This is a genomic window from Virgisporangium ochraceum (assembly GCF_016863655.1).
Taxonomy (GTDB): Bacteria; Actinomycetota; Actinomycetes; order Mycobacteriales; family Micromonosporaceae; genus Virgisporangium; species Virgisporangium ochraceum.
Genome location: NZ_BOPH01000017.1, coordinates 55,799 through 165,486 on the forward strand (window position 1 = coordinate 55,799; position 109,688 = coordinate 165,486).

Annotated in this window: 119 protein-coding genes, 3 tRNA genes, 1 pseudogene and 1 riboswitch (2 of these 124 running past the window's edge); of the genes and pseudogenes, 54 read left to right on the forward strand and 69 right to left on the reverse strand. The window is 69.4% G+C overall.

Going from position 1 to position 109,688, the window contains the following annotated elements:
* The 4 genes in view from Voc01_RS05895 to Voc01_RS05910 are tightly spaced (at most 30 nt apart) and all read right to left on the reverse strand, a layout consistent with a single transcriptional unit that may run on beyond the window.
* On the reverse strand, positions 1-137 hold the 5' portion of the coding sequence (locus tag Voc01_RS05895; protein ID WP_203926233.1) for a hypothetical protein. The gene continues 457 nt to the left of window position 1, outside the view; 137 of the gene's 594 nt are visible here — the first part of the coding sequence; the start codon lies at positions 135-137; the stop codon falls past the left edge of the window.
* 3 nt (positions 138-140) lie between these two features.
* Positions 141-485, reverse strand: coding sequence for a hypothetical protein (locus Voc01_RS05900; protein WP_203926234.1), 345 nt, complete (start codon positions 483-485; stop codon positions 141-143).
* Complete coding sequence (locus Voc01_RS05905; protein WP_203926235.1) at positions 485-1,546, reverse strand: major capsid protein; 1,062 nt, start codon at positions 1,544-1,546, stop codon at positions 485-487. Before Voc01_RS05905 ends, Voc01_RS05900 begins: the two co-directional genes overlap by 1 nt.
* Positions 1,547-1,576: 30 nt before the next feature.
* Complete coding sequence (locus Voc01_RS05910) at positions 1,577-2,314, reverse strand: hypothetical protein (protein WP_203926236.1); 738 nt, start codon at positions 2,312-2,314, stop codon at positions 1,577-1,579.
* Positions 2,315-2,385: 71 nt separating this feature from the next.
* On the opposite strand from Voc01_RS05910, the gene Voc01_RS05915 reads away from it, so the two are divergent.
* Positions 2,386-2,865: a hypothetical protein gene (locus Voc01_RS05915; RefSeq protein WP_203926237.1), complete on the forward strand. Its 480-nt coding sequence runs from the start codon at positions 2,386-2,388 to the stop codon at positions 2,863-2,865.
* Between the two features lie 139 nt (positions 2,866-3,004).
* Here the strand turns inward: Voc01_RS05915 and Voc01_RS05920 are convergent, their stop codons facing one another.
* Together Voc01_RS05920 and Voc01_RS05925 are read right to left on the reverse strand one after the other, a co-directional pair.
* Positions 3,005-5,683: a phage minor capsid protein gene (locus Voc01_RS05920; protein WP_203926238.1), complete on the reverse strand. Its 2,679-nt coding sequence runs from the start codon at positions 5,681-5,683 to the stop codon at positions 3,005-3,007.
* Between the two features lie 2 nt (positions 5,684-5,685).
* Entirely contained in the window at positions 5,686-7,317 is a 1,632-nt protein-coding gene (locus Voc01_RS05925) for a phage capsid protein (RefSeq protein ID WP_239159998.1), read from the reverse strand.
* Between the two features lie 258 nt (positions 7,318-7,575).
* Between Voc01_RS05925 and Voc01_RS05930 the strand changes: the two genes are divergently transcribed.
* Positions 7,576-7,767: a hypothetical protein gene (locus Voc01_RS05930; protein WP_203926240.1), complete on the forward strand. Its 192-nt coding sequence runs from the start codon at positions 7,576-7,578 to the stop codon at positions 7,765-7,767.
* 2 nt (positions 7,768-7,769) lie between these two features.
* On the opposite strand, the gene Voc01_RS05935 is transcribed toward Voc01_RS05930, so the two are convergent.
* The 24 genes from Voc01_RS05935 to Voc01_RS06050 form a co-directional block, all read right to left on the reverse strand.
* Complete coding sequence (locus tag Voc01_RS05935) at positions 7,770-8,039, reverse strand: DUF2829 domain-containing protein (RefSeq protein WP_239159981.1); 270 nt, start codon at positions 8,037-8,039, stop codon at positions 7,770-7,772.
* Between the two features lie 14 nt (positions 8,040-8,053).
* Positions 8,054-9,319 (reverse strand): PBSX family phage terminase large subunit, encoded by a 1,266-nt coding sequence (locus Voc01_RS05940; RefSeq protein ID WP_203926241.1) that lies wholly within the window; start codon positions 9,317-9,319, stop codon positions 8,054-8,056.
* Positions 9,316-9,843: a helix-turn-helix domain-containing protein gene (locus Voc01_RS05945; RefSeq protein ID WP_203926242.1), complete on the reverse strand. Its 528-nt coding sequence runs from the start codon at positions 9,841-9,843 to the stop codon at positions 9,316-9,318. Before Voc01_RS05945 ends, Voc01_RS05940 begins: the two co-directional genes overlap by 4 nt.
* A gap of 403 nt (positions 9,844-10,246) precedes the next feature.
* Positions 10,247-10,981 (reverse strand): hypothetical protein, encoded by a 735-nt coding sequence (locus Voc01_RS05950; RefSeq protein ID WP_203926243.1) that lies wholly within the window; start codon positions 10,979-10,981, stop codon positions 10,247-10,249.
* Positions 10,978-11,115 (reverse strand): hypothetical protein, encoded by a 138-nt coding sequence (locus tag Voc01_RS05955; RefSeq protein ID WP_203926244.1) that lies wholly within the window; start codon positions 11,113-11,115, stop codon positions 10,978-10,980. Before Voc01_RS05955 ends, Voc01_RS05950 begins: the two co-directional genes overlap by 4 nt.
* On the reverse strand, positions 11,112-11,405 hold the full coding sequence (locus tag Voc01_RS05960; RefSeq protein WP_203926245.1) for a hypothetical protein: 294 nt from the start codon (positions 11,403-11,405) through the stop codon (positions 11,112-11,114). The genes Voc01_RS05955 and Voc01_RS05960 overlap by 4 nt, the downstream gene beginning before the upstream one ends.
* Before the next feature lie 189 nt (positions 11,406-11,594).
* A complete protein-coding gene (locus Voc01_RS05965; protein ID WP_203926246.1) occupies positions 11,595-12,734 on the reverse strand; it encodes a hypothetical protein in 1,140 nt (379 codons plus the stop codon).
* Positions 12,727-12,921 carry a hypothetical protein gene (locus Voc01_RS05970; protein ID WP_203926247.1) on the reverse strand — a complete coding sequence of 65 codons (195 nt, stop codon included), beginning with the start codon at positions 12,919-12,921 and terminating at the stop codon, positions 12,727-12,729. Before Voc01_RS05970 ends, Voc01_RS05965 begins: the two co-directional genes overlap by 8 nt.
* On the reverse strand, positions 12,921-13,901 hold the full coding sequence (locus Voc01_RS53980; protein WP_203926248.1) for a hypothetical protein: 981 nt from the start codon (positions 13,899-13,901) through the stop codon (positions 12,921-12,923). Before Voc01_RS53980 ends, Voc01_RS05970 begins: the two co-directional genes overlap by 1 nt.
* Before the next feature lie 81 nt (positions 13,902-13,982).
* Positions 13,983-14,807 (reverse strand): DUF2303 family protein, encoded by an 825-nt coding sequence (locus tag Voc01_RS05980; RefSeq protein ID WP_203926249.1) that lies wholly within the window; start codon positions 14,805-14,807, stop codon positions 13,983-13,985.
* A complete protein-coding gene (locus tag Voc01_RS05985) occupies positions 14,804-15,151 on the reverse strand; it encodes a YfdP family phage-associated protein (RefSeq protein ID WP_203926250.1) in 348 nt (115 codons plus the stop codon). Before Voc01_RS05985 ends, Voc01_RS05980 begins: the two co-directional genes overlap by 4 nt.
* Positions 15,148-15,540: a hypothetical protein gene (locus Voc01_RS05990; protein WP_203926251.1), complete on the reverse strand. Its 393-nt coding sequence runs from the start codon at positions 15,538-15,540 to the stop codon at positions 15,148-15,150. The genes Voc01_RS05985 and Voc01_RS05990 overlap by 4 nt, the downstream gene beginning before the upstream one ends.
* On the reverse strand, positions 15,540-15,725 hold the full coding sequence (locus Voc01_RS05995) for a hypothetical protein (protein ID WP_203926252.1): 186 nt from the start codon (positions 15,723-15,725) through the stop codon (positions 15,540-15,542). Before Voc01_RS05995 ends, Voc01_RS05990 begins: the two co-directional genes overlap by 1 nt.
* Positions 15,722-15,943, reverse strand: a complete 222-nt coding sequence (locus tag Voc01_RS06000) for a hypothetical protein (RefSeq protein ID WP_203926253.1) — start codon at positions 15,941-15,943, stop codon at positions 15,722-15,724. Before Voc01_RS06000 ends, Voc01_RS05995 begins: the two co-directional genes overlap by 4 nt.
* On the reverse strand, positions 15,940-17,634 hold the full coding sequence (locus Voc01_RS06005) for a UvrD-helicase domain-containing protein (protein WP_203926254.1): 1,695 nt from the start codon (positions 17,632-17,634) through the stop codon (positions 15,940-15,942). Before Voc01_RS06005 ends, Voc01_RS06000 begins: the two co-directional genes overlap by 4 nt.
* Complete coding sequence (locus Voc01_RS06010; RefSeq protein ID WP_203926255.1) at positions 17,631-18,095, reverse strand: hypothetical protein; 465 nt, start codon at positions 18,093-18,095, stop codon at positions 17,631-17,633. Before Voc01_RS06010 ends, Voc01_RS06005 begins: the two co-directional genes overlap by 4 nt.
* Positions 18,092-18,928, reverse strand: coding sequence for a hypothetical protein (locus Voc01_RS06015; RefSeq protein ID WP_203926256.1), 837 nt, complete (start codon positions 18,926-18,928; stop codon positions 18,092-18,094). Before Voc01_RS06015 ends, Voc01_RS06010 begins: the two co-directional genes overlap by 4 nt.
* A gap of 86 nt (positions 18,929-19,014) precedes the next feature.
* The gene (locus tag Voc01_RS06020; protein WP_203926257.1) at positions 19,015-19,470 is read right to left on the reverse strand and encodes a hypothetical protein; all 456 of its coding nucleotides are present in this window, start codon (positions 19,468-19,470) and stop codon (positions 19,015-19,017) included.
* Positions 19,467-19,808 (reverse strand): hypothetical protein, encoded by a 342-nt coding sequence (locus tag Voc01_RS06025; RefSeq protein WP_203926258.1) that lies wholly within the window; start codon positions 19,806-19,808, stop codon positions 19,467-19,469. Before Voc01_RS06025 ends, Voc01_RS06020 begins: the two co-directional genes overlap by 4 nt.
* Complete coding sequence (locus Voc01_RS06030; protein WP_203926259.1) at positions 19,805-20,116, reverse strand: hypothetical protein; 312 nt, start codon at positions 20,114-20,116, stop codon at positions 19,805-19,807. The genes Voc01_RS06025 and Voc01_RS06030 overlap by 4 nt, the downstream gene beginning before the upstream one ends.
* Positions 20,113-20,742 (reverse strand): hypothetical protein, encoded by a 630-nt coding sequence (locus tag Voc01_RS06035; RefSeq protein ID WP_203926260.1) that lies wholly within the window; start codon positions 20,740-20,742, stop codon positions 20,113-20,115. The genes Voc01_RS06030 and Voc01_RS06035 overlap by 4 nt, the downstream gene beginning before the upstream one ends.
* Positions 20,739-20,894, reverse strand: coding sequence for a hypothetical protein (locus Voc01_RS06040; RefSeq protein WP_203926261.1), 156 nt, complete (start codon positions 20,892-20,894; stop codon positions 20,739-20,741). The genes Voc01_RS06035 and Voc01_RS06040 overlap by 4 nt, the downstream gene beginning before the upstream one ends.
* 70 nt (positions 20,895-20,964) lie before the next feature.
* Positions 20,965-21,225: a hypothetical protein gene (locus Voc01_RS06045; protein ID WP_203926262.1), complete on the reverse strand. Its 261-nt coding sequence runs from the start codon at positions 21,223-21,225 to the stop codon at positions 20,965-20,967.
* Between the two features lies 1 nt (position 21,226).
* Positions 21,227-21,466 (reverse strand): helix-turn-helix domain-containing protein, encoded by a 240-nt coding sequence (locus Voc01_RS06050; protein ID WP_203926263.1) that lies wholly within the window; start codon positions 21,464-21,466, stop codon positions 21,227-21,229.
* A 132-nt stretch (positions 21,467-21,598) separates the two neighbouring features.
* Between Voc01_RS06050 and Voc01_RS06055 the strand changes: the two genes are divergently transcribed.
* The 3 genes from Voc01_RS06055 (at position 21,599) to Voc01_RS06060 (ending at position 22,635) form a co-directional block, all read left to right on the forward strand.
* Entirely contained in the window at positions 21,599-22,162 is a 564-nt protein-coding gene (locus Voc01_RS06055) for a hypothetical protein (protein WP_203926264.1), read from the forward strand.
* Positions 22,163-22,333: 171 nt separating this feature from the next.
* A complete protein-coding gene (locus tag Voc01_RS52865) occupies positions 22,334-22,462 on the forward strand; it encodes a DLW-39 family protein (protein ID WP_239159983.1) in 129 nt (42 codons plus the stop codon).
* 100 nt (positions 22,463-22,562) lie between these two features.
* Positions 22,563-22,635, forward strand: a tRNA-Ala gene (locus Voc01_RS06060).
* Here the strand turns inward: Voc01_RS06060 and Voc01_RS06065 are convergent.
* The 12 genes and pseudogenes from Voc01_RS06065 to Voc01_RS06120 form a co-directional block, all read right to left on the reverse strand.
* Positions 22,609-23,940, reverse strand: a complete 1,332-nt coding sequence (locus tag Voc01_RS06065; protein WP_239159984.1) for a site-specific integrase — start codon at positions 23,938-23,940, stop codon at positions 22,609-22,611. The two genes, Voc01_RS06060 and Voc01_RS06065, sit on opposite strands and share 27 nt — an antisense overlap.
* A 1-nt stretch (position 23,941) precedes the next feature.
* A complete protein-coding gene (locus Voc01_RS06070) occupies positions 23,942-24,127 on the reverse strand; it encodes a helix-turn-helix domain-containing protein (protein ID WP_239159985.1) in 186 nt (61 codons plus the stop codon).
* Entirely contained in the window at positions 24,124-25,839 is a 1,716-nt protein-coding gene (locus tag Voc01_RS06075) for a replication initiator (RefSeq protein WP_203926266.1), read from the reverse strand. Before Voc01_RS06075 ends, Voc01_RS06070 begins: the two co-directional genes overlap by 4 nt.
* Positions 25,823-26,020, reverse strand: a complete 198-nt coding sequence (locus tag Voc01_RS06080) for a hypothetical protein (RefSeq protein ID WP_203926267.1) — start codon at positions 26,018-26,020, stop codon at positions 25,823-25,825. The genes Voc01_RS06075 and Voc01_RS06080 overlap by 17 nt, the downstream gene beginning before the upstream one ends.
* The gene (locus Voc01_RS06085) at positions 26,017-26,268 is read right to left on the reverse strand and encodes a hypothetical protein (RefSeq protein WP_203926268.1); all 252 of its coding nucleotides are present in this window, start codon (positions 26,266-26,268) and stop codon (positions 26,017-26,019) included. Before Voc01_RS06085 ends, Voc01_RS06080 begins: the two co-directional genes overlap by 4 nt.
* A 538-nt stretch (positions 26,269-26,806) precedes the next feature.
* Positions 26,807-27,178: pseudogene (locus tag Voc01_RS06090) on the reverse strand (hypothetical protein); the annotation flags it as partial.
* Positions 27,175-27,348, reverse strand: a complete 174-nt coding sequence (locus Voc01_RS06095) for a hypothetical protein (protein WP_203926269.1) — start codon at positions 27,346-27,348, stop codon at positions 27,175-27,177. The pseudogene Voc01_RS06090 and the gene Voc01_RS06095, both read right to left, overlap by 4 nt.
* A gap of 18 nt (positions 27,349-27,366) precedes the next feature.
* Positions 27,367-27,624, reverse strand: a complete 258-nt coding sequence (locus Voc01_RS06100) for a spread protein (RefSeq protein ID WP_203926270.1) — start codon at positions 27,622-27,624, stop codon at positions 27,367-27,369.
* Positions 27,621-29,087, reverse strand: coding sequence for an FtsK/SpoIIIE domain-containing protein (locus Voc01_RS06105; protein WP_203926271.1), 1,467 nt, complete (start codon positions 29,085-29,087; stop codon positions 27,621-27,623). The genes Voc01_RS06100 and Voc01_RS06105 overlap by 4 nt, the downstream gene beginning before the upstream one ends.
* A 215-nt stretch (positions 29,088-29,302) precedes the next feature.
* Positions 29,303-29,476, reverse strand: a complete 174-nt coding sequence (locus Voc01_RS06110) for a hypothetical protein (RefSeq protein WP_203926272.1) — start codon at positions 29,474-29,476, stop codon at positions 29,303-29,305.
* 161 nt (positions 29,477-29,637) lie between these two features.
* Positions 29,638-30,039, reverse strand: a complete 402-nt coding sequence (locus Voc01_RS06115) for a transcriptional regulator (protein ID WP_203926273.1) — start codon at positions 30,037-30,039, stop codon at positions 29,638-29,640.
* A gap of 147 nt (positions 30,040-30,186) precedes the next feature.
* On the reverse strand, positions 30,187-30,921 hold the full coding sequence (locus Voc01_RS06120; protein WP_203926274.1) for a GntR family transcriptional regulator: 735 nt from the start codon (positions 30,919-30,921) through the stop codon (positions 30,187-30,189).
* 195 nt (positions 30,922-31,116) lie between these two features.
* Between Voc01_RS06120 and Voc01_RS06125 the strand changes: the two genes are divergently transcribed.
* The gene (locus Voc01_RS06125) at positions 31,117-31,971 is read left to right on the forward strand and encodes a winged helix-turn-helix domain-containing protein (protein WP_203926275.1); all 855 of its coding nucleotides are present in this window, start codon (positions 31,117-31,119) and stop codon (positions 31,969-31,971) included.
* Between the two features lie 67 nt (positions 31,972-32,038).
* Here the strand turns inward: Voc01_RS06125 and Voc01_RS06130 are convergent, their stop codons facing one another.
* Entirely contained in the window at positions 32,039-32,269 is a 231-nt protein-coding gene (locus Voc01_RS06130; protein ID WP_203926276.1) for a hypothetical protein, read from the reverse strand.
* A 182-nt stretch (positions 32,270-32,451) separates the two neighbouring features.
* Here Voc01_RS06130 and Voc01_RS06135 point away from each other — a divergent pair, with 182 nt between their 5' ends.
* The 4 genes from Voc01_RS06135 to Voc01_RS06150 all read left to right on the forward strand — a co-directional run bounded on the left by Voc01_RS06135 (position 32,452) and on the right by Voc01_RS06150 (position 37,242).
* Positions 32,452-33,318 carry a GntR family transcriptional regulator gene (locus Voc01_RS06135; RefSeq protein WP_203926277.1) on the forward strand — a complete coding sequence of 289 codons (867 nt, stop codon included), beginning with the start codon at positions 32,452-32,454 and terminating at the stop codon, positions 33,316-33,318.
* Entirely contained in the window at positions 33,315-34,004 is a 690-nt protein-coding gene (locus Voc01_RS06140; protein ID WP_203926278.1) for an HAD family hydrolase, read from the forward strand. Before Voc01_RS06135 ends, Voc01_RS06140 begins: the two co-directional genes overlap by 4 nt.
* A 3-nt stretch (positions 34,005-34,007) precedes the next feature.
* A complete protein-coding gene (locus Voc01_RS06145; protein ID WP_203926279.1) occupies positions 34,008-34,859 on the forward strand; it encodes an aminoglycoside phosphotransferase family protein in 852 nt (283 codons plus the stop codon).
* A gap of 97 nt (positions 34,860-34,956) precedes the next feature.
* Positions 34,957-37,242 (forward strand): NACHT domain-containing protein, encoded by a 2,286-nt coding sequence (locus tag Voc01_RS06150; RefSeq protein WP_203926280.1) that lies wholly within the window; start codon positions 34,957-34,959, stop codon positions 37,240-37,242.
* 523 nt (positions 37,243-37,765) lie between these two features.
* On the opposite strand, the gene Voc01_RS06155 is transcribed toward Voc01_RS06150, so the two are convergent.
* Both Voc01_RS06155 and Voc01_RS06160 read right to left on the reverse strand, forming a co-directional pair.
* Positions 37,766-38,911 (reverse strand): ImmA/IrrE family metallo-endopeptidase, encoded by a 1,146-nt coding sequence (locus Voc01_RS06155; protein WP_203926281.1) that lies wholly within the window; start codon positions 38,909-38,911, stop codon positions 37,766-37,768.
* Between the two features lie 94 nt (positions 38,912-39,005).
* Complete coding sequence (locus Voc01_RS06160; protein WP_203926282.1) at positions 39,006-39,677, reverse strand: hypothetical protein; 672 nt, start codon at positions 39,675-39,677, stop codon at positions 39,006-39,008.
* Positions 39,678-39,880: 203 nt separating this feature from the next.
* Between Voc01_RS06160 and Voc01_RS06165 the strand changes: the two genes are divergently transcribed.
* The 5 genes from Voc01_RS06165 (at position 39,881) to Voc01_RS06185 (ending at position 42,764) form a co-directional block, all read left to right on the forward strand.
* Entirely contained in the window at positions 39,881-40,057 is a 177-nt protein-coding gene (locus Voc01_RS06165; RefSeq protein WP_203926283.1) for a hypothetical protein, read from the forward strand.
* Entirely contained in the window at positions 40,054-40,416 is a 363-nt protein-coding gene (locus tag Voc01_RS06170; protein ID WP_203926284.1) for a PIN domain-containing protein, read from the forward strand. Before Voc01_RS06165 ends, Voc01_RS06170 begins: the two co-directional genes overlap by 4 nt.
* A gap of 782 nt (positions 40,417-41,198) precedes the next feature.
* Positions 41,199-41,546, forward strand: coding sequence for a hypothetical protein (locus Voc01_RS06175; RefSeq protein ID WP_203926285.1), 348 nt, complete (start codon positions 41,199-41,201; stop codon positions 41,544-41,546).
* Positions 41,547-41,747: 201 nt separating this feature from the next.
* Entirely contained in the window at positions 41,748-42,029 is a 282-nt protein-coding gene (locus tag Voc01_RS06180; protein WP_203926286.1) for a DUF6412 domain-containing protein, read from the forward strand.
* An 84-nt stretch (positions 42,030-42,113) separates the two neighbouring features.
* On the forward strand, positions 42,114-42,764 hold the full coding sequence (locus Voc01_RS06185; RefSeq protein WP_239159987.1) for a YidC/Oxa1 family membrane protein insertase: 651 nt from the start codon (positions 42,114-42,116) through the stop codon (positions 42,762-42,764).
* Here Voc01_RS06185 and Voc01_RS06190 read toward each other — a convergent pair.
* Positions 42,761-42,922 carry a hypothetical protein gene (locus Voc01_RS06190; RefSeq protein ID WP_203926287.1) on the reverse strand — a complete coding sequence of 54 codons (162 nt, stop codon included), beginning with the start codon at positions 42,920-42,922 and terminating at the stop codon, positions 42,761-42,763. The genes Voc01_RS06185 and Voc01_RS06190 overlap by 4 nt on opposite strands.
* A 344-nt stretch (positions 42,923-43,266) precedes the next feature.
* Here Voc01_RS06190 and Voc01_RS06195 point away from each other — a divergent pair, with 344 nt between their 5' ends.
* The gene (locus Voc01_RS06195) at positions 43,267-45,483 is read left to right on the forward strand and encodes a PQQ-dependent sugar dehydrogenase (RefSeq protein WP_239159988.1); all 2,217 of its coding nucleotides are present in this window, start codon (positions 43,267-43,269) and stop codon (positions 45,481-45,483) included.
* Between the two features lie 69 nt (positions 45,484-45,552).
* Here the strand turns inward: Voc01_RS06195 and Voc01_RS06200 are convergent, their stop codons facing one another.
* Positions 45,553-46,389 (reverse strand): alpha/beta fold hydrolase, encoded by an 837-nt coding sequence (locus Voc01_RS06200; protein ID WP_203926288.1) that lies wholly within the window; start codon positions 46,387-46,389, stop codon positions 45,553-45,555.
* Between the two features lie 72 nt (positions 46,390-46,461).
* Between Voc01_RS06200 and Voc01_RS06205 the strand changes: the two genes are divergently transcribed.
* Complete coding sequence (locus Voc01_RS06205; protein WP_203926289.1) at positions 46,462-46,911, forward strand: GvpU-like protein; 450 nt, start codon at positions 46,462-46,464, stop codon at positions 46,909-46,911.
* Here Voc01_RS06205 and Voc01_RS06210 read toward each other — a convergent pair.
* The 4 genes from Voc01_RS06210 to Voc01_RS53985 all read right to left on the reverse strand — a co-directional run bounded on the left by Voc01_RS06210 (position 46,895) and on the right by Voc01_RS53985 (position 52,692).
* On the reverse strand, positions 46,895-47,446 hold the full coding sequence (locus Voc01_RS06210; RefSeq protein ID WP_203926290.1) for a YbaK/EbsC family protein: 552 nt from the start codon (positions 47,444-47,446) through the stop codon (positions 46,895-46,897). The two genes, Voc01_RS06205 and Voc01_RS06210, sit on opposite strands and share 17 nt — an antisense overlap.
* Before the next feature lie 236 nt (positions 47,447-47,682).
* Positions 47,683-48,102: a CBS domain-containing protein gene (locus tag Voc01_RS06215; RefSeq protein ID WP_203926291.1), complete on the reverse strand. Its 420-nt coding sequence runs from the start codon at positions 48,100-48,102 to the stop codon at positions 47,683-47,685.
* A 10-nt stretch (positions 48,103-48,112) separates the two neighbouring features.
* Positions 48,113-49,798: a proline--tRNA ligase gene (locus tag Voc01_RS06220; protein ID WP_239159989.1), complete on the reverse strand. Its 1,686-nt coding sequence runs from the start codon at positions 49,796-49,798 to the stop codon at positions 48,113-48,115.
* A gap of 50 nt (positions 49,799-49,848) precedes the next feature.
* Positions 49,849-52,692, reverse strand: a complete 2,844-nt coding sequence (locus Voc01_RS53985) for an Hsp70 family protein (protein ID WP_203926292.1) — start codon at positions 52,690-52,692, stop codon at positions 49,849-49,851.
* 127 nt (positions 52,693-52,819) lie between these two features.
* Between Voc01_RS53985 and Voc01_RS06230 the strand changes: the two genes are divergently transcribed.
* Together Voc01_RS06230 and Voc01_RS06235 are read left to right on the forward strand one after the other, a co-directional pair.
* Positions 52,820-53,584, forward strand: coding sequence for an SGNH/GDSL hydrolase family protein (locus tag Voc01_RS06230; protein WP_203926293.1), 765 nt, complete (start codon positions 52,820-52,822; stop codon positions 53,582-53,584).
* 18 nt (positions 53,585-53,602) lie between these two features.
* On the forward strand, positions 53,603-54,847 hold the full coding sequence (locus Voc01_RS06235) for an aminotransferase class V-fold PLP-dependent enzyme (protein ID WP_203926294.1): 1,245 nt from the start codon (positions 53,603-53,605) through the stop codon (positions 54,845-54,847).
* Here the strand turns inward: Voc01_RS06235 and Voc01_RS06240 are convergent.
* Genes Voc01_RS06240 through Voc01_RS06250 form a run of 3 tightly spaced genes read right to left on the reverse strand, consistent with a single transcriptional unit; the run spans position 54,844 to position 58,732 of the window.
* Complete coding sequence (locus tag Voc01_RS06240) at positions 54,844-55,791, reverse strand: glycoside hydrolase family 130 protein (protein WP_203926295.1); 948 nt, start codon at positions 55,789-55,791, stop codon at positions 54,844-54,846. The two genes, Voc01_RS06235 and Voc01_RS06240, sit on opposite strands and share 4 nt — an antisense overlap.
* Positions 55,781-58,189, reverse strand: a complete 2,409-nt coding sequence (locus Voc01_RS06245; RefSeq protein ID WP_203926296.1) for a glycosyltransferase — start codon at positions 58,187-58,189, stop codon at positions 55,781-55,783. The genes Voc01_RS06240 and Voc01_RS06245 overlap by 11 nt, the downstream gene beginning before the upstream one ends.
* 36 nt (positions 58,190-58,225) lie before the next feature.
* Positions 58,226-58,732 carry an endonuclease V gene (locus Voc01_RS06250; RefSeq protein ID WP_203926297.1) on the reverse strand — a complete coding sequence of 169 codons (507 nt, stop codon included), beginning with the start codon at positions 58,730-58,732 and terminating at the stop codon, positions 58,226-58,228.
* On the opposite strand from Voc01_RS06250, the gene Voc01_RS06255 reads away from it, so the two are divergent.
* Positions 58,731-59,162, forward strand: a complete 432-nt coding sequence (locus tag Voc01_RS06255) for a response regulator (protein WP_203926298.1) — start codon at positions 58,731-58,733, stop codon at positions 59,160-59,162. The genes Voc01_RS06250 and Voc01_RS06255 overlap by 2 nt on opposite strands.
* Here the strand turns inward: Voc01_RS06255 and Voc01_RS06260 are convergent.
* Complete coding sequence (locus Voc01_RS06260; RefSeq protein ID WP_239159990.1) at positions 59,148-61,412, reverse strand: hybrid sensor histidine kinase/response regulator; 2,265 nt, start codon at positions 61,410-61,412, stop codon at positions 59,148-59,150. The two genes, Voc01_RS06255 and Voc01_RS06260, sit on opposite strands and share 15 nt — an antisense overlap.
* A gap of 100 nt (positions 61,413-61,512) precedes the next feature.
* On the opposite strand from Voc01_RS06260, the gene Voc01_RS06265 reads away from it, so the two are divergent.
* From Voc01_RS06265 to Voc01_RS06280, 4 genes are all read left to right on the forward strand, one after another.
* The gene (locus Voc01_RS06265; protein WP_203926299.1) at positions 61,513-61,932 is read left to right on the forward strand and encodes a VanZ family protein; all 420 of its coding nucleotides are present in this window, start codon (positions 61,513-61,515) and stop codon (positions 61,930-61,932) included.
* Positions 61,929-62,567: a TetR/AcrR family transcriptional regulator gene (locus Voc01_RS06270; protein WP_203926300.1), complete on the forward strand. Its 639-nt coding sequence runs from the start codon at positions 61,929-61,931 to the stop codon at positions 62,565-62,567. Before Voc01_RS06265 ends, Voc01_RS06270 begins: the two co-directional genes overlap by 4 nt.
* Before the next feature lie 816 nt (positions 62,568-63,383).
* Entirely contained in the window at positions 63,384-65,066 is a 1,683-nt protein-coding gene (locus Voc01_RS06275) for a chaplin family protein (protein ID WP_203926301.1), read from the forward strand.
* Between the two features lie 166 nt (positions 65,067-65,232).
* Positions 65,233-66,372: an acyl-CoA dehydrogenase family protein gene (locus tag Voc01_RS06280; RefSeq protein ID WP_203926302.1), complete on the forward strand. Its 1,140-nt coding sequence runs from the start codon at positions 65,233-65,235 to the stop codon at positions 66,370-66,372.
* On the opposite strand, the gene Voc01_RS06285 is transcribed toward Voc01_RS06280, so the two are convergent.
* A complete protein-coding gene (locus Voc01_RS06285) occupies positions 66,369-66,878 on the reverse strand; it encodes a MarR family winged helix-turn-helix transcriptional regulator (protein WP_239159991.1) in 510 nt (169 codons plus the stop codon). The genes Voc01_RS06280 and Voc01_RS06285 overlap by 4 nt on opposite strands.
* A 104-nt stretch (positions 66,879-66,982) precedes the next feature.
* On the opposite strand from Voc01_RS06285, the gene Voc01_RS06290 reads away from it, so the two are divergent.
* Positions 66,983-67,567, forward strand: coding sequence for a YceI family protein (locus tag Voc01_RS06290; protein WP_203926303.1), 585 nt, complete (start codon positions 66,983-66,985; stop codon positions 67,565-67,567).
* 240 nt (positions 67,568-67,807) lie between these two features.
* Entirely contained in the window at positions 67,808-69,286 is a 1,479-nt protein-coding gene (locus tag Voc01_RS06295; protein ID WP_203926304.1) for a glutamate-cysteine ligase family protein, read from the forward strand.
* Here the strand turns inward: Voc01_RS06295 and Voc01_RS06300 are convergent.
* Complete coding sequence (locus tag Voc01_RS06300) at positions 69,283-70,779, reverse strand: hypothetical protein (protein ID WP_203926305.1); 1,497 nt, start codon at positions 70,777-70,779, stop codon at positions 69,283-69,285. The two genes, Voc01_RS06295 and Voc01_RS06300, sit on opposite strands and share 4 nt — an antisense overlap.
* A gap of 177 nt (positions 70,780-70,956) precedes the next feature.
* Here Voc01_RS06300 and Voc01_RS06305 point away from each other — a divergent pair, with 177 nt between their 5' ends.
* Positions 70,957-71,745: a PASTA domain-containing protein gene (locus Voc01_RS06305; RefSeq protein ID WP_203926306.1), complete on the forward strand. Its 789-nt coding sequence runs from the start codon at positions 70,957-70,959 to the stop codon at positions 71,743-71,745.
* Positions 71,746-71,846: 101 nt separating this feature from the next.
* On the opposite strand, the gene Voc01_RS06310 is transcribed toward Voc01_RS06305, so the two are convergent.
* Positions 71,847-72,104: a hypothetical protein gene (locus tag Voc01_RS06310; RefSeq protein WP_203926376.1), complete on the reverse strand. Its 258-nt coding sequence runs from the start codon at positions 72,102-72,104 to the stop codon at positions 71,847-71,849.
* 402 nt (positions 72,105-72,506) lie between these two features.
* Here Voc01_RS06310 and Voc01_RS06315 point away from each other — a divergent pair, with 402 nt between their 5' ends.
* The 5 genes from Voc01_RS06315 to Voc01_RS06335 all read left to right on the forward strand — a co-directional run bounded on the left by Voc01_RS06315 (position 72,507) and on the right by Voc01_RS06335 (position 79,455).
* Complete coding sequence (locus Voc01_RS06315; RefSeq protein ID WP_239159992.1) at positions 72,507-73,355, forward strand: helix-turn-helix domain-containing protein; 849 nt, start codon at positions 72,507-72,509, stop codon at positions 73,353-73,355.
* The gene (locus Voc01_RS06320) at positions 73,355-73,579 is read left to right on the forward strand and encodes a DUF397 domain-containing protein (RefSeq protein ID WP_203926308.1); all 225 of its coding nucleotides are present in this window, start codon (positions 73,355-73,357) and stop codon (positions 73,577-73,579) included. Before Voc01_RS06315 ends, Voc01_RS06320 begins: the two co-directional genes overlap by 1 nt.
* A gap of 176 nt (positions 73,580-73,755) precedes the next feature.
* The gene (locus Voc01_RS06325) at positions 73,756-74,352 is read left to right on the forward strand and encodes a hypothetical protein (protein WP_203926383.1); all 597 of its coding nucleotides are present in this window, start codon (positions 73,756-73,758) and stop codon (positions 74,350-74,352) included.
* Between the two features lie 152 nt (positions 74,353-74,504).
* The gene (locus tag Voc01_RS06330; RefSeq protein ID WP_203926309.1) at positions 74,505-76,079 is read left to right on the forward strand and encodes a S8 family peptidase; all 1,575 of its coding nucleotides are present in this window, start codon (positions 74,505-74,507) and stop codon (positions 76,077-76,079) included.
* A gap of 97 nt (positions 76,080-76,176) precedes the next feature.
* Positions 76,177-79,455, forward strand: coding sequence for a S8 family peptidase (locus Voc01_RS06335; RefSeq protein ID WP_203926310.1), 3,279 nt, complete (start codon positions 76,177-76,179; stop codon positions 79,453-79,455).
* Here Voc01_RS06335 and Voc01_RS06340 read toward each other — a convergent pair whose 3' ends face one another.
* The 3 genes from Voc01_RS06340 to Voc01_RS06350 form a co-directional block, all read right to left on the reverse strand.
* Positions 79,456-80,262, reverse strand: coding sequence for a WecB/TagA/CpsF family glycosyltransferase (locus tag Voc01_RS06340; RefSeq protein ID WP_239160000.1), 807 nt, complete (start codon positions 80,260-80,262; stop codon positions 79,456-79,458).
* Positions 80,259-81,326 (reverse strand): NAD-dependent epimerase/dehydratase family protein, encoded by a 1,068-nt coding sequence (locus Voc01_RS06345; protein WP_203926311.1) that lies wholly within the window; start codon positions 81,324-81,326, stop codon positions 80,259-80,261. The genes Voc01_RS06340 and Voc01_RS06345 overlap by 4 nt, the downstream gene beginning before the upstream one ends.
* Before the next feature lie 216 nt (positions 81,327-81,542).
* A tRNA-Leu gene (locus tag Voc01_RS06350) sits at positions 81,543-81,625 on the reverse strand.
* A gap of 177 nt (positions 81,626-81,802) precedes the next feature.
* On the opposite strand from Voc01_RS06350, the gene Voc01_RS54420 reads away from it, so the two are divergent.
* The 7 genes from Voc01_RS54420 (at position 81,803) to pknB (ending at position 91,694) form a co-directional block, all read left to right on the forward strand.
* On the forward strand, positions 81,803-82,594 hold the full coding sequence (locus Voc01_RS54420; RefSeq protein WP_445009822.1) for an FHA domain-containing protein: 792 nt from the start codon (positions 81,803-81,805) through the stop codon (positions 82,592-82,594).
* 123 nt (positions 82,595-82,717) lie between these two features.
* Positions 82,718-83,206 (forward strand): FHA domain-containing protein FhaB/FipA, encoded by a 489-nt coding sequence (locus Voc01_RS06360; protein ID WP_203926313.1) that lies wholly within the window; start codon positions 82,718-82,720, stop codon positions 83,204-83,206.
* Positions 83,203-84,615 carry a PP2C family protein-serine/threonine phosphatase gene (locus Voc01_RS06365; RefSeq protein ID WP_203926314.1) on the forward strand — a complete coding sequence of 471 codons (1,413 nt, stop codon included), beginning with the start codon at positions 83,203-83,205 and terminating at the stop codon, positions 84,613-84,615. The genes Voc01_RS06360 and Voc01_RS06365 overlap by 4 nt, the downstream gene beginning before the upstream one ends.
* A gap of 74 nt (positions 84,616-84,689) precedes the next feature.
* Positions 84,690-86,210: an FtsW/RodA/SpoVE family cell cycle protein gene (locus tag Voc01_RS06370; RefSeq protein ID WP_373873785.1), complete on the forward strand. Its 1,521-nt coding sequence runs from the start codon at positions 84,690-84,692 to the stop codon at positions 86,208-86,210.
* Complete coding sequence (locus Voc01_RS06375; protein ID WP_203926315.1) at positions 86,207-87,712, forward strand: peptidoglycan D,D-transpeptidase FtsI family protein; 1,506 nt, start codon at positions 86,207-86,209, stop codon at positions 87,710-87,712. Before Voc01_RS06370 ends, Voc01_RS06375 begins: the two co-directional genes overlap by 4 nt.
* A 49-nt stretch (positions 87,713-87,761) precedes the next feature.
* A complete protein-coding gene (locus Voc01_RS55055) occupies positions 87,762-89,696 on the forward strand; it encodes a serine/threonine-protein kinase (RefSeq protein ID WP_445009823.1) in 1,935 nt (644 codons plus the stop codon).
* Positions 89,697-89,951: 255 nt separating this feature from the next.
* A complete protein-coding gene (gene pknB / locus Voc01_RS06385) occupies positions 89,952-91,694 on the forward strand; it encodes a Stk1 family PASTA domain-containing Ser/Thr kinase (RefSeq protein ID WP_203926316.1) in 1,743 nt (580 codons plus the stop codon).
* 52 nt (positions 91,695-91,746) lie between these two features.
* Here pknB and Voc01_RS06390 read toward each other — a convergent pair whose 3' ends face one another.
* The 4 genes from Voc01_RS06390 to Voc01_RS06405 are packed head-to-tail and all read right to left on the reverse strand — an operon-like array spanning position 91,747 to position 94,684.
* The gene (locus Voc01_RS06390; RefSeq protein WP_203926317.1) at positions 91,747-92,394 is read right to left on the reverse strand and encodes an aminodeoxychorismate/anthranilate synthase component II; all 648 of its coding nucleotides are present in this window, start codon (positions 92,392-92,394) and stop codon (positions 91,747-91,749) included.
* Positions 92,395-92,396: 2 nt separating this feature from the next.
* A complete protein-coding gene (locus Voc01_RS06395; RefSeq protein WP_203926318.1) occupies positions 92,397-92,672 on the reverse strand; it encodes a hypothetical protein in 276 nt (91 codons plus the stop codon).
* 3 nt (positions 92,673-92,675) lie between these two features.
* Positions 92,676-93,884: a class E sortase gene (locus tag Voc01_RS06400; RefSeq protein ID WP_203926319.1), complete on the reverse strand. Its 1,209-nt coding sequence runs from the start codon at positions 93,882-93,884 to the stop codon at positions 92,676-92,678.
* The gene (locus Voc01_RS06405) at positions 93,881-94,684 is read right to left on the reverse strand and encodes a DUF881 domain-containing protein (RefSeq protein ID WP_203926379.1); all 804 of its coding nucleotides are present in this window, start codon (positions 94,682-94,684) and stop codon (positions 93,881-93,883) included. Before Voc01_RS06405 ends, Voc01_RS06400 begins: the two co-directional genes overlap by 4 nt.
* Before the next feature lie 100 nt (positions 94,685-94,784).
* Here Voc01_RS06405 and Voc01_RS06410 point away from each other — a divergent pair, with 100 nt between their 5' ends.
* The 3 genes from Voc01_RS06410 (at position 94,785) to Voc01_RS06420 (ending at position 97,966) form a co-directional block, all read left to right on the forward strand.
* Positions 94,785-95,048, forward strand: coding sequence for a cell division protein CrgA (locus tag Voc01_RS06410; protein WP_203926320.1), 264 nt, complete (start codon positions 94,785-94,787; stop codon positions 95,046-95,048).
* Positions 95,049-95,134: 86 nt separating this feature from the next.
* The gene (locus Voc01_RS06415; RefSeq protein WP_203926321.1) at positions 95,135-97,246 is read left to right on the forward strand and encodes a (Fe-S)-binding protein; all 2,112 of its coding nucleotides are present in this window, start codon (positions 95,135-95,137) and stop codon (positions 97,244-97,246) included.
* Positions 97,247-97,276: 30 nt separating this feature from the next.
* On the forward strand, positions 97,277-97,966 hold the full coding sequence (locus Voc01_RS06420; protein WP_203926322.1) for a GOLPH3/VPS74 family protein: 690 nt from the start codon (positions 97,277-97,279) through the stop codon (positions 97,964-97,966).
* On the opposite strand, the gene Voc01_RS06425 is transcribed toward Voc01_RS06420, so the two are convergent.
* Positions 97,963-98,193, reverse strand: coding sequence for a hypothetical protein (locus Voc01_RS06425; RefSeq protein WP_203926323.1), 231 nt, complete (start codon positions 98,191-98,193; stop codon positions 97,963-97,965). The two genes, Voc01_RS06420 and Voc01_RS06425, sit on opposite strands and share 4 nt — an antisense overlap.
* Before the next feature lie 103 nt (positions 98,194-98,296).
* Between Voc01_RS06425 and Voc01_RS06430 the strand changes: the two genes are divergently transcribed.
* The 5 genes from Voc01_RS06430 to Voc01_RS06450 all read left to right on the forward strand — a co-directional run bounded on the left by Voc01_RS06430 (position 98,297) and on the right by Voc01_RS06450 (position 103,648).
* A complete protein-coding gene (locus tag Voc01_RS06430) occupies positions 98,297-99,631 on the forward strand; it encodes a hemolysin family protein (RefSeq protein ID WP_203926380.1) in 1,335 nt (444 codons plus the stop codon).
* Entirely contained in the window at positions 99,628-100,647 is a 1,020-nt protein-coding gene (locus Voc01_RS06435) for a hemolysin family protein (protein ID WP_203926324.1), read from the forward strand. Before Voc01_RS06430 ends, Voc01_RS06435 begins: the two co-directional genes overlap by 4 nt.
* 105 nt (positions 100,648-100,752) lie before the next feature.
* The gene (locus tag Voc01_RS06440; protein ID WP_203926325.1) at positions 100,753-101,733 is read left to right on the forward strand and encodes a C40 family peptidase; all 981 of its coding nucleotides are present in this window, start codon (positions 100,753-100,755) and stop codon (positions 101,731-101,733) included.
* A gap of 34 nt (positions 101,734-101,767) precedes the next feature.
* Positions 101,768-102,445, forward strand: coding sequence for a LamG-like jellyroll fold domain-containing protein (locus Voc01_RS06445; protein ID WP_203926326.1), 678 nt, complete (start codon positions 101,768-101,770; stop codon positions 102,443-102,445).
* An 88-nt stretch (positions 102,446-102,533) separates the two neighbouring features.
* Positions 102,534-102,676, forward strand: a riboswitch (cyclic di-AMP (ydaO/yuaA leader).
* Between the two features lie 12 nt (positions 102,677-102,688).
* Entirely contained in the window at positions 102,689-103,648 is a 960-nt protein-coding gene (locus Voc01_RS06450; RefSeq protein ID WP_203926327.1) for a C40 family peptidase, read from the forward strand.
* On the opposite strand, the gene dcd is transcribed toward Voc01_RS06450, so the two are convergent.
* Positions 103,645-104,226: a dCTP deaminase gene (gene dcd, locus Voc01_RS06455; protein WP_203926328.1), complete on the reverse strand. Its 582-nt coding sequence runs from the start codon at positions 104,224-104,226 to the stop codon at positions 103,645-103,647. The two genes, Voc01_RS06450 and dcd, sit on opposite strands and share 4 nt — an antisense overlap.
* Before the next feature lie 77 nt (positions 104,227-104,303).
* Here dcd and Voc01_RS06460 point away from each other — a divergent pair, with 77 nt between their 5' ends.
* The 4 genes from Voc01_RS06460 (at position 104,304) to Voc01_RS06475 (ending at position 105,743) form a co-directional block, all read left to right on the forward strand.
* Positions 104,304-104,786 carry a pyridoxamine 5'-phosphate oxidase family protein gene (locus Voc01_RS06460; RefSeq protein WP_203926329.1) on the forward strand — a complete coding sequence of 161 codons (483 nt, stop codon included), beginning with the start codon at positions 104,304-104,306 and terminating at the stop codon, positions 104,784-104,786.
* A 9-nt stretch (positions 104,787-104,795) separates the two neighbouring features.
* A tRNA-Gly gene (locus tag Voc01_RS06465) sits at positions 104,796-104,869 on the forward strand.
* Positions 104,870-105,207: 338 nt separating this feature from the next.
* Positions 105,208-105,384, forward strand: coding sequence for a hypothetical protein (locus Voc01_RS06470; protein ID WP_203926330.1), 177 nt, complete (start codon positions 105,208-105,210; stop codon positions 105,382-105,384).
* Complete coding sequence (locus Voc01_RS06475; RefSeq protein WP_203926331.1) at positions 105,381-105,743, forward strand: hypothetical protein; 363 nt, start codon at positions 105,381-105,383, stop codon at positions 105,741-105,743. The genes Voc01_RS06470 and Voc01_RS06475 overlap by 4 nt, the downstream gene beginning before the upstream one ends.
* A gap of 122 nt (positions 105,744-105,865) precedes the next feature.
* Here the strand turns inward: Voc01_RS06475 and Voc01_RS06480 are convergent, their stop codons facing one another.
* On the reverse strand, positions 105,866-106,558 hold the full coding sequence (locus tag Voc01_RS06480; RefSeq protein ID WP_203926332.1) for a hypothetical protein: 693 nt from the start codon (positions 106,556-106,558) through the stop codon (positions 105,866-105,868).
* Positions 106,559-106,792: 234 nt separating this feature from the next.
* Here Voc01_RS06480 and Voc01_RS06485 point away from each other — a divergent pair, with 234 nt between their 5' ends.
* Both Voc01_RS06485 and Voc01_RS06490 read left to right on the forward strand, forming a co-directional pair.
* Positions 106,793-107,953 (forward strand): sensor histidine kinase, encoded by a 1,161-nt coding sequence (locus Voc01_RS06485; protein ID WP_203926333.1) that lies wholly within the window; start codon positions 106,793-106,795, stop codon positions 107,951-107,953.
* Positions 107,950-108,606, forward strand: coding sequence for a response regulator (locus Voc01_RS06490; protein WP_203926334.1), 657 nt, complete (start codon positions 107,950-107,952; stop codon positions 108,604-108,606). Before Voc01_RS06485 ends, Voc01_RS06490 begins: the two co-directional genes overlap by 4 nt.
* Positions 108,607-108,722: 116 nt before the next feature.
* Here Voc01_RS06490 and Voc01_RS06495 read toward each other — a convergent pair whose 3' ends face one another.
* Positions 108,723-109,013 (reverse strand): hypothetical protein, encoded by a 291-nt coding sequence (locus Voc01_RS06495; RefSeq protein WP_203926335.1) that lies wholly within the window; start codon positions 109,011-109,013, stop codon positions 108,723-108,725.
* A gap of 183 nt (positions 109,014-109,196) precedes the next feature.
* On the opposite strand from Voc01_RS06495, the gene Voc01_RS06500 reads away from it, so the two are divergent.
* Positions 109,197-109,688: the 5' portion of a PP2C family protein-serine/threonine phosphatase gene (locus tag Voc01_RS06500; RefSeq protein ID WP_203926336.1), read on the forward strand. Its footprint extends 618 nt past the window's final position; the window shows 492 of its 1,110 coding nt (coding positions 1-492); the start codon lies at positions 109,197-109,199; its stop codon lies beyond the right edge, outside the window.

Consider the following 109,688-nt stretch of genomic DNA (forward strand, 5'->3'; position numbering starts at 1 on the left):
TCGCTGGTGCATGCCCAGGCCGGGATGTTGGTACGGATGAACGTCTTCTGGTCGACGCCGGGCAGGGCGTTGAACGGCAGGTCGAACGCCGGCGCGTCGGCCAGGGTGCTCTCGAAGTAGCGGCCGAGAGTCGTCATGGCTCAGTCCCCCTTCGGGCCGAGGAAGCGCTCGGCCAGCTGGTCGCGGGTGAGGGCCTCGGCGTCTGCCTCGGTCATCCCCTGTGCGGTGGCGTGCTTGACCCAGTCGCCCTTGGACGCGCTGCGGGTCGGCGGGCCGGCCGGCGGCTGTCCGCCCCCGGTCTCGTCCGCTCCGGCCGGTTCGGTGGCCTGCGGGTCGTCGACGGGCTGGACGATGTAGCCGCGGTGGCGGCGGAAGTAGGCCACCGCCGCCCGGTGCTGGACCTCGTCCACGGTGGCGACGCCGTCGACGAACGCGACGCCGACAACCTTCGCCGTGACCGGCTTCGGTGCGGTGATCTTCAGCATCACTGCACCTTGACCTTCCGGATCACACCGCACGCCTTGGTCGACTTCAGGACCATGGCGACGGGGCCCATCTCGACCTCGCCGGACTTGTTGGCGCCCGGGGTGGTCCAGTCGGGCAGGTAGGTCTCGACCAGCGGCTTGCCGGCCATGCTGGCGCCGTGCAGCGCGTCCAGGCCGAACGTCGCCGCGTAGATGTCGGTGAGGCCGGTGATCGTGCCGCCGCCCCCGCCGCCGTCGGCGTCCGCGCTGTAGATCGGCACAATCGGGCTGGAGCCCTCCTGGCCGTTGCCGAGGTCGGCCAGCACCCAGTCGCCGTACCGCTCGATCCGGCGGCCGACGTCGTCCTTGTCGGCCGTGTACAGGCTGGCCCACCGGGCCAGGGCCCGGATCCGGGTGATGCTCTTCGTGTTGCCCAGGAGCGCCTTCTCCCCGGGCGGGAGCGCGCCCGGCATGCCGAGGTCGCCGCCGCCGGTCTGGCTGGGCGTGATGCCGGACAGCATCTCGTCGAGCCGGTCCAGGGCGGCCATCGCCAGCGGCTGGGTGTTGATCGTCGTCGCGGTCCAGTCGAGGTAGCCGGCGGTGACCCCGTTGTCGAGCGGGTCGTACTCGGTGCTCGCGTCGGTGAGCGCCTTGTCGAGGCCGTCGAAGCCCTTGTCGTCCACGGCGGTGTCGCCGTTGATCAGCTCCTCCTGGAACTTCTGCCGCGTCGCGGTGAGGAGCTGCTGCATCTGAAACGTCATCTCGTTCGTCGATGCCTGGCCGAGGTTGCGCAGCACGCGGTCGAGGGTGAACGCGCCACCGAGCGGGTGCAGGTCCACGTCGTAGCGGGTGCGGGTGGCCTGCTTCGCCGTGTACTCGGTGTTGAACGCGCGGAAGTCGGCGGTCCGTGGCGTGGTGAGCCGGGTGTAGGCGTAGGTGAGGGTGGCGCCACCGGTGGGGTTGACGGTGTCGTCGAAGACGATGCGGTCCAGGAGCCAGGAGTAGCGGCGCAGGTCGTCGATCACCGCGAAGGCGACGTCGTCCTGCGTGTTCACCTGGGCCTGGGCGAGAGTGATAGCCACAGCTGGCTACTCCGTTCCTGGTTGGTGTGGTTACTGGCCGCCGCCGAGGCGGGTCGCCAGAGCTGCGCCGAGCCCTTGCGGACGGCCGGTGCGGGTGGTGCCGCCGCCGTGTTCGGCGCCCTGGCGGGCCGGCCCTTGGCCTCCCGAGGCGCCGGTGGCGGCGTACCGTGTGGGGTTGTCCTTGACCGCGTCCTTGATCAGCGATGCCACGCTCTTCGCGTAGTCGCTCGCGGTCGGGTCCAGCTCGGCGAGCTTCTTCGCGAACTCCCGGCTGTCCTGCAGCGCGGCCGCGTCGGCGCCCAGCTTGGGCGCGTGCTTCAGCACGGCGTTCTCCGCCCGCAGCTCCCGGTTCTCGGCCTGGGCGTCGGTGAGCTCCTTGGCCACCTTCGCCGCGGTGGCGGCCGGGTCGGTCTGCGGGTCGGGCTTCAGCCCGAGCGCGACGAGAACCGCGTCGAGCTTGTCCTTGCCTTCCTGTTCCAGCTTCTGCCGCATCTCGCGCTCGCGCTTGGCGTCGTCTCGGGCCTTGCCGAGGTCGGCCAGCGCACGCTCGGGGTCGTAGTCCCCGTCGAGCTTCGGCTTGGTGCCCGGCTCGCCGTCGCCGGCGGGCTTCCCGCTGGTGCCGGTGTCGCCGGTGCCTCCGCCTGCGGGCGGGTTGGGGTGCGGCTGCCCGGTCGCCGGGTCGTCCCGGCGCCATCCTCCGCGCGGCGGACCGAGGGTCGGCCAGCCGGACAACGATCGCAGCGCTACAGCGCGTGCGTGGTACTTCATTCGGACCCTCCTTGGGGTCTCGAGGTGGGTGGGGCCATCCGCCCTTGGCGGAAGTCGGTAGGTTGCGCGGCGTGACCCGACGCCAACTGGCCGCGATCATGGCGGTGCTTTGTTGTGCCCTACTCGCGCTCGCCTGCTCCAGCGGAGGCGACAGCACAGCGGGCGAGGTGGAAGAGAAGACCACCCCGCAGGCCGTTCCGCCGATCAGCCCACCGCCCAGCACCGACCCAGCAATGGCCAGTGCGCTGGCCGAGAACGGCATCCCACCGTCTCCAGACGTCAGCACCCAGAGGGCCTACCTGGAAGCGCTGATCGCGATCAATCCGGCTATCGTCGGAAAGAAGGCGGCCGACACGATCGTCGACCGAGGCCGCAACCAGTGCGGCTCGATCTCCAAGTACCCGAACGACCGGGCGAAGTTGGTCGAGCTGACCAACTCGCGGTTCAGCGCTCCGGAGGCTCCGAACGGGTTTGGCCTGCCGACTGCGGAGAAGATCCTGGACGTGGTGCACGAGCACCTGTGCCCGACCTACCCGATGGCCAAGGCCTAACGGTCCTTGGTGCGGGGCTCCTCGATCGGCGGCCCAGTTGGGACCGGCTCAGGTTCGACGAGCACCTCGACCGGGCCGACGTCAGCCCACCGGTCGGCGATCGAGGAACCCTCCTGCTCACGCCTGCGCTCTGGGCCCGTCATTCCTCGATCACCTCCACATCGATCCGCCGAACGCCCATCGCGTCCACCCCGTGATCAGCGATGACACGCATCCGCCTGCCACGCTCGATCAGGATCTCGGCCTCTTCATCCAGAGCGAGGGGCCTGCGATCCTGTGGCGCCATGTCGGACAACCGAACAGCACCGGTACCTCGGGGGAGGACCATCCGCATGATAAGGGGAGCCACCCCGATTGCGAACTCATCGGCGACCCGGACATCCGCCGAGGTCGAGACGAAGGCCTGCTCGCGCCACTCCAGCCCGGTGACGTCCAGGTCGTTCCACGCCGCCCCGAACACCGAGCGGGCGTCGCGGACGCCGCGGTGGGCGGTGACGTCCTGGGCAAGCCGGGACGCTGCCATCACATCGTCGAGGGCTGCGGTCAACCGTTCCGCAGTGGCGTCCGGAAGGTTCGTCCGCAGGTGCCCGTTGATGAGTGTGTGGACGCCACCCTGGTAGTCGTTGAGTGCGTCGGTAGCGCGCACAACGCGGCCAGGGTTCCAACCCGGCGGCGTCGGGCGGAGCTGGGCATGTTCACGCCTGAACCGGACGGAGTCGAGCGCCGCCTGGTCCGTTAGTGACGCCGCCTGGCGACGCTGCCACGCCTGCTCTCGGGTGGCCTGCTGGCGGAGTCTGCCCAGCCGGTCGAGGAGGTCGATCTGACGGGCTATCAGCGTGTCGGCCAGGTCGTCGTCGAGGCCGTGCTCGGCGACGATGCGGCTGATCGTGTCCGGGTCGATGCGCTCGACGCGCTCGAGCGCGGCCACCAGCTCGGAGCGGTCCATGCCGCCGAACACCCGGGCGGCCTGCGGCGCCCGGGATGGGTCACGCAGGCTGTGGAACTCCTCGACGGTGTTGCCGAACGCTGCGCCTTTCGGCTCGCCCTGGGCCCGGAAGCGGAGTGACCCGCCGACGTCAATCCGGTGAGCGCGGCCGCCTGAGATGACGACGTTGTCTAGGTCGAGGCCGACGACGTCCCAGTTGCCGAGCCATGCGTCGAGTCCGAAGCCGCGTCGGAGTTCGGCGGTGCGGTCCGCGAGGTTGCCGTCGTTGAGCGGGCTCGCGTCGTCGAGGAGCCGGGTCGCGGTGTGGTGCCCGTCTGGGAGATCGGGAGTGCCGCGGCCGAGGCGGACCTCGGGCACGTCGATGCCGGCCTCGCGGTACAGCGCTGCGGTGACGGCCTCGTTGCGTGCGTGAGCCTCGCTGCGCTGCGCCTTGACGTAGTACCGCGTTCCGTCGGGCGCCTCGTAGATCCCGCCCGGGTTGGAGCCGCCTTGGGGTCCGACGCGTCGAAGTTGGCTGAAGTCGCCCGCCTCGACGCCGGTGGGCGCCGGCGGTGCTTCCGGTTCGGGTGCCGGGGCAGGCTGTGGGGCGGCCTTCGCCGGGGTCGCCTTCGCAGGCTGGGCGGCCTTCGCCGGCTGGGTCGCCGGGGCGGGCGCGGTGTTCGCCGGCGGGGCGGCCTTCTTGGCCGCGGTCTTCTTCGCCGCCGGCAGCTGCAGCTCGGGCGCTGCGGTGCCTCTACCGAGGTTGCTCGCGCCGGGCTGCTCGCGGTGCGGTTGCCGCAGCAGGCCGGGGTTGGCTGCAAGGTGGTCGCGCATCTCGGCCTGCTTGGCCTTGACCCGCGCGTTCCACCGCTTCTTCGCCTCGGGGTCGAGCGCGAGCTCGGCCTGGGCCTTGGCCTTGCGGATGTCCCGCTCGATCTTGCGTTGCCTCTGCCGGGCAGCGTCACCCTCCGGGTCGGCGGTCGGCTGCGGCTCCGGCTTCGTGACCCCGGGCAGGTACGCCCTGACGCTGTGCCTGCACTGCGGGTGGAACAGTCCGCGCGACCTGGCGATGGGCAGCGTGGTCATCACGTCGACCGTGACCATGCGGTCGTCGTCGATGGCGTGCTCGACCTTCACCTTGCCGACCGTGCCACCCGACTCGCGGGCCAGGATCTTGCCCTCGAACGGGCGGCACAGCTCGCACTCCTGCGGCGCGTTGGACACCTGGACCAGGTCGACGCCCAGCTCGCCGAGCCGGTCGGTCTGCCCCTGCACCGCAGCCCGCTGGCTGGTCGTGCGGACGGCCATCTCGACGTACGTCGACAGCTCCCATCGCCTGCCCGCGCGGTCGGTGAACCCGGTGATGCCGCGGTCCACCAGCGCCTGCCAGGCCTGCTGCGACGCCTCCAGACGCGTGACGCCCTGCGTCTGCATCCGTGCGACCGCCCCGGTGATCACGCCGCGGTAGGCGTCCTGGACGTCGCGGAGCACGTTGCCGGACCGCTCGCCGATGTCGCGCACCAGCGCCGCCGCGAGGGACTCGACCACGTCCGTGCCCGGGATCACGTCACGCGCCGCCCGGGCCGCTCGCGCCTCGATGCGCCGCTCGCGGGGCAGCTCCTCGAGCGCGGCCGCGCCGCCGGTGCGGTACGCGGCCGCCATGGCTTCCCGGGCCGCCGCCGCGCCTCGGTTGCGGAGCCGGTTCGCGATCAGCTCCGATGCGCGGCGCAGCGCCGACGAGGCGGCCATGCGCCCGACAGCCCACTCCGGACCGGTCTCGTTGCCTGCCCGCAGATGCTCGGCGATGACGCTGCCGAGGGCCATCTCGCCGTCGCGGTAGATCGACGTGACCACCGAGGTGATGGCGTCGACGTCGGCCTGGTCGACGGGCATCGCTACTCCTCGACGGGTGGCTCACCTTCAGCCGCTGCGGCCTCTTCGCCCTCCGCCGCCGGCGGCGGCTCGCCCGGCGGGGTGTTGCCGGCCAGGCCGCCGAGGGACTCCTCCGGGGTCGCCGCGGTGGCGCCCTGGATCGCGGCGACCTCCTTGGCGACCTGGGTGTCGTCCCAGTCGGGGTGCACCATCCGCACGAGGGTCTCGGTGGAGGCCGCCATCGCGGCGGTGAGGAGCTGCGCCGTGCGTGCCACCGTCTCCGGGGACTCGGTGACGGAGTCGGCGAGTTCGACGTCGGGCCGCACCGGCGCCGGGCCAGCGAACGCCGCGGCCTCGATCGCGAGGTGGACTTCGACGTACTCGGCGATCGATGGGCGCCAGATCTGCCCGTCGCTGGCGCGCGTGGTGAAGCTCAGGCGCTCGCGTGCCTGGGCCTCGGTGGCGGTCATCGGGGTGTCGCCCTCTTCGCCCATGGTCTGCTGGCTGTAGCCGGCGTGCCGGGTGGCGACTTCCATGAGGGCGTCGATGGTGGCCTTGTGCTCGACGTGACGGATGGCGAACTGCGAGAGCGTGATGCCGCCGCCGGTCATGTCCTGGGGCAGCGCGTTGACGGCCGAGTACACCTCCCGCTCGGCGTCGAAGCTGGCGCCCTGGCCGGGGCCGTGGGACTGCAGGTACGACTCCGGGACGGTGAGCCGGCCCTTGGCCAGGCGGATGTCGCGCAGCCACGACGTCCACACCTCGTCGATCTGGTCGAAGATCGGCTCGTTTGAGTCGAAGTCCGACCTGCCCAGGTGCTTCAGGTTCGCGTCGCTGCGCCAAAGCCGCTGCGGCCCGCGGTTGGGGAAGCGCACGACGTCGAGGCGGTCGATCCCGGTGGGCTGCACGCCGGCGCTGTCGACCAGGTCGGCGAGGTGCCGGGTGGCATCGAAGCCCTTGAGATCCACGCGTCGGCCCAGGTCGGTGATGCTGCCCTCGAACACGGCGTAGGTGATGCGACCGACGGGCTTGGCCGGGTTGCTGCGGTCGACGTCGTGGTGCTCCAGCCAGCGGACTACGCGGTTGTTGTCCCGCTCCAGCTCGGACCAGAAGGTGACCTCGACGAGCTTGCCCCAGCGGATGACAGGGATCGCTGCGTCGGCGTGGTGGACGGCGACGATCGCCTGCTTGGGCGCCACATCCTGGTCGATGACCGGGGTGAGGTAGACGTCGCCGAGGACCGCGCTGGCCTCCTTGGCGTGCAGGAGGGTGCGTGTGAAGCCGTCCTCGACGAGCTTCTCGATCCGCTGCATCACCGCGGTGTCGGTGGCGCTGATCTTCGGCGGCTCGGAGAAGAGGAGGTTGGCGCCGATGACGGCGAGGTCGGCGGCGATGGGGACGTGGAGGCGGGTGTCGCGCGCGGTGGTCGAGGGCGGGTTGCCCCACAGCCAGCGGGAGAAGCGGCCGATGACGCCGCCGGCGGCCTGGCCGGGGAAGCGGCGCTGGGACGGCGGCAGCGATGCGCCGTAGGAGCCGCGGTTGGCGTAGACCTGGCGGAGGCGGTCGGCGTCGCCGGCGTACCAGGCGTCCCAGTCGCGGTAGGCCGCGTAGGCGGGGGCGTGCGCCTTGGGCGGCCAGGGCCCGTCGGTCGGCATCGGCACGGCGGGCTCCCTGGCCTGGCAGGTATGGAAGGGCGATCAGTGCTCGACCTCGGATCAGATGTCGTCGCACATGGGGTCCGTCGGCAGACTTAAGGGGGGATCAGGAGCACCTGTGCGGCGTCGAAATGTCCCTAGATTCCTAAACCGCCTGTTGACGCAGCTTTAAGACTCGGAAATCCTGCGGAGCAGGGCGGAGTCGTTACCTGACCGATTGCTCATTCGGGAGCAATGTCGATCAGGAAGGGAACTCCGTTGAACGCCACGAACCGCGGCCTGTGGCTCGCGATCTTCGCCCTCGGCAGCCTCGTACTGGCTCTCATCGCTGCAGGCCTCGTGCTGGCCAAGACGCGCGACTGGCAGGACGCCATCTTCACGGGCGGCGCCACCTTCGCCGGCGCGCTCGTGCTCGCCATCACGGCCGCTGGCTTCATCGGGGCGGGGTGAGGTCAGACGGCGATCCAGTCGTCCGCGAGGAGATCGGTCTGGCTGGCCACCCACGGCACGAAGTCACCCTGGGCGGTGCGCATCATCAGGTAGGGCCTGAACGCGCACACGGTGCCCGGCTCGATCCCCGTCGCGCGGGCGGTGTTCGCGTTGATCGGGATGCCGTCGGGGTAGCCGGCCTGGTGGACGACGAACATGTCGTTGCCGTTCCAGCCCTCGCGGCTCAGGCGTTTGCCGAGCTTGAGGCGGTGAAGCGCTGCGGAGAAGTCCACGGGTCTCTCTCGGGTCAGGCGGCGAGCACCAGGTCACCGCGCACGTACGGCCGCCACGCGGCCTCGGGGGTCTTGATGCCATACCGGCCGGCGTCCAGCGAGTGGTCGAGGGCCTTGATCGGCTTGTCCTCGCCCTTCTTCGCCGCCTCGTCGTCCCAGGAGTAGGCGCCGACCTCGGAGATCCAGCCCTCGCACGACTCGTGCACGAGCAGCAGGCCTTCGGCGAGGAGGGTGGCGACGAGGCGGATGCCGTCGATGACGGCGTTGTCGGCCTGGGTGGGTGTGAGGCCGTCGCGGTGCAGCTGCCGCACGAACGACGCGGCGGATGGGTCGACGCAGGTCCACTCCGGCCGGACGTCCATGGCGTCGAGCCAGCCGCGGAGGCGCGCGGAGTACTCGCCGTCGGTCAGCTGCCGCTGCTTCTTCTTGCTGTCCCACCGCCACTCGCGGGCGAGGTACAGCTTCCCGTCGACGCCGAGGCCGATGAGGATGCCGGCGAACGGGTTGACGGTGCCGTAGTCGACGCCGAGCGAGATCCAGCGGGCGATCTGGGGGAGCTGCTTGACCACGTGCCGGTCGGGGTCCCAGCCCTCGTAGATCGCGCCCTCGGCCAGCACCCACTCGCCGTCGATCATGCGGCGCTTCCACATGCCGGTGTACTGGCGCCGGTACCGGGCCTTGACCTTCTCCGACAACGCCGGGTTGTCGTCGAGGAGGAACTTGAACACCTTCCAGTCGCCGGCGAGCCGGCCGCCCGGCTTCGCCTCGTCGATGCCCTCGGCCTTCAGCCAGTGCATCGGGTTGTCCGGGTTCGTGTTTCCGAACAGCTGGGCGCCGTCGATGCTGGCGCGGCCGAGGAGCTGCTCGTGGAAGCTCTTCGGCATCAGGGACCACTCGTCGACGTAGGCGCCGGCGCAGGTCATGCCTCGGAGCCGGGCTTCGGCCCGCTCGTCGTTGAAGGTGACCACCTCGATGGTGCGGCCCAGCACCTTCGCGGTCGGGGCGCCGCGGGTGTACGACGTGGCCCGGGCCAGCGGGCCGAACAGCACCGGGTTCTGCAGCACGTTGAAGACGTTTCGGACGGCGGTGTCGTACGTCTTCGCCGTGATGAGGAGGTCGCCGCCGGCGGGTGCGGTGGCCACGTAGATGAGCCACCGCAGGCAGCCGCTCGCGGTCTTGCCGCTCCGGATGGCGCCATCGGCGAGGTTGACGAACGCGTCGGACTCGACGACGTACTCGACCTGCTTGCGCGACAGGGGCAGCTCGTCGAGGTTGATCACGGCTGCTCGGTCTGCTCGGCGTGGGCCTTGCCGGCCTGCCAGGCGGCGCCCAGCTTGGCGGCGAGGTCGACGAGCATGGCCTTGTCGTCCTCGACGCCGGTGTTGCGGTCGTACTCGTCGAGCTTCATCGAGCGTTCGGCGGCGACGGAGACGGCCATCATGATGTCGCGCTGGTCGCGGAACGACGGCTGGGCGATCAGGGCCTGGTTGAAGGTGTTGTCCTTGCCGCCGAAGTTGTAGACGGTGCAGGACTCCCACAGCGACTTGCGGAGGCGCTCGGCGTCCTCGAGGAGCGCGAGCGCCAGGGCGGCGCGGCGGGCCTTGGCGTCGATGACCTTGGCCTGGGTGGCGGCCTGGACCTGCTCGCCACGCTCGAAGGTGAGCCCGAGTTCCTTGGCGAGCCGGCTAACGGTACGGCCAGAGCGTCCAATCCGGCGGGCGATCTCGTTCCGGCTGAGGCCTTCGCCGTGTAGGCGGGCGACTTGGGCTCGGTCCTCGTCGCCGATCGGCTTGGGTCGCGGCATGGGTCACGCTCCGGCGCCGGCCTGGATGAGGAGTCCGCCGATCAGGATGAGGGCGTTTGCTGCGGCGGACGCGAGGTGGCTTAGGAAGCAGGGGTAACTAACACGATAATCGGAATTATCGTGCATGCTCGCCGTGATCATCTTCGCCTGGCGAGCAAGGCGATCGCGTACCGGAGCGGTCCCCGGATTACCGGCGCCTATCCGGCCCGCTGCTCGGCCGGGGCTACCCACCGCGTCGTGTACCCGACGAGAGTCGAACTCGCAGGGCCCCCGTTTCAGACCATCGGCCTTGGTGTCCGCTTGGTCCCGGGCCGGGCACTTGAATGTGAAGAAGCGACGTGTTCCCGGGGTCTGGGTACACGTCGCCTGTTGGCGATCACTGTGAGAGAACGCGATCGCCATGTCAAGCGCTCTTCGCTTCGGGCGCGTCGCGGCCGACCTTCGCGGCCGCGCGCTCGACGTCGGGGAGTGGGTACCAGCGCCGGCGGTCGGAGAGCAGCGACCGGTCGGCGCCGTCCTCGTCGACGACCAGGCCGCGGCGGTGCCAGTCGCGGACGTTGGTTGCGTGCACGCCGTCGAGGTGGTGGCCGGCGCGGTGGGCGGTGACGAAGAGCACGCGTTCGTCGCCGAGCTGGATCCAGACCTGGTCGTCGCGGACGTCGAGGTCGAGTGCGGCGCGCAGCTGGCGCGCGCAGTCGACGAGGTCGTCGGCCATCTGCCGGGCGAGCGATGGGCCGACGTGACCTACGGCGATGGTGAGGAAGTCTCGGGTTCCGTGCAGCGTGATGGTGATCGGGGGCCAGCCGAACCCGCGGCCGCGGAGCACGTTCGCGGCGAGCCAGGCGAGGTCTCGCATGGTGACGGCGGTGAGGGCTTGGGCGTCGACGACGTCGAGGGCGACCGGGGCCGGGCTCGCGGGGAGTGCGCCCATGCGTCCGTAGCGCTGGACGGCAAGCAGCCGGTCGTCGCGCTCGGCTCGGACGAGGGCGTCGAGGGTGAGGCGGGCTTCGGCGCCCATCGGTCGTGGGTCGGGGCGCCGGCGGCGGAGGGCGGCGTCCTTGGCGTCGGGCAGGAAGGGCCAGGCCTCGGTGATCTGGGTGAGTGCGTGGCGGGTCTGGCGCACCGCGTCGTCGGTCAACCGAGGGCCTTTCCGCAGTCGAGGCAGCGGGCGGCGGCGTAGTTGCGCTCGTCGCCGTGGATGGGTCGGGTGCGTGGGTGCTGGCAGTTGCGGGTGGCCCATAGCCACGACAGCCAGCGCAGGACGGCCTTCACGCTGCCGCCCGGATGAACTCGGTCTGCGCCTCGGACCACGCGATCGACTCCTGGTTGAACTGGGCAGCCGCCCTTGCCAGTCGGCTGCGGATCGAGTCGCGCTGGCTCAGTGGCACCTCGACGCACCAGCAGGCGTTCTGCCATGGCCGGTCGCTGGGAGAGAGGCCGGCGAAGTGCTTCTCCAGGTGCCGCAGCAGGTAGTCGATCTCGTCGACGAACTTCGACCAGCGGGCCTGAGCCAGCTTGTCGTCGCTGTTGCCGATCTGGATGAAGACGGTGATCTTGTTCATCGGTGCTCCTGTGGGTCTGGGTCGGTGTGGAGGCGGCCGAGGACGTACCCGATGGCGAAGCCGGCCAGGGCGAGCAGCAGGCGGCTCACAGGACACCGGCCGGCAGGACCGGCGTGCTGACTGCTGCGCAGCACAGGGCGAGGGCGGCGAGGAGCACGAGCACGCCCAGGACGAGGAGGCGTTCGGGGGTCACACGCCGCTCCCGCAGTGGGTACAGGCCTGGTCACCGTCGCAGTGCGGGCAGTTCCGCTGGGCGCAGCGGCAGGTGGTCCAGGAGCGGGCGCCTTCGACCCATTCGGCTTCGCACTCGTCGTCGTGGCTCTCGGTCGGTGCGGGGCCCGCGGCGATGGCGACGGACCGGTCGACCGTCTCGGTGTCGGCCTCGGCGTACTGGCAGCCGGGTAGGTGGTAGCCGTTGTCGCAGCCGATGGGCTGGCACGGCTCGTCGGGCTCCGGCGTCGGCACGGTGGTGTCCGGCGAGCAGTGGTCCCAGCCCCAGACCACCACAGCGGCCGCGCAGCCGGGCTGGAAGATGTGCTCGTCGACGAGCTGGCCGGAGGCGCGGGCGATGCGGGCGTGCTGGGTGCAGGCGGCGAGGGCAACGCCAGCAGGGTGCTGAGCGTCGGTGATGAGCAGGTGGATCGTCGCCTCGTCGTTGCAGGTGGCAGGGCCGGGGTTGGGGCCGCTGTAGGCGCAACGGTCGCCTCCGGAGGTGGCCTCGCCGATGCCGGGCTTCGTGCGTGTGGGTTCGGCCTTCGCCTGGCAGATCGCGCAGAGGACGCCGGCGTGGCCGGTGGGCCAGACCCGCTCGCCCGGCCAGACGTCGTCACCGCAGCCGACGCAGGTCCGGGCGTCCGTCGTGCGCGTGGCGGCGACGGAACCGGGGCCGCTCGGACGCCACGCTGGGTTGTATGCCGCGTTGAGGGCTATGGCGGCGAGCTGCTCGACGTGGACGGGATCGTCGGCGAGGTTGGGCCAGGCGTCGATGAGGGCGGCTTCGGCTTTGCGCTGGTCGGCGGTGCTGGGTCGTCTGCTGAGCTGGTCGAGTTCGTCGTGGGCCTGGCGGAGGGCTGTGCGGGCTTCCTCGAGTTCGCCGTAGCGGATGCCGAGTCGGCGGGCGAGGGAGTCGCGTTCGCGGATCGGCTTGGCGGCGACGAGCGGTGCGATTTCGGCAGCGACGGCGGTCATGAGCTGCCGGTTGGGCTCGGGTACGTCAGCCCAGGGGACGGCGGAGGCCTTGCGGGTCTCGTAGCCGAACGAGGGCGCCAGTCGCTCGTAGGCCTCGTGGAACGCACGGGCGATGGCCTCGGCGTCGAAGGTGTCAGGCACTGGTGGGCTCCTTGGGTGTGCGGTAGCCGCGGCTGCGCATGGTGCAGCCGCAGGCGATGAGGGTCTGGCGGATGGTCTCGGTGGAGACGCCGTGGCGGCGGGCGAGGTCGTGGAGGCTGGCGCCTTCGGTGGTGAAGCGGGCGTAGGCGTCGATGATCTGGCGGGGTGTGAGGGTTGCGGTGGGCATCAGCTGGCTCCCGACTGGGCTGGTCGGCAGGCGGGGCAGAGGCGGTCGGGGTGGTCGGTGGGTGCGCAGCAGCCGAGGCAGGCGCGGAGCTCGGCCTGGCGGGGGCGGAACTGGACGACGTTGTCGGCGGCGGGCGGCTCGGCGGTGTTGAGCTCGCGGGTGGCGACGACGCGGCAGAGGGGGCAGGCGGGCTTGCCGTCGTCGCGGAGGCCGCCGGCGAGGCCGTGCTCGGCGCACTTCGACTTCCCGGGGATCTGGGTCTTGGGCGGCTGGGTCGCGCGCGGTGCAGTGACGGCCGTACGAAGATCAGCATCAGGGTGGTCGGTGCTCTTAGGTGGTCGGTCTTGGTCGGTACGCGGGTCCGGCGGACCACCCGACGCGGGTCCGCCGGACCCCCCATAGCCGATCTCGGTGGGTCCGCCGGACCCCCCGAGCTTCGCGACGATCGACCCGTCTGGGTGGTCCACCGGACCCCCCACAGCGGGGTTATCCACAGGGGGCGTGGGTGGTCCGCCGGACCCCCCACGCTTGCCGCGCGCGGCCTCCCGGACCGACCGGGCGGCAAGGAGATGTTGAGCCGGCGACAGCACCTCCACCCGGTCGAGGAGATCCCCGGGGATCGTCAGCCGGTACTCCTCGCCGGAGCCGGCACGGCGGCCACCGACGCGCTGCAGGAGGCCGAGGTCGAGCAGGGTGGTGCGGATCGTCCGGACGGTCTTGATCGAGCACTCGACGTCGACCGCGATCGTGGCGTCGCCGGGGCGCACGCTGCCGCCGTCGGTGTTGGCGTACGAGGCGAAGGCGAAGGCAACGGCCTTGAACAGCGACGGCGAGACAGCGCCCTTGGTGGGCTTGCCGTTCTTACCGATGTGGTCTGAGGCGCCGACGAGGCCGGTCGCGCGAGTGCGGCGGAGGATGCCCTCCCACTCGTAGCGGCCGGCTGGCCGGATCTCACGCTCGCCCATCAGGCGCGCCCCCATGATCGATAGACGTTGATCGACTGGCCGGTACGCGCGTGGCCCGGAGCCATACCCCAGCCCCGGGCCACGCGTCGACCGGGACTACCTCGGGACCGGCGTCCCCCGGAGCACCGTCGCGTCGCAGGCCTCGCCCAGCTCGCCCAGCGCATGGTCGAAGGCGCTGGTGATGACGTCCTGAGGCCGCGCCAACTTGAAGCCGAGCTTCAGCGCCCCACCCTCGATCCGGTGCCGGAACCGCGCCTCGAGCACGTGCGCCTGCTCGGCACCCTCGAAGACCGGCACAGCGACCTGGATGACTGTCGGGATCGCGAGCTCGCCCTTCTGGCCGGCCCGGGCGGTCGACGTCTCGACGAACCCGATCCGGCGCTGGCCGTCGGCGATCCGGTGGCCGGCCTGCCAGTCGACCTTGGTGGTGCCTTCGAGCGTCTGGGCGATCTCCAGCATCTCGGCGGCCGAGGGGGAGTGGATGTCGGCGCGGTTGTCGTCCAGGAACTCGGCGAACTGCTCCTGGGGCATCAGCCGGCCGTCGGCGCCCAGCCAGGCCGTCAACGCCGACGAGTGCACCAGGGTGAGGACCAGGCGGTGCTCACCCCATCCGGCGATGCCGGTTGCATGGGCGTCGAGCACCGCGGTGACGGTGCACCGGCCCCGGTCGGCGTACACCTCCGACACGCCCTTGGTGGAGTGCTTCGCCCAGTAGGCGACGAACGAGCCAACGTCGCGGACGTGGACGGTGCCGGTCTTGCGGGCTGGCACGTCGCGGTACTGGTCGGTGGTGAGGTCGACGACCTGGACCTTGTCGCCGAGGCGGAAGGCGTACAGCTCGCCGCGGGTCAGCTCCTGCCCGATGGCGCCGTCGCGGACGACGTCGGTGAGCTGGTCGATGAAGGATGCGTCGAGGGTCATGCGGTGGCCTTTCCGGGCACGATGGCGAGCGGGAGCTGGGGCTGGGTGGGGTCGTCGCGGCGGAGGTTGCCGGACGCGTCGGCGAAGAACACCGACGTCGGAGAGGCGTCGTCGCCCTCAGGGACCTTGGCGGTGCTCGACGCAGTCACGACGAGGGTGTTCTGGTCGGCCTTCTTCAGCGGCTCGACGCGAACCTTGATCGTGATCTCGCCTTTCTTGCCGGTGTCGCGGACGGCCGCGGTCAGCTCGGCGAGCTGGGCGGACAGGCGGGCGTGGATCTTCCCGCCGCCGATCTCGGTCAGGACAGCCGAGAACGGCCGCACCTGCTGGTCCTGCTGGGTCATGGGTCTCCTCGTTCGGGTGTGGGTTCGTGGTGCACGCAGGCGGGCCAGGAGGCCCGGATGTCGGTGCCGGGGCCGTGGGTGAGGCGCGGCCACCCCCGCGCCGGCCGCACCTCCGGGTCGGGCCAGAGGCACTTCGGGTAGGTGCGTGCCCCGCCGGAGACGAGGCGTCGGAATCGGCAGCCGCCGCACCGCAGCCCAGGTGCGGCCGGGTATGCGTACGGGCCGGCGTCCGGGTGCAGCCGCAGGACCAGGCCGAGGGCGGCGTACAGCGGGTGGAAGCCGCCGGCGGCGGCCTCAGCGTGGCGCTGGCGGCGACGCTCACCGGTGGTCAGCGGCTCCAACGGGGCGGGCGGCTGCACGTAGAACGGGGCGAGGTCGAACAGGTCCATCACGTCTCCCGCTCGCCGAGCCGCCGCGCCTCGTCGGCGAGCTGCTCGCCGCTCACCGGCGGCACCTCGTGCGAGACGTGCTTGCGGATGAGGCCGCAGGTGCAGAACCCGGGCACGTTCGGGTCGCGGACGTACAGGTGGGTCTTCGCCCTGGTCCGGGCCTTGCCGGGCGGAACAGGGCTCATGCCGCGTCCTCCCGGTCCAGGTCTCGCCACCACGCGATCTCCCGCAGCGGCTTGTCGACCGGAGCCATCGCCGCCAGCACGCAGCACAACTGCTCCAGCTCCAGGCGGTCGAGGCGGCGGATCCTGCGGTGAGCGGCGGCGACGTCGTCCCGGATGTCCTGGGCCAGGCCGACCGCCTGGTAAGCCAGGCGGTCCTCCAGAGCGCGGAACGTGCTCACCGCGCACCTGCGCCGGTCAGCTCGAGCCAGCGGCGCAGGGCGGCCGGGTCGCACGGGCACTTCCCCGACCCGCCACACCGCGGGCACGGCGCCGGCGAGGCCGTGGCGTCCCAGTCGGCCTGCTCCTCCGGCATCCCGGTCAGCTCCGCCGACAGCGCCTCACGGCCGGCCTCGCGGAGAGCGACAGCCTCAGGGGTGCCGAGGCTGGACGCGTCGAGCAGCTCGTCGACGGACGGCTGGGCCGGGTTGAACGGCGTCCAGTGGTCCACCCACTTCAGGCCCTCACGGCCCAACACCCGCTGTGCGCGGGTGACCGAGACGTACGCCAACATGGCGTCCTCGCGCGGGATCTGCGGGTGCGGGTTGTCCTCCGTGGCCACCGGCTCGCGGAAGTCGTCGGCGATCTGCACCCGGTCCCACTCGCGGCCCTTGGCCTTGTGCGCCGTCGAGACGACCACAGACGCACGGTCCTCGGGCACCAGGTCCCGCAGCACCTGCACGATCTGCCGGGCGCCGTACGTGTCGATCAGCTTGACGGCGACCTTCAGGTCAGAGCCGGCCGAGTCCTGCTCGACGTAGTCCTGGACCTCCGACCAGCGCTGGAACATGCACAGCTCGGCGTGCTGGGTGGCGCCCATCGTGCGGAGCTCGTCGGCGGCCTCGGCCAGCGCGATGATGTCCCTGCCGCCGCCGACGAGGGCGACCGGTGCGCCGGCCATCCGGTACGACATGACCTGCCGCACGGCCTCGGCGTTGGAGCGGCACAGCACCGCGTCGGGGGCGACCTGGTCGCACACCTCGGAGGCGAGGCGCTCGAACCCGCGGAGCCGGAGCGGCGCGCGGAGGATCGACAGCCACTTGTTGGCCTCGTCGGCGATCGCCGGGCCGAACCGGAACGACTGGCTCAGCATCAGCCGGGTTCCCGGCGCCTTCGACATCGCGTCGACAGCGCCGCGCCAGCCGTAGATGGCCTGCGACCGGTCCCCGACCCAGATCCGCTGCGCCATCTGCCCGGTGACCAGCCCGGCAACGCACGGGTTGGAGTCCTGGGCCTCATCGAGCAGCACGTAGTCGGCGCCGAGCTGCGGCTCCGACAGGGCCCAGATCTTCAGGTACATGTCGTGCGTGAAGCGGAGCCGGCCCGAGAACGGGACGATCTCGGTGTCCCACGCGCGCTGGGCGATCGGCACCAGGTACCGCGCCAGCTCGGCTCGCTGCGGCTCGGTGTCGATGCCGTTGACAAGCGGCACGTGCCGCCGCTCGATCTGCTGCTCGGCGCTGTAGCAGAACCGCTGCAGCGTCTCTCCGACCAGCCTGGCGAGGTGCTGCGGCGCGATGGACGGCCGGTCCTTCTCCAGCTGCACCGGCTCGCGGATGCCCATGATCTGCGCGGCATGCTGGGCCGGGATCCTCGGCCCCTTGATCCGCGAGATGTACTGCCGACCCACCGGGCCGAACGCGAGACCGTGGGCGGTCTTGCACAGCACCGACGTGGGGAAGGAGCGCTGGGCGTCGTCGGCGATCGCCTTGTTGTAGGCGATGTACACGCCGCGCTGCCGGCCCAACCTGCCGGCAACGAGCTTCAGCGTCGAGGTCTTGCCGGTGCCGGCGCCGGCCTCGACGACCAGGTCGTCGCCGGCCGCCGCGGCGTCGACGATGGCGGCCTGCTCCGGGGTCGGGGTGTGGCTCACGCGCCACCGCCCGAGTTGTCGAGGAAGGTACGGGCGAGCCGGGCCGCGGACTCCTTCGCCGACGTGGTGGCCCGGACCGAGATGCCCTTGGGCCGGCCGCCGGGGACGATCCGCAGGCCGGGCACGTCGCGCGGCTCCTGCAGCACGCTCTTGCGGAGCAGCTCGTCGAACGCCGGCCGGACACGGCGGATCGTCTCGATCTCGGTCGGGTAGGCCTCGGCGACGTGGGCGAGGTAGACGGCCTCGTCGTCGACGACGACCGCGTCCTGGGTGAGGGACAGGGGGATGGTGCCGACGCCGGGGACGCGCCAGGTCGAGGCGGCGCCGGTGGCGGCGTACTCGGCCTTGGCCTGCTCGTCGAGCTGGGTGCGGGCGGCGGTGGCGCGGGCTTTGGCCTCCTCGGCCACCGCGGCCCAGAACAGGGCGCGGTGGGCGAGGTCGGCGCGGGTCGGGGCGGTCATGCGTTCGCTCCGACCGGCTCGGCGCCGACGGGCTCGGCGGCGGCCTGCTCGAGCGCGTCCATGACCTGCTTGGCCTCGGCCTTGGTCAGGTCGTTGGTCGAGGTGATCTCACGGGCGACGACGGCCGTGCAGAATTTCAGCTTCTCGTCGCGGTCGGTGATGCGAGCCTGGCCCATCAGCAGGTGCAGCCGCGTCGACTGCGGCCTCGTGATCATGTTCGGGTCGGCGATGGCGTCGAACCGCGCGGCCAGCGCTGTGCGCAACTCGGCCGCCTCGTCGCTGGTCAGGCTGCCCGCGTCGACCAGCGAGCTGACGTAGCGGCCGATCTTCTCCAGCCCCTCCGCGTCGGTTGCCTCCGCGATCGCCTTCCGGGCCCGGCCCATCCGCTGCTCGCTGACGGCCTGCTCGGACTGCTGGCCCTGGCCGTGCGGCTCCTCACGCTCGGCGCGGCGATTGCGGACCTCCTCGGCCGACGCCACACCGCGCCGGGTGTCGGCCGCGAGCGTCGCAACGATCGCCCGACCCCACGCGGACGTCTCGGCGTTCTGCAGCTCGCTGCCCCGCGTGTACGGGGTCTTCCCCGGGTAGGCCTCCTGCGCGATGCCGATGCCGGGGCGCGGGTCATCCGGGGTCCGGTAGGCAACGGCGGCGTAGACCACGAAGGTGTCGCCGCCGATCGTTTCGATGCGGTACGGCTGGTCCGGGTTGAGCGGCTGGAGCGAGCCGTCGGGGTGCTTGGCGCGGAACTCGGCGATGCGGCTGGCGACGTCGACATAGTCGCCGAGCTGGAAGTTGTTGCCCTGCTGGCCGTTCTGGCCGCGGCGGTTGTTCATGGTGTGTGCCTTCCGTTGGCGGCGGTGCGGCCGGCAGGCCCGGGTAGTCCGGGGGCTGCCGGCCTGGCGCCGGATGAGGAGTGAGGTCAGGAGCCTTTGTGGCGGAACGCGTTGGAGCGCAGCTGCGTGCGCGGCCAGCCGCTGGCGGCGAGCTGCTCGAGCACGTCGTCGCGTTCGGGTGCGGCGTGCCGGCCCCGGTGCTCGGCTACCGGCGGAGGAGGTAGCTGGAGCGGCCGGGTCTCGTCGGCGCCGTGCGCGGCGACCGCGGCCCGGTCGACGACGTCGCGGTCGGCACGGCCGGACACCGGCAGGGCGAACGGCCGCGGGGTCTCCGGTTGGCCGGCGGCCAGGTCGGCGGCGAGGCGGGCCAGCTCCGCGGCGAACCGCGAGTCGGTGCGGTGCGGGATGTCGGGGTCGGCGAGCCGGGTGACCTCGGCGTTGTGGCGGCGCCACCAGTCGGTCAGGCGGGCGCCGGAGGCGACGATGCCGGCGACGGCGACGATGACCGTGGAGGCGGTGAGGAAGATGGCCACGATGATCACGACTGCTCCTCGGATGCCGGGATGAGGTAGAGGTCGGCGAGGCGTGCGATGTCGACGGCGGCGAGGTCCGGGTTGGCGGCGACGAGGGCGTCGAACGCGCTGGGGACGGCCGCGCGGCCGAGTGCTCGGCCGGTCGGGCGGGAGGGTGCGGCGTCGACGCGCTGGCCTGGGGTCGGCCGCTGGCGGCGGAGGTACCAGCGGGTGGCGCGGATGGCCTTCCACGCCTGGTGGGCGCAGACGGCGAGGCAGACGGCCAGGAAGACGGCGCCGAGGGTGTAGACGTAGGCCTCGTCGGGGATGCCCGGCTGCATGCCGCCGGTCGGCTCGGCGACGATCACCGTGGGATCCCGTGGGTGGGCTTCGACGGCGGCTCCGGGTTCGGCAGCGGCGCCAGCATGTCCAGCTCTTCGGCCGTCGCGAGACGACGGGCCTGAGCAGCCTCCTCGCCGGCGGCCTGCTCCCACGCCTCGCAGTCCGGGACCGGCATCGGCCCGACGTTCGGGATCGCGGTCGCAGCGGCCAGCGCGAGCGTGGCGTGCGCCTGCGCCTTCGCCACGTAGTAGTGCTGCAGGTCGTCGTCGGCGGGCAGTTCCGCGGCCTGGTCGAGCAGCAGCTCGGCGTACCGGTAGTGCTCCGGCCCCGTCATGCCGCACCGCCGGCGAGGACGGCCCGGTCGTGCTCGTCCTCCGTCGGCAGATCGGCCTCAGCAGCGGCCTTCTGCTCGCGGTACGCCCGCTGCTCCGCGAGCGTCTTGTGCCGGTAGTGGTGGGCGTAGACCTCGAACAGACCGTTCTCGAGCTCGCAGTCGAGGGACGTGGTGAAGGCGTACTCGCTCTCGCGCTCGTCGACCTCGCTCCCGAGCAGCGTCGCCAGCTGGCGCACCGCCTCAGGCGAGGACAGCCCGCCGAACTTCACCTCCAACCGGGGTCCCACCGGCGCACCGCTCTGGATCAGCGCGATCAGCCGCTGCAGCCGGGCGATCGTGGTCTCGCGCGCCTGCTGGTCGCGGATCGCGACCTGGTGCTGCTCGTAGGCGTCGGGGTCGGCCAGCTGGATGTCGCCGTGGTCGAGCCAGGTCACCGTCTTGCCACCGGCGAATACGACGAGCACCTGGTTGCGGCCGACGACGGGCTCGACGTGGCGCACCTCGGCGTACTCGCGCACGGCGTCGAGGGCCTTGTCGTCGTCGACCTCGACGCCGAGGAGGTACTCGTGGACGATGTCGCCGGGCTGCAGGTCCTGGGCGGCGACGGGGCCGATGCGGGCCTTCACCGGGCACCGCCGATCGGGCCGAACGCCTCGTCGAGGAGGGCGTCCAGGTCGGCCGTGGCGCACGGGTCGTGGTCGACCTCGAGGTCGTCGACGGGGGTCGGGTCGAGGCCGTCGGCTCCGGCCGGGATGGGCAGTACGATCAGGTTCGTCACCGTGATCTCCTTCGGTTTGCGGTGCGATGGACGGCCGTCGGCGGGTGCACGCTGGCGGCCGTTTGGTCTGTTAGGTGGCGGCGCGGGCCTTCGCCGAGGCCAGGGCCATGCGCCGGTAGTGCGCCTTCTTCAGCCGCTCGACGGCCTCGTCCAGCTCGTCCGGCGCGAGCTGGCGCCCGGCCTCCTCGATCGCCTGCTGCTCGAGCTTTCGGCGGCGGCCGTCCCGCATCGCCTGGGTCGCCTGCCGCCGGCCGTCCGCGCCATGGACGCGGGACCAGCGGGTCAGGGAGCCGACGGCGGCGGCGAGGCTGCGCTGCGCGGGTGATGCCATGTCACGCAGCCTTGCGCAACGTCTCGGGCCGGACGCGGAGCACGCCGGCGAGGCTGGTGAGGACGGGGCGGCTGACGCGCGTCCGGAAGCCCGTCTCGAGCTGGCTGACGTACTGGGCGGTGATGCCGCAGAGTCCGCCCAGCTCAGCCTGGGTCAGGCTCCGCTTGTCGCGGGCGGCGCGCAGGGCCGCGGCGTCGATCTCGACCGGTGCGCTCGGCGCCACGGTGGCGGGGTTCGTCATGACGCCGACTGTAGCTGAGTTGCGCAAGCTTGAGCAACATTGCCTACATGAGTTGCGCAAGGTGATGAGTGAATGACCCGAAAGTGCTAACTCAGCTAGACTTAGCTAGATCTAGCTGGGAGCATCACGACCGTGGATGACGCAGGTTGGCCCAACCTGGCCCAGGCCGTCCGGAAGCGGCGGCTTGAGATGGGCCTCAGCGTGCCCGCCATCCTCGAACGAATCCCTGGCGCCATGGCCCGGAACACCTGGGAAGCCATGGAAAAGGGCACCCGGAAGATCTCCGATACGAAGTGGGCCCAGGTTGAGCAGGCTCTCGACTGGGCGGCCGGCAGCATCCAGCGGGTGATCGACGGCCAGGGCCCGATCGCGACCGTGACCTATCACCGCGATCCATCCAGGCCCTCGGTGACCGCACCGTTCGGGTCGGAGCTCGACGAGGCGCTCGCCTTCAACACGCCGCCGGGGACGCAGGCGTCACCGGCCGTCGCGGACGCGATCGCTCGAGCGCTCGACGCCAGGGTGGCGACGTCGCCGGGCGCGCAACTCGTGGCCGAGGTCGCGCGGATCAAGCTGCTGCCGATCTCCGCCGACGAGAAGATCCAGCTGACCAAGGCCGTCATCGACCTATTCGAGGAGCGCATCCGCGAAGTGGCCGACGCGGCCTCGCGGGGCAGCCCCTCCGGCGGCGAGTAGACCCGCTAAGCTCCACCTGTCACGCAGTACAGAGCTACTGGTTTTGTGCTCACGCAGGGCACGGTGAGAAGTCGGGACCGAACAACGTACAGACCGCGAGAGCTGATAACTCTGAGGTCGCTGGTTCGATTCCAGCTAGCCCCACCAGTTGAATCCATGAGGAGACAACCCATGCTGAAGAAGCTTCTCATCGTCGCCGGCGTGCTCGGTGTAGCCGCTGTCGTGGTCCGCAAGGTGCGCACGGCCAACGAAGAGCGCGCCCTCTGGCACGAGGCCACCACCGCCCCCGACCTGCGCTAGCCCACGCCACACGCCGAACTGCTGGCGCCGCCCAGCAGCCCGAGCGATCATTGACGGGTAACAGTGCCGGCCACGGTCCGGGGTCGGCACCGCTACCACTGGGGGCGTAGCTCAACTGGCAGAGCACTGCCTTTGCAAGGCAGGGGTTAGGGGTTCAAGTCCCCTCGTCTCCACTTTCTAGCCTCCTGATCAGGGTGTTTGTGACGCCAAGATCGTCGGGCACACTTTGGGCACACTCTGGCTTTGATCTTCATGCTGTGCCGCCGGCTGTCTTCGGTGCAGATGCGGCCCGCAGGAGGTTGCCGATCAGGCCTCGCTGACGATCGCGACGCGGCCACCAGTGCACGTAGATCTCCAACGTGATCCCCAGCGACTTGTGACGTAGGAGACGCTGAACGTCCTTCGGGTCGGCGTGGTTCGTAATGTGCGTGGTCGCGCAGAAGTTGCCTGAGCGAGTGGAACGTGCCGTGTGTCGGCCAGCCCGCAGCGTCTCGCCAGCCGGCCCACTCGCGGGACCAGGTTCGGTCGGTGAACGGGTTGCCTCGCGTCGTGCTGATCATGAGTTGCGCTGTCCGGTGGACCGGCTCACCGGATGTGAGGTCGGGAAGCTCGATCTCCAGCGGCGGGAACAGGCTCACATGGTCGGCCAGCACTTCGGCGACGACCGAATCGAGGTCGATCGTCCCGGACGAGCCGGCCTTCGGCTCGCCCAGGTAGAACCCGCCGTGCTCCTTGGGTGAGTAGCGCAGTTGCTGAACGATGTTCAGCTCCTCGTTGGCGCGGTCGATGCACCGGTCGGTGTCTTCCATCCCCAGCGCCTCACCGAGCCGGCACGCTTGGCCAGCTCCCAGCCAGGCCACCGCCTTGTATCGGCGCGGGATGTTGTCGATGAGCTTGAGCACCTGATCCTCGGTCGGGACCCACTTCGGCGCCCGGGACAAGCCGCGCAGGATCTTCGACATCTTGATGTTGTCGCAGGGGTTGTCCGGGATCACCTTGTCCGCCACCGCACCGGTCAGCACGGCGTCGAAGAGTTCGAAATACAGCTTCAACGAGGTCTTCGGGGTGCCCTCGGCCAGCCGAATCGTCAGCCATTCCAGAACATCCGTGAGCGTGATCGCGCGGAGAGCGCTGTCGCCGAACTGCGGATACAGGTTGCAGCGAAGGTTGGACTCCACGCGCTTTCGGGTCTCCACCGCCCAGCCGACCTCACGACACAGGCGCCACCGCTCGCCGTACTCCCGGAACGTCCGCAGCCGCTCCGACTGGTCAACCTTGCTCTCGTCCGTCGGGCCGGTCCGGACGGTCAGATCCCAGTCGTCGGCGTCGCGCTTGAGATCGAACAGCTTCTCGCGCCGTTCGCCGGCGGCATCCTGGTACCGCACGCGATAGCGCTTGCCGCGCCCGTGTCGTTGGGACGGGATCCGCTTGTTGCCCGGGCCTCGCTTCGACAGATACCAGAGATCGTCGACGCCCATGTCAGGCCGCCCTCTCGCTGAACCACGCGCGAACGTCGGCGGGGTCGTAACGCAGATGCCGGCCGACCCGAGATGCCCGCGGCCCGGTCCGGCGGTGCCGCCACTGGTACAAGGTGTTGACCGGGACACCGAGGAACGCCGACACGTCTTCGACCGTCCACAGAGGTTCGATCCGGTGCACGTTCACTGCTCGCCCTCCCCGTTGGCGCCAGTTGCCGAGAGATTTCGCTGTGCCGCCCTGTCTTTGGCGGCGAGGAGTTCGGCGCGCCATTGCGCCCGTTCGGAGATGGATCGCAAGAGCCGATGGCCGATCGGCGGGACGTCGGGATCGTTTGGCCGGGCGAGTTCCCAGGCATGCCGCGACGCCGGCGCTGGCGTGTCCTCGTCGACCTGGCCGTCGCCGGCGTGGTCGAGGTCGGTGGTGACGCCAAGGAGAGCGCGGACCCAGGCACGGGCGTCGTGCTTGTGGTCGGCGAAGGTCTTGCCGGACCAGTCGCGGGAGATGAGGATGCGCCGGCCGCCGATGCCCAGCGTGGCCCGCTGGTGAACCTTTCCCTTGCACCGTCCCGGCTTCAGCTTGGCGTGAGCCTTCTTCGGCTGGATGCCGTAGAGCAGCCAGTTGCCGCACCGGTCCGTGCATGGCGTTGTGCGGAGTTCGTGCCAGAGCCGGTCGAGATGCCCCCGCTGCCGATCGGTGGTCGGGGTATGGACGTCGCCGGCCTGCTTGGTGATGTACTTCGTGACGTAGCGGATCGTCTTCTCCGCCTCGCCCGTTCCCGGCATCACGCCGCGAGCGTCGACCTGCGAGCCGAACCGGACGACATGGGCCGGTTGGGCGTCCTCGGTCTGATCGATCGCGTCCAACGCATCAGCCCACGTCTGCAACGGCTCACCGGTGGCCGGGTCGACCCAGGCGCCGGCGGACTCGTCCCAGACTGGCGGATCGTCGGCGGTGTACCGCTGCTCGCGGGCATCCGGCCACCACACTTGGTGGTAGGTGGCCGCCGCCACCGTCCGCAGGGTGTCGCGAGGGATGGTGCCTCGGATCGCGAAATGGGCGTGCGGCGCCAGCCGGCGTTGCGGCTCGACGCAGCCGGCGTACTGGACGTTCCAGCCCTCGCACCGGCGGAGGTTCTGCCAGAACCGGTCCAGGAGCCGGGGGAAGTGCACCGCGTCCCAGGCCGCGCGCCGGTAGTCGTACCGGTCCGGGTGAACCGGGGTGCCGTCCGATAGAACCGGCCCGTAGCTGTCGAGGGTGAGGGTGAGCCACATCGACGGCTGGTAGGTCGACCCGTCCGGCGCCGTGTAGACCCGGCCGAGGGTGCGCCGCTCCACCTTCTTGCGCGGTAAGTCTGGAGCATCCTGCCGCCGGCGGGTCGACCGAGTACGACGCTTGCCCTCGTCGGCCTGGCCGTCGCCATCCGGGTCCGTGTGCGGAGGTGCCACCCGACCGCGAAGCCCTTCCGCCGCAAGGGTTTCTTCCACCTCCGTGATCGCTGCATCGATGGCTTCGACCTCGGACCAGTCCGCGCGGCTGGTGGCGTCGGCACGGGCGAACTCGAAGTGCGCGCGCAGGACGACGAGTGCCTTCTGTTCCTCGGTCGCCGGGTCCGGGCCGGGCAACGGCTCGTCAGATCGGTGCCAGCCCTCCCGCAGTTGCGCCCGCCGCAGCCGCAGGTTGCGCTTGGCGCACGGCGGGCACTTGTCCTCCCGGGTCGCTCCGCAGGGCAGGTCGATGATCTGGGTCTGCCCGGTATCCAGATCGGTGCGGCGCATCGACACCGGGCGGATGCACACGCCGTACTCACCGGCGATCTCGCGCAGCACCTCAACCGAGCGCGGCAACGCCATCCGGGCCGCCCGGGAACCGGGACGCGGAGTTTCAACCGTCGTGGTCATCGCCGCTCCGCTGTCCGTAGAGAAAGTCCAGGATGGCGAGTTGCAGGTTGACCAGATCCCGGCCGTGTTCGGGGGCCGGGTAGCCGTGGTCGATGAGGACCTGCCGGACGTCGAACAGCAGGCCGTACGTGAACTTCGGATCGTCGTCGGGACGGGGCAGCGGGTAGATGCGGTCGGTCATGGCGTGCCTCCGATTCCGTCGAGGTTGAACAGGGTCTGTTGCACCGGGCGAGGTGTCTTCGCTGTGGGCTGCTCGACCTCGGTCACGCGGAGTCGGCCACCGCGAGCGGCCCACTTCTCGACCGCCGACCGGTGCCGCTCGCACGCGACGGCCGAGCGGATCGCGTACCGGCCCCGTCGTCCGCCCTCGATGAGGACGACGGCCAGCGCGGTGCAGCGGGAGCAGAACACCGGACGCACCCACGTCATCGGCTGACCGCCCGTCGCTCAGGGCCAGCCAGCGCACGCGTCGTCCCGGTAGCTCCGTTCGCCGCCAGCACGGCACGGATCATCAGGTCGACGCCAGCGGGCAGGGCTCTCGCCGCAGCGCTGGCCGTGGCCGGGTCGAGCCGAACTGTGGTTCGCAGCTCCAGCCGTGCGGCGCCGTCGATGCGCTGAACCGCAGTGGTAGCAACGCTTCCGTAGCCGGTCGTCCAGATCATCGGTTCCGAGCGGTGCTCACCGGACGGGTAGCCGAGCCGGGCCGTGCACCGGTGGTCGCGTGCGCACCAAGCCGGGCAGGTCAACGGCCGTCGCTGCCACCGCCAGCCAGTGACGCGGCGATCGTTGAGTGCGCGAGCCAGGTTGAGCGCCGTGGTCCACAGTGGACTATTCATCGGATCACCCCTGCGGTCAGCACCGCGCCGTTGGTACGGGCGGGAACGGTCACATTCGGCACCACGGCGACGGCCTCGTCTGTCGACGACTCGGTGACGGTGGCCTGCCCCACCGAAGCCGGTTGCGTCGTCAGGACGAGCTTGGTCAGCGCGACGAACGCCAGCGCCGGAACCGCGGACAGCAGCCAGCCGGAAAGACTCAGCTTGGCGACCGCGAGTTGCGCGGCCAGGGACAGGGAGACGCCGGCGACGAGCACGCCGAGCGGGTAGCCGATGGGCTGGCCGAGTCGGCGTCGACGGCGGATGACGAGCGCGCAGGCGGTCGGCACGAGTTCGGAGATGACGGCGTTCGCCCAGCCGAACCATTCACCGGTGCCGGCCGGCGAGTTGTCCATGGTCCAGGTCTTGACGTGGGTGAACGAGGCGGCGCCGGCGAACCCGGCCACGACGAGCAGGATGACCACGAGGACCAGGCCCTCGATTCGCTCCGCGAGTCCGGTCACCGTTCCCACCCGAACCCGTCGGCATCCTCGGCCACGATGCGATTGCGGATCTCGGTTGCCAGTTCGATGACCGGGTCGGTGTAGGCGTCGTACCGGCGCCGGCTTGGTCCGTAGAAGAGGCGACCGGTGCGCGTGTTGTCCCGCGTCGGTCGACGTCGATCGGGCTTCATGTCGAGCGCTCCAGTCGGTCAGCGAGGCTTGGCGGGGACGGTGGTGCGGATCCACTCCGGGGGTTGGCCGAGCGACGCGACGGCCTCGGACAGGCAGCGCCACAGCGCCCACGCCTCATCCGGCGTCAGGTACATGCGTCGGCGGCCGGCACCGACCGCGAGGTAGAGGTCTGCGCCCGGCGTGACCCGGACCGTGACGGCCGACGAGTTGCCGTCGACGCGAGGCGTGCGGAGTCGGTAGAACTGACGTCCGTCCGGTTGCTGATCGGCAGTCATCGTTCGTTCTCCGTGGCATCGGCCAGCGCTGCCAGCAGTGAGGCCGGAATCAGCGTCTTGTCACCGCTTCCGCGACGGCCGTTGTCGGAACGGACCGGCGGCGCGACGGCGTCGGCCGGAGCCCCACTCCGATCCGCCGACAACGAGTCCCGCCGACGAGCCGGGAATGCCGCAGCGACGGCGCGAATGTCGTCATCCGTGGGGAAGCCGGCGCGGACCCGATACGGTTCCGGGTTGCCGTCCTCCAGCTCGTACGCGGTTCCCTTGGCATGCAACGGAATCTGGTCCGCACGAGCGCCGCGAGCGTGTGCACCCTCGCCGAGGACCATGTCGACCTCGGACGGCGTGTCCAGACCGAGCGCCACGCGGTGAGTGAACAGGCCGCGCATCGGGACGGTGTCCTTGCGCGGATCCTGGACGTAGCCACGAACCAGGAACCCGACCGCGGCGCCCTTGGTCAGAACTCGACCGATCGCGCGCTCCGCCCGTGCGGCGACCATCGGACCGGCGTAGAGAGTCAGGGTCGCCAACTCGTCGATGACCAACAACTTCAGCGGCGTGGCCTCCGAGACGGCGAACTTGCGGACGACGCCGCGGAGCTGGTCAGCGCGAGCGTCCATCTCGTCGGCGAACGCCTCGATGGCGTCGACCATCGTCTCCGGGTCGGAGTAGACGAACCGGGTGAACAGGTCCCGGCCGATGGCCAGCTCCATACCGCCCTTGGGATCGATGCCGACCAGCTCGACGAAGCCGGCCGCGACAGCGGGGGCGAGAGCGATGATTTCGCCCCACAGAAGCGATCCCTTGCCCGAACGGGAGCGCCCGGCGACAAGGCGATGGACGTCGAGGACGGGCACCCGCCAAGGCAGACCGTCATCACGGAGGCCGAGCTGCACGCCGTGGTCGACGAAGGCCAACCGATCGGGCGGCAACGGCGTGACGGGAACGACCTTTGCCAGCAGGTCCCGCCGGCGAATCTCGATCCAGACCCGACCGGGGCTTTCCACGCGTACGCGGCATTCTTCGGATCGGGCCGCGTTCGCGATCTGGTCCGCCGCGTCGACGAAGGTTTCCGGTGTCGCACCGATCGGAACTTCGACCAGCAGCCGATCGAGCGCCGGCGTGCAGCGCACACGGGCGAGCTTGGGAACCAGGTGACGCCCGTTCTCGTCCCGTGTGGTCAGATGGCAGCGACGCATCCACAGCGGCCACGCCGGGGCGTAGACCGTCCACCGTCGCAACCATCCCAAGGCGCGCGGCCAACCGTGCGCCCGGAACGACGAGCGGTGGATCAGCGCCCAGCCCGCCAACACGACGACCGGGACGAGTGCGAGCGCGACGAGGCCCCACCAGCCGGGGTAGCCGACGCGAGCGGAAGCGCGCCACGCCAGCCAGCCGGCGGCAGCCGTGGAGGTCGTACGAGGATGACGCAGCGGCCAGGACACCGCCAGCGCGATCATCATTGGAGTGCTGAACCGTTCCCGCGCCGTGCTTGCGGCGCGCGCCCCGACCGCTGTCGAGGCAGCATGAAGCGACGACATAGTCTGAATTCCCTTGCCCGTCTGCGATGGGCGAGCGCGGGGCGGTCCTGGCTTCCTACGGCTACACAGACCGCCCCGCACCCACTCGATGGCTTGGTGCAGGTGTTGACGCTCCGGTCACGGAGCAGGTGATTGCGCTACGGCTGGAGTCGGCGCCACGCGACGAAGACGATGATGAACGCCTCGCGCAGCTCGTTCCGCGCCTTGCCGAGCGGGACCGACAGCTCCTCGGCGCCGATCTCCTCGACCTGCCGGTGGAGCCGATCGATCGTGTCGTGCGACTCTCCGAGGATCCGGAGCCAGCGCCGCACGATCGCTGCTGCCTCGTTCTGAGCCCGTCCCTTGAATGCGGCCCGTACCGTCACTGCCGTTGCTGAGGCCACGGATCTGAACCCCCGTCCGAGTTGCGATGGATCGAACCGGCCGGGTGGTCTGGCTTCCTACGGCTACACGACCACCCGAGCCGCCTTGCTCACGCGTTGCCGCGCGACGGCCGACCTTCCGGCTTCGGGGCGACGATGCCGGTCGCCCGGATCGAGTACTGCATCCGGCCCTTGTCGTTGACCCACGGCGTGACCGTGACGCCCTCGAACTCGACCTGCTGAAACGCGCCGACCGGCGGGACCGGCTGAACCGGCGCGGATAGCTTGACCACGACCTCGCGTGAGCGGCCCTCCAGGTCGGGATCCAGATCCATGACCCGGACCGACCAGACCCGCTGCCCCGTCACCTTGTCGATGTCCTGGTCATCGGCGCGACCGCGCTTCTCGAAGTCGGTCACCTTGCTGATGATCGTGTCCGGCCCCATCACACAGCCGGACGGAAAGACGTCTGCGAACCCGACGCTGAACCGGGTTCCACCCTTGAGCGCCACCACTCCTCCTGTAGCTGTCGCCGTTTCCCACTGCTGCGGGATCGATCGATGTCAGTAAGACTAGCCACGCTAACTTGGCTAGTCAACCAATATGGCTAGTCAAGTTATGAGAGAAGATCACGGATGACGTTTCAGCAGGCAGAGGCGCTAGGACGCCGGGAAATTCTCGTCCAGACCTAGCCGGGCAGGCAGGAGGAATTCAGCTCCGACCAGCGCCCGACCCGTTCGGACGCGGAGCAGCATCACGATGACGAGCAGGCACTCCTTGGACCCCGTCGCCAGCAATCGAGCCTCGTTCGCGGACGGCCGACGCGCGGTGACGTGCTGACTAACCCGGTCGATCGGGAGATGTCGCAGTCGTCGCATCAGGCTCTCGTCAATCAGCCGCTTGTCACCCAGCCCGGTGCCGACCGCGACCTCGGTCGGCGCAAACAGCGTCCCCAACTCGACAGGGTCGCCGGTAGCGGACCGGACAAGGCGCCGCCGGACAACGATCGGCGTTCCGGTCGGAACACCGAGGGGTGCGGCAACGGACCGAGGAGCCGCGACGGTACCGGCCGCCAGGATCTCCGTCGGGCGAGCTGTTTCGGACTTGTTGAAGAGCGCCAGGCCGTGACAGGTCGAGTGGCGCCGATCGACGGTCGGCACACCCAGCACGAACCGCCCCAGTCCTTGCCGGCTTTTGATCCAACCGTGCTGACGGAGGTAGTTCAGCGCGCGGACCAGCGTGGGTCGGGCCACGCCGAACTCTCGGGTGAGTGCGGCTTCGCTGGGGAGCATCGCTTCCGGTTCGTAGGTGCCGTTCTCGATCCGCGACTGGATGGCGTTGATGATGCCGACGTACTTCGGCGGTAGGGCGTCGAGTCGCGTGGCTTGTTCCATGCCTGCCCCCCTTGAAGCGCCGAGGCGGACGAGCATGGCCGCGTCCGCCCCGGGCAATCTGCGAGGTGAGCAGCGCATCGATGACCGCTCACCAACTTGGCTAGCCATCAAGGAAAGTACGGTCACCTAGCTGGCCAAGCAAGCCATCGAGCTAGATATGTTTCTTCCTGGCTAGTCAAGCTGTAACGTACAGTCATGTTTGGCGATGGCCTCAACCCAGACGACCCCCGACCGGCGTCGCAGCAGATCGCGAACCTGCTCCGGGCCGCGATCGTCAACCGGCAGCTCGCACCCGGTGACCGCCTTCCGTCGCAAGGCGCGCTGGCGCAGCGATATGGCGTCGCACGGGAGACCGTGAAATCGGCGCTGCGCATCCTCCGAGACGAGCACCGCATCGTGACGCGGCAGGGTTGCGGCACGTACGTGCGCTCCCAGGCCGAGCGTCCGATCGGGCTTCGCCCGCATATCGAGGCGGCGTTCACCCGCCCACACGTCACGGTCGACTTCGCCGGCTTCTCAGGGGAGACCTTGCACGGCGCGCTTCAGGAGCCACTGGACCAGATCCGAGCCGGGATGCTCACCCCGGAGTCGATCGCCGTGCGGATCCTGCTTCCGGACCTCACCACGTTGGCCCTTGTGCCGTCGCCCGTTGACGCCAGCAACCTCGGGGAGAAGGCAAAGATCCGCGAACGCGCTCGCCGGATCGCCGCACGCCACACCGAAGCGATCGTCGAATCGGTGCTCGAACTCGCCGAACTCGGCCTGACGCGGGGCGCGAGTGTGGAGATCCGGCACCACGGCACCGCGGCGCTCTTCAAGCTCTACCTACTCAACGGCGAGGAAGCGTTCTTCGGCTTCTATCCGCTGGTGACCCACACGGTCACGATCGAGGACTCACCCGTCAACATCGTCGACGTCCTGGGTAAGGACGTCCCGCTGTTTCACTTCGTCCTCGGAGACCAGGCCGACGACATCGGCACGCAGTACGTTGACCAGGCCAAATCGTGGTTCAACAGCGTATGGGCCGTGGCTCGTCCGCCGGCGGCGTGACGGACCTCCGCCGCGAACGGAAGTGACCCACCCGGCGGGTCGGATGGGCCACTTCGATTGGGTGGTCTTACTTGACCATCACTCGATTGACCGGCTCCTCGAAACTGACCGTCGTCGACATGCGGAGCAGGCCGGGCAGGTCGGCCAGTCGGTCGAGGATTGCGTGGGCGAGACGGTGGGCATCGTTGCAGTCCACGGCAAGCGTGGTCAGGTTGATGATGTAGGTCTGTTCGGAGGCGTCGACTTCGGTCGACGTGGAGTCGACGGGCCGCCGGGACGACCGCCTGCGTCTTCTCAAGAGGTGACTCCTTTCGATTGGCCGCGCGGCGTGTGACGTCGAGGACCAATTGGTCAATGAGCTTCTCTACATCACATGGCCGTCTTGGCTAGTCATTTGAACGTAAGCGTGGCTGGCGGAGATTCGCAAGGCGCGTGACCCGATATTTCTAGCCTGGCTAGCCAGGCTGTAACGTGGCGCCCATGAGCGTCGATCTCGGTCAGCTTGGCGATCTGGAGCCGGACGATCCGAGGCCGGCATCCCAGCAGATCGCCAACCTGCTCCGGGCGGCCATCCTCACTCGACGGTTCGCACCCGGCGAGCGCCTGCCCTCCCAGAACGAACTGGCCGAGCGGTACGGAGTCGCACGCGAGACCGTCAAGTCGGCGCTCCGCACTCTTCGCGACGAGCGTCTGATCGTCACCCGGCAGGGCAGCGGCGCCTTCGTGCGCGCCCAGACCGAGCGGCCCGTCGGACTCCGGCCGCACGTCGAGGCCGCGTTCGAGCGGACCCACGTCTCAATCGACTTCGCCGGCTTCTCAGGCGAGACGCTGCACGGCGCCATCCAGGAGCCGCTCGACAAGATCCGCGCCGGTCGCCTCACCCCGGAGTCGATCGCGATCCGCATCCTGCTGCCCGATCTGTCCGCGCCGGCCGCTGTCCCGTCACCGGTGGAGAGGGGAGCTGATAGCGCCGGCGTGCGGGAACGGGCCGAACGCATCACCCGCCGCAGCACCGAGGCCATCATCGAATCGGTTCAGGAATTGGCGGACCTCGGCTTGGTCCGGTCCGCGACCGCGCAGGTCCGCCGCCACGGCGCCGCAGCCCTGTTCAAGGTCTACATCCTCAACAACGAGGAAGCCTTCTTCGGCTTCTACCCCGTGGTCGAGCGCAGCGTGACAGTCAAGAGCAAGCCCACCGCCATCTATGATGTGTTGGGTAAGGACGTGCCGCTCTTCCACTTCGCCGCCAGCGACGAGACCGAGTCACTGAACAGCCAGTACGTCCACCAGTCCCGAACCTGGTTCGACAGCGTCTGGAACACGATCGCCAGGGACCACCCCCTGTGACCGACGACCAGTTGGCTGCCGTACTCAGCCGCGCCCGCGTCATACTGCTCGACTTCGACGGGCCGATTTGCTCGCTATTCGCTGCGTATCCGGCGTCGCAGGTTGCCGCCGACCTTCGCGCCGCGATCGAAGCCCGGTTCGGCGAGGTGCCAATGCTGGCGGACGTCGACGGCCCGTTGCAGTTGCTTCGCCGTTACAGAGAGGTCTGCTCTCCGGAGATCGCCACCTTTGCCGCCGAGACCCTGCGCGACTGCGAGGTGGTGGCCGCCGGTAGCGCCATACCGACTCCAGGAGCCACCAACGTGTTGGAATCCGTCCGCGCTTCGGGCAGGCCGGTCGCGGTCGTCAGCAACAACTCGGTCGAGGCCGTTGCCGCTTACCTCGACTGGCACCAGTTGCGCCACTGCGTCGACCTGGTCGTCGCCCGCCGCGTCGACATGGACCCGCGGCTCCTCAAACCTGACCCTTATCTGCCGAGGCAAGCGCTCGCCGGAATCGGGATAGGCGCGGTCCACGCTGTGCTGGTGGGTGACTCGATCAGCGACATTGAGGCCGCACGTGCCGCTGGTGTGCCTGCCATCGGCTACGCGAACAAACCCGGAAAACGCGAGGCACAGGCTCACGTCGGCGCACACGCGACCGTGACCGCGATGACGGAACTCGTCGACGCCCTGAATAAAGGATGACCGATGACCGAGGTTGACGCAGACGGGCCGACGGATTCGCGCCTTCGCGTACCTGACCGGGTCATCGACGGCGTGCGGCTCCGGTGGCCGGATCGCGCCGAGGGCTGGATTGCAGCCGCTGCCGCGGAACTTCGCGAACTGTGCGCGGCTAATGGCGCCAAACCTCGAACCGTATTCGCCGCTCGCTATGGATACGTCGTTGCCGCCGAAACCCCGACCGGCGGGATCGTCTTCCGCTCCACTCCAGACCCTGACGGCCCGCTTCAAGGTAAGGTCGCCAGCGCGCTGGCCGATATCGGTGCCGGGCCACGCGTTCGCGCACTCATCACCACAGCCACCGGAACCTGGACCGTCATGGACGAGGCGCGGCCAGGCACACCGTTGCCGCATGCCGACCGATCCAGCCTTGACCCTGTGGCTCTGCTCGCCCCGATACGCAGGATCGTCGACCAGCCCGCGCCGGCACCCGAACTGCCGTCCCTCATCGACTGGCTGCGCGATCGCCTCGAAAATGACGATCTTGCCGACTTGGCTCCGAACACCACCGTGGCACCAGCGGAGCAGCGCGAACAGGCTCTCTCGATCCTTGACCAACTAGCCCTAGACCACGTGCCAGGTTTGTGTCATGGGGATGCCTCCGGCTGGAACCTGCTCGCCGACGACACTCATGGCTGGCTCCTTATCGACCCTCGTGGGGTTTCTGGCGAAGCGGCATACGATGTCGCCGTACTCGCATTCAAATTTGCTGGGAACCGAACCGACAGGGCGATCGTCGACTTGGCTTGCCATTTGACGGGGCAGGACCCCGAGCGGGTCAATGCATGGATATCGATTGCTGGTGCCGCTCGGATCTGAGTATCACTCGCAGCTATCTCTTGATCACCAAAGGCGTGTATCCTCGGGGGCTAATCTGCGAGTGTGAGCCCAACCTCAGTCATCGGCGAGGGGTGGTATGAGCAAACAGGAAGACGATACCGCTTTCGAGAATGAAGTTCGGCGCATTGCGCGGTGGCTCTACCCCGGCACTGATGGACAGGGGGCGATGTCAATTGCGGGTCGCGAACGTGACGCAATACTAGTTAATGACGATGTCGCAGTCGCAATTGAGGCGACCGTGTCGCGGAACTCGGCGAAGGCGCGGTCGGACGCGGAAAAGCTCATCGATTCCCTCAACTACCTCAGAGCAACATATCCAGATCGACCGGCCCAGGCATTCTTCATCACATCGAGTGAGCCGTCGGACCAACAGCGAGATGCAGTCGAAAGGGTCGCCGGACAGGCTGTGACGTGCATGTCGCTCGACGTATTTCGTAGTCGACTAGTCGATGTTGGAGAGTATCTGACTCTTCGTGACCTGGCGCCGTTCGGAAGCGCACGCGATCCTGCGGACGACCAGAATCCAAACCCAGGCGACTATAGTCCAATCGATTTGTTGGATTTGAGGGATCAAAGCACTCACACCGTAGACGGGTTGACGGAATCGATTCGCGCCGGCAAGCGGTGGGTACTTCTCGGTGACTACGGCGCTGGGAAAAGCATGACACTTCGCGAAGTTTACTTTTCTCTCGTCCGAATGTATCGCTCCGGGACTGATTCGTACCGTTTTCCACTGTATCTCAACATGAGGGAACATCAGGCTCAAACAGATCCTGTAGAGGCGATTGAAAGGCACGCACGGAAGATTTCCTACCCTCGTCCGGATAAACTCGTGAGAGCTTGGCGTAGTGGAATGTGCCACTTGCTAATCGACGGCTTCGATGAGATCTACTCGCCGCCACTTGCTGGTGTCAGCCGCGATGCTGACTCTCTGCGAGAATTGAACTATCAGGCCGTGGAACTGGTGCGTGCGTTCGTGCGCGAAAGCCCGTCGGGTCCCGGGTTGGCGGTAAATGGCAGGACTCATTACTTCGCGAGCCAAGAGGATCTTCTGACCGCGCTCGACCTAGATTCCGATACACCGATCTATAGTCTCTCGGACTTCTCTGCTGGACAGATGCGTCAGTATCTATCGCGGCATGGCTGGTCGACTGATGTCCCAGAGTGGGTACCCCGTCGCCCGCTCCTCTTAGGATGGCTCGCTTCGCGGGGACATCTACAGAGTGCCGTTGATGCGAATCATTTGTCTCCGGCTGACGGGTGGGACTGGTTGTTGGGCGTGATTTGCCGACGAGATGCCCGGGTAGAAGGTGGGATTCCGGGAGATCTTCTGCGGCAAGTGCTGGAGCGGATTGCAACCAACGTCCGACACACCGCAAACGGTCTCGGCCCGGTCTACGTCGATGATCTGAGAAGCGCTTTTCGCGATGTAATGAAATACCCGCCGAATGAGAAACAGGAAGTCCTACTTCGTCGTTTTCCGGGGCTTATCATCGACAACCCATCGACAGGAAGCAAAAGATTCATAGACGCTGATGTAGCGCAGGTTGCACGAGCAGGTGATATCTCTCGTTACGTAATGTCACCGTCGTCTTTCCTCCTGGATTCCAAACTATGGATGAATCTGCTTGGCCCCCTAGGTACGGCAGTATCTGCCGCGCTTCTAGAAAAGGTTCTCCAAGAGAAGGCTTCGGGGGCAATCAATCACGCCCTCACGCACGCGTCGAGGCGTCATCAAGATACGTTGGTCGTTGACCTGTTCTTCCTTGCGTTGGAACTAGATGTGACTGACTTTGACTTCCGACTCACCATTCGAGAAGTGATTCTGCCTGAATTTCGGCTTGGTGAGGACGAGGCAAATCTTGGCAGCGTCGAGTTCCAGGACTGTATCATCGAGCGGCTCGAAATTGGAAACTATGACAACGTCGATAAGCTTCCCAAATTTTGGGGGTGTGAATTCGTTGAGATAGACGGCGTCGCGCGTTACGACGATCTTCCGCCCCTCTTCAATGACTGCAAATTTGGTAGCTTTTCACGGGAAGCTAGTACTACAAACGCACTTGTCAATCTGAACCTTCCGCGAGGCCTTCGATTAGGACTGGTCATCTTGCGCAAGGTTCACGCGCAAAAGGGGGCGGGGAGAAAGGACACGGCCCTAAGGAAGGGGATCCCACCACAGGAACGCCAGTATGTAAACGCCGTTCTAGACGTGTTGGCGTCCGCTAGGCTTGTCTACGCCTCGAAGCGAGGATCGGTCACGGTGTGGTTGCCGGTCAAATCTCAATACCCGCGCGTTCGAAAATGGCTGAGTTCTCCGGAAACAGCAAGGGACGATGTCGTGGATAAGCTACGAAGCATTTGATTCGATGTCCGGCCCGAGCGTCATCCGGTTCGACGGGTCACGCTGGCTCGTCTCGAGATTCCCGTTCCATGGCGACTGACTGCCGAATTTTTCTCTATTAGATCAAGGGCCGCGCTCCGCGCGGCCTGGCGCGGTAACCCGGCCCGGCGGTCATCCGCCCCGGCTGCCTGCGGCGCCGGGGCGGGAAGCCGCCTGACGGGCCGGCTAGCCGCGCCGGAGTTCGACCCCTACAGGGGTGCGTCGCGACGGTCGCTAGTTCGGCCGCCACCGTCTCGCACACGGGCAATGGCTGCCGCGCCGCTTCGCGGCTTGCCACCGAATCAACGTCCCCGGCCGCCGTCGAGTTCGACAACGACCAGGACTGACGCAGCAGCCTCCGCCGCCCAGCGCCTTCACGCCGCCGCCGGGCGCCAAGGACACCGAGCCTGGCGTGATGGCCCCTACGGTGACCTCTCGACTTGGACCAGGCAAGATGTTTCGAAGGGCCTCCCCCGGAATGGCGTCCAAATATCAATGACCCTTACTAAGCCTCACGTAGCCGCCAGCGATCGAGGCTTATCACATTGTCGGGCTTTGGCGTCGGCGGCCCGACCGATTCTGGTTGATTCACTTTTGGGCGCTGTCCACTGATCATGGAGGCGACCAGGTCGGCTGGCCAAATGCCCGACATTTGAGCTACCGCGTGCGGAACGGCGATTCCGAGGCAGCGCTCCATCCAAGTAACCAACAGTCGTGGGCGTTCTATCTCTCGCGCATCCCAGCCAGGTTCGTCTCTTCCCCAGCTTCTGCCAGTGGCCGAATTCATGCGGGTATAGAGTTGGCGCCGCAGCGTCTCGAATCTTTCTGCATCAACCAAGTTGTTGGCGTGTAGGTGTGTGATTAGCGCTCCGAGCGAGATGCCCCAACGCAATTTGACCTCAGTTAACGAGGCAAGAGTGACATGCGCGGGGAGCTCCTTACGGACGGCTGACGCGGGCGCAAGTAGCTCGCTCGCAAAGGCGCTGGCCTGATTCTCAGAATCGGGTGTTAGTCCGCGACTATGTAGGGTGATGTGTCCAAGTTCATGTGCCACCGTCCATCTCACTCTTTCCCAGGACGGATTCGCCCGGAGCACGGTCACGGGCCGATCAGCGTGCTCCCCGACTCTGGTGGAATAACCGAGGTGCTTTTCTGTGACGGCATCAAGGGCGAGGTCTTCGGGATCATGGATTGCCATTCGCTGAATATTGCCGCGCACGATGACCGGAACGCCTGCTCGTTCCATGAGGTGTATCAAGTGCGGGATAGGCTGATCGTCCGGCAAGCTCAGTGCCCGACGGACTTCCTTTCCTGCTTCGGCCATGGACGTATCGGCCGGGAGCGTGGGTATCTTTACGGCTGGCAGCCGATGTCGGCCATCCAGCCACTCAAGGACTTCGCCGACAGCCCGTGCGAACTCGGCTAGGTACGCCTTTTCCTTTTTTGGTGTTGCCACAGGTGCACGAAACAGGAGGTCGTCAATCGTGACAGGCGGTGGAGGCGGCTCAAGGAAGTATTTTTCCGGAAACTGTAGGAGGCTGCTAATAATAGCGAGTTGTTCAGGATCAAGGAACGCGCGCTCGGAATATTCGAGACGCGTTTGTTTTGACGCTGGCCACCCAAGTTTCGTGGCGACCTCCGACGATTTCATACGTCGGAGAGTGCGGGCAGCGCGAACTCGATCACCGAAGACGTTCACTAGCACGGCTTGCCACCAACTGTTTTGAAGTTGGAAGCCGCGATCACTATGCCAGGTCGTCGCCCGTGTCCTCGTTCGGGAACTCGTCGTCCCATCCAAGATCGATTGCTGGCGGCGGTGTCTTCCTCGCATAGAGCGCGGCAGAACCGATCGGAATTTCTAGCTTGCCGAATATCCGCGGCGTTTCCTTGTCCCGTTCTAGCGCTCCGAGCCACGCCTTGCGTAACGACTCGGTGCCCGGGTCGGCATCCCAGAGCACCGCCGGCTCCCAGGAGGAGGCGATCCAGTTGAGACCGAAGAGCGTGTCCTCTTCTGGGTGAGTCACAGGGATGAGGGCGTCGTCGGGCTTGACAACCGCAGCGAGTTCTGTCCGGTTTCGCCGGGGATGTTTCCGAACGCGTATCGGCGTGTCCGCCGGATCGATCAGGAGGACGGAGCAGTTCGCTCCCTCCTTGACACGGAGCTTTGCTTTCTTGAATTCGTCCAGCTCCGAATGCCAAAGGACCAGATTCCTGACGTTGGTGGCCAACACCACGCCGCGGAGCTTGTGTGGCGGAAACTTCGGCCTGCTCTGCGCGTACGTCTCCTGGATGGAGGCGTCCAGAGCCGCCGTCACGTACAGCAGCGCCTCGCCGTTCCGGTCGTGGATCACTTCTAGGATCTGACCGATGCGCGGGTGTAGGTCCACGCCTGAAATTTTGCACGCCAGGACCTCCATGCGCAAGTAGTAGTGGCTCCATAACGCGGTCGGTTGTGTTCGAACAAGCTGTTCGAACGGTGAACGTACCTCATGATCGATGTGTGCTTCGGCTACTAGTGACCAATCACCACAAAGTGGAGTGCCGGATCGGTGACGGAAGCCTGCCTGCTTCGGCCAGGTTCGAGGTAACGACAAGCGTCTCGGATTGGTACCGTCGAGGCATGAGTCAGGCGACCCCGGACCAGACCCAGCCGACGTCCAACGCGGAGCGGCTGCGCCTAGCCATGGGGTGGGAGCGGCTTCCCGAGATGAGCCCCGAAGAGCGGGAGAAGTTCGACGCCGACCAGCGTCGCTTCGATGAGGAGATCCGCCGCTTCTACGCCGACCCCGCCGCGTGAGCGAGGCCCGCGTACTCGACCACACCGCGATCATCGCTCTGTTCCAGGGCAACGACCAGGTGTTCCGGCTGTGGCAGCAGGCCGACGAAGGCGAGTTCACCCTTGTGATGCCGGCCGTCGCGGTGGCCGAGGCCAACAACGTGATCGGTGCGACCAGCGACGCTTGGCGGCCCTTGCTCGACGCCGTCCGGGTTGAGGTGACCCCGCTGGACCAGTCGACCGCCATCGACACCGCGACCGGCATCGGATCGCTGATCGTCCGCCACGTGCTCCACGAAGCCCGGGAGATCCGGGGCGGCATCGTTACCGGCGCACCGTGGCAGTACCCCGCCGGCGTCGTACCGATCTGGACCATCTGACTTCTCCCTCCCGACGGCAGTTCGCTGGAGTGGGCCGGCATGATCATCGGGCACACTTTGGGCACACCTGAGCCTGGTAACGGCTGTAAGACGTCGGCAGGCGATGACGAGTAACTCGCAGGTCGGGCCGTCTATTCGACCGATTTCTATGGGCTTGATCCGGCCTCGCGGAGTAGGGGTTCAAGTCCCCTCGTCTCCACTCTTCACCGCCACAACCAGGCGACGCCGCGTCGGCGCTCCTGGCAATGCCACCACTGGACGTAAGTCTCCAGCGTGATTCGCGGGGTCGTGTGGCGCAGGAGCCGCCGCTGGGCGGCCTGCGGTTCCCGCAATTCGTGCTCTGCGGTGTGGCGTGGAAGTGCCGCACTGCGTCCTCCTGGGTGGCCGGCCAAGGGCTTGGAGTTCGCACCGGATAGTGGCTGAGTTCGTCGCCGGACGGGATGACGGTGTTGCGTCGCCGGTCGGCTAAGTCGGCGGGTTTGTACGGCCTCCAGGTTCGACCGGGCCTCGACCGGGCCTCGACCGGATCTCGACCGGGCCGTCGGCTGACAGTGTCGAGCGGGCGTACGGGCTCGACTCGCACCGGTCTTCACTGGATCTCCTCGATATCGACCCGGGTTGTGCTTGCTGAGCGGGCACCATCGTCGATTGTGGGGATTCCTTGCTCGCTCCGGTGGCTGCCCGTTCCGGCCGGGATGGTGGGCGTCGCCCTCGGCTTGTATCTGCCGCTTGGGGTTTACGACCTTGGGCATCCCGAAGTGTTCGACCCGGGCAGCCCGGACATGACCGGGGCGGTGGCGGTCCTGGCGGGGATGGGGCTCACCGTCGGGGCGTTGGTGGGTGCGCCGGTCGTCATGGTGGTGTTCGCGCTCGGCACCGCCCGGGTGCGTCGGGGGAGTCGGCGGTGGCATGGCGTCATGGTGTTCTGCTGCGTCCCCGGCGTGCTGGTTGGCTTCTCGTTGGGAAGAGCGGCCATGTCGTCGGCCGTCTGGGGCGCCCCGCAGGCGCCGGCCTGGCATGGCGCGCTCCTCACGGCCCTGCTGCTGCTCTACGCGGCCGGCTCCATCGGGAGTGCCATCGCACTGCTGATGCCGCAGACGTACCGGTACCTGCGTGCCGGGGTCAGATAGCGGTGGACAAGGCTTGGGACAGCCTGTGGACAACGCATCGAAGTCGGTGCACAGGGCGGTTCACAACCTGTGGACGAGTGGTGGGGCTTCTCGGTCATCGCGGGATTGAACTGCCAATACGGTGTCCACAGGCTGGGGGTGGGGGATCCCGGGTTCGTGCGTGTCGTTCGTGCCCCGAAAAGACGGGGATAAGCTGGCACCGTGCTCCAGGTACTGAGCACCATCTGGGCCGCGGGCTGGCTCTGGGCCAGCCTGCCCGCCCAGGACATGGTCTCGCTCACCGCCGCCGCGGCTGTGGCCGTGCTTGCGGTCCTGGCCGCCGGCGCTCTGCGCCGGGCCGCCGTTGTCGGCGGCGGGTCGTACGGGGTCCGTACCGGGGTGGTGGTCGCCCGGAGGTGGACCTACGCCGTCCCCAAGATTGGGGACCCGGATGCGGCCGGGCGGGCGCGACCGCGCGCGCCCACGGCGGACCCGGCCGCGTAGCAGTCGCTTTTCCCCAGATACCGGTACACCGCGCCTGCGCGTGGCCTTCCGTGCTGTCCACAGCCGACAACCCGGAGGTTCGCGATGTCCCTGACCATGCCCACGTTCGGGCCGCTCGATGCGGCGGCCGACGTTGCCTACGACCTGCTCTCCCGGCTCGCCGCGGCGCTCGCGCCGATCGACGGCGGTGCGGCGACCGTGCTCGCGATCGTGTTGTTCACCGCGGCCGTGCGGTTCGCGCTGATACCGCTGTCGAAGCGGCAGGTGCGGGCGGCAAAAGCGCAGGCCGACCTGCTTCCCCGCGTGCGTGACCTGCAGCAGAGGTACCGGACGCAACCAGAGCGGCTCCGGACGGAGCTCGCCCGCCTGTACGCGGAGGCCGGCACGAACCCGCTCGCCCCGTTCCTGCCCGCGCTCCTGCAGGCGCCCGCCTTCATCGTGCTGTACCACGTGTTCACCGGCACCGGAGCGCTGCTCTCGACCACGCTGTTCGGCGTACCGCTCACCGCGCAGGGACTGGCCGCCGGATGGGTGCTCGCCGGCCTGGTGGGTGCGCTGCTCGCGGTCGCGACGGTGTCGGCGCGGCGATCGGTGCGGTCCGGGCAGCCGCGGTGGACCCTCGCACTGCCGTACCTGACGGTGGTGCCGGCCGTGTTCATGCCGGTGGCAGCCGGGTTCTACCTGCTCACGTCGGTGACCTGGTCGGCCGTGGAGCAGGTGGTGCTACGGCGTTAGCCGCTCTCGGGGGAGACCTGCGGCGTCTGCTCCCGCTGACGCCGCCGGTCGGCCTCGAGCATGCCGTCGCGCACGGCCAGCCGGATCACCCAGTAGAAGCCGTACAGCGCGACCCCGGTGAAAACCAGGCCAATGAGGGAAGTAAGCGCTGAGCCCATCACTTGACGGTAATTGGCCGGCCGCTATCTGTCATGCCGATCCCGATGGAGGGGCGCGTCCCTCCATCGGGAGCCGCGACCGCCGACGTAGGTGTGCCGTGGATCCCATTACGGTCACCGTTTAGATGATCTTCGCGTTCTTCGCCCCGAATCAGGGGATTTGTATAGGCAGCTTTAGCACTGATTGATGTGGATATCACGATCTGGCGATCGATCGGTTACTCAGCAGATATTCACCTCCAGCTAAGTCGTGCATAAGGTGCCCGGGTTACCTCGTGCCGTCGTTCCTGGGGGATGGCTTGTTCACCCGTGCCCGTCGTCGTTCCATTGCCCGGATCTCCGCCGTGCTCGCCGTTGTGGCCGGAGCCGCCGTCGTCGCGTTGAACCGGGCGCCCAGCGCGGAAGCGGCCACGCAGCTGCCACCGGGCTTCGCCGAGCAGGTCGTCTGGGGCGATCTGAACATGCCGACGAACATCGAGTTCGCTCCCGACGGCCGGGTGTTCGTCGCCGAAAAGGGCGGCGTCATCAAGGTCTACGACAACGTCAACGACCCGCGGCCGACCGTGTTCGCCGACCTGTCGCGCAACGTCCACAACGTGCACGACCGCGGGCTGATCGGCCTCGCGATCCACCCGGAGTTCCCGGTGCAGCCGTACATCTACGTGCTGTACACGTACGACGCGCCGCCCGGAGCGGAAGCGCCGTACTGGAACGACGACTGCAACCGGGTCGGCGGGCCGACGATGGGGAAATGCGTCGTCACCGGACGGCTGTCCCGACTCCAGGCGGCCGGCAACGTGATGACCGGGTCGGAGCAGGTCCTGATCCACGAGTGGTGCCAGCAGTTCCCGAGCCACTCCGTCGGTGACCTCAAGTTCGGCGCCGACGGCATGTTGTACGTCAGCTCCGGCGACGGGGCGAGCTACGACTTCGCCGACTCCGGCCAGTGGGACAACCCCTGCGGAGACCCGACCAACGAGGGCGGCGCCCTGCGCTCGCAGGACCTGCGCACCACCGCCGACCCGACCCAGCTCAACGGCACCATCCTGCGGCTGGACCCGTCGACCGGCGCCGCCGCGGCCGGCAACCACAACGGCGCCAGCCCGGACGCCAACGCCCGCCGCATCGTGTCGTACGGCCTGCGCAACCCGTTCCGGTTCGCGATGCGTCCGGGTACCAACGAGGTCTGGCTCACCGAGGTCGGCTGGAACGGGTACGAGGAGGTCAACCGCGTCCCGACCGACACCATGGGCAACTACGGCTGGCCCTGCTACGAAGGCAACGGCCGGCAGGACGGCTACGACGCCGCGAACCTGCCGGTCTGCGAAGAGCTCTATGGGACGGACGCGGCCCGCGGCCCGTTCTTCACCTACTCCCACGACGACAAGGTGGTGCCGGGGGAGAAGTGCGTCCCCGACAACGGGTCGTCGTCGTCCGGGGTGGCGTTCTACCCGTCCGCCGACGACACCACGTTCCCGGCCGAGTACCGCGGGGCGATGTTCTTCTCCGACTACAGCCGCGGCTGCATCTGGGTGATGATGCCGACCGGCGCCGACGGTCTGCCCAACGCCGACGACCGGCGCACGTTCGCCGCGGGCGCCGAGATGCCCGTGGATCTCGCGATCGGACCGGGCAGCGACCTCTACTACGTCGCGGCGACCGGCTCGGTGCGGCGCATCCGGTACTTCTCCGGCAACCAGCCTCCGGTGGCCGTGATCCAGGCTTCGCCGACGTCGGGCGACTCGCCGCTCGCGGTGCAGTTCGACGGGTCCGGGTCCACCGACGCCGACGCCGGCGACCAGGCGACCCTGACGTACGAGTGGGACTTCACCGGCGACGGCACCGTCGACTCGACCGCCGTCGCACCGACGTTCACCTATCAGAAGGGCGTGTACACCGCCCGGCTCACTGTCAAGGACATGTTCGGGGTGACCGGGACCGCGACCGTGCTCATCCAGTCCGGCAACGGCGCGCCGACCGCGTTCATCGACACACCGACCGCCGGAACCACCTGGCGCGTCGGCCAGAAGATCGAGGTGACCGGGCACGCCACCGACCCGCAGCAGGGCACCCTGCCGGCGGCGGCCCTGGAGTGGCAGGTGAACCTGCACCACTGCGAGACGATGGACGCCTGCCACGTGCACCCACTCAACTCGTTCACCGGCGCGGGAGGCACCGTTCTCGGTCCCGACCACGAGTACCCGTCATGGGTGGAGCTCGTGCTGACGGTGACAGACGACGAAGGCCTGAGCCACTCGGTGTCGCGACGGCTGGAGCCGCGCACGGTGAACCTGACGTTCACCAGCAACCCGGCGGGGCTGCGGATCGCGGTCGGCTCGTCGGCGCAGGCGACGCCGTTCACGAAGACGGTGATCGAAGGATCGAACAACCAGATCAGCGGCGTGACGCCGCAGTTGTACGCCGGCAACCAGTACGTGTTCGTGAAGTGGAGCGACGGCGGGGCACAGACGAAGATGATCGTCGCGAACAGTTCGACGGCGTACTCGGCGACGTTCGCGCGTCCGTGCGTCGGGCGTCCGCCGGCACCGTCGCGCTGTTGATCCGGACGGCGCGCTGTTGATCAGGCGCGCTGTTGATCAGGCGCGCTGTTGATCAGGCGCGCTGTTGATTCAGACGGCGTGCGCCCGCAGCCAGTCGAGCGCCGGCGCCGCCGTGGTCATCACCGAGATGTGACCCTCGGCCGGACGCAACCACAGTTCAGCCGAGGGGCAGCGGCGCGCGAGCCACTCGCCGTGCGCGCTCGGGATGATGCGGTCCTGTCCACCGTGGACGATCAGTACCGGCACCCGGACATCGGCCGGGTCGAAGCCCCACGGCGCCATGTAGGCCAGGTCGTCGTCGATGCCCGGGCCGGGACCGTTGGCGTTGCCCGTCCGCACCACCTCGCCGAACCAGGACCAGTCGCCGTCGAGCGCCGCCCAGTCGGCGGGGGTGAACTCCGGGTCGTACTCGTCGGCGGTGGCCTCGTACCGCTCCTTGGCCTCGCGTCCGCCGGCCGCGGCGGTCAGGGCGCCGATCCCCGAGGCGTTCATGCCCGCGAAGTAGTCGAAGTCCGCGGGGTACGGCGCCATCGACGACACGCTCACCACCGCCGTGACCCGCTCCGGGAGCAGCGCGCCACAGGCCAGCGCGTGCGGCCCGCCGCCGGAGTGGCCCATCGCGGCGAAGCGCTCGATCGCCAGGGCGTCGGCGACCGCACTGGAATAGGTCGCGGCCGAGTGGATGGGACGGTCGGGCGCGGGCGTCGACCCGCCGTACCCGGGCCGGTCGTACGAGATCCACCGGATGCGGAGCCGATCGGACTCGGCGAACAGCGGCCGCGGCGGCGCACCGGTGTTCGGGGTTCCGTGGTGCCAGACCACGACCAGGTCGGCGTTGGCCTGACCGGTGTCGTAGGCGTGGAGCACCGAACCGTCGGGAAGGGTCAGATCGAACTCTGCAACCACGCGGTGACACTAGCCTCGCGATCTTCCTACCCGCGAGGCTCTTTTGGGTAGTTTGTTCGCATGACAGTGCAAATGACCGAAACGTCGGAGGCCGACGCCGGTCCGCCGGACACCGTCCTTGGCCTGCTGGTCGGGTCGATCAACAACCTGACCGAGCCCATCGAGGACGGCTCCCCGATCAACCTGTTCGTGCAGGGAATCCTGTTGAGCGGCCAGATCATCCCGGACTGGCAGTGGTTCGAGGAGCAGGCGACCCTGAACCCGGGCGCGTCACCGGAGGCGATGATCGCCGAGATCTTGAAAGACAAGCGGGACCGCGTGCGCCGCCTCCGCGGCCGCGTCCTCGACGATCTGACGCCGGAGGAGCACGAGGAGGCGTTGGCCCCGCCCGCGTTCATCCACCTGAAGAACTGCCGGGTCTTCATGCCGCAGCCGGTGCCGTCCAGCGGCGACCTCTACTGGCGGGGGAGGCTGGCGGACATCTCCGGCTGGTCCTACGGGCAGCTCATCCCGTCGGGCTGATCCGGGCCAGGTCCTCGATGACCTGGGCGCCGGGCAGGTCGGCGAGAGCGGCGCCCGGAAGCTCGATCTTGCTGCCCCGGATCCCGCTGCCGATGATGACCCGCGCCGTGGCCGTGACCCGCGAGTCGACCAGCACCGGCCATTCCGGCGGCAGGCCGATCGGCGTGATGCCGCCGTACTCCATGCCGGTCAGCTCCACGGCCTCGGCCATCGGCGCGAAGCTGGCCTTGCGCACGTCGAGCAGCTTGCGGACCACTCCGTTCACGTCGGCGCGCGTCGTGGCGAGGATGACGCACGCGGCGTACCGGGTGACGCCCTCGCGCTTGCCGGCGACGACGACGCAGTTGGCCGACTCCTCCAGCCCCACGTCGTAGGCGGCGCAGAACGCCGCGGTGTCGGCGAGGTCCGGGTCGATCGGCGCGACGAGCACGTCGTCGACGGGCCAGGTGGTCAGGGCGTCGACGACCGGCGGGGCCAGCAGGTCGGCGCGGTCGCGGGCCGGTTCGGTGGCGAGCTTTCCAAGCACGGCGTCCATCTTGGCACCCCGCGAGGCGTCCCAATGAAGGGCATTGACCAGCACAGATGTGGTTGCACGTGAAACATCGGATTCACCCGTCCGGTGACAACCCGGACGGCCACACGTGACGTCTACTAGGGCAGTGGCCCCGTCGTGCGCGGGGCCACGCCAGACCACCTTCCAGTCAGGTAAACGAAACGGGCCTCGCCTCCAGTGAAGGCGGGGCCCGTTTCGTTACCGGGGGGAGGAGAACGTCAGTTGTTCGGCTCGGCCGAACTGATGCCGCCCAGCACCGACTCCGGGTCGATCCGTTCGGCGAGGTCGCCGATCGACACGACCCCCACCAGGCCCTGGTCGTCGTCGCAGACGAGGAGACGCCGGACCGCGCGGTCGCGCATGAGCAGCGCCGCCTGCTGGATGGTGTCCTCGGGACGAACGGTGACCAGCTCCCGGGTCATGACCTCACCGACGGTGGTGGCCTCGGGGTCGCGGCCCTCGGCCACGGCCCGCACCACGAGGTCGCGGTCGGTCACCATCCCCGCGAGGCTGGGACCGTCGGCTACGACGACGTCACCGATGTCCTGCTCACGCATGGTGCGGGCAACCTCGGCGATCGGGGTCTCGCTCGGCAGGTAGACGACGCTCGTCGTCATCACATCTTTGACCGTCTGCATGCGCCATCGGTTACCCAGTGAGGTCGGCCACTAATCGACCGACGGGCACCTCCGCGTGCTCTCCCGTGGCCCTCTGGCGGAGCTCCACCGCACCCTGGTCGAACGCCCGCCCGACCACCACCGTGGCCGGTGCCCCGATCAGCTCGGCGTCGGCGAACCGCACCCCCGCCGACAGGCCCGGCCGGTCGTCGAGGAGCACCCGCAGGCCGGCCCGCTCCAGGTCCGCGGCCAGCGCGGCCGCCGCGTCCAGCTTGTCTTTGCCCAGAGCGAGCAGGTGGACGTCGACCGGCGCGATCAGGCGCGGCCATGCCAACCCGCGGTCGTCGGAGCACGTCTCGGCGATCACGCCGACGAGACGCGAGATGCCGATGCCGTACGAGCCCATCGTGATGCGGACCGGCTTGCCGTCGGGACCCGATGCGTCGAGCCCGAACGCGTCGGCGTAGCGGCGGCCGAGCTGGAAGATGTGCCCGACCTCGACACCGCGCCGGAGCGAGAGCGGCCCACCGCACGTGGGGCAGGGGTCGCCGGAGCGGACATCGGCGGCGTCGATGGTGCCGTCGGGGGTGAAGTCGCGGCCGCAGACCACGTCGACCGCGTGCTTCCCGGGCTCGTTGGCACCGGTGACCCACGCCGTACCGGGCGCGACCCGCGGGTCGACGAGGTAGCGCAGCTTGATGTTCTGCGGTCCGATATAGCCCTTGACCAGATCGGGCCTGCCGGCGAAGTCGTCGAACATGCTGACCTTGGCCGGGTGCAGGGCGGCTTCGACGCGCTTGAGGTCGACCTCGCGATCGCCGGGCACTCCGATGGCGACGAGTTCCTCGCCCACCCGGACGACCACGTTCTTGAGCGTCTGCGCGGCGGTCCAGTCGGTGCGGCCCTGCAGTGCGAGGTGGTTCAACCGGGCGACGAGCGTGTCGATGGTCGGGGTGTCCGGTGTGTCGAGAACCGTGAGCGGACCGTGCTCCGCCTCGTCGGCCGCGGCTGGCCGCACCGCGATCGCCTCGACGTTCGCGGCGTAACCGCACGACGCGCACTGGGCGAACGTGTCCTCGCCGGCGTCGAGCGGCAGCAGGAACTCCTCGGACCGCGAGCCGCCCATGGCGCCGGCCATCGCGCTGACCGGAACGGCGGGCAGGCCCAACCGCGCGAAGATCCGCTGGTACGCCTCGCGGTGCAGCTGATACGACCGGTCGAGGCCGGCGTCGTCGAGGTCGAAGGAGTACGAGTCCTTCATCAGGAACTCGCGGGCGCGCAGCAGTCCGGCGCGGGGGCGCGGCTCGTCACGGAACTTCCACTGCGTCTGGAACAGGACGACCGGGTAGTCCCGGTAGCTCGCCAGCACGTCGCGGACCAGGAGCGTGAAGAACTCCTCGTGGGTCGGCGCGAGCACCGAGTCCCTGTCCTTGACCTGGAAGAGGTCGAACTCGCCGGTGCGGCCCGTCCGGTCGTAGACGTCCCGCGGCACGAGCGCGGGAAACAGCACCTCCTGGGCGCCGATCGCGGCCATCTCGTCCTTGACGACGCCGGTGATCCGGTCGAGCACCAGTTTGCCGAGCGGTAGCCACGTGTAGCCGCCCGGGGCGGTGCGACGGATGTACCCCGCGCGCACCAGCAGCCGGTGACCACGGACCTCGGCGTCGGCCGGATCCTCGCGAAGGGTACGCACGAACAGGGAGGACATGCGCAACATGCGTCCGACCCTACTTTGTTCAACAACCGGTTTACGGGCTGCTGCAGGCGTTACGGGGTGCGTAGCTCCACGCTGCTGAAGCCCACCCGGCCGGCGCCGAGATCACGGGGGACGGCGATGCCGAGCGCCATCCGTCCGCCGGGGAACCGGCCGTCGTCGTGCCGACCGACGAACCCGTCGTGCAGGTACAGCGAGATGTCGCCGCCCCGCACGACCAGGCCGACCACCGTCCGGATGCCGGTGCCCAGCTCCGGGACCGGGAACCGCGCGAACTCCGCGATGTCGCCGGCAGCGTGGTGGTGACCGAGCACCAGCTCGGTGCGGCAGACCTCGAGCACGTAGCTGGAGTCCTTGCCGGCTTCGTGCAGGCCGCGCCGGAACCAGATGCCGGCGCAGGCCTGCCCGTCGAGCAGGTACACGTCGAGCCGCAGGGCGAAGTCGGTGAGCTCGTCGCGCTGGCCGGGGCAGCGGAAGATGCCGCCCTTGCGCATGTCGACCTCGAGCCGCCCGTTGCGGAAGCCGCATTCGACCTTCTCGGCGACGTCGGCGGTGGCCGACCAGCCCCGCTGGGTGCCGAGTGAGTCGGCGTACCGCACGGCCCACGTCGGGAACGGGGGACCGGCGGAGGGCCGGGCCGCGTTCCGGTCGCGCCCGGTCGGCACGGTGACGATGAGCGTCACGGCCGCGGCGGCAAGCAGAAACACGACCGCGAGCAGGGCGACGGCAGCCCGTGCCCGCCGCGGCTGCGGCGCCCGGGTAGGCGCGACGTCGTCCGGATGCGCCCGTCGCGGAGGAGCCGGCGGCCCGGGCGGAAAGGCCCGGTCGTCTCCGACAGCCGGTCGCTGCGCTGGTGGTGGTTGCGCTGGCGGTGGTTGCGCTGGTGGTGGTTGCGCTGGTGGTGGTTGCGCTGGTGGTGATTGCGCTGGCGGTGGTTGCGACTCCAGTGGCCGGGTCTGAACCGGCGGCGCTTGCTCCACGGGCGCGAGGATGTCCGGTGGACCGGCCGGCTGTACCGGGACCCGCAGCATCCTGGTCATCGGTACGGGTTCGGCCGGTGGCGCCGGCCGCGGTGGGGCGGACCAGTCGGGCGAGACCTCCTCGGTGACCGCGTCCTCATCGTCGACGACCGGTGGGGTGACGGCGGGGCGTCCGGTCAGCGGGGTCAGGTCGGGCCAGCCGTCGGCGCCGAGCGCGGAGGCGTTTCCGGCGTGGTGTCCCGGGTTGCGCTGCAGCTGGCGGGCCGGGCCGGCGTTGCGGGGGGTTCCGTGCGAGGCGGGAAGCAGGCGAGCGGTGTCGGCCGTCGACTCGACGCCGGCGGCCAGGGGGTGGACGGCGATCGCCGGTGGGAGCGGGGGCCAGAGCAGGCCGGTGCCGGTGGACGGGTCACCGGCGCGGGCGCCCGGTATGGCGCCGGGACGCAGGGCGCTGGCCGGCAACGTCGCCACGGTCGGCGATGTCGCCACGGCCGAAGCGGCAGAGGAGCCGGCGGCGGGGGCGGCGGAAGCAATGGCCGCGCCGGAAGGGGCGGCGGAAGAAACGGCCGCACCATCGAGGGCGGCCACGGGGGCGCTGGCAGGGGCGCCGGCAGGAACGGATGCAGGGGCGCCGGCCGGGATGGCGGAGGAGGTAGCGGCAGGAGCGGCGGGGGTGGGTACGGCGGGTGCGGTGCCGCCGGGCATGGCGGGGAGCACGCTGCGTCCCAGCGGTGCGGCCGGTAGCGCACCCGGTCCGACGTCGGCCGTGAACGGCTCGGTGCTCAACCCGGCCGCCACCGGTAGCACCGTGCTCAACGCCACCGGGTCGCGGTCGTCGTCCGGGGACCGGGTAGCCGCCGGCGGGACGCCCGGTGCGAAGACGCAGCCCTCGGCCACCACGGTCTCCGGCTGCTCGGTGACTGTCGGCGGTACGCCGAACGCCCGGTGCAGCGCCGTCGCCACCAGGGGGATGCGGCTCGAACCGCCGACCAGGAGCACCTGCGCGGGGGTCACCTCGCAGTAGCGGGACAGGCCCTGTGCGGTGCGCACGGTCCGGTCGATCAGGGGTTGGGTGATCTGTTCGAACTCGGCCAGGGTCAGCGGGACCTCCTGGTCCAGCAGCGGCGGCCGCATCACCACGGCCGAGGTGCGCGACAGCATCTCCTTCGCCACCCGGGCCTCGGCCCACAGGTCCTGGCGCAGCCGGCGGTCCTCCGGCGACCTCGGCCGCGACAGGCGGTCCCAGGCCTCGTCGGTGTACTGGTCGCGCAGCCAGGTGACCACGGCGCCGTCGACGTCGAGGCCGCCGACGTCGTCGAGGCCGTCGCTGCCCAGGACCTCGAACGAGGTGCCCGCGCGCAGCACGGTGACGTCGAAGGTGCCGGCACCCAGGTCGTAGACCAGCATCGCCGCACCGGACGGGACGCTGCCCCGCAGCACCGAGGTGAAGTACATCGCCGCCGCCACCGGTTCCGGGACGAACACCGGCGTGGGCAGGCCGACCGCGGCGGCCGCGTCGGTGAGGGTCAGGCGGCGGACCGGGCCCCAGCCGGCCGGGTGCGACAGCACCAGCGTGCCGGGGCGGTGGCCAGCGACCCGGGTCGCCTCGTCGGCGACGCGGCCCAGGACCGCGCCGATGAGGTCGGGAACCGCGCACTCGAGGCCGCTGAGCAGCACCGTCCCCTCGTCGATGTGCCGCTTCGGGTTCGGCTCGAGCCCGGCGGGGCGGTGGCGTCCGTGGTGCAGCGCGTCGCGGCCGACGAACAGCACCCGGTCGGGGGCCGCGAAGACCGCCGACGGCAGCACCGGCGTGCCGTCGAAGAGGAGTGGCGTGACGCGGCCGTCGGGACGGCGCAGCATCGCGACCGTGTTCGACGTGCCGAAGTCGACACCGAGGACAAAACCGTCACCCCCCGTCATGTCCCGCACTCTACGGACGCGGGGTCCGTCGTCACAGAGCGTGTACCTCTTGAGGGGTAGGTGGGGTAACGCAGCCCACACCCGAAACCCGGTGCCGGTCTGTACCAGCGGCTGTCAGGATGAACGGATGCGGTGGCGCAGCTTCGTGGCGCTCGGCGACAGTTTCACCGAGGGCATGGACGACCGGTACGAAGACGGTCGCGGTTACCGGGGATGGGCGGATCTCGTCGCGGGGCAACTGGCCCTGCGGGAGAAGGACTTCCGGTACGCCAACCTCGCCATCCGTGGTCGCCTCTTCCCTCGCGTGGTCGAGGAGCAGGTGCCCGCGGCACTCGCGATGGAGCCCGATCTCATCACGTTCGCCGCCGGCGGCAACGACGCACTGCGGCGCGGCTTCCAGCCCGAGGTGCTGATCGAGAACTTCGACAACACCGTCCGTGACCTGCGGGCCGGCGGCGCCGACGTGGTCCTCTTCCGGTGGGCCGACGTCACCGACCGCCTGCCCGGCGGCCGGATCGTCGGCCCGCGCGTGGAGATGATGAACCGGGCGGTGTCGGCGACCGGCGAGCGGCACGGCGCTTACGTCGTCGACCTGTGGGGTGACGACGCGTTCCGCAACACGCGGCTGTGGAGCACCGACCGGCTGCACCTGTCGGCGGCGGGTCACCGGCGGGTGGCCGCGCACGTCCTGGAGGCGCTCGGCGTCACGGCGGAGCCGAGCTGGCTGGCGGCGGTCCCCCCGCCCGAGAAGCTGAGCTGGACGCGGGCGCGAGCGGCCGACGCACGCTGGGCCACCCAGCACCTCGCGCCGTGGATCAAGCGGCGCCTCACCGGGCGGTCGTCGGGCGACCTCGTGCAACCGAAACGTCCGGCGCTTGAACCCGTGACCTGACCACCTCACGATGGGGTGATGGTCACCCGGCGCGGAGTTCTCGCAGCGGCCGCCGCCACGACGGCCGCGTGCACGACAGAGACGACAGGCGGGCAGGACTTCGATCCGTCGAGCTGGGCCAGCGTCAAGGCCCAGTTCCCGCACGACAGGGACAGCGCCAACTTCGCGGCGTTCGTCTTCGCCAGCCACCTGCCGCCCGTGAAGCAGGCGATAGAACGCTACGCCGCGAGCCTCGACCGGGACCCGACCGGCTTCCTCGCCAGCGACGAGGACAGGCTCGACCGCGAGGTGGCGACGAAAGCCGGCGACTACCTGAAAGCCGACCCGGGATCGATCGCGTTCACCGACTCGACGACCGCGGGCCTGGGGCTGATGTACAGCGGTCTGCGCCTCGGCTCGGGCGACGAGATCCTCACCACCGAGCACGACTTCTACGCCACCCACGAGTCGCTGCGGCTGCTCGCCGCCCGCACCGGGTGCACGGTCAAGAAGGTCCGCCTCTACGGGGACAAGCCGACCGAGGACGCGATCCTGTCCGCGTTCAGCGCGGCGTTGTCGCCGAAGGTCGCGGTGGTCGCGTTGACGTGGGTCCATTCCGGGACCGGCGTGCGCCTGCCGATCGCGGCCATGGCCGACCTCGTGCGGGAGAGGACGCAGGCGCTCGTGTGCCTCGATGCCGTGCACGGGTTCGGGGCGCGGCGCGAGCGTCCGCAGGACCTGAAGGTCGACTTCTTCGTGTCGGGCGGGCACAAGTGGCTGTTCGGACCGCGCGGCACCGGTCTCGTCTGGGGTTCGCCGAAGGGCTGGGAGCGCTACACGCCGGTGGTGCCGTCGTTCAGCCGCGCCGCGATCGGCGCGTGGATCTCCGGACGCGCGCCCAGCGGGTCACCCGGTGAGCTCGCCTCACCGGGCGGCTATCACACGTTCGAGAACCGCTGGGCGCTTGCCGCCGCGTTCGACCTGCACAAGCGGATCGGCGCCGACCGCATCGCCGACCGCACGGAACAGCTGGCCACGAAGCTCAAGCAGGGCATCAAGGACCACGTCCGGCTGGTGACGCCGGAGTCGCCGGCCCTGTCGGCCGGCCTGGTGTGCTGCGAGGTGGAAGGCGTGCCGCCGGCCGCGGCCGTCGCGCAGCTACGCGCGAACGGGATCGTCGCGAGCGTCACCCCGTACGCGACGACGCTGGTGCGCTTCGGCACCAGCGTCGCCACCGACGAGTCGGACGTCGACCGCGCCATCGCGGCCGTCAAGGACCTCTAAAGCTGCTCGGGTAGGTTCAACACGTAGTCCAGCACCTCGGAGTACCTGGCGGTCGCCACGGCGATGGTGCTGTCGGCGGCGCCGTAGTAGAGCCGCAGCTCCCCGGCCTCCTCGTCGTGGGTGAGGCCGGTCGGGAAGACCACGTTGGGCACGTCACCGATGCGCTCGTACGGCGCGTCGGGGCCGAGGACCCACGACGGCGTGCGGCGCAGCACCTTCGTCGGGTCCTCCAGGTCGAGCAGCATGATGCCGACGCGGTAGATCGACGTCGCCACCATCTGCTTCACACCGTGGTAGAAGCACAGCCACCCGTGCGGCGTCTCGATCGGGGGCGGGCCCATGCCGATCCGTGTCGCGTCCCACCAGGGTCCGGTCCGGCTCTGCAGCACGGGTTCCGACGCGGTCCACGACCTGAGGTCCGCCGACCGCGACAGCCAGACGTCGGCCCGGTGCGACGTCGCCGACACCGGCCGGTGGAACAGCACGTACTGGCCGTTGATCTGGCGGGGGAGGAGTGAGGCGTTCTTGTCCTCCGGCGGCATGATCACGCCGTACGACTCGTACGACTTGAAGTCCTGCGTCACGGCGAGCGCCACGCACGGGCCGCTCGGCCCGTAGGCGGTGTAGGTGATCGCGAACCCGCCGAGTTCCTTGATCGGCGTGATGCGCGCGTCCTCCACGCCCCAGCAGGTGGTGGGGTCGGCGGGGTCGTCGGCGATCAGCGGCTTCGGTTCGACGCGCCAGCCGGTGCGTCCGTTCTCGCTGCGGGCGACGGCCAGGTGCGAGATGCCGCGCCGGTCCTCGACGCGGGCGAGCAGGATCGTTTCGCCGTTGAGCATTGCCGCACCCGGGTTGAACACGCTGTTCATCGGATACGGGAAGTCGGCGGCACTCAGGACGGGGTTTCCGGGGTGGCGGTGGAACAGCTCGGCTTCATCGTGCATCGTGCTGGCCCTTCCAGGTCGAGCGGGTTCCGGCGCGACGGCCTGGCTTTGATTTTGCCCGGTCGTTGGCCAGAAATGTGCTCTTTCGCTCGGGTTTCACCCCGGCCGCGCGTGCGTCGGCCGACGGTTCGACCGGCACGCGGTCGGGCAGCGCGGCGAGGCCGGCGGTCAGCAGCGCCAGCTCGGCCTGCAGGTGTGCCAGCGTCGACTCGGCGCCCTGGTTCGCGTTGACGCCATCGGGGGTGAGGCCGTCGTGGCAGGCACCGGTCCGCGCGTCGTACAGGGGGACGCCGCGGCGGTTGCGCCCGTGGAACCAGTCGTACGCGACGCCGGCGAGGCTGCCGTAGCGGGCGTCGCCGGTGTGCCGCCACGCGGCGACCATCGCCTCCACGGCGGAGGCGGCGTCGATGGGCTGTTCGTCGCCGTCGTCGGCCCAGCCGTCGGGCGCGTCGCGCCGGTGCCAGCGGTTGCCGACGTTGCGCAGCGTGCCGGCGGTGAGGCCGGCGTGGTCGGCGTACCAGTCCAGGGCGGTCAGCGCGTGGGCGGCCGCACCGGCGTCACCGAGCGCCTCGGCGCCGGCGAGCAGGGCGTGCGGCAGCCGGGCGTTGTCGTAGGTGAGTTCGGGCTCGAACCAGTACCAGTCGGCGTCCGCGGTCGCGGTCAGGGCCGCGTCCAGGCGCGCCACGAGCGAAGCGATGGGACCGGTGCCAGCGGCCGAGCAGCCGAGCAGGGCGTACGCCACGCTCCGCAGTCCCGACCCGGCCAGCGCGGGCGTGTCGGGGGCGAGCCGGGCGAGCAGCACGCGGGCCTCCCGACGCGTCTCCGGTGGGACGCCCGTTCCCGCGGCCAGCACCCCGAGTGCCCACACCGACCGGCCGACGTGGTCGCCGGGGTGCGGGTCGTCGGTCCAGGACCCGCCGTACGACATGCGGTTGTGCATGCGGCCGTCGCGGACGGCCGCCGTGAGGAACCGCACCGACATGCCGGCCCACCGCCGGGCGAGGGTCAGCACCTGCGGTGCGGCGGGAGGCGCGAGCGCGAGCAGCCCGGCCGACACGATCGCGAGCCGCGACACGTCGTCGACGTTGTAGCCGTAGTCGAGGTCGGGGTCGGCCCCGCGGGAGAATTCCACGATGCCGAACTCGTCGGTCAGCCGGCCCAGGTGGTGCAGGCGCAGCCGGGGGACGGGGACCGGCGGCACCGACAACCGTCCCGCGCCACGCGACCGGGCCTCGCTCACGACGTCCCGGATGAGCTGTGCGGCCTGGAGCCCGACGGCCGGCCAGGTGAGGCGCGAACCGCGACTGTCGGCGGCGCCGCGCGTGGCGGCGAGCGCCGGTGGCGAGTCGAGCAGCCCGGTGATGCCGGCGGCGAGCGCGGGTACGTCGCGGCACGGAACGAGCACGCCGGCCCCATCGGCGAGCAGGTCGCTCGCGTACCGGTAGTCGGTGGAGACGACCGGGCAGCCGGCCGCGACCGCGAATGTGAGCGCGCCCGAGCAGATCTGCTCCGGCGACAGGTAGGGCGTCACGAAGATCGTCGTGCGGCGCAGCAGGGCCGACAGCTCGGCGGGGGTGAGGAACGAGTCGATGAAGTGGACGTTGTCGGTGAGCCCGAGGTCGCGTGCCAGCCGGTGCAGGCCCTGCCGGTACGACTCGCCTTCGTGACGGACGATCTCCGGATGGGTGGCGCCGGCGATCACGTATCTGGTGGTCGGGTGCCGCTCGACCACGCGCGCGAGCGCTCCGATCGCGTCCTCGAGCCCCTTGCCGGCGCTCACCAGGCCGAACGTCGTGAGCACCGGGTCGTCGCCGAGCCGGTTGAGCACCTGGGTGACGTGCTCGCGCAGGTCTTCGCGCGGCGGCACCGCGCGCAGGATCTCCGGTGCGCCGTGCGGCACGACGGTGAGCTGCTGCCCGGTCGCGATGCCGGCACGGATCGCCAGCTGCCGGGCGGTCTCGGTGAACACGGTGACGCGTGCGGCGCCGGCGCACAGCGCCGACAGCGTCGCCGACTGGCCGGCGGTCGGGTTGGCCAGCTGGGTGTGCAGCGTGACCAGGTACGGGATGCCCTGCCTGGTGAGCGCCCGGGCGAGGTGCAGCACGTACGAGCCGTTCGGCCCGCCGAAGATGCCGTACTCGTGCTGGATGAGAACCGCGTCGACGCCGGCCGCGGCGATGTCGTCGGCGGCCGTCACGTAGCTCGCGATACGGTCCTGGTCGATCACCGCGACGACCTCGTCGGGATAGCTGAGGCCGTCGCGGTCGATCGCGACCACGACGGGGTCGAGGTCGCCCTTCAGGGCCTCGCGCAGGTCAGCGGTGTAGGTCGCCAGCCCGCAGCGGCGCGGCAGGTAGGTCGACACGATGCCGAGCCGGGTCTGAGCAGCACGGTACATGGGCAGATTGTTACTGGAAAATTTCCCAAAATATGTCTAAACGGATGAACCCGATCGACTGAGGGTGTCGACCCGCTTGAGGGCGTCCGGTAACCGGTGCGGTCCCGCCATGGTCCGTACCAGGTCGGCCGCGTCGGCGGCGTCCAGGCCGCCCGCTGTCACGTACAGGGGACGCCGTGAGCTGCCGCGATACACCTCGACCGCGTGGGTGGCCGGCTGGAACGCGGTCTTCGCCACGCCGATCACCGGGATGCCCAGCTCCTGCCGGACGTGGTGGCCGAGTCCGGGCCGGCCGTGCGGGTCGAGCGTGACGTAGCCGTCGACGACGAGCAGGTCGAGGTCCCGCGCCAGGCCCAGGACGGCCCGCAGCGGCGGCAGTTCGCGCTCGAAGAACGCGCCCGGCCGGTACGGCAGCGCGGTGGCCTGGCCGAGCACGTGCTCCTCGTCGAGCTGGGCGAAGGTCGGGGTGCCGGCGACCACCAGCGCGGCGGTGGCGCCCCCGGCCTGCGGGTAGTAGACGTCCACGGCGCCGTAGCGAGGCATGCGCGAACTCTATTCCGGCCGTTCAGCGCACCTGAATTGCGTAACATTTTCGTTTATGGGCGATCCGGTGATCCTGGCAGTCGACGACGAGGCTGACCTGTGCGTCCTCATGGACCGCATCCTCAGCCGTCGCGGTTACGCCGTGACGACGGCCGGTGGGGTCACCGAGGCGCTCGACGCGCTGGCCGCCATGCCCGCCGCGCCCGACCTGCTCATCACCGACATCAACATGCCCGACGGGCGCGGCGTCGAGCTGGCCGAACGGGTGCGCGAGAAGGTCGGTGACCTGCCGGTGCTGTACGTGTCGGGCCACAGCCGCGCGCATGCCGAGAGCGCCGGCACCATTCCGGTCGGCTCCGCGATGCTCGAGAAACCGTTCCTGCCCAACCAGCTGGTCGAGGCCGTGGCCAAGGCGCTATCCGGCATCTAGCACCTCGCGCACGGCGGCCAGCAGGCCGTCTTCGGAGAACGGCTTCTCCAGCAGGTTCACGCCGGCCTCCAGGGTGCCGCTTCCGGCCAGCACCGGGCGCGCGTACCCCGACATGAACAGCACCTTGACGTCGCCCCGCTGGGCCCGGACCGCCTCGGCCACGTCCTTGCCGAGCACCTGCGGCATCACGACGTCGGTGAGCAGCAGGTGCAGCGGACCCGCATGGGTGCGGGCCAGCCGGATCGCGTGCAGGCCGTCGTCGGCGAGGATCACGTCGTAGCCGTTGCGGGCCAGGATCCGCCGGGCCACCTCGCGGATGGCCGGCTCGTCCTCGCAGATCAGCACCGTCTCGCCGGCACCCTTGCTCCGCAGGACGGGTGTGCGTTCCTTCTCCTTGTACAGCGGCTCGTCGGTGGCCGGCAGCAGGATCGTGAACGTGGTGCCGCGCTGCGGCCAGGAGCTGATCCGGATGAGCCCGGCCGCTTCGGTGACGATCCCGTGCACCGTGGCGAGGCCGAGCCCGGTGCCTTCGCCCTTCGGCTTCGTCGTGAAGAACGGCTCGAACGCCCGCGCCATCACCTCGGGCGCCATGCCGGCTCCGGTGTCGGCGACGCGCATCTGCACGTACCGGCCGGGCCAGAGCATGTCGGTGTGCTCGGTGATCTCGGCGTTCTCGGTGGTGAACGTGACCGTGCCGCCGCCCGGCATCGCGTCGCGGGCGTTCAGTGCCAGGTTCACCAGCACCTGCTCGATTTGGGCCGGGTCGGCCCGAACCGACCACAGGTCGTCGGCGAGGCGGCAGCGCAGCTCGATGTGCTCGCCGAGGGAGCGGCCGAGCATCCGGTATACGTCGTTGATCACCGAGTTCGGGGAGATCACCCGCGGTCGGGACACCTCGCGGCGGCCGAACGCCAGCAGCTGGTGGGTCAGCGCGATTCCGCGGTCGGCGGCGCGCTGGATCTGCTCGATGTCGCGGGTGACCGGTCCCCACCGCCCCGGGTCGTCGCCGGAGGCGTCACCGATCGCCTCGGCCACGAACGCCGCGTAGTTGACGATCACCGCCAGCAGGTTGTTGAAGTCGTGCGCGACGCCGCCGGCCAGCTGCCCGAGGCTCTCCAGCCGCTGGTTCTGCTGCAGCTGCCGGGCCAGCCGCTCCTGCTCGGCGAGCGCCTTCAGCCGATCGTGCTCGGCCTGCTGGGCCAGCCGGTCGGTGGCGTCACGGATGGCGGCGGCGACGAGGAGGCCGTCGTCGGTCTGCAGCGACGACAGGCTGATGTCGGCGGCGAACCGGGTGCCGTCCTTCCGCTGGGCCATCAGCTGCTCGCCGTGCAGCCCCATCGGACGGGCCTGCGGGCGGGAGGCGTACTTCGTGCGGTAGGCGATGTGGGCGCGGCGCAGCTCGGTGGGCACCAGCATCTCGACCGGCTGGCCCACGAGCTCCGCGCGCGTGTAGCCGAGCAGCCGGGAGGTCTGCGCGTTGGCCAGCACGATGTAGCCCTTGGCGTCGGTGACCACGATCGCGTCCGGCGCTGCCTCCAGCACCCCGACGATCTTCGCGTCGGCGAGTTCCTCGGTGCTGACCGCCTGCGAGATCGACGCCACGCCGATGATCTCGCCGCTGTCGTCGGTGATCGGCGACAGCGTGATCGACACCTGGATCGGGATGCCGTCCTTGCGGTGACGCACGGCCCGGTGCCGGTCGATCACCTGGCCCCGGCCGACCGCGGCCATGATCGTCTCTTCCTCGACGCGGCGGTGCTCGGGTACGAGGTCGGCGCCGTGCCGGCCGATCACCTCCTCGGCCCGGTAGCCGTAGAGGCGGGTGGCGCCGGGGTTCCAGTCGGTGATGACGCCGTCGAGGTTGCGGGCGATGATCGCCTCGTGCGTCGACCGCACGATCAGGGCCAGGCGGGCCTCGGCGGCCGCGGCCCGCTTGCGGTCGGTGAGGTCGCGGATGATCAGGATGGACGGACCGGCGTCGGCGCCCTGGTTGACCGTCACCTCCGCAGGCACCATCGACCCGTCGCTGCGCACCGCGTGCTGTTCGCAGACCGGCGGGCCGAACGGGGGCATCCGCAGTTCGGGCAGCACGAGCTTGACCGGCTGCCCGATCAGCTCCGGGGCGGAGTAGGCCAGCAGCCGCAGGGCGCTCATGTTGACGAACTCGATGTGGCTGTCGGCGTCGGCGATCAGGATGGGGTCCGGCGCTGCCCAGATGTATCCGAGCTGCGAGGTCTCCTTTCCGTCCACTCCTTCACGTTAGCGGCCGTTTGTTCCGGTTTATCCGATCTCCCGGAATCCGCGCCGGACCCGCACGTGAAGCCCACATCCGGTGCCTAGCGTCGGAGCCATGCGGCGGCGGTGGAGCGGGATCGGTGCGGTCGTGCTGACCGTCCCGTGGGTGTGCATGATCCTGGCGCCGATGCCGGGTGCGAGCGTCCTGCACCCGTGGCCGTTCCAGGAGCTGCCCGGCTACCTCGCCGCGTCGCCCACGGAGTTCGTCGTGCAGGTCGGCGGGAACCTCGCCGCGTTCGCCGGGCTCGGTGCGCTCGCGCCGGTGCGGTGGCCGTTGCGGTGGTGGCAGGTCGCCGCGCTGGCCGCTGTGTGCTCGGTCACCGTGGAGGGCCTGCAGTACCTGCTCGACCTCGGACGCGTGGCCTCGGTCGACGACGTGCTGCTCAACACCGGTGGCGCGGTGCTGGCGGCGTTGGCGAGCCACCGATGGTGGCGAATTCGAGCCCTCGAAAGCGGCGCTACGCTGTGCCGATGACTGTGGACGCCGGTACTCCTGCGCGCCGCTCCAGATCCCGTCGAGACGAGATTCTGCAGATCGCCGTGCAGCTGTTCGCCTCGCGGGGTTACCACGGGGTGTCCATGGACAACATTGGCGCCGCCGCCGGTGTCACCGGCCCCGCTCTCTACCACCACTTCGCCGGCAAGGACGCGATGCTGGTCGCCGCCCTGATGCCGGTGAGCGACCGGCTGCTCGCCAAGGGCCGCGAGTGCCTCGACAAGCATCCCGGCGACCCGGCCGGCGCGCTCCGGGAGCTGGTGGAGTTCCACGTCGAGTTCGCGCTCGACGAGCCCGCCGTGATCGCGCTGCACCTGCACGAGCTCGACCGGCTGCCAGACGAACCGAAGCGGAAGATCCGCCGGTTGCAGCGGCTCTACGTCGAGGTGTGGGTCGAGGTGATCAACGGGCTCCACCCGCACCTGACGGCCGAGGAGGCCCGGGTGCTGGCTCACGCGGCGTTCGGGCTGATGAACTCGACCCCGTTCATCGGCACCGGGGTGGAGCGGACGCGTCGCGCTGCGTTACTGCGCACCTCGACGCTCGCGGCGCTCAACCAGACGGTCGAGCCCCAGCGGTCGGGTGGTGCGGAGACAACGGCGGAGCCCGCGTAACCGGGTTATCCACACCCGGTTAGCACTCAGGTCCACAGCGTTGTCCACAGGCTCCCAGGGATGGGAGTCCGACTGATCGGGTCGCTCCTCGTGGCCGATCGGGGCGTGTCCGCCCGTCTGGTCCTTCGTATGGCATGGCGGCTCGGGGTACGTACCGTAGCGAGGCACTCCGGCGCCGATGCGGAGCTACCGTAACGGACATAAAGCGCCTTGCGTCGCAAAAACCTCAAAAGCGCAAGTCTTCGTTCGGGTTGTTCCGCGTCCTCTCTGAGAACGCCCCTCCGCCGGAGCGGGTTACGGGGTCTCCGGCAGGCCGGGTCACGCCGTCTCCTGATCCGCCCGCCCGGCGTTGATCCAGATGGCTGTTGAACGCGCTGTGCACTAAATGTCCCTTTTGAGTTACATGAGTCGCGTGTCCCCAAGCCAGATGGTTCGTTCCCCATATCGGTACGGTCAGTGACCGAACCGGCGTAACCGGTAACCGAAGGGGTGGCATGACGGGGGAATGCTGTCGGCGCGTGATGCGCCCCGCAGGCTCCGCGCACTGCCTGACCCCGCGGTTCAGCTACGCGCGACGACTAAGGACTGCGGCGGTCGGCCAGACGTTGCAGGTCCGATCGGGGCGGCCACGGGGACGCCCGGGTCCACATCCACCGATGCGGCGATCCGGCCGTGTCCGGTCCCCTGTCTTGCCTCCTGGCTAGCCGTGAGCTCGCCGAGCCGTCGTGCCACGACGGACGCGGTGTGGCTGCGCCCGCCATCAGCGACCTGACTCGCTTCATCTCAATCCAAGATCCGAAAGGCAACACCAACACAATGAAGACGTGGGTTCGTAGGTCCCTCAACGTCGGTGTGCTGGGCGCCGGGTTCCTGCTTGTTGGCGGGACCGCAGCTCAGGCCGACATGGTGAGCGGCCCCAACGCCGGCGTTGCGTCCGGCAACCAGCTCAGCAGCGTTCTGCAGATGCCGGTCGACGTCAGCGGCAACGCGGTGTCGGTGCTCGGCTTCGCCAACGCCCAGAGCATCGGCGGCGCCGGCGCGGTCAACACCGAAAGCGCGACCACCGAGAGCTCCGCCACCACCGAGGCCGGGAACATGGTCACCGGGTTCAACGGTGGCCTGCTCAACGGCAACCAGGTGTCGAGCGTCGTCCAGGTGCCGGTCAGCGTCTGCGGCAACTCGATCGCGGTGCTGGGCTTCGCCAACGCGCAGTGCGTCGGTGGCGCGGCCGCGGTGAACGGCGGCGGGTCCGGCTGGGACAACGACCGGAACCGGGGCGGCTGGGACCGTGACCGGGACTGGGACGACAACGACGGCCAGGGCTCGGGCAGCGGCGGCTACGGCCGTGGCGCCAGCGCGGGCTACGGTGACGCCGACGCGGCCGGCGACGGCTACGGCGGCGGCGGTGGCCGCGGCGCCAGCTGGGACGACGACGACGACCGCGACTGGGGCCACGGGCGTGGTCACGGCCGGGGTCACGGGCACGGGCACGACCGTGACTGGGACGACCGGGGCTGGGGCCGGGGCAACGACCGAGGCCACGACCGCGGCCACGGCCACCACGGGCGTGAGCACGGCGGCAACGGCGGCGGCGCGCTGAGCAACGGTGGCGGCGGCATGGTCACCGGCTACAACGCCGGCCTGGCCAACGGCAACCAGCTGAAGAGCGTCATCCAGGCGCCGATCGACATCAGCGGCAACGCGATCGGGGTCCTCGGGTTCGCGAGCGCCCGCAGCATCGGTGGGGCCGGCGCGGTCAACACCGAGAGCGCCTCGGCGACCACCGAGTCGCAGGACATGGTGTCGGGCTTCAACGCCGGACTCCTGAACGGCAACCAGGTCTCCAGCGTGATCCAGGTTCCGATCAGCGTCTGCGGCAACTCGATCGCGGTGCTGGGCTTCGCTGACGCCTCGTGCGTCGGTGGCGCCGGCGCGGTGAACGGTGGCGGCGGCTTCGACCGCGGCCGTGACCGGGACCGTGACTGGGACCGTGACCGCGACTGGGACGACGACGACAACGGTGGCGCGTCGGGCAACTACGGCGGCCCGTCGGGTTCGAACTACGGCGCCAGCCCGTCGAACTACGACCCGGCCAAGTCGAACATGGCCGCGAGCAAGAAGGCCAACAAGGTCAAGAAGGTCAAGAAGAACACCAACGAGCGCAGCTGGGCCGGTCGTGGCAACCACCACGGCAGCGGCGCGGGCGCGTCCTCGAACGGCTACGGCGGCCAGGGTGCCGGCGGCTACGGGGCCGGCATGGGCTCGGGCAACGACGACGACCGCGACTGGGGCCGTGGCCGCGACCGCGACCGCAACTGGGGTCGTGACGGCGGCAGCTGCGGCGGCGACATGGTGACCGGATACAACGCCGGGCTCCTGAACGGCAACCAGCTCTCCAGCGTCGTGCAGCTGCCGGTCGACATCTCCGGCAACTCGATCGCGCTGCTGGGCTTCGCCAGCTCGCGCAGCGTCGGTGGGGCGTCCGCGGTCAACTGCTGACCAACGCTCGCATTATCTGATCTGTCGCCGAGAGAGGCGACGAAAAACGACAGGGGCCAGCGCATCCGGCGCTGGCCCCTTTCGTGTGCCCCGGCTACTGTATGAGCTGAACGATCGTTCAGCTCCCCATGTGGTTTCACTGTGTAGCCGGTCCGAAAGGTGCCCCATGCTCAACGACGAGTACGAAGCGCTCCGTGAGACCGTGCGGGAGTTCGCTGTCGAAGCGGTCGCGCCGGTGATCGGCGACTACTACGAGCGGCACGCGTTCCCGTACGACCTCGTTCGGCAGATGGGCAAGATGGGCCTGTTCGGCCTGCCGTTCCCGACGGAGTTCGGCGGCGAGGGTGGCGACTATTTCGCCCTGTGCCTCGCGCTGGAGGAACTGGCCCGGGTCGACTCCAGCGTCGCGATCACCCTGGAGGCCGCGGTGTCGCTGGGTGCGATGCCGATCTACCGGTTCGGCACCGAGGAGCAGAAGCAGCGCTGGCTGCCGGCCCTGTGCCGGGGCGAGGCGCTGGCCGCGTTCGGCCTCACCGAGCCCGGTTTCGGCACCGACGCGGCGGGTGCGGCCACCCGCGCGGTCCTCGACGGCGACGAGTGGGTCATCAACGGCTCGAAGGCGTTCATCACCAACTCGGGTACCGACATCACCTGCCTGGTCACGGTCGCCGCGATCACCGGAACCAACCCCGACGGCACGAACGAGCTGTCGACGATCATCGTGCCGTCCGGCACGCCGGGGTTCACCGTGCTGCCCGGCTACTCCAAGGTCGGCTGGTGCGCGTCCGACACTCACGAGCTGGCCTTCGACGATGTGCGGGTGCCAGCCGCGAACCTGGTCGGCGAGCGCGGCCGGGGGATCGCGCAGTTCCTGCGCATCCTCGACGAGGGCCGCATCGCGATCGCGGCGCTGTCGGTGGGCCTGGCACAGGGCTGCATCGACGAGTCGCTGAAGTACGCGAAGGAGCGCCACGCGTTCGGCGGCCCGATCGGCCGCTACCAGGCCATCCAGTTCAAGATCGCCGACATGGAGGCGCGTACCCACGTCGCCCGGCTGGCCTACCACGACGCCGCGGACCGCATGCTGCGTGGCGAGCCCTTCAAGCGGCAGGCGGCCATCGCCAAGCTCACCGCGAGCGAGACCGCGATGACGAACGCGCGCGAGGCCACCCAGATCCACGGCGGCTACGGGTTCATGAACGAGTTCCCGGTGGCCCGCTTCTACCGCGACGCGAAGGTGCTGGAGATCGGCGAGGGCACGAGCGAGGTGCAGCGCATCCTGATCGCCCGCGACCTGGGTCTCTAGCTCCGGTTGGTGCCGGCCGTGGCGCCGGGGCGCACCGCGTCTCGCACCTTGCGCAGCGCGGAGAGCATCGCTTCGAGCTCGGCCGGCTCCAGGAGGCCGCTGAACCATTCGTCGATCAGTGCGATGTGACCGGGAAGCACGTCTCCGATGCGCTCGCGGCCGGCGTCGGTGAGGGTGGCCAGCAGCCCGCGCCGGTCCGACGGACAGGCCCGCCGGCACAGGAGGCCCGAGCGTTCGAGCCGGTCGACGAGCCGGGTGATGCCGCTGGTGGTGAGCGAGGTCTGCGCGGCCAGGTCGCTCATGCGGAGCTCGCCGCCCGGTGAGCGGCTGAGCCGCAGGAGCACCTCGAACTCGGCCATCGCCAGGTTGTGCTCGGCGAGCTGGGCCGAGAACTTGGCCGTGAGCCCGGTGAAGGCCTCGGTGAACAACCCGACCGCGGTGATGCGCGGGTCGCTGAAGATGTCGTCGTGCGTGCCGACCCCGGGTGCCACTTCCTGCTGAGTCACCCCTCAAGAATACTTGCTTCGTCAACTACTTGACGCCGCAACTATCTTGATGCATAGTTGTGCGAGCAGAAGTTGGTAGCACGAATGATTCAGGGAGACCCGCGATGACCGCACCCGCCCTCGACACCCGCACCTTCGACGGGGTCACCATCCCGACGCCGGGCACCTTCGCGCTCGACGCCTCCCACTCCGAGGTCGCGGCCGTGGCCCGCCACCTCGTGGTCAGCAAGGTCCGTGGCACGTTCGCCAACGTCACCGGCACGATCGTGATCGCCGAGGACCCGCTGCAGTCCAGCGTCACCGCGTCCATCCCCGCGGAGACGATCAACACGAACTCCCCCGACCGCGACAACCACCTGCGTAGCGCCGACTTCCTCGACGTCGAGAAGTACCCGACGCTCGACTTCCGCAGCACCGGTGTGGTGAGTCACAAGGGCACCGAGTTCGTCCTCCGCGGCGACCTGACGATCCGCGGCGTCACCCGCGAGGTCGACCTGAAGGTCGAGTACGACGGTGTGGCGAAGAGCCCCTGGGGCCAGGAGGTCATCGCGTTCTCGGCCACCACCGAGTTCGACCGCGAGGACTTCGGCATGACGTGGAACCAGGCCCTCGAGACCGGTGGTGTGCTGGTCGGCAAGAAGATCGCGGTGCACATCAGCGCGGAGGCGATCCGCCAGGCCGCCGAGTAACCGGCTCACCAGTTGGGGCGAGATCGCAAGACAACTGGCTGTGGGAAATATGGCACTGCGCGCGACCCCGGGCTTACTTGCCCGGGGTCGCGTTTTGTCATGACATGAGCACCCTTCGGACAGGCATGATTGCTGAACGCACCCCAATACCTACTCTCCGCTAGAAGTGCGTCCATTTTGTCCCTGGCCCGATGGGTGACCCGCTCGTAACCTATGGACCCCGAGAGGTGGTTGAGGCCGATGGGGATGGACGTCTCGCCGTCCGCGTTCAGCAGGGAAGACCGGGCGCGGTACCGGCGGAAGGTCCGGCGTTGCCTCGATGTCTTCGCACTGATGCTGAACGACTTCACGTTCGACGCCGACCGTCCGACCACCGGCCTGGAGATCGAGCTCAACCTCATCGACCCGGAGTGCGACCCGGCGATGCGCAACGCCGAGGTGCTCGCCGACATCGCCGACCCTACGTTCCAGACCGAGCTCGGCCAGTTCAACCTCGAGCTGAACGTGCCGCCGCGGCTGATCGCCGACGACGGGTTCAGCGCCTACCAGCAGCAGGTGCGCGGTGCGCTGCAGCACGCCGACGAGCGGGCGCAGAAGTCCGACGCCCGCGTCGTGCTCATCGGCATCCTCCCGACGCTGACCCAGTCGCACACGGTGCTCGACAACATCTCCACCAACTCGCGGTACCGGCTGCTCAACGAGCAGATCCTCGGTGCCCGCGGCGAGGCCATCGACCTCGACATCCGGGGCGTGGAGCGGCTGCGGGCGTGGAACGACTCGATCGCGCCCGAGGCGGCCTGCACCAGCGTCCAGTTCCACCTGCAGGTGGCGCCCGAGGCGTTCGCCGCGTACTGGAACGCCGCGCAGGTGATCGCCGCGCCGCAGGTGGCGCTCGGCGCCAACTCGCCGTTCCTGTTCGGCCGCCGGTTGTGGGACGAGACCCGCATCGCGCTCTTCGAGCAGGCCACCGACACCCGGCCCGACGAGCTGAAGGCGCAGGGCGTGCGGCCGCGCGTCTGGTTCGGTGAGCGCTGGATCACCTCGATCTTCGACCTGTTCGAGGAGAACGTCAGATACTTCCCGCCGCTGCTGCCGATCGTGGAGGACGAGGAGCCCATGGACGTGCTGCAGGCCGGCGGCACTCCGCGGCTCCCCGAGTTACGGCTGCACAACGGCACGATCTACCGCTGGAACCGGCCCGTGTACGACGTGATGAACGGCCGTCCGCACCTGCGGGTCGAGAACCGCGTGCTGCCGGCCGGACCGACCGTGATCGACATCCTGGCCAACGCGGCGTTCTACTTCGGCCTGGTGCGGGCGATGGCCGAGGCCGACCGTCCACTGTGGACCCAGATGACGTTCTCCGTCGCCGAGGAGAACTTCCACACCGCCGCCCGCGACGGAATCGGCGCCCGCATCTGGTGGCCCCGTCTCGGCGAGGTGTCCGTGACCACCCTCGTCTGCGACGTCCTTCTACCCATGGCGTACGAGGGGCTCGACCGCTTCGGGGTCGCCCCCGCGCTCCGCGACCACCTGCTCGGCATCATCGAGGCACGCTGCCGGCTGCGCCGAAACGGTGCCGTGTGGCAGGCCGAACAGGTACGCCACCTCGAAGAGACCGTCGGCCTCGACCGCCCGTCGGCGTTACGCGAGATGCTCCGCCTGTACAGCGGCCACCTGCACGGCAACGATCCCGTGCACACGTGGCCGATCGGCTAGCGCTTCGGCCGACGGGTGCGCGGGCGGGGTCCGTCGGGGTCGGTGCCGCCGCCGTCGGAGTCGTCCGCGGTCGGCTGCTGCGCCGTGCGGCCGGGCCACAGCGGAGGCTTGGGACCGGGACGCGGCTTGTCCTCCGCCGGCTTGTCGTTCGCGGTCGGCTCGGGCTCGACGGTGTCGGTCGCGTAGGCCTTGGCATCGGTGTCGGAGGAGCGGCCCAGGCTCCGGTACGCACGGGAGGGCGCGTAGTCGTCGTCGGCCAGGTCGTCGTCGGGGTCGCGGACCGGCTGGGTGCCGCTCGACGTGGCGACCCTGGCGGTCGGCTTGTCCTCCAGCGCGGCCGGCCAGCCCACGAGGTCGTCGTCGGAACGCTGGTCGGATGCCTTGCTGAGCACCGGGACGGGCGTCTCCCGGTCCTCTTGCGCGGTCTTGCCCTGCGCCTTCTCCTGCGCCTTCGCCTCGGCGGCGGCCTGCTTGTCCGCGGCCCTGCGCTCGGCGGCGGCCTGCTTCTCGGCGGCGCGCGCCTGCGCCGCGGCCTGCCGTTCGGCCTCGCGGGTGGCCTGACGCTCGGCCGCGAGGGCGCGGCGCTCGGCCTTCTCCTGTGCGGTGAGCGGCGGCCCGATCGCGGCGACCAGGACCGATCCGGCCAGGCCCGCGATCACCGCGTACGGCGCGAACATCGCGGCCGACCACTGCGAGATGTCGACGTTGTCCTCGCCCGCGAACTGCGGCGCCGCGAGGAGATAGGCGGCGGCGACGAGCAGCGGACCGACGGCACCGGAGATCGCGACGCCCACCCGGCTGTCGCCCCGCCGGCCGGCCCGCCACGCGGCGAGGAAGCCGATGGCCGCGGCGGCCACGAGCATCACGACGACACCGGGCATGTAGAACCCGCGCACCTGCGGCCCGCCGTTGAACTCCCAGAACGCGAGCTGGGCGAGCACGGGCTCGTCGCCCTGGCGCAGGTTGTCGGTCACCGAGATCACTGCGAGCAACCAGATGTAGGCCGCCGTGGCCACCACGTTCGCGGCGACCGCCCGTGCGGTCAGCGCGCCCACCGCGGTCAGCAGGCCGATGATGACGCCGAGCACGACGTAGCCGGCGGCGGTCCACTCGGGGGCGAAGTTGTCGGGCGTCTCGGCGGCGCGTGCCGGCACGGCGACCAGCGGAACGACCACGAGCGCACCGATCGCGGCGGCGAACACGAGCGCGGCCCGCCAGGCGCCGAGCACGAAGCCGTCGAGCGAGTCGGGATGGGAGTCACCCCGGCCGGCGAGCATGTGTGCGGTCACCGCGCCGAGCACCGTCGACGTCGCGGCGATCCAGACGACCCACGCGAGGCTGGCCAGCCACGGCACCCGGCCGTTGTCGGGCTCGACGGCGGGCAGCCAGGCGACGATGCCCAGGCCGTAGCCGATACCCAGCTGCGCGGCGCCGGCCCCGGCCGCAATCGCGACCGCGGTGATGGACGATCCGGCCCAACTTCGTGCCGCCATGCCGCGCAGCGTACGCGTAACTATCAAAGTGGGCGATCCCTGAGGCGGGGGGCGGGAACATACCGGTAGGAACTGCCGCAACTTCCACGCCTCCGTCGGAGTTTCCTTCGGCGTTGGCTGAGGTACTTAGGGCTGGAACGACATTGGTGATGGGACCGCAATCAATGGGCGACGACAATGGGTGACGACCGCAGACAGCCACCGGACCGCACCGCGCCGATGGGCCGGTTCGACGACGACGAGACTCGCATCCGCCCAGGTGGCGCATTCGACGAGACCCGCGTGCGGCCGGGTGGCGGTCTCGACGAGACCCGCGTGCGGCCGGCCGGCGCCGGCGGAGGCCCGGACGGCATCCCCGGCGGCATCCCCGGCGGGGCACCCGACGGCACGCGCATGCTGCCGCCCACGCCGGACGAGCCTCCGCGCTGGGAGGCCCGCGCGACGGTGCCACCGGCCGGTGCCGTGCCACCCGCGCCGTACGAGTACTACGAGGATCCCGTCGCACCGCCGGACGACCGGAACTGGCTGCGTCCGCTCCTGTTCGGGCTGCTCGGCCTCGTGCTGCTGGGCGCGCTGCTCACCGGCATCTGGCTGATCTTCACGGCCGACGACGAGCCGCCCGCGCCGCAGGTCAGCGCGTCGGCCGCGCCGAGCGCACCGGCGACCACCCGCACTACACCGCCGGCGACCAGCGCTCCGCCGACGTCGGCGGCGCCGGAGACGGTGGTGGTGCCGGGCGACCTGATCGGGCTCACCGAGGACGAGGCGCGGCAGAAGCTCGAAGACGCGGGACTGCGGGTGCAGGTGACCCGTCGGGCAGACGCCACGATGGCGCCCGGAACGGTGATCGAAGCCGACCCGGAGCCGGGCAGCGACGTCGAGCCGAACACGGTGGTGCGGATCGTCGTGGCGACCGCTCCTCGACCGTCACCGCCCCGGTCGTCCCAGGACGACGGCAACGGCTGAGTCACAGGTGGCTGGACACGTGCGGACCCGGCCAGGTGTGAGCCTGGCCGGGAAGGAAGGTCCGAACCGGGCTGACGCCCCCGCCGGGCGTCAGCCCGGGTTCAGCCGACGGTGGTGCGGAACCGGGTCTGCGCCGGGACCGCGCCGACCCTGCCGTACGTAAGACCCGCCAGTTGAACGAAGATCGACCGCCGGGCGACCGCATCACCGGCCGCGTTGAGCTGGTAGCCGTCGAGCCAGGCCCAGCCGTCGTAGGTCGGCCAGTCGTGCATCCGGATCACCCGGAAGAGCATCGGCTCGATGAACTGGACACTCGCCTTCTTTGTCACCCGCAGCACATCACCGGATTTGGGTAACACGGTGGGTATCTCCTCGAAGTCGGCGCGGGCCCTTGCCTGGCCCGACGGCTCATCCAACACCTTGGGTGTCACTCGCTGTGGTTGCCGCAGCGACACCACCCAGAAGCCGGATCGTTAAAGGGAACGGGCTCGGCCCCGCTCGGCAACGGTTAATTGTGACGCTTTGCGACCCATCGACGCGATCCAACCATCGGGTGCCCCACCCATTGGTGAACAGTCAGTGAACCGAGTCACACGAATAGCTTGCCCCACCCCGCATGATCATTGCAACTTGCAATTCGTGACCCGAGAGTAGCTTCTCATTCATTTCCCATGGTCCAGCCGATGCGGGTTGATGGAACACCCCTGGAAAGGCACACTGAACCGGATTCGGGTATTGATCGATTAGTCCGGAGGTGCTCCGTGGCGGGCCGACGGGGCAGCCCGACGCTACGGCGTCGTCAGCTCGGGCAGGAACTGCGCAGGCTGCGGGAAGCCGCCGGTACGACCATCGACCAGGTGGCCGAGCGTATGGAGTGCTCCGCGTCGAAGGTCTCCCGTATCGAGACCGGCCAGTCCGGGGTCAGTTCCCGTGAGATCCGCAAGATCCTGGCCGCCTACGAGGTCGACGGTCCGAAGGGTGAAGAGCTCGTCGAGATGGCCCGCGAGGCCAAGCAACGCGGCTGGTGGCAGCTGTACGGAACCGTCCTCACCAGCGCATACGTGGGTCTCGAGGCGGCCGCGACGGAGCTCCGCTCGTTCGAACCGCTCGTTGTTCCGGGCCTTCTGCAGACGGAGGAGTACGCCCGGGCAATGGTGCACGCCGGATGGCCAGGTGCTTCCACCGAAGAGGTTGAGCAACGCATCCGTGTCCGGATGAAGCGTCAGTCGTTGCTCTATCAGGATGACCCGCTCCGGCTCTCGATCGTGCTGGACGAAGCAGCTCTGCGCCGTCCGGTCGGGGGGATCGACGTGATGCGCCGACAGCTTGACCGGCTCCGACAGGCCGCCGAGCTGCCGCACGTCACGCTCCAGGTGCTGCCGCTTCTCGCTGGCGCGCACGGGGGGATGGACGGTGCGTTCACCATCCTCCTGTTCGACGAACCGGCCAATCAGAACCTGGTCTTCGCGGCCAACGGCGCTGGCGGTCTGTTCCTGGAGAAAGATGAAGAGATCGCTCGGTACGCGGGCATCTTCGAGGGGTTGCGGAACGGCGCGCTGTCGCCGAGGAGCTCCGTCGAGTTGATCGCGACATTGGCAAAGGAGCCGTAGTGGAGATCGAGACCAAGGGTCTGCGCGTGAATCTGGACAACGCCGTCTGGCAGAAGAGCAGCCGGAGCGGGCCGGTTTCAGACAACTGCGTGGAGATCGCGTTCGTCGACGGCGCGATCGCGATGCGTGACTCGAAGCACCCGGATGGTCCGGTGCTCCTCTTCACGGCCGAGGAGTGGGACGCGTTCGTCGAGGGCGCGAAGGACGGCGAGTTCGACGTCTGACTGACCGGGTTCCGCTTGCTTTTCTGGGCTCCCACGCCTCGTGTGGGGGCCCAGATCTGCCTGGGCAGAAGTTTCTGAAGCCGGGCGTCGCCCTGCTTGGGTCGGGTCGTTGTACCAGGTGGCGCGGTAATTGCCGGGCCAACACGCGGCCACGACGAAGGCAGGCGACACCCGATATGACCACTGGCCCCGACAACCTGGGCAATGGCGCGGCCAAGACCGAGGACCGGTTTGCCGGCCAGCTCGGTTACCGGCCGCGCGGTTCCCGCGACGGTGGGTCGCTGCCCGCCGGTCGCCCCACCAACGGCCCCCACGATGGACCGCTCAACGGCTCGTTGGGCGGTCCGATCTCCGGCGGCGGCACCCGCATGAACGGCAACCGCAACGGTTCGGCGCTGAACGGCAGTTCGCTGAGCAACCCGCTCGACCCGGGCCCGCTGGGTAGCCCGCTCGACGGCACCGGGCTGCCCGAGCTGGCCGCTCCGATCCATACCGAAAACCTCATCGCATCGACGCTTACCGAACCGAAGCTTCCCGATACAGATCCGGTTGAATCGGATCTCTCGTTTCGGGATTCATCTAACCTGATGGCTTCTGATTCGTGGTTGGAATCGGCCGGGAAGGACGTCGTGGACCACCCGCTGCTGCGCGGGTTGCTTCTCGAGTTGCCGCCCAAGGGATCAACGATGCAGGTCCAGTGGCTGGACCGGTGGTTCGAGGCGGCGCGGTCGATCCTCGAACTTCTGTACCGCTTCGAAGGCAAACGCGACTGAGTGACAATCCATAAGTAGACCGCTTCCGATCTCTGACTTCAATACCTATCAATCGTTAAGGCGGCTGAATAGGCTCTCCTCCAATCGACGCACCAGCGTTTCGGTGCCTGTGGGCACCGGCACGGACGGTCGTCCCCAGGGGAGGAGAAGGTATGGAACCTTCGGAAGTCCGGCGCCGCGGGCTGAAACTGCTCGCGGTGGCCGCGGCGGCGGTGACGGCCGGTGCCATGACGGCCGGTTCGCCGGCGGCGGCCGCACCCGCCGAGGGCCAGGTCCTCGGTGCCGGCGCGGCGGACGTCGTGCCCGGCAGCTACATCGTCGCCCTGAAGGCCAACGCGACGGCGCGATCCTCGGTGCAGTCGCTCGCCGGCAGGTACGGCGGCGCGGTCAAGCACACGTACAGCCACGCGTTGAACGGCTTCGCGGCGAACCTGACGGAGACACAGGCCAAGCGGTTGGCGGCCGACCCGTCGGTCGAGTACGTCCAGGCTGACAGCGTCGTCACGATCAGCGGTACCCAGGCGAACCCGCCCTCGTGGGGTCTGGACCGCATCGACCAACGCAACCTGCCACTGGACTCCAGCTACACCTATCCGGACGTCACCCAGGCGGTGACGGCGTACGTGATCGACACCGGGGTCCGGACCTCCCACGGCACGTTCGGTGGCCGGGCCAGCTGGGGTAACAACACCTCCGGCGACGGAAACAACTCCGACTGCAACGGGCACGGAACGCATGTCGCCGGAACGATCGGCGGCAGCCAGTTCGGCGTCGCGAAGACCGTCAGCATCGTGGCGGTGAAGGTGCTCGACTGCTCCGGCAACGGCACCAACGCCGGTGTCATCGCCGGTGTCGACTGGGTGACGGCAAACGCCCGGGGCAAGCTCGCCGTGGCGAACATGAGCCTCGGCGGCGGCGCCAACCAGCCGCTCGACACTGCTGTGGCCAACTCGATCGCGTCCGGCGTGACGTACGCGGTCGCGGCAGGAAACAGCAACGGCGCCAACGCCTGCAGCTACTCGCCGGCCCGGACGGCGACAGCGATCACCGTCGGCTCGACGACGAACACCGACGCGCGGTCGTCGTTCTCGAACGTCGGCACCTGCGTCGACATCTTCGCGCCGGGTTCGAACATCACCTCGGCGTGGCGCACCAGCGACACGGCGACAAACACGATCAGCGGCACCTCGATGGCGTCGCCGCACGTGGCCGGCGCCGCGGCGTTGCTCAAAGCCCAGAACCCGACCTGGACCCCGCAGCAGATCCGCGATGCCATGGTCGCCAACGCGACGCCGAACAAGGTGACCAGCCCTGGCAGCGGTTCCCCGAACCTGCTGCTCAATGTGGGAGGCGGCACGGTCGAACCGCCGCCGCCCCCGCCGCCGGGCTGCTCCGGCACCAACGGCACCGACGTGATGATCCCCGACAACACCACCGTGTACAGCGACATCGCGATCAGCGGTTGCAACCGGAACGCCTCGGCCACGGCCAGCGTGACGGCGGACATCAGGCACACCTACCGCGGTGACCTCGTCGTCGACCTGGTCGCGCCCGACGGCTCCACCTACAACCTGCACAACGGCGCCGGCGGCAGCGCCGACAACCTCAGCATCGCTGCGACGGTGAACCTGTCGTCCGAGGCCGCCAGCGGCACGTGGCGCCTGCGGGTCCAGGACACCGCGACGTTCGACACCGGCTACGTCAACACGTGGTCGCTGACCGTCTAGCCAATTGGTTCCGCTCAACCTGTCGAGGCGGGCAACCTTTTGCCCGCCTCGACAGGTGTCGATGGATAGGACATCCATCGACATGACTGGAGAGCGGATGCGATCCCGAACCAGAGCGACCGGCGTCATGCTGGCCGCCCTCCTGCTCGCCCCCGCGGCGCTGATCGGCGCGCCGGGTGTCGCGCTGGCCGGCCCGGGCACGTTCGACACGCCGGACCGGAAGGGCAACGAGCCGGTGACGGTCACGCTGATCACCGGCGACAAGGTCGTCGTCAGCGGCTCCGACCGGCTGCGGATCGAGCCCGGTCCCGGCCGCGGGCGGATCACGTTCGACGCCGCCAGGATCGACGGCCGCCTGCGGGTGGTGCCGGGTGACGTGCGGCCGCTGCTGCAGGCCGGCACCGTCGACTCCCGACTGTTCGACATCACCGGCCTGGTCGAGTTCGGCTACGACGACAAGCGCGGCGACCTCCCGCTGATCGTCACGGGTGCGGCCAGCAGCGCGCGGTCGGCACCGGCCGGGGTCAGCGTCGTGCGCACGATCCCCGGTGGCACCGCGGTCACGGTCGCCAAGAACACCATCGGTGCCGCGTGGAAGAGCCTGGCGGCGAGCGTGCGCGCGGAGGGCACGACTCGCGGTGGGCAGGCGTCGAAGATCTGGTTGGACGGCAAGCGCAAGCCGGTCCTGAAGGACAGCGTGCCGCAGATCGGCGCGCCGGCGGCGTGGGCCGCCGGCCTCGATGGCAGCGGCATCAAGGTGGCCGTGGTCGACAGCGGCGTCGACGGCGGTCACCCCGACCTGGTCGGACGCGTCGTGGCGGCGGAGAACTTCACGACCGACCCGGACAACGCCGACCTCGTGGGTCACGGCACCCACGTCGCGGCGACGATCGCCAGCACCGGCGCCGCACCGGGCGGTTACAAGGGTGTGGCACCGGGCGCGTCGCTGCTGGCGGCGAAGGTCTGCAGCATCGAGGACTGCTCCGACTCGTCGATCATCGCCGGGATGCAGTGGGCGGCCGAGCAGGGCGCGAAGGTGGCGAACGTCAGCCTGGGCGGCTACGACACCCCCGAGCAGGACCCGGTCGAGGCCGCCGTCGAGCGGCTCACCACCGAGTTCGGGATGCTCTTCGTGATCGCGGCCGGCAACGACCCGCGCGAGGCCAGCGTCGCATCACCGGGCAGCACCGACGCGGCGCTCACCGTCGGCGCGGTCGACAAGTCCGACGGCCTGGCGCCGTTCTCGAGCCGCGGCCCGCGGGTCGGCGACTCGGCGTTGAAGCCCGACATCACCGCGCCGGGCGTCGACATCACCGCGGCGCTCAGCCGCAGTGCCGAGGTCGGCGCACCGCCGGGAACCACGCACTTCTCGGCGTCGGGCACCTCGATGGCCACGCCGCACGTGGCGGGGTCGGCGGCGATCCTGGCGCAGCAGCACCCCACCTGGACCGCGACGGAGATCAAGGCCGCGCTGATGGGATCGGCGAAGCCGAATCCGGAGATCGGGGTCTACGCGCAGGGCGCGGGCCGGGTCGACGTCGCCCGCTCGATCACCCAGACGGTGACGTCGAGCCCGGCGAGCGTCAGCTTCGGGATGAAGCAGTGGCCGCACAACGACGACGAGCCGGACGCGCGCACGGTCACCTACCGGAACGCCGGTACGGCCGAGGTCACGCTCACCCTGCGGCTCGACGGCACCCTGCCGGCCGGCCTGTTCAGCCTGTCGGCGACCACCGTCACCGTGCCGGCCGGCGGAACCGCCGACGTCACCCTGACCTCCGACACCCGCGCGAACGCTCCGGACGGGCGGTTGGGCGGCCGGATCGTCGCGACCGCCGGCACCGCCCAGGTGGTGACGCCGTTCGCGGTGGACAAGGAGATCGAGAGCTACACCGTCACGGTGAACCGGATCGACGCGTCCGGGAAGCCGACCACCGACGGCTCCGCGCTGCTGGTCAACCTCGACACGGGCAACGTGGTCAGGCTCGACTCGCCGGGCGCGATCGAGGCGCGGGTGCCCAAGGGCCGGTACGCCCTCATCGGCGACATCTACGACCTCGACGCGCTGAAGTGGTGGCGGGTGGTCGACACGACCGTCGTGGTCGACCGCGCCCTCACGCTGACCGTCGACGCGCGGGTCGCGAAGCCGGTGTCCGTGAGCGTGCCGGCGGCCGACGCGGAACAGGTCGTGGGCTACATCGATCTGACCTTCAACAAGGCACCCGAGTGGGGCGCCAGCTTCATCCTCTTCGACTCCAGCCTCGACGGGATGTTCGTCGGCCAGGTCGACCCGGCCGAGCGGGAGCCGTCGCTGGCGTCGTCGATCGGTTCCCAGCTGGTCAGGGGACCGGTGCCGGACGAGGGCCCGCTGGTGACGCCCAGCCCCTACGCCTACTTCCTGGCCGAGGAGTTCAAGGGCCACGCGCCGGCCGGGTACGCGGGCCGGTTCACCGACCGCGACCTGGCCCGGGTCGAGACCGCGTACTCCGCACAGGGGATACCGGCGGGCTCGACGTCGACGTTCGGCGGCTTCGAGTCGGGCGGGCAGTCGGTCGGTCGGGTCATGCCGGTCACGCTTCCCGGCAAGCGCATCGACCACTTCGCGGTGAAGCCGGGCCTCACCTGGACGAGGGACCTGTACGAGGGTGACTGGCTGGAGCCGGTCAACGTCCACACCTCGGTGCCGACCGCGTTCCAGGCCGGCCGCACGACGTCGGAGCGGGTGAACGCGGCGGTGTTCGGGCCGGCGTTCGGCCCGTTCGACATCGCCGCGCGACTGGGCGACGAGATGCTCTTCGGTGTCGGGCAGTTCGCGGGCGCGGGCAACTGGACCGGGTTCTCGAACTCGACGGGGCGCACGGTCGTCACCCGAAACGGTCAGGTGATCTTCGACCAGCCGTCGGTGGGTGCCTACCTGCCCGAGGTCCCGCCCGGCGACGCGGCCTTCACCGTGAAGATCGACGCCAACCGGCCCGCACCGAACAAGTTGTCGACGAGGGTGAACACCGAGTGGACCTTCCGCTCGGCGACCGTGACGGGAACCGAGCCGGGATACCTGCCGCTGTCGGTGGTGCGGTTCGCGCCGCCGCTGAGCCCGACCAACACCGCACCCGCCGGGAAGGTCTGGTTGGTGCCGGTCGAGGTGCAGCGGCAGCCCAACTCCGCGGCCGGTCGGGCCCGCACGCTGACCGTCGAGGTGTCCTACGACGACGGCGCCACCTGGAGCAGAGCGCCCGTGGTGCGCTCGGGCCAGAACGGCGTGGTGCTGCTGAAGCACCCCGCCAGGGCCGGGTTCGTGTCGCTCCGGACCTCGTCGGCCGACACTGCCGGCAACACCGTCAAGCAGACGGTCATCCGTGCGTATGAAATCGCCTGACTAGACGGGGAATGAGGTGAGCGGCTCCGCTGCCGGTGGCGGCGGGGCCGCTTTCCACACCTTCGTCTTCTGCGCGGTGAGGCGGGCCAGGTAGATCGGGTTCAGGATCAGGTACCGGCGCCACAGCCGCTTCGGTTCCAGTCCCAGCCGCCACAGCCACTCCAGGCCGCGCTTCTGCATCCACGGCGGAGGGTTCTTCAGCTGACCGGCGTGGTAGTCGAACGCGGCACCCACGGCCAGCAGCGGAGCGTCGATCAGGGGGCGCATCGCGTACACGAACTGCTCCTGACGCGGGCAGCCGAGCCCGACCAGCACGATGCGGGCACCCGACGCCCGGATGCGGCCGGCGATCTGCTCCGGCTCGCCCGGCCCGGCCGTGCGGAACTTCGACGGCTCCGACCCGGCGATCTTCAAACCGGGCAGTTTCACGTGCAACGCGGCGATGAGCCGTTCGAGCGTCGGCTCGGTGGACCCGTACAGATATACCGGTAGGCCCTCCTCGGCCGCCTTGATCAGCACCCGGTTGGTGAGCTCGGGCCCGTAGACCCGGTCGACCAGGGCCGCGTGGTGCAGCGAGTTGAGCGCCCAGCGCACCGGCTGGCCGTCGGGGGTCACCAGGTCGAAGGAGTTGAGACGGGCGTTGTGGGCCTTGTCCTGCACGCCGGTCATGACCCCGTGCACCGCGAGCGCGGTGACCGCGAGCGGCCGCCCCTCACGCGCGGCGGCGAGGACCTTGTCGGTGGCGGCCTCGTAGTCGACGGCGTCGACCATGACGCCGAGGACGCTGTTCTTACCCTTGTCGATCACGGCTGCCACCGGTCCACGTTCGCCTCGTAGATCTCCTGCATGATCGCCGGGACGTCGTAGGCCTGCTTCCACTCCGGGTAGTCGGCCTGGAACGCGGCGTTCGACCCGATCCACCACATGTGGTCGCCGACGCGGTTCGTCTCGACATACTCAGTCTGCATCTCGACACCGCTGATCTTCTCGGCGAGCGCGAACGCCTCCAGGTGCGACGTGTTCGAGAAGCGCCCGCCGCCGAGGTTGTAGACCGCGGCCGAGCGGGGGTTGCGGAAGAACGCCTCGAACGCCGAGACCACATCGTGACTGTGGATGGCGTCGCGGACCATCTTGCCCTTGTATCCGAAGATCTTGTACGTGCGGCGCTCCATGTTGCAGCGCATCACGTAGCCGAGGAAGCCGTGGAGCTCGGTGGCGCTGTGCGCCGGTCCCGTCAGGGTTCCACCCCGGAAGCAGGCCGTCTTCATGCCGAAGTAGCGGCCGTACTCCTGCACCATGATGTCGGCCGCCACCTTCGACGCGCCGAACACCGAGTGCAGGCACGCGTCGATCGACATGTCCTCGGCGATGCCGTTGGCGTACGGGTGCGCCGGGTCGATCTCCCAGCGCGTCTCCTGCTCGGTGAGCGGCAGCGTGTTGGGCCGGTCGCCGTACACCTTGTTGGTGGAGCAGTGGATCACCGGCGCCTCGATGCAGTGCTCGCGCACGTTCTGCAGGATGTTGAGCGTGCCGCCGGCGTTGATGTCGAAGTCGGTGTACGGGTCGCGCAGCGCCCAGTCGTGGCTGGGCTGCGCGGCCGTGTGGATCACGACGGCGACGTCGCGCCCGTACCTGGCGAAGATCTTCGCCAGGTCGGCTCGGTTGCGGATGTCGACGTTGTAGTGGCTGTACGAGTCGCCCAGCTCATCCGTGAGCCGGACGACGTTCCACGCCGTCGACGCCTCCGCGCCGAAGAACTCGCGGCGCATGTCGTTGTCGATACCGACCACGTCGAGACCGAGACCGGCGAAGTGGCGCACCGCCTCCGAACCGATCAGACCGGCCGACCCGGTCACTACCGCAACACCCATGTCACCTTCGCTCCCTCGGACTGGGACTCCTGAGCCGCCGGTAAACATAACGAAGGACCCCCGGCGTGCGGAGAGGGCCTACTGGAGAGGTTGCGCTTTTCGGTGGGGAGCGGCCACCGACCTGCGCGGGGTGTCCGGGGGCTCGGCCCCCGGAGCAGATATGACGAGGTGGCCCCGGTTCGCGCGTTCCGCGAACAGAGACCACCTGACAACTCGTGGGGAAGGGGGGAGTTGAACCCCCACGCCCTTTCGGGCACACGGACCTGAACCGTGCGCGTCTGCCATTCCGCCACTTCCCCGGGAGACTCGCGACCACTGTTATAGCACTGTTGCGACACCCGATTTCAACTGCATTTCAGGCCGCTCAGCACTGGTTCCTAGCGCTTTCGCGCTACCGTTGGCCGCTGACGCCCCGGAAGAGTAGCACGAGGTGGCAGTCCGTCGTGCATAGCGGAGTGCGGTCGACGGATACCATCATGTCCTCGGGACCCGAGGAGGAGCCGGTGAGTGTGCTACAGCGCTTCGAGAAGCGCCTGGAAGGTCTGGTCGAGGGGGCCTTCGCCAAAGTCTTCAAGGGGGTCGTCCACCCTGTGGAGATCCTCAACGCCATGCAACGGGAGGCGGAGGCGCACAAAGCCATCCTCGCCGGTGGACGAACGTTGGTTCCGAACAGGTACGTGATCGATCTGTCGCCGTACGATCACAGCCGGTTGGCTCCGTATGCCGCCGCCCTTGCCCAGGAGCTCGCGCAGTCGCAGGCCGAGTTCATCGGCGAGCAGGGCTGGACCGTGTACGGCGACGTGATCGTCGAGATCGAGCGGGGCGAGGGCCTCGACACCGGCATGTTCCGGGTCACCGCCGAGGTCTACACCGGCGGCGACGTCGGTCCGGTCGCGCCCGGCCAGGGTGGCTACGGCGGCGACGGTGGCTACGGCGGCCAGGGCCAGGGATTCCCCGGTGGGGCGCCGGCCGGGCCCGGTGGGCCGGCCCGTAACGTGAGACTGATGTCGAGCGACGGGCGCGCATATCCGCTCTCGATCGGCTCGACCGTCATCGGCCGGGGCGATCAGGCGAACCTGCGGCTGCCCGACGTCGGTATCTCGCGCCGGCACGCCCGGCTCGACTTCGACGGATCCCAGGTCGTCCTCACCGACCTCGGCTCCACGAACGGCACGATGGTCAACGGCCAGCGCGTCTCGGCCGTGGCGCTCAACGGCGGCGACGTGGTGCAGCTCGGCACCACGACTCTGACCTTCCGGTTGGACTAACGGTGTTCATTCACCTGGTGTCCACCGGTCCGGTGTCCATCACATTGGTGGCGAAGACAGTTGTGTCCGAAGTCGCGGTGACCATCCACGCGGTGTCCCACCCCACCCAGGGATAGGCGGTCCATGCCGGAGTTCGTCCTCACCGTGGCACGGTACGGGTTTCTCGTGCTGCTGTGGATCTTCGTCTTCACCGTGGTCGGTGTGATCCGTCGAGACATGTTCGCCGGCTCCCGGGCCAGTCGCATCGTGGCCGCTCCCCGCGGCGTCGGTGTGCCGGCCGCCGCGCCGGCGGGTCGTCCCGCACGCGCCCGCCGCGGCAAGGTCGCGCGCCAGCTGGTCGTCACCGCTGGCGCGCTGGCCGGTACCCGCATCACCCTGAGCGAGGCCACCATCTCGATCGGGCGCGCGGAGGACTCCACCCTGGTCATCACCGATGACTACGCCTCCTCGCGGCATGCCCGGCTCGTTCCCCGCGCCGGTCAGTGGTACATCGAAGACCTGGGCTCCACGAACGGCACCTACCTGGACCGCGGCAAGGTTTCCGCACCCACCCCCGTCCCCCTCGGCGTGCCGATCCGGATCGGCCGCACATCACTCGAGTTACGGCCATGACACTTACTCTGCGGTACGCAGCGCGCAGCGACCGCGGCCTCATCCGGAGCGGGAACCAGGACTCCGTGTATGCAGGACCGCGGCTGCTCGCTGTTGCCGACGGCATGGGTGGCATGGCCGCCGGTGACGTCGCGAGCAACATCGTCATCGGCACCATGGCGCCCCTCGACGAGGACGTGCCCGGTGGCGCGCTCCTCGACGCACTGCGCGGCGTGGTCGAATCCGCCAACCAGCAGTTACGCGACACCGTCGACGCGAACCCGGCGATGGAGGGCATGGGCACCACCCTCACCGCCATGCTCTTCTCCGGGAGCCGCATCGGGATGGTGCACATCGGCGACTCCCGGGCATACATGCTCCGGGACGGCGAGTTCGGCCAGATCACGAAGGACGACACGTACGTCCAGATGCTGATCGACGAGGGCCGCATCACGCCGGAGGAAGCCGACAGCCACCCGCAACGGCACCTTCTCTACCGCGCCCTCGACGGGCGCGACGCCGAGCCCGAGTACTCGGTTCGCGAGGCACACCCCGGCGACCGGTACATGCTGTGCAGCGACGGTCTCTCCGGCGTGGTCAGCGCCGAGACCATCGCGGCGACGCTGCGCGAGTACGTCGACGCCAACCAGTGCGCCGAGCGGCTGGTGCAGCTGGCACTGCGCGGCGGTGGTCCCGACAACATCACCGTGATCGTCGCCGACGTCACCACCGGCGACATCACCGAGTCGGTGCCGATCGTCGGCGGCGCCGCCGCACGCGACCGCGGCATGGCCACCTCGGCCGACGAGACGATGTCCGCCGCGCGGGCGTCCGCGGTCACCACGCCACGCTCACCGGTGCCCGAGGCGGAACCGGCGAACAACGACGACGACGATGACGACCGCCCGCGCCGCCACCCGCTCCGCGCGCTCACCGTCACCGCGATCCTCGTGCTGCTCCTCGGCGGCGGCCTGTACGGCGGCTACTACTACACCCAGACCCGCTACTACGTCGGTGTCACCGAAGACGGCACGGTGGCCGTCTTCCAGGGTGTGCCCGCCGAGATCGCCGGCCTGCACTTCAACTCCGAGCACAAGCGCAGCGACACCAACATCGACGACCTCAACAACGTCGCGCAGGACGCCGTGCGCAAGGGCATCGCCGCGAACAGCGAGGCCGACGCGGAGCGGAAGATGGACCAGCTGACCACCGACCAGCTGAAGGCCTGCCCACCCGGCCCCACGCCATCCGGACCCGACCCTGATCCGAATGACTACCCGTCGGGCTCGGCGTCGTCGGCGGCACCGTCGACCCCCACCGGCACGCTGGACGGGTCGGCATCGGGTTCGCCGTCGGTCACACCGGACCCGTCGGCCACGTCGGCCAACGCGCAGCCCACCCCGTCACCGACAAATTGCCGGAACCCCTGAACCGCTGAGCCCGCACCGACGTCGAATGAAGCTGACCCGATCGAAAGCCCGGAAGAAAGACTGAAGGAACTGACGTGACCGCCCCCGCCGCTCCGGCTCCCCAGCCGCCGCCCGCGAGCACTGCTCCCGGGTCGGCCGGCCAGTCGGCGTCGACCGGGCGCCGGCCGCGCACCCGTCGCAACGTCGAGCTGGCGCTGCTCGGATTCTCGATGCTCCTGCTCCTCGGATACTCGGCCGCGATGGAGGCCGGTGCCCTGGAGGAGATCACCAGCGACTTCTGGGTGCCGACGGCGATCCTGACCGCGATCTTCGTCGGCGCGCACTTCGTCATCAGGTTCTTCGCGCCGTACGCCGACCCCGTGCTGCTGCCGACGGTTGCCCTGATCAACGGCATCGGCGTCACGTACCTGCGCCGGGTCGACCTGGTCGGCGCCGACGCGGCCGACCGCGCCGACCCGTCGGTCTTCGGCGGGTGGGGCGGCCGCCAGCTGCTGTGGACCCTGATCGCCGTGGTGCTGGCGATGATCGTCCTGGTACTGGTGCGCGACCACCGCACGCTGTCGCGGTACGCCTACACCCTGGGCCTCGGCGGCATCGTCCTGGTCATGATCCCGGTGGTGCTGCCGGCGCGGTTCTCCGAGATCAACGGCGCCAAGCTGTGGATCAAGGTCGGCGGCTTCAGCATCCAGCCCGGCGAGTTCGCCAAGGTCATGCTGCTGGTGTTCTTCGCGGTGTACCTGGTGCGCAAGCGGGAGCTGCTGTCACTGGCGAGCAAGCGGTTCATGGGTATCGACTTCCCCCGGGCCCGTGACCTCGGCCCGGTGGTCACCGTCTGGCTGCTCAGCCTGATGGTCCTCGTCGTCTCGAAGGACCTCGGCACCTCGCTGATGTACTTCGGCATGTTCGTGGTGACCCTGTACATCGCCACCGAGCGCAGCAGCTGGCTGATCATCGGTCTCGGCATGTTCTTCGGCGGGGTCATCTCGGCCTACTTCCTCGGCGCGGCCATCGGCGGCCCGTTCGCGAACTTCTACCAGCGGGCCGAGATCTGGCTCGACCCGTTCTCGGGCAACCGTCCGTACGACGACGGTTACCAGCTGGTGCAGTCACTGCTCGGACTCGGTACCGGCGGGCTCTTCGGCGCCGGTCCCGGCAAGGGCTACCCGGAAGAGATCCCCGAGGTGCACAGCGACCTGATCTTCGCCGGGGTGGGCGAGGAGATCGGGCTGTTCGGGCTCACCGCGCTGCTGGTGCTGTACCTGTTGGTCGTCGAGCGCGGCCTGCGGGCGGCCCTCGGCGTGCGTGACTCGTTCGGCAAGCTGTTCGCCGGTGGCATGGCATTCACCGTCGCCTTGCAGCTGTTCGTCATCATCGGAGGCATCACGAGGCTGATCCCACTGACCGGCCAGACCACCCCGTTCATGTCGGCCGGAGGATCGTCCCTGATGTCCAACTGGATCCTGATCGCGCTGCTGCTGCGTATTTCAGCAGCGGCACGTAATCCCGCGTCCACCAGTGCCACCGTCGGCGTGTCCGGCGGCCGCGGCACCCCACCGGCGAGACTGCACGAGGCCCCGACGGAGATGATCAGATGAACGCGCCACTGCGACGGGTCGGAGTCGTGGTGTTGGTCCTCTTCGGCCTGCTCTTCGCGAACCTCAACTGGGTGCAGGGTGTCCGCGCCAAGGAGTACCGCACCAGCGACTACAACGGCCGCGTGCTCCAGAGCGAGTACGAGGTCGAGCGCGGCAAGGTCATCGTCGGTGACGAGGCGGTGGCGCAGAGCGTACCGACCACCGGGGAGCTCAAGTTCCAGCGCACCTACCCGAAGGGCGCGCCGTACGCGCACCTCGTCGGGTACAAGAGCGTGACCCTGGGCGCCACCGCGATCGAGAAGCTCGAGAACGAGTACCTCAACGGCAACGCCGACTCGCAGGTCGCCGACCGCATCACCGAGATGTTCTCCGGCCAGAAGCCCGGCGGCAACGTCGTCATGAGCGTCTCCAAGTCGGCGCAGGAGACGGCGTACAACGAGCTGCTGAAGAACAAGAACGGCGTGCAGAAGGCCGCCGCGGTCGCCATCGACCCGTCGACCGGTGCGATCCTCGCGGCCGCGTCGATCCCCAGCTACGACCCGAACGTGGTGTCGACCCACGACCGCACCGCGGCGTTCAACGCGCAGACCGCGCTCGACAAGGACCCGAACAAGCCGCTGCGCAACCGCGCGTTCTCCGAGCGGTTCCCGCCGGGTTCGACGTTCAAGGTCGTCATGGCCGCCGCGATGCTCGAGAACGGTGAGACGCCGAACAGCGTGCTGCCGGCCGGCCCGCGGTACGAGCCGCCGCAGACCGGTGGGTTCTTCATCAAGAACGCCAGCTCGAACATCTGCCCGGAGCCGACCACCACGCTGATCCAGGGGCTCACCGAGTCGTGCAACACGATGTTCGCCAAGTACGGGGCCGAGGTGCTCGGCGCCGAGAAGATCCGCGCGATGGCCACGAAGTTCGGGTTCGAGTCCACCCCGACGATCGACCGTGACGAGAAGAACACCTGCTTCCGTGTTGCGGAGAGCACCGTCGGATCGATGACCAACACACCGGGCAAGAACGACCCGGCGGCGACCGCCCAGTCGTCCATCGGTCAGTTCGAGGTGGTGATGACCCCGCTACAGGGCGCGATGATCGCGGCATCCGTCGCGAACAACGGCTCCCAGATGCGCCCCTACCTGGTGCAGCAGCTGAAGGCGGCCGACCTGACGACGGTCCACTACACCGCCCAGCCCAAGGAGCTCCGCCGCAGCATCAGCGAGCAGCAGGCCAAGGACCTGCAGACGATGATGATCAGCGTTGTGGAGAAGGGCAGCGGCAAGAACGCCCGGATCAGCGGCTTCCAGGTCGGCGGCAAGACCGGTACCGCCGAGAACGCCACCGAGCAGGAGTCGCACGGCTGGTTCATCGCGTTCGCGATGAAGAACGGCAAGCCGGTCATCGCCACCACGGTGTTCCTCGAGAACGCCGGCAAGGGCGGAAGTGCCGAGGCGGCGCGGATCGCCGGCCAGATCATGAAGGCGTACATCGCCGAGAAGGGTCTCGCGTGATGGACCACAACGGACGCACAGGCGCCAGAAAGACCGGACGGAGATCATCATGCTGAGTCCAGGCACGATGTTGGGCGGTCGATACCGCCTGGACGAGCGCATCGCCGGTGGCGGCATGGGCGACGTCTGGCGGGCGACCGACGAGGTGCTCGGCCGCACAGTGGCGGTCAAGGTGCTGCTGCAGGCGCTGGTGGAGGAGCCCGGCTTCGCCGAGCGCTTCCGCGGCGAGGCGCGCACCATGGCCACGATCAACCACCCCGGTGTGGTCGACGTCTACGACTACGGCAACGAGAACGACACCGCGTTCCTGGTGATGGAGTACATCGAGGGCGACGCGCTGTCGCGCACGCTGTCGCGGGTGGGGCGGCTGACACCGGCCCGCACGATGGCGCTCATGGCCCAGGCGGCCGACGCGCTGCACGCCGCCCACGAGAAGGGCATCGTGCACCGTGACGTGAAGCCGGGCAACCTGCTCGTGCGTCCGAACGGCACGCTCGTGCTCACCGACTTCGGCATCGCCCGCTCGGCGGCCGTCGGCCAGCTCACCGCGGCCGGTTCGGTGCTGGGCACGGCGTCGTACATCTCGCCGGAGCAGGCGTCCGGCCAGGGCGCCACACCGCTGTCCGACGTGTACGCGCTCGGCGTGGTGGCGTACCAGTGCCTTTCCGGCCGGCGTCCGTTCGAGGGGGAGAACCCGCTCGAGATCGCCATGCGGCACGTGCGTGACCAGCCGCCGCCGCTGCCGCCGGACATTCCGGGGCCGGCCCGGCAGATCGTCGACACGGCCATGTCCAAGGACCCGAGCCAGCGGTACCCGAGTGCGGCGACGCTCGGCCAGGTGGCCCGGCGGGCCGCCGGTCAGCTGGCCGCGGCGAGCACCGCCGCGCGGCCGGCCGTGCCGCCGAGCGGCATGCCCGGGTCGCCGATGGTGCCGGGTTCACCGGTCGCGGCGCCGGTGTCCGGTATGCCCGGTGCGCCGATGTCGGGCCCACCCGGTCCCGTGTCGGGTGCGCCGGGTACGCCGGCGTCGAGCTTCCAGCCGGGTCCGGCCGGTGCGCCGGTCGGCATGCAGGCCGGTCCCACGTCGGGTCCGCCCGGTGGTGGCTTCCAGGCCGGTCCCACGTCGAGTCCGCCCGGTGGTGGCTTCCAGCCCGGTCCCACGTCGGGTCCCCCCGGTGGTGGCTTCCAGCCCGGTCCGACGTCCGGGCCGCCCGACGCGTTCCCGCCGCCCACCTCGGGCGCGCCGTACGAAGAGGGTCCGAAGCCGGGTGAGACGGGCGCCAGCGGCACCCGGGTCATGCCCGCCGGCGGGATGACCGGACCGGTCGGCCCGGGCGGGCCGGGTGCTCCCGGTGGTCCGCCTCCGCCGCCCGGACAGTTCGCCCGCGGCGCGGCCGGTGTGCCACCACCGCCCCAGCAGGCATCCGATACCGGGTACACGTACGTACAGACCAGCATGGTTCCCGGCGCTCAGCAGAACGCGCCCGCCGGCGGTGGCAGCGGCGGCGCGGGTGGCGGTGGCGGGCTGCTCAACCGGCGCAAGCCGGGCGTGATCGCCGCGATCGCGGGCATCGCCGCACTGGCGCTGATCCTGTGCATCGGCGGCGGCGTGTTCCTGGTGAACAGCCTGGGCGGCGACGACGACCCGAAGGAACCGACCGCCACGGCGACCGCGACCAACGCGCCGCCCACCGGCGAGACCGAGACCGTCGACTGTGACGGATTGCGCGGAAAACCGATCGCCGGTGTCCGCAACCATTTGGAGAACACGGACGGTTTCAAGGTGAAGGAGACGGAGGTCGCTGACAGCGCCCGTGCCGGCACCGTGGTCGACGTGAGCCCCTGTGGTCCGCAACCGAAGGGCAGCGAGATCGAGGTGAAGGTGAGCAACGGGCGCGGCTCGGGCGGAGGCGGCCAGACCGGCGGCCCCAACCCGACGTGCACCGGCGGTTTCCCGTTCAACAACTGCCAATCCCGCCGGTAGGCGGGGAAGGTGTTCAGCCCGCCGGTAGGCGGGGAAGGTGTTCAGCCCGCCGGTAGGCGGGGAAGGTGTTCAGCCCGCCGGTAGGCGGGAGTTGGTTCAGCTCGCCGGTAGGCGGGCGGCAGGTAGGCCGGAGGCGCGGTCGGTCGGGGAGCGGCGCCGGTAGGTGACGAGCGTGGCACGCAGGGTCCACCGGTGCCAACGGGCGGAAAGTACTGTGGCAGGCTTAGAGACGATGACCGAAGGACGCGAGACGAGATGACCGCGCAGGCCCGCCTCCTCGGCGGGAGGTACCAGGTCGGCGAGCTACTCGGCTTCGGCGGCATGGCTGAGGTGCACCGTGGCCGCGATACGCGGCTCGGTCGCGACGTCGCGATCAAGACCCTCCGGCACGACCTGGCCCGTGACGCCACGTTCCAGCTCCGGTTCCGGCGCGAGGCACAGAACGCCGCCTCGCTGAACCACCCGGCGATCGTGGCGGTCTACGACACCGGTGAGGAGCACGCTCCCACCGGCGAGGAACTGCCGTACATCGTCATGGAGTACGTCAACGGTCGCACCCTGAAAGAGGTGCTGGCCATCGAGGGCCGCATCCAGCAGCGCCGGGCGCTGGAGATCGTGGCCGACATCTGCTCCGCGCTCGACTTCAGCCACCGGCACAGCATCATCCACCGCGACATCAAGCCCGGCAACGTGATGCTCACGCAGACCGGCCAGGTCAAGGTCATGGACTTCGGCATCGCGCGGGCGCTGGCCAGCGGCGCCAGCACGATGACCCAGACGTCGGCGGTCATCGGAACGGCGCAGTACCTGTCGCCGGAACAGGCGCGCGGCGAGGCCGTCGACGCCCGCAGCGACGTCTACGCGACCGGCTGCGTGATCTTCGAACTGCTCACCGGGCAACCGCCGTTCATCGGTGACAACCCGGTCAGCGTCGCGTACCAGCACGTGCGGGAGGACCCCCGCGCGCCCAGCGAGCTGAACCCCGACGTCACCCCCGACGTCGACTCGGTGGTGCTCAAGGCGCTGTCGAAGAACCCGGCCAACCGGTACCAGAGCGCCGGCGAGATGCGCAACGACCTGCTCCGGGCGGCCGCGGGCCGGCCGGTGTCGGCGCCGCCGGTGATGACCGAGGCCGAGCGCACCGCGATGATGGCGCCCACCCAGCGGCCGATGACCGGGACGATGACGCGGCCGCCGGCGCGGGTCCCCCCGCCGCAGCGCCAGAAGAAGGGCAGCACCGCACTGGTGGTGCTGATCACCGTGCTCGGCATGCTCGCGCTGGGGGTGCTGGGGCTCGGCCTGGTGCTGGCCAACCAGTCGTCCGACGTCACGGTGCCCGACCTCGCCGGTAAGACGGTCGCCGACGCGAACAGCCTCCTCGACGCCGAGGGCCTCTCCGGAACACAACAGAGCACCAGCGAGTGCCAGCAGGCGACGAGCCTCAACAAGGTCATCAAGCAGGACCCGGCGGCGAACACGAAGGTGGCCGAGGGTTCGAACGTGACGTTCCAGGTGTGCACGGCGCCCGACAAGGCCACGGTGCCCGACCTCCGCGGCAAGACCCAGGCCGAGGCCGAGAAGGCGCTCCGCGACAACAAGCTGACCGCACAGGTCCAGCCGGTCGACAGCACGGAGAAGCAGGGCACGGTCGTCGGCACCTCGCCCGGTGCGGGTGCGGCGGTCGACGTCAACTCGGTCGTCGTCATCAACATCTCGAAGGACAACCAGCGCAAGATGCCGAACCTCTCGGGCATGAACGAGAGCGAGGCGAAGCAGGCGCTGGCCAAGGCCGGCTTCGACGTGAACAAGGTCACCATCAAAGAGCGCGGGACCACCGACGACGACCAGGTCGGCAAGGTCATCAGCCAGACCCCGAACGCCGACTCGACCCAGTTCAAGAACATCAGCATCACGCTGACGATCGGAACGAGGCAGAACAACCCGAACCCCGGTCCGAGCAACCCGTCGGCGTCGTCGAGCAGCGGCAACGGCGGCTGACGCCATAGCAACGCGAAGGCCGCGCCCCACCCGGGGAGCGGCCTTTCGCACATCAGACCGCGAACGCTCCCAGCCGTCGCGCCTCGACCTCGTCGGCCAGCGCGGGTGCCCGGTCGAGCGCAGACGGGTGACCGCAGGCCGCCACCCAGTTCGCGAGCATGAGGTGCCCGCCCTGGGTGAGCACCGACTCGGGGTGGAACTGCACGCCCTCGATGGGCAGCGTGCGGTGGCGCATCGCCATCACGATGCCGGACTCCGTGCGCCCGGTGACCTCGATCTCCGCGGACAGCGTGGCCTCGTCGACGGCGAGCGAGTGGTACCGGGTCGCGGTGAACGGGCTGGGCAGCCCGGCCAGCACACCCGCACCGGTGTGGTGGACCAGCGACGTCTTGCCGTGCAGCAGTTCGGGAGCCCGGTCGACGACCCCGCCGTACACGGCGCCGAACGCCTGGTGTCCGAGGCACACGCCGAAGATCGGCAGCTCGCCGGCGTACTCCTCGATCACCTTCATGCAGATGCCGGCGCGCTGCGGCGTCCCCGGTCCCGGAGAAAGCAGGACCCCGGCGGGCCGCAACCGGCCGACGTCGGCCACGGAGATCTCGTCGTTGCGCCGCACCTCGCACTCGACACCGAGCTGGCCGAGGTACTGGACGAGGTTGAACACGAACGAGTCGTAGTTGTCGATGACGAGGACGCGCACGATCACCTTCCCGGTGAGGGTTCGTTCGACTCCGTCGAGTATGGAAGGTCGTGCTCGTCGCCCGGAAGGCCACCGGACGGGTCGGTTCCGGCGGGACCGCCGCCACCCGGGTCGCCACCCTCGTCGGTGACGTTCACGTCGTCGAACGGCAGTAGGGGTTCAGCGGCCGGGAAGCCCCAGAACCACAGAGCGCCGACCACGAGCGTCACCAGGAGCAACGACCCGATGATCTTGCCCGGGACCCCGAACGGCAGCTTCCGCCAGATCCACGCGTACACGCGTCAGCCCCCGATTTCCCTGGGCCGGCCCGCGGTGCGCTGGACGACCGATGAGGGGTCGCCGGGGTCGAGCTTCGCGTGGATGATCAGCCGCTGGTAGTTGTTGAACTTCGGGTTGCAGGTGGTGAGCGTCAGCATCATGTCCTGCGGCTTCTTGCCCGGCTGGCCCGGCACCGGCGCCACCACCTGCACCGCGGTCGGCAGCACCACGTGGCTCTGGGTGACCCGGTACACGTAGAACGTCTGAGCGGTCTCCACAACGATCGGGTCGCCGACCCTCAGCTGGTCGAGGTCCCAGAAGATGGCCCGGTTGCGGTGGCCGGCCACGGAGAAGTTCCCGACCTCGCCCGGCATCGCCGTGTTCGGGTAGTGGCCGGGCGCGTACCGGATGTCCTTCTGCGTGACGCCCTGTACGACGACCCAGTTCTTGTCCAGGCGCGGGATGTACAGGCGGGCCAGCGCACCACCGGAGAGCGGCGGCGGCACCGCCGCGCCGAGACCGGCGGACGGCGAGGTCGACGGCTGCTGGGCGAACTGCTGCGCGAGCTGCCGGTCGAGGTCGTTCTGCTCCGCGTTGACGATGGCGGCCTTGCCCCACACCTCGTACGCCGCGAACAGCAGCACGATGAGGCCCAGCGTGATGAGCAGTTCGCCGGTGCCACGGGCAACCGTGCGCGCGACGGTGGCGGGCGTCGTACGGGTCACTTCCGAGTACACGCTCCTGTAACCGTCTGCGGTCTGCACCGGTCGCAACGGGATGACGCGGACGCCCCTCGGCGCCTGCCGCCCGTCGCCGGTGCTGTTCCGGTCTGCCGTCTCCGCCACCCGCAGTTCGCCCCGGCCGTGCAGTCGCGGAATGATCGCGGTGCGGTCTTCGGGCACCACCGGCGTCAGCACCGAGGTGGCGGTCGCGTCGGTCGTTCCGGGCCCATTTTCGCCGAGGGTCTCGACGTCGCGTGGGTCATTGCCCGATTCGGACCCTATCGTCACCGGAACGGAGGTCTCGCGGCCACGACTGCGCCGGCCGGACCGGTCTCCGACCTCCCTGGCCGGCGGGGGCGGGGCGGTGTCGAGGAAGTCGGGACGGATCGGGGGCAGCCGGTGCGCCGGTAGGGCCGACGTGGGTTCGTTGTCGATCGACCCCTCGTCGTGGTCGGGTGGTGCCGCGTGGGCGGGACGGTGCCTGGGGCGGTGCGCCGGCTGCGAGGTCATTCAGGCACCTTCGCCCCGGGTAAGGCGAGTGACCCGTGGTAAGCCGGCACGGTGACGTCCCCCTCCACCCTGACCTCGTAGCCGAGTCCGAAGTCGGCGGCCGCGTTGCGGAACAGCCGCACCCCGCCGGACTCGTCGAGTGAGCGCTGCAGGCGGCCAGGGTCTCCGATTGCCGTGATCACGAACGGGGGCGAGTGCACCCGCCCGTCGAGCAGGAGTGTGTTCCCGACGCAGCGTACGGCGCTGGTGGCGATGATGCGGACTCCCATGATCATCATGGCCTCCGCTCCGCCGGCCCACAACGCGTTCACCACGGCCTGTACGTCCTGCTGGTGCACCACCAGATCGTCGGCGCTGGCGTTGGCCGGCCGGGTGCCGTCGGGCCGGCGCGGTGCGTCGTTCATGCGCACGGTCACACCGGGACCACGTAACGCGGTCAGTCCCGCCGCGGCCTCCCGGTCGGCGGCTTCGCCCTGCTGCTGCGCCACGCCCGCGTCGGTCTTGCCGATGCCGCCGGTGAGGGCCTCGACATCGCGCCGGAGGCGATCGGCCCGTTCCTCGGCCGCGGAGACATCCTGTTGGCGCTTCTCGATCAGGTTCGTCAATTCCGGGCGGCGATCATTGCGAAGTTCGGTACCCGCTGCGGTATTTGCGGTGGTCGTGACCAAAAGACCCGCGAGAAGGGCCACAATGGGAACCAGCAACGACCACCCACGGCGGCGGTCGGTGCGTCGGCGCAGGCCATGCCAGGCGCGGCGGAACGCTCCGGACCACGAAACGGCACCGGATGTGTACTCCACCACGCCCCCAACCTGTCGCCGCGCGCCGGCTTGACTACGCTTGTCATTCAGCATTCTCGCACCGCGGGGGTGCCCGCCCGAGCCCCTCCTTGGAGACGCAGTGCCGAAGTCAAACGTACGCAAGAAGAAGGTCTACACGCCGCCCGCCGAGCTCCGGCCCACGCAGGCGGCGACGACCCGGAAGCCGAGCCCGGTCTGGGTGCCCGCGCTGGCGGTCGCGTTGATCGTCGCCGGCATCGCCTGGCTGGTCACGTTCTACCTGTCGCAGGGCCAGTACCCGGTGTACTCGTGGCGCTACTGGAACCTGGCGATCGGGTTCGGCGCGATGGTCGCCGCACTGGGCGTCCTGTCCAAGTGGAGGTAGTGGACTTTCCCACTGCGGCGGTTACTTGTCGGTAGCGAGCCGTAAGCTCGTCGAAATCAGGCTCACGGGCTTACGGAGGCGCACCAATGGGGCCGGTCCAGGTGGTGGCGACCGTCGTCGCCGCCCTTGTCACGATCACGGCGGTCGTACTGGCGGTACGTGCCGTCCGCCAGATGGTCAGCGTGATCCGGCTGGGTCAGGCCGTCCCCGCGGAGCGGTTCGACGGCAAGGGCCAGCGCACCGCCACCATGCTGCGGGAGACGCTCGGGCATACCCGCATGCTCAAGTGGAGCGGCATCGGGCTGGCGCACTGGTTCGTCATGGTCTCGTTCCTCGTGCTGTTCCTGCTCGTGGTCGAGGCCTACTTCGACGTGGTCAGTGCCGAGGGCAAGCTGCCGCTGCTCGGCGGTTGGGCACCGTACGGGCTGGTCACCGAGTGGCTGAGCGTCTTCGGGCTGATCGGCATCCTCGCGCTGATCGTCGTCCGGCTGCGTAACCTGCCCACCCGCAAGAAGGGCCTGTCCCGGTTCACCGGGTCGACGATGTGGCAGGCGTACTACGTCGAGTGGACGATCGTCGGCGTCCTCATCTGCGGGCTGCTGATCCGCAGCCTCAAGTTCGCCGCCGGGCACGCCGAGTACCCGGCCTGGGCGACGCCGGTCACGTACGGGCTCGGGCAGGTCATCCCCGGCAACGACACGGCGATCTCCCTGGTCGCCATGGTCAAGCTGCTCATCTCGATGGCCTGGCTGATCACGATCTCGCTCAACGTCACGATGGGTGTCGCCTGGCACCGGTTCAGCGCGTTCCCGAACATCTGGTTCAAGCGGACGGCCAGCGAGAAGCCGGCGCTCGGCGCGCTGCAGCCGATGATGGCCGCCGGCAAGCCGATCGACTTCGAAGAGGCCGACCCGGAAGAGGTGCCGTTCGGCGTCGCCGCGGTGGAGCAGTTCACCTGGAAGGGCCTGCTCGACTTCACCACCTGCACCGAGTGCGGCCGCTGCCAGTCGCAGTGCCCCGCCTGGAACACCGGCAAGCCGCTGTCGCCCAAGCTGCTCGTGCTGAGCCTGCGTGACCACGCGTACGCCAAGGCGCCCTACCTTCTCGCCGGCGAGAACAAGGACGGGGTATCCACCGAGGCGAAGGCCGAGGCCGAGCGGCCGCTGATCGGCGGTGCCGAGGAGATGGGCATCATCGACCCCGACGTGCTGTGGTCGTGCACCACGTGCGGCGCGTGCGTCGAGCAGTGCCCGGTCGACATCGAGCACGTCGACCACATCGTCGACATGCGCCGCTACCAGGTGATGATCGAGTCGAACTTCCCGACCGAGGCCGGGGTGATGCTCCGCAACCTGGAGAACAAGGGCAACCCGTGGGGAGCCGCCCAGTCGGCCCGCGCCGATTGGATGAAGGGCCTCGACTTCGAGGTGCCGGTGGCCGGTGAGGTCGAGGACTTCGAGTACCTGTTCTGGGTCGGCTGCGCCGGCGCGTTCGAAGACCGGGCCAAGCGCACCACCCGCGCGGTGGCGACGCTGCTGCACGAGGCCGGCGTGAAGTACGCGGTGCTCGGCGATGGCGAGTCGTGCACCGGCGACCCGGCCCGCCGCGTCGGCAACGAGTTCCTGTTCCAGATGATGGCCCAGCAGAACGTCGAGACGCTCAACGAGGTCGGCGTCAAGAAGATCGTCGCGAGCTGCCCGCACTGCTTCAACACGCTGGCCAACGAGTACCCGCAGCTCGGCGGCACCTACGAGGTCATCCACCACACGCAGCTGCTGTCGCAGCTGGTCAGCACCGGCAAGCTCACGCCGGTGAAGCCGCTCGACGGCGGCCTGACCTACCACGACCCGTGCTACCTGGGCCGCCACAACCGCGTGTTCGCTCCGCCGCGCGAGGTGCTGGGCGCGGTCGCCAAGGACACCGGCGTCACCGAGATGCCGCGGTTCGCGGAGCGGTCGTTCTGCTGCGGCGCCGGCGGCGCCCGCATGTGGATGGAGGAGCGCATCGGCAAGCGGATCAACGTCGAGCGGGTCGAGGAGGCACTGTCGACCAACGCGCAGACGGTGGCCGTCAGCTGCCCGTTCTGCCTGACGATGCTCGGCGACGGGGTGACCGGCAAGAAGGCGACCGGCGCCGCTGACGAGAACGTCGAGGTCGTCGACGTGGCCATCGTGCTGCTCCGGTCGATCAAGGAGTAGCGCCGGCACGGGCTGGGTAGGCAGGTGCGCATGCGGCTCGCTGACGAACTCCTGCTCCTGGCCTACAGCGACGAGGGCGACGCCCAGCTGGGCGCGTCGTCGCTCAATTTCGGCCTGTCGGGTGCGGTGCTGCTCGAGCTGGCGCTGGCCGGCAGGTTCGACGTCGACGGCGACGACAAGATCGTCGTCACCGACGCGACCCCCACCGGCGACCCGGTGCTCGACGAGACGCTGTCGACGGTCGCCAACGACAAGAAGACGCGCACCCCGCGCGACTGGCTCTCCCGGTTGCCCGGCGACAAGCTGCACCAGCGGCTGCTCGACGACCTCGTGGCTGCCGGCGTGCTCACCCGGGAGCAGGACAAGGTGCTGTGGGTCTTTCCGCGCACGCGCTACCCGTCCGCTCACGGGGTCCAACCGCCACAGGAGACGGACGCCCGCGCGCGCCTCAACGCCGCCCTCGACGGACCCGATCCGGTCGATCCGCGCACGTCGGCGCTGGCCGCGCTCGTGCAGGCGGCCGGGCTGAGCGGCAAGGTGTTCGACGGCCGCAAGGGCCGCGACGTGAAGCGGCGGATCCAGGAGATGTCGGAGGCCTCGGTGGCGTCGGGTCAGTGGGCCTCGGAGGGCGTGCGCAAGGCGATCGAACAGGTCGAGGCCGCGCTGATCACCACGATGATCGCCACCACCGTGGTGACCACCACGACCACGAACAACTAGATCCGGCCCGCCGCCCGGAGACCGAGGAAGAACACGAAGACGACCCCGAGCAGCACCAACGTGGCGCGCAAGCTGTGCAGCCCGGCGGCGTTGCGGCGCTTGCGCAGCCCACCGACGAGGCTTTTGGTGCCCTTGAGGTCACGCCGCGACCGGTTGAAGCGCGCGAAGCTTCCGCCGACCCACAGGCCGACGATCAGCGCCACGACGAGCATCAGAGCGTTGTCCATCGCCCTCTCCACGGACGGGGCATTCGGGCGATCATAACCCCCTCGAGATCGATATCCTGTCACCGACAAAGGTGGTGTCAGTTCGTATGAAGGTGAGACGACGATCGACGCCGCATTACTGACCGCTCTCCTTCCCCTATTGGCGTTCATCCTGCTCACCGCAGCCAACGCCGGATTCGTGGCGGCCGAGTTCTCGCTCGTCACGGTCGACCGGGCCGAGATCGACAGGCAGGCGGAGGCCGGCGACCGGGTGGCCCGGACCGTCCGGCGGGCCCTGCGCGAGCTGTCGTTCCAGCTGTCCGGCGCGCAGCTCGGCATCACGATCACCGCGCTGCTCACGGGCTACCTCGCCGAGCCGGCCATCGCCGAGCTGATCGACCCCGTGTTCGCCGGCGCGAGCCACATCATCGCGCTCGCGATCGCCACCCTGTTCTCGATGCTGTTCGGCGAGCTCGTGCCGAAGAATGCGGCCCTGGCCCGCCCGATGCCGGTGGCCCGCGCCACCGCCGGTCCGCAACGGATCTTCTCGAAGGTCTTCCGGCCGTTGATCGTCGTGCTGAACGGGTCGGCGAACTGGCTGGTCCGACGGCTCGGGGTGGAGCCGCAGGAGGAGCTCGCCAGCGCCCGCTCGCCGGAGGAGCTGGGCCTGCTCGCGGCGATCTCCGCGCAGGCCGGCGCCCTGCCCACCGAGACCGCGGTGATGCTGCAACGCACGATCCGCTTCGGCGACAAGCGGGCCGCCGAGGCCATGACCCCGCGGGTGGACGTCGTGGGGCTGCGTACCGAGGACACCGTGGCGGAACTGGTCGAGCAGGCGATGAGCACCGGCCACAGCCGGTTCCCGGTGTACGTGCAGACGCTCGACCAGGTCCGGGGCGTCGCGACCGTGATCGACGCCCTCGGCGTCCCACCGGCGAAGAGATCGACCACGACGGTGGCCTCTGTCGCGCGCGAGCCGGTCTTCGTTCCGGAGAGCCTGGACCTGGACCGCGTGCTCGCGGCCCTGGGCGCGGCCGACGCCGGCATGGCGATCGTGGTCGACGAGTACGGCGGTACCGACGGCGTCGTGACGATCGAGGACCTGGTGGAGGAGCTCGTCGGCGAGATCGACGACGAGCACGACCCCGTCGAGACGACCCACGACCTCTTCGCGCCCGACCTCGACCCGCCCGCCCTGCTCGGCCACCCGCTGATGGAACCGGTGCTGGTCGACGGCGTGCTCCGGGAGGACGAGCTGGCCGAGCTGACCGGGTTCCGGCTGCCGCCGGGCCCGTACGAGACGCTGGCCGGCTTCCTCATGGCGCGGCTGGGCCACATTCCGGCACCGGAGGAGACAGTCGTCGAGGGCGACTGGGAGTTCACGGTCGTGGAGGTCGACCGGCGGCGGGTCGAGCAGGTGCGGGTCACGCACCGGGACCCCGGTGACGACGACTCATGATCAAGCTGCTGATCACCGGCGTGCTGCTGCTGGGCAACGGGTTCTTCGTGGGCTCCGAGTTCGCGCTCATCGCGTCACGTCGCACCGTTCTCGAACCGCGGGCCGAGACCTCCCGGCGGGCCCGCATGGCGCTGCGCGCGATGAGCGAGATCCCGCTCATGATCGCGGGGGCGCAACTCGGCATCACGATCTGCACGCTCGGCCTCGGCGCGATCGCCGAACCGGCGCTGGCGCACTACCTCGAGGCGCCGTTCCACCTCGTCGGCGTGCCCGACGCGGCCCTGCACCCCATCGCGTTCGTGCTCGCCCTCGCGATCGTGTCGTACCTGCACACGGTGATCGGCGAGATGGTGCCGAAGAACCTGGCCCTCGCCGGTCCGGAGAGCGTCGTGGTGTGGCTCGGGCCGCTGCTCTACTGGTTCTGCCTGGCGACCAAGCCGCTGCTGCAGGCGTTGAAGTGGCTGTCGAAGGTGATCCTGCGGATCTGGCGGATCGAGTCGACCGACGCGGTGAAGACCGTGTTCACCGCCGAGGAACTGGCCGGCCTGGTTTCGCAGGCGCGCACCGAGGGCCTGCTCGACGCGTCGGAGCACGCGCGCATCACCGGTGCGCTCGCGTTGAACAACAGCACGGCGCTCGATGTGATGCGACCGTGGGCCTCGGTGACGACGGTGACCGCCGACGTGTCGCCGGCGTCGCTCGAGGTGCTCGCTACGCGTACCGGATGGTCCCGGTTCCCGGTTGTGGAAAGAGCCACTCGCCGGGTTCTGGGGTTCGTGCACGTCAAAGACATTCTGGGCATTGTCGGCGCGCAGCGGCGGGAACCCATTCCGCCGGAGCTGATCCGGCCGCTACCGGTGGTCGCCGGCGACCGCACCCTCGCTGAGCTGCTGCTGGCGATGCGCAAGGAGCGCCGCCACATGATGCTCGTCAGTGACGCGCGCACTCCGTTGGGTGTGGTGACTTTGGACGATGTATTGATGGCTGTCGTAGGAACACCCTCTGTTTCGACTTGATGGCAAATAGTTCGCGGGTTGCCTGGTGGAGATCCATTCACTATTGTCTCCACGGTTCTGCGCGTTCGCTTTGTTTTTACGTCGACCGCTGAGGGAGACCCCTACGTGATCCGTCGATTGCTACGAGTGGCGGTCATCGGTTTTATGACGATGGCTGTCGGAGTGGGCACGGCAACTCACGCTTACGCCGTCCCGACGCCTGCGGAGATCGAGGCGCAGCTCGACGAGCAGTTCCGCCTGATCGAGCCGATCATCGAGGAATATAACAAGATCAACTCGGAGCTGGCGGCGAACCGGGCCAAGGCCGACGCGCTGCAGACCCAGTTGGCCCCGATGGCGGCGCAGGTCGACGAGGCGATGCTCTCGGTCAAGTCGATCGCCGTGACGGCGTACAAGAACGGCCGGATGGGCGCGCTGAACGCGGTGCTCGGCGCCGAGTCGGCGAACGACACGGCGCAGACGCTGAGCCAGCTGGAACTGCTCGCCCGCAACCAGCGCAGCAAGGTGGCCGGCGTCGCCGACACCGTCGACAAGTACCGGAACGACAAGCGGGCGCTCGACGAGATCATCGCGCAGCAGACGGCGAAGGAAGCCGAGCTCGCCGCGAAGAAGAAGGACATCGAGAAGAAGATCGCCGACCTGGAGAAGCTGCAGCGGCAGCTGCTCGGCGGCGGTGGCGGCACCGGCGGCTCCGGCGCCAACACCGGGACGTGCCCGGCCATCGAGGGCGGCGGTGCGGGAGCGACCGCTGCCCGCACCGCGTGCGCGCAGCTGGGCAAGCCGTACGTGTTCGGCGCGGCGGGGCCCAACCAGTTCGACTGCTCCGGCCTGACGAGCTACTCGTGGAAGGCGGCCGGGAGGTCCATTCCACGCACCTCCGGCGACCAGTGGCGCGGGCTCAACCGGATCTCCAAGGATCAGCTACAGGCCGGCGACCTGATCTTCTTCTACAGCAGCAGCAATCCCAGTCACGTCGCGATCTACATCGGTAACGGCATCGCGGTTCATGCCTCGCGGGCCGGCGTACCGGTGAAGACCAAGAACGTGAGCAGCGACAGTTCGATCGTCGGCTACGCGAGGCCTTAACAGACTTTCGTTGCAAATCGCCCATAATGTCTGAATGGGCTTGAGGTTCCTGGTCGCTGTCGTTCTGCTGGGGGTCACCTTCCTGGTGACCCCGGCAGACGGCGCCGTCGCCGAGATTCGTTTCCCTTTCGAACAGCTCGGTGACGAGCTGTCGGTGGTGGCGATCGCGGGCGGCGAGGTCCATCCCGAACCGCACGGAGGCGGACAGGCCGTGCGGTTTCCGCCGAGATGCCGGATCTACGCTGGCCGCGGCTGCCCACGGGTGGTGCTGGAGGCTTCTGACGCTCCGAACCCGGGTACCTCGCAGCTGCGCTTCGGCGCGGCCGTTCTTATGACGACTGACGACACCGCCGCGGGCGAGAACGTTCTTCAGAAAGGGTTCTCGCGCGGTCACGGTCAGTTCAAGTTGCAGGTCGACGGGGCGGCGGGGCTGCCGAGCTGCGTGCTTGTCGGCTCCGGTTCGCGGCGCATTTACATGGTGACCGGGGGTGCGTCCGTCGCAGATGGACAGTGGCACGCAGTCGAGTGCGTACGCAGCGTTTCGACATTGTCGATCCTGGTCGACGGGTCGATTCTGGGGCAGATACGCGTTCCCGAGTCACTGTCCATTGTGAACAGTGACCCGCTTCGCATCGGTGGCAAGGGACTCAGCCCCAACAACGACCAGTTCCACGGGGCGATCGATGACGTTTTCGTCGTCATTGGGGGATAGATCTCCCTGCCAGCCCTTGCGACCGCCCGCGCGGACACTTAGCGTTGTCTGGCCGGACCGGACGTCAGTGCCCGCCCCTCGGGTACGCCGCCCGGCACCGCCGAATCTCCTTTCGGGCGAACCGGGGAACCACAAGCACCACTGGGGTGAATCCGCCGCGTATGCGGTGGTAGGGCGAATCTTCCCGCCCGAATCCGTCAGCTAACCCGGTAGGCGGTCACGGAAGAGGGAGCGACACCGCACGTGCGACTGCGCGTCCTTGCCGCCGCTGTACTGGGTTCCGTTCTCGCACTGTCACTCGGCGCACAGGCGCATGCGGAGCCGTCCACCACGGAGATCGAGAAACAGATCGACGCGCAGTGGAACCAGCTCGAGCCGGTGATCGAAGAGCACAACAAGATCCAGGCCGAGCTCGCCGAGAACAAGGCGAAGGTCGACGCGCTCACCGAGCAGATCCGGCCGCTGCAGGAGCAGGTCGACGCGGCCCGGTCGAAGGTGGCGGCGCTCACCGTCCACGAGTACAAGACCGGCCGTACCGGCACGCTGAACGCGTTGCTGGCGGCCGGTTCCTCCGACGGGTTGGGCGACCGGCTCGTGCGGCTCGAGGCGTTGGCCCGCAAGCAGGAGGCCGCGCTCGCCGACGTGTTGGCGCTGAAGAAGCAGTACGAAGAGGCGAAGCAGCCGCTCGACCAACTGGTGTCGAAGCTGTCGGCGCAGGAGGCCGACCTCGCCAAGCGCAAGGCCGACATCGACGCCGAGATCAAGAAGCTCAACGACATGCGGCTGGCGGCGTTCGGCACGACCGGCGGCAAGGGCGCCCTGCAGCCGGCGCCGTGCCCCGCCACGTATCCCGGTGGCCCGGCGTCGATCGCCGCGCGAACGGCGTGCGCCCAGATCGGCAAGCCGTACGTGTTCGGCTCCACCGGTCCCGGCACGTTCGACTGCTCCGGTCTGACGATGTACGCGTGGAAGGCCGCCGGCGTGAGCCTGCGTCACTACACGAAGTGGCAGTGGTCGGACACCAAGCCGGTCAGCCGGGCCGAGCTGCGCCCGGGCGACCTGGTCTTCTACTACAGCGACCTGCACCACATGGGCATGTACGTCGGCAACAACTGGATCGTCCACGCACCCACGTCGGGCGACCAGGTGCGGATGAAGCGCATCGACGACGGTCCCATCGCGGGGTACCGCCGGCCGGGCTAGTTCTTTGTCGGCCAGACGCGCCAGTTGAGGTACGAGCGACTGGCGGTCGGGCCGCGCTGTCCCTGGTAGCGGGAGCCGTAGACCTCGGTGCCGTACGGGTGCTCCGCCGGCGACGACAGCCGGAAGATGCACAGCTGGCCGATCTTCATGCCGGGCCAGAGCCTGATGGGCAGGTTCGCCACGTTCGACAGTTCGAGGGTGACGTGGCCGGAGAACCCGGGGTCGATGAAGCCGGCCGTGGAGTGGGTGAGCAGCCCGAGCCGGCCCAGGCTCGACTTGCCCTCCAGCCTGCCGGCCAGTTGGTCGCCGAGCGTGATGACCTCGAGCGTCGACGCCAGCACGAACTCGCCGGGGTGGAGCACGAACGGCTGGCCGTCGGCCACCTCGACCATCGCGGTGAGGTCGTCCTGCTGCTCGGCCGGGTCGATGTGCGTGTACAGGTGGTTGTTGAAGACCCGGAAGAAGCGGTCTAGCCGCACGTCGATGCTGGACGGCTGCACCAGCGCCGGGTCGAACGGCTCCAGGAGCAGGGTGCCGGCCTTGAGCTCGTCGATGAGGTCGCGGTCGGAGAGCAGCATGCGTGGGAGCGTACTTCTCCGGGGTGTCGCGAGTGTTTTCGGGCATATGTCGAACGTACGTTCGATACCGTTGGTGCATGGCCCGATGGTCCGATTTCGCCTCGTCGTCGCCGCGCCTGGCCGCGGTCGTGCATGACCTGCTGCACCAGTACGGCCAGGGTATGGCCTACCTGGCCACCGTCCGCGCCGACGGTGGTCCCCGGGTACACCCCGTCTCACCCGTCGTCTACGCCGGCAACCTGTACTGCTTCATAGTCCGCTCCGCCAAACGCGACGACCTGGAACGCGACGGCCGCTACGCGCTGCACACGTTCCCCTCCGACCGCAGCGACGACGACGCCTACCTGGCCGGTCGCGCCACCCGGGTGGTCGAACCGGGTCTGGTGGCCCGCCTGGGCGCCGCCATGCGCGCCGAGCCCACGGTGGACTGGTGGCTCTTCGAGCTGACCGTCGAGGTGGCGGTGGCGGTGCACAACCCAGGTACGGCGGCGGCGGTGCGGGAGGTTTGGCGCGACCCGGGGGTACAGAGTCGACCACGAGCGGTCGATTCGGTACAGTAGTGGCCGCTCGCGGGTGTAGTTCAATGGCAGAACATCAGCTTCCCAAGCTGACAGTGAGGGTTCGATTCCCTTCACCCGCTCCACGAACAAGGGCCCTGGTCAGGACATCGGTCTCGACCAGGGCTTTCGCGCTATGCCATCGTGATCATGTCTCGTGCTTCAGGTCGCTGCTCCCGCCGCAGGACATGTCCGAGTCTCCGCAACGCTCTTGCCTCTGGCGGAACCACTCGGGTCCCAGCTTCCGAGTGATTGTCACAGTTTGCTCGTCATGGCGGCCCCGACGCCGGCCCGCTTCCTTGCAGGTGGGTCGACGGCAGACGGGACGGTCGGGGGGGAGAGTGTCACGTCCAGCGGGACCTGGCCGATGGGCTCGACCGTTTCGAGGTCACCGAGCGACAGGCCGCGTTGGTACCTTTTATCTATGAGTCAGCCGGTCCCCGAGCGCACCGAGCCGAGCCCTAACGCCGAGCGCCTGCGGATCGCGATGGGCTGGAAAAGCCTGCCCGAGATGAGTCCGGAGGAGCGGGCCGAGTTCCGCGCCGAGCTCGCGCGCCACGACGAAGAGGTTCGCCGCTACTACGGCAAGCCCATCACGTGATCGAGACCCGCGTATTCGACCAGACCGCCATCACTGCGCTCTTTCGAGGCAACAGGCGAGCCTTCGCAAACTGGCAGGACGCCGACGCCGGCACGTTGACGCTCATCCTGCCCGCCGTCGCGGTCGCCGAGGCGAACACCGCGATCGGTGGCAACAGCGACACCTGGCGAGCCATCCTCCACCCCGGCCGCGTGATCGTTACGCCGCTGGATGAGTCGACAGCCATCGAGGTTGGCACCGCGGTGGGCAGTCTCGCCGTCCGGCACGTTATCCGGGAAGCCAGCCACACCGAGGGCGACATCGTGACCGAAGCTCCATGGCAGTACTCCGCCGGTTCGCCGCCGCTCCTGACCTTGTAGCAGGTCGGCAGAAGCCAAGATCGTCGTGCCATTGGCGTGCCATGAGACCGGCACCCAGGGGTCAGACCGACACGAACGTGGACTCCCTGAGAAAGGGGTCCACGTTCGCAGGTACCTGAGGCTCACGCCGACCGGGCCGCCAGCGGACCCGCGGCCTCAGCCGCGATCACGTCGGCGCTCGCCCGGCGCACCAGCCGGTATCCGACCAGGAACAGCGGTGCGTACAGCGCCAGCGACACCACGCACCCAGCAAGACCACCCACCATCGGGCCGACGATCATCGGGGTCAGGGCCATCGGCGCGGTCCACCAACCCACGGTGCCGTTGCGTGCCAGGCCGGCCATCAGTACCACGGGCATGAGGATCGCCAACACCTTGGCCGACAGGAGCCACGCAGCCATCGACGGGTCCGCGTTCACCTTGTCGAACACCAGCACGGCCTCGTCCAGGGAGACGATCGTCGGCATCGCTGCGCTCGTCCAGTCCGAAAAGAGCAGTCCCGACATCTGCACCGCGCCTACGGCCGTGCCCACGACGCCGACCGACGCGAGCGTGCGGCCGCGGGCGCCGCGCAGCAGCGCGAGCGCCGCGGGGACGGCGACCGCCAGCAGCACCCAGGCGTAGTGGAACAGGTTCGCCGACAAGATCGACAGGTCCCAGTCCCGGGCCAGTGACGCGAGGTAGTCGCGGGCCGAGTTGCTGTTCTGGGGTGGGCTGGTCAGCATGCCGCCGACCATGAGGACGGGAGCGGCGAAGAACGCGGCTCCGGCGAGCTTGCGAAGGGTGTTGTTGCTGGTCACAGCGGTGTTTGTCATGCCGAGAACGCTATGGCCGGCGCCCGGGGCGGCGGATCGTCGCGGCGGGCGGAGCGACCTGCGATCTGAGGGCGTCCGTGGGTGGGCGCGGTCGTCTGGAGAGCCCGCCAGCGTCGTCCCGTGGGAGGACCCACAGGTCCTCCCACGATGGGATTCGCCGCAGCGTCCGCACCAGTTACGGTCGCACACCCGGGGACCCACCTGAGCGTCCCTCCCGCACAACAAGGAGATCTCGTGCGCGGTCCGCACACCCGTTTCCAGTGGCTCGGCGCCGGCTTCGGCGTGGGGCTGCTGTGGGCGGTCGTCGCCGTGGCCGAGTTCACCGGCAGCAAAGTGCCCGAGGGGCCGGGGGCGATGGAGATCGGCATCGCGTTGGTCCTGTTCCTGTGTTTCCCGCTCGCCGCGCTGTTCCCGCTCACCGGCATGACGGTCGCGGTGCTCACCGTGCCGGTCCTCGTCTTCGGTGACACGCCGGGGGTGGGAGGCTCGCAGCTCATCGCCGAGCTGGTGCTCGTGGCTCATGCGGGGTTCCGGGTGGAGCCGCGTCGGTCGCTGGTCGCCGCGGCGGCGGCCGCCCTGATCCCGGCGTTCACGCTGATGGCCTACGGCGAAAGCTCGTGGGAGCTGGTGTTCTTCGGCGTACTGGTCGGGTTCGGGTGGGCACTCGGGGCGCTCCTGCGGCGCGAGCAGGACCGGTCGCGCCAGCTTGCCCGGCTGGCGGCCGAGTTGGCGGCCGAGCGGGAGGCCCGGGCCCGCGCCGCCGTCGACGAGGAGCGGGCGCGCATCTCGCGCGAGCTTCACGACGCGGTCGCGCACACGGTCAGCGTGATGACGATGCAGGCGGGGGTGCTGCGCCGGCGGCTCGTCGACCGGCCGGTCGAGCACGATGCGCTGGTGCAGGTCGAGGAGCTGGGACGGCGCAGCGTCGGAGAGATCCGTCGCGTCGTGGGCCTGCTGCGGCCCGACGACGCCGACGGGCTGGCGCCGCCGCCCTCGTTACGTCGCCTCGACACGCTGGTCGGCCAGGTCGGGCGGGCCGGGCTGGCCGTCGACGTGACGATCGAGGGCGAACCGGTCACCCTGCCGGCGGGGCTGGACATGTCGGCGTACCGGATCGTCCAGGAGGCCCTGACCAACGTCCTGCGGCATGCGGCGACCACGCGGGCCGAGGTGCGGGTCGAGTACCGGGCGGGGGAGGTGGCGGTCACGGTCACCGACGAGGGGCCGGCGGCCGAGCCGAAGCCGGGGCACGTGCCGGGGTTCGGGCTCGTCGGGATGCGCGAACGGGTCGGGTTGTTCGATGGGACGTTGCGTACCGGTCCACGGGAGGGTGGGGGATACGAGGTGGCCGCGGTCTTCCCGTTGACAGAGCCGATCACGGCGGCCAGCCGATGATCCGCGTTCTGCTCGCCGACGACGAGGCGATCATGCGGGCCGGGCTGAAGATGCTGCTGTCCGACGAGCCCGACATGGAGGTCGTCGGGGAGGCGGCCGACGGGAACGAGGCGGTGCGGGCCGCCGCGCGGCTCAAGCCCGACGTCGTGCTCATGGACGCGCGGATGCCCGGCCTCGACGGCATCGGCGCGGCCCGGGCGATCGCGGCGGCCGACCCGGCCGTGCGGGTGCTCATGCTCACGACGTTCGACGAGGAGGTCCTGGTCGACGGGGCGCTTCGGGCGGGGGTGGCCGGGTTCCTGCTGAAGGTGTCGCCGCCGGAGCAGTTGCTCGGGGCACTCCGGGAGGTGGCGGCCGGTCGAGGGCTGCTCGACCCGGCGGTGGTGCCGCGGGTGATCGGCCGGTACGCCGACGCGCCGCAGGCGCGGCCGCGGGATCCGGCGCTCGCGAAGCTGACCGGTCGGGAGGCGGAGGTGCTCGCGTTGGTGGGGAAGGGACTGTCGAACGCCGAGATCGCGGCGAGCCTCTTCCTGGGGGAGACGACAGTGAAGACGCACCTGGGCCGGGCGCTCGACAAGCTCGGCCTGCGCGACCGGGCCCGGGCCATCGCGTACGCGTACGAGAGCGGTCTGATCAGCCCGGGCGAGGGGTGACAGGGCCAGGCGAGGGGTGACAGGGCCAGGTGAGGGGTGACAGGGCCGAGAGAGGGGTGATCAGGCAGGGAGAGGGACAGCCGGGCGAAGGTGATGGGCCCAGAGGCGGGATGGGATCAGGACGCCTGGGGGAGATCCGGTACGACGATCGAGCCCGTGGTGTGGAGATCGTCGGCCAGGCCCGGGTAGCTCGCGGGTTCGCTGGGGCTGAGGAGGTCGGCCAGCCGGGCGGCGTCCTCGAGGGGGAGCTGGAACGAGGAGCGGCAGGTGGTGCCGGCCCACAGGGACACCACCGCGATGCCTCGGTCGGGGTGGAGGCTCACCCGCATCGTGCGGTCATCGCCGCGCGCGTCCATGAACATATCGCCGATCCGGGGTACCGGTGACAAGCGCACGACGTCCGCCATGGAGAGAGTGTGCCTTAGATCTCGTTTTTGTAACAGACCTGAATTGGCTGCATCGTTGTCGATGTCTGGGAACGGTTGCTCGACACTTTCGACACTGTTGTCAGCCGGCCGGCATCCATGAAATCGCCTGAAACTACAGACGATCGGCCGATCGTGCGAGCAGCCATCGGCCACTGAGGTGGCATGCTGATTCGCGACATGAAACGCCCGCCCGACCCCACCGCCCGCGCCGGCCTCGGCGTGGCCTTCGGGCTGCTCGCGATCGTCGTCGCGGTGGAGTTGGCCGACGGGGCCGAGGCGAACTACATCGGGCTGCTGGCCGCCGCGCCGTTCCTGGCGGCGGCGTTCGCCTCGTGGCGCGACGTGCTGCTGGTCGGCGGGGTCGCGACCGCGGTCGGTGTGGGATTCGCCGTCGCCGACCAGGCCGGGTCGTTGACCGCGCGGGTCATCAACGTCGTCGGCATCGTGGTCGCCACGACGATCGCCGGGCTCGTCGGCTCGGTACGTCAGCGCCAGACCGAGAAGCTCGCCGAGATGTCCAAGCTCGCCTCGGTGGCGCAACAGGCCGTGCTGCGCCCGATCGGAGGACAGGTCGGGTCGCTGGTGATCGCCGGGCGGTACATCTCCGCGACCGCCGTCGCCGACATCGGTGGAGACCTGTACGAAGCGCTCGAC

Excerpts from the sequence above, each read along its gene's own strand:
- Voc01_RS06300 (WP_203926305.1), bottom strand. The coding sequence starts at position 70,779 with ATGGCGGCACGAAGTTGGGCCGGATCGTCCATCACCGCGGTCGCGATT.
- Voc01_RS06175 (WP_203926285.1), top strand. The coding sequence starts at position 41,199 with ATGACCGGGGCGGTGGCGGTCCTGGCGGGGATGGGGCTCACCGTCGGG.
- Voc01_RS06335 (WP_203926310.1), top strand. The coding sequence starts at position 76,177 with ATGCGATCCCGAACCAGAGCGACCGGCGTCATGCTGGCCGCCCTCCTG.
- Voc01_RS54420 (WP_445009822.1), top strand. The coding sequence starts at position 81,803 with ATGTCCTCGGGACCCGAGGAGGAGCCGGTGAGTGTGCTACAGCGCTTC.
- Voc01_RS06045 (WP_203926262.1), bottom strand. The coding sequence starts at position 21,225 with ATGGCATCACCCGCGCAGCGCAGCCTCGCCGCCGCCGTCGGCTCCCTG.
- Voc01_RS06125 (WP_203926275.1), top strand. The coding sequence starts at position 31,117 with ATGTTTGGCGATGGCCTCAACCCAGACGACCCCCGACCGGCGTCGCAG.
- Voc01_RS06420 (WP_203926322.1), top strand. The coding sequence starts at position 97,277 with ATGCGGCTCGCTGACGAACTCCTGCTCCTGGCCTACAGCGACGAGGGC.
- Voc01_RS06295 (WP_203926304.1), top strand. The coding sequence starts at position 67,808 with ATGGGGATGGACGTCTCGCCGTCCGCGTTCAGCAGGGAAGACCGGGCG.
- Voc01_RS06205 (WP_203926289.1), top strand. The coding sequence starts at position 46,462 with ATGACCGAAACGTCGGAGGCCGACGCCGGTCCGCCGGACACCGTCCTT.
- Voc01_RS06435 (WP_203926324.1), top strand. The coding sequence starts at position 99,628 with ATGATCAAGCTGCTGATCACCGGCGTGCTGCTGCTGGGCAACGGGTTC.
- Voc01_RS55055 (WP_445009823.1), top strand. The coding sequence starts at position 87,762 with ATGCTGAGTCCAGGCACGATGTTGGGCGGTCGATACCGCCTGGACGAG.
- Voc01_RS06415 (WP_203926321.1), top strand. The coding sequence starts at position 95,135 with ATGGGGCCGGTCCAGGTGGTGGCGACCGTCGTCGCCGCCCTTGTCACG.
- Voc01_RS06215 (WP_203926291.1), bottom strand. The coding sequence starts at position 48,102 with ATGCAGACGGTCAAAGATGTGATGACGACGAGCGTCGTCTACCTGCCG.
- Voc01_RS05925 (WP_239159998.1), bottom strand. The coding sequence starts at position 7,317 with ATGCCGACCGACGGGCCCTGGCCGCCCAAGGCGCACGCCCCCGCCTAC.
- Voc01_RS06165 (WP_203926283.1), top strand. The coding sequence starts at position 39,881 with ATGAGTCAGGCGACCCCGGACCAGACCCAGCCGACGTCCAACGCGGAG.
- Voc01_RS06190 (WP_203926287.1), bottom strand. The coding sequence starts at position 42,922 with ATGGGCTCAGCGCTTACTTCCCTCATTGGCCTGGTTTTCACCGGGGTC.
- Voc01_RS05960 (WP_203926245.1), bottom strand. The coding sequence starts at position 11,405 with ATGAACAAGATCACCGTCTTCATCCAGATCGGCAACAGCGACGACAAG.
- Voc01_RS06185 (WP_239159987.1), top strand. The coding sequence starts at position 42,114 with ATGTCCCTGACCATGCCCACGTTCGGGCCGCTCGATGCGGCGGCCGAC.
- pknB (WP_203926316.1), top strand. The coding sequence starts at position 89,952 with ATGACCGCGCAGGCCCGCCTCCTCGGCGGGAGGTACCAGGTCGGCGAG.
- Voc01_RS06160 (WP_203926282.1), bottom strand. The coding sequence starts at position 39,677 with ATGGAGGTCCTGGCGTGCAAAATTTCAGGCGTGGACCTACACCCGCGC.
- Voc01_RS06290 (WP_203926303.1), top strand. The coding sequence starts at position 66,983 with ATGACCGCACCCGCCCTCGACACCCGCACCTTCGACGGGGTCACCATC.
- Voc01_RS06365 (WP_203926314.1), top strand. The coding sequence starts at position 83,203 with ATGACACTTACTCTGCGGTACGCAGCGCGCAGCGACCGCGGCCTCATC.
- Voc01_RS06240 (WP_203926295.1), bottom strand. The coding sequence starts at position 55,791 with ATGCACGATGAAGCCGAGCTGTTCCACCGCCACCCCGGAAACCCCGTC.
- Voc01_RS53985 (WP_203926292.1), bottom strand. The coding sequence starts at position 52,692 with ATGACGGGGGGTGACGGTTTTGTCCTCGGTGTCGACTTCGGCACGTCG.
- Voc01_RS05995 (WP_203926252.1), bottom strand. The coding sequence starts at position 15,725 with ATGAGCCCTGTTCCGCCCGGCAAGGCCCGGACCAGGGCGAAGACCCAC.
- Voc01_RS06145 (WP_203926279.1), top strand. The coding sequence starts at position 34,008 with ATGACCGAGGTTGACGCAGACGGGCCGACGGATTCGCGCCTTCGCGTA.
- Voc01_RS06265 (WP_203926299.1), top strand. The coding sequence starts at position 61,513 with ATGCGGCGGCGGTGGAGCGGGATCGGTGCGGTCGTGCTGACCGTCCCG.
- Voc01_RS05980 (WP_203926249.1), bottom strand. The coding sequence starts at position 14,807 with ATGACCCTCGACGCATCCTTCATCGACCAGCTCACCGACGTCGTCCGC.
- Voc01_RS06345 (WP_203926311.1), bottom strand. The coding sequence starts at position 81,326 with ATGGGTGTTGCGGTAGTGACCGGGTCGGCCGGTCTGATCGGTTCGGAG.
- Voc01_RS06275 (WP_203926301.1), top strand. The coding sequence starts at position 63,384 with ATGAAGACGTGGGTTCGTAGGTCCCTCAACGTCGGTGTGCTGGGCGCC.
- dcd (WP_203926328.1), bottom strand. The coding sequence starts at position 104,226 with ATGCTGCTCTCCGACCGCGACCTCATCGACGAGCTCAAGGCCGGCACC.
- Voc01_RS06305 (WP_203926306.1), top strand. The coding sequence starts at position 70,957 with ATGGGTGACGACCGCAGACAGCCACCGGACCGCACCGCGCCGATGGGC.
- Voc01_RS06015 (WP_203926256.1), bottom strand. The coding sequence starts at position 18,928 with ATGAACAACCGCCGCGGCCAGAACGGCCAGCAGGGCAACAACTTCCAG.
- Voc01_RS06445 (WP_203926326.1), top strand. The coding sequence starts at position 101,768 with ATGGGCTTGAGGTTCCTGGTCGCTGTCGTTCTGCTGGGGGTCACCTTC.
- Voc01_RS06135 (WP_203926277.1), top strand. The coding sequence starts at position 32,452 with ATGAGCGTCGATCTCGGTCAGCTTGGCGATCTGGAGCCGGACGATCCG.
- Voc01_RS06330 (WP_203926309.1), top strand. The coding sequence starts at position 74,505 with ATGGAACCTTCGGAAGTCCGGCGCCGCGGGCTGAAACTGCTCGCGGTG.
- Voc01_RS06400 (WP_203926319.1), bottom strand. The coding sequence starts at position 93,884 with ATGACCTCGCAGCCGGCGCACCGCCCCAGGCACCGTCCCGCCCACGCG.
- Voc01_RS06235 (WP_203926294.1), top strand. The coding sequence starts at position 53,603 with ATGGTCACCCGGCGCGGAGTTCTCGCAGCGGCCGCCGCCACGACGGCC.
- Voc01_RS06490 (WP_203926334.1), top strand. The coding sequence starts at position 107,950 with ATGATCCGCGTTCTGCTCGCCGACGACGAGGCGATCATGCGGGCCGGG.
- Voc01_RS06360 (WP_203926313.1), top strand. The coding sequence starts at position 82,718 with ATGCCGGAGTTCGTCCTCACCGTGGCACGGTACGGGTTTCTCGTGCTG.
- Voc01_RS06375 (WP_203926315.1), top strand. The coding sequence starts at position 86,207 with ATGAACGCGCCACTGCGACGGGTCGGAGTCGTGGTGTTGGTCCTCTTC.
- Voc01_RS06270 (WP_203926300.1), top strand. The coding sequence starts at position 61,929 with ATGACTGTGGACGCCGGTACTCCTGCGCGCCGCTCCAGATCCCGTCGA.
- Voc01_RS06325 (WP_203926383.1), top strand. The coding sequence starts at position 73,756 with ATGACCACTGGCCCCGACAACCTGGGCAATGGCGCGGCCAAGACCGAG.
- Voc01_RS06460 (WP_203926329.1), top strand. The coding sequence starts at position 104,304 with ATGGCCCGATGGTCCGATTTCGCCTCGTCGTCGCCGCGCCTGGCCGCG.
- Voc01_RS52865 (WP_239159983.1), top strand. The coding sequence starts at position 22,334 with ATGCTGAAGAAGCTTCTCATCGTCGCCGGCGTGCTCGGTGTAGCCGCT.
- Voc01_RS06220 (WP_239159989.1), bottom strand. The coding sequence starts at position 49,798 with ATGTTGCGCATGTCCTCCCTGTTCGTGCGTACCCTTCGCGAGGATCCG.
- Voc01_RS06280 (WP_203926302.1), top strand. The coding sequence starts at position 65,233 with ATGCTCAACGACGAGTACGAAGCGCTCCGTGAGACCGTGCGGGAGTTC.
- Voc01_RS06245 (WP_203926296.1), bottom strand. The coding sequence starts at position 58,189 with ATGTACCGTGCTGCTCAGACCCGGCTCGGCATCGTGTCGACCTACCTG.
- Voc01_RS06030 (WP_203926259.1), bottom strand. The coding sequence starts at position 20,116 with ATGACGGGGCCGGAGCACTACCGGTACGCCGAGCTGCTGCTCGACCAG.
- Voc01_RS06120 (WP_203926274.1), bottom strand. The coding sequence starts at position 30,921 with ATGGAACAAGCCACGCGACTCGACGCCCTACCGCCGAAGTACGTCGGC.
- Voc01_RS06495 (WP_203926335.1), bottom strand. The coding sequence starts at position 109,013 with ATGGCGGACGTCGTGCGCTTGTCACCGGTACCCCGGATCGGCGATATG.
- Voc01_RS05990 (WP_203926251.1), bottom strand. The coding sequence starts at position 15,540 with ATGGACCTGTTCGACCTCGCCCCGTTCTACGTGCAGCCGCCCGCCCCG.
- Voc01_RS06230 (WP_203926293.1), top strand. The coding sequence starts at position 52,820 with ATGCGGTGGCGCAGCTTCGTGGCGCTCGGCGACAGTTTCACCGAGGGC.
- Voc01_RS06050 (WP_203926263.1), bottom strand. The coding sequence starts at position 21,466 with ATGACGAACCCCGCCACCGTGGCGCCGAGCGCACCGGTCGAGATCGAC.
- Voc01_RS05970 (WP_203926247.1), bottom strand. The coding sequence starts at position 12,921 with ATGCCCACCGCAACCCTCACACCCCGCCAGATCATCGACGCCTACGCC.
- Voc01_RS05920 (WP_203926238.1), bottom strand. The coding sequence starts at position 5,683 with ATGCCCGTCGACCAGGCCGACGTCGACGCCATCACCTCGGTGGTCACG.
- Voc01_RS06065 (WP_239159984.1), bottom strand. The coding sequence starts at position 23,940 with ATGGGCGTCGACGATCTCTGGTATCTGTCGAAGCGAGGCCCGGGCAAC.
- Voc01_RS06085 (WP_203926268.1), bottom strand. The coding sequence starts at position 26,268 with ATGACGTGGGTGCGTCCGGTGTTCTGCTCCCGCTGCACCGCGCTGGCC.
- Voc01_RS06480 (WP_203926332.1), bottom strand. The coding sequence starts at position 106,558 with ATGACAAACACCGCTGTGACCAGCAACAACACCCTTCGCAAGCTCGCC.
- Voc01_RS06210 (WP_203926290.1), bottom strand. The coding sequence starts at position 47,446 with ATGGACGCCGTGCTTGGAAAGCTCGCCACCGAACCGGCCCGCGACCGC.
- Voc01_RS05985 (WP_203926250.1), bottom strand. The coding sequence starts at position 15,151 with ATGACCCAGCAGGACCAGCAGGTGCGGCCGTTCTCGGCTGTCCTGACC.
- Voc01_RS06250 (WP_203926297.1), bottom strand. The coding sequence starts at position 58,732 with ATGCCTCGCTACGGCGCCGTGGACGTCTACTACCCGCAGGCCGGGGGC.
- Voc01_RS05910 (WP_203926236.1), bottom strand. The coding sequence starts at position 2,314 with ATGAAGTACCACGCACGCGCTGTAGCGCTGCGATCGTTGTCCGGCTGG.
- Voc01_RS53980 (WP_203926248.1), bottom strand. The coding sequence starts at position 13,901 with ATGGGGGCGCGCCTGATGGGCGAGCGTGAGATCCGGCCAGCCGGCCGC.
- Voc01_RS06075 (WP_203926266.1), bottom strand. The coding sequence starts at position 25,839 with ATGACCACGACGGTTGAAACTCCGCGTCCCGGTTCCCGGGCGGCCCGG.
- Voc01_RS06470 (WP_203926330.1), top strand. The coding sequence starts at position 105,208 with ATGAGTCAGCCGGTCCCCGAGCGCACCGAGCCGAGCCCTAACGCCGAG.
- Voc01_RS06255 (WP_203926298.1), top strand. The coding sequence starts at position 58,731 with ATGCGCGAACTCTATTCCGGCCGTTCAGCGCACCTGAATTGCGTAACA.
- Voc01_RS05900 (WP_203926234.1), bottom strand. The coding sequence starts at position 485 with ATGCTGAAGATCACCGCACCGAAGCCGGTCACGGCGAAGGTTGTCGGC.
- Voc01_RS06155 (WP_203926281.1), bottom strand. The coding sequence starts at position 38,911 with ATGAAATCGTCGGAGGTCGCCACGAAACTTGGGTGGCCAGCGTCAAAA.
- Voc01_RS06010 (WP_203926255.1), bottom strand. The coding sequence starts at position 18,095 with ATGACCGCCCCGACCCGCGCCGACCTCGCCCACCGCGCCCTGTTCTGG.
- Voc01_RS05945 (WP_203926242.1), bottom strand. The coding sequence starts at position 9,843 with ATGCCGCGACCCAAGCCGATCGGCGACGAGGACCGAGCCCAAGTCGCC.
- Voc01_RS06425 (WP_203926323.1), bottom strand. The coding sequence starts at position 98,193 with ATGGACAACGCTCTGATGCTCGTCGTGGCGCTGATCGTCGGCCTGTGG.
- Voc01_RS06100 (WP_203926270.1), bottom strand. The coding sequence starts at position 27,624 with ATGACTGCCGATCAGCAACCGGACGGACGTCAGTTCTACCGACTCCGC.
- Voc01_RS06080 (WP_203926267.1), bottom strand. The coding sequence starts at position 26,020 with ATGACCGACCGCATCTACCCGCTGCCCCGTCCCGACGACGATCCGAAG.
- Voc01_RS06095 (WP_203926269.1), bottom strand. The coding sequence starts at position 27,348 with ATGAAGCCCGATCGACGTCGACCGACGCGGGACAACACGCGCACCGGT.
- Voc01_RS06150 (WP_203926280.1), top strand. The coding sequence starts at position 34,957 with ATGAGCAAACAGGAAGACGATACCGCTTTCGAGAATGAAGTTCGGCGC.
- Voc01_RS06105 (WP_203926271.1), bottom strand. The coding sequence starts at position 29,087 with ATGATGATCGCGCTGGCGGTGTCCTGGCCGCTGCGTCATCCTCGTACG.